The 115,343-nt window shown below is 37.7% G+C and carries 104 protein-coding genes and 8 tRNA genes (1 of these 112 running past the window's edge); 92 read left to right on the top strand and 20 right to left on the bottom strand.

The window, feature by feature from the left end:
• The 22 genes from ACIQXI_RS18780 to ACIQXI_RS18675 all read left to right on the top strand — a co-directional run.
• Positions 1-1,006: the 3' portion of an MATE family efflux transporter gene (locus tag ACIQXI_RS18780; RefSeq protein WP_402927855.1), read on the top strand. 374 nt of this gene lie to the left of the window's left edge; the window shows 1,006 of its 1,380 coding nt (coding positions 375-1,380); its start codon lies beyond the left edge, outside the window; its stop codon occupies positions 1,004-1,006.
• On the top strand, positions 1,007-1,837 hold the full coding sequence (locus ACIQXI_RS18775; protein WP_402927709.1) for a putative RNA methyltransferase: 831 nt from the start codon (positions 1,007-1,009) through the stop codon (positions 1,835-1,837).
• 88 nt (positions 1,838-1,925) lie between these two features.
• On the top strand, positions 1,926-2,534 hold the full coding sequence (locus tag ACIQXI_RS18770) for a lysophospholipid acyltransferase family protein (protein WP_402927708.1): 609 nt from the start codon (positions 1,926-1,928) through the stop codon (positions 2,532-2,534).
• 59 nt (positions 2,535-2,593) lie between these two features.
• The gene (locus ACIQXI_RS18765) at positions 2,594-3,058 is read left to right on the top strand and encodes a low molecular weight protein-tyrosine-phosphatase (RefSeq protein WP_402927707.1); all 465 of its coding nucleotides are present in this window, start codon (positions 2,594-2,596) and stop codon (positions 3,056-3,058) included.
• Positions 3,059-3,282: 224 nt separating this feature from the next.
• A complete protein-coding gene (locus ACIQXI_RS18760) occupies positions 3,283-4,002 on the top strand; it encodes a YebC/PmpR family DNA-binding transcriptional regulator (RefSeq protein ID WP_402927705.1) in 720 nt (239 codons plus the stop codon).
• A gap of 123 nt (positions 4,003-4,125) precedes the next feature.
• Complete coding sequence (locus tag ACIQXI_RS18755) at positions 4,126-5,418, top strand: arsenic transporter (RefSeq protein WP_402927703.1); 1,293 nt, start codon at positions 4,126-4,128, stop codon at positions 5,416-5,418.
• 317 nt (positions 5,419-5,735) lie between these two features.
• A complete protein-coding gene (locus tag ACIQXI_RS18750; RefSeq protein ID WP_402927702.1) occupies positions 5,736-7,478 on the top strand; it encodes a methyl-accepting chemotaxis protein in 1,743 nt (580 codons plus the stop codon).
• 86 nt (positions 7,479-7,564) lie between these two features.
• A complete protein-coding gene (locus ACIQXI_RS18745) occupies positions 7,565-8,140 on the top strand; it encodes a YdcF family protein (protein ID WP_402927700.1) in 576 nt (191 codons plus the stop codon).
• A 73-nt stretch (positions 8,141-8,213) separates the two neighbouring features.
• Entirely contained in the window at positions 8,214-9,911 is a 1,698-nt protein-coding gene (locus tag ACIQXI_RS18740; RefSeq protein WP_402927699.1) for a M3 family oligoendopeptidase, read from the top strand.
• 376 nt (positions 9,912-10,287) lie between these two features.
• Entirely contained in the window at positions 10,288-11,376 is a 1,089-nt protein-coding gene (locus ACIQXI_RS18735) for an AI-2E family transporter (RefSeq protein WP_402927698.1), read from the top strand.
• 13 nt (positions 11,377-11,389) lie between these two features.
• Positions 11,390-12,007 carry an NUDIX hydrolase gene (locus ACIQXI_RS18730; RefSeq protein ID WP_402927696.1) on the top strand — a complete coding sequence of 206 codons (618 nt, stop codon included), beginning with the start codon at positions 11,390-11,392 and terminating at the stop codon, positions 12,005-12,007.
• 219 nt (positions 12,008-12,226) lie between these two features.
• Positions 12,227-14,287, top strand: coding sequence for a helix-turn-helix domain-containing protein (locus ACIQXI_RS18725; RefSeq protein ID WP_402927694.1), 2,061 nt, complete (start codon positions 12,227-12,229; stop codon positions 14,285-14,287).
• Positions 14,288-14,810: 523 nt separating this feature from the next.
• A complete protein-coding gene (locus ACIQXI_RS18720) occupies positions 14,811-16,001 on the top strand; it encodes an acyl-CoA dehydrogenase family protein (protein ID WP_402927693.1) in 1,191 nt (396 codons plus the stop codon).
• Positions 16,002-16,025: 24 nt separating this feature from the next.
• Positions 16,026-17,207 carry an acyl-CoA dehydrogenase family protein gene (locus ACIQXI_RS18715; protein ID WP_402927691.1) on the top strand — a complete coding sequence of 394 codons (1,182 nt, stop codon included), beginning with the start codon at positions 16,026-16,028 and terminating at the stop codon, positions 17,205-17,207.
• Complete coding sequence (locus ACIQXI_RS18710) at positions 17,158-18,903, top strand: class I adenylate-forming enzyme family protein (RefSeq protein ID WP_402927690.1); 1,746 nt, start codon at positions 17,158-17,160, stop codon at positions 18,901-18,903. Before ACIQXI_RS18715 ends, ACIQXI_RS18710 begins: the two co-directional genes overlap by 50 nt.
• A gap of 11 nt (positions 18,904-18,914) precedes the next feature.
• The gene (locus ACIQXI_RS18705) at positions 18,915-20,084 is read left to right on the top strand and encodes a thiolase family protein (protein WP_402927689.1); all 1,170 of its coding nucleotides are present in this window, start codon (positions 18,915-18,917) and stop codon (positions 20,082-20,084) included.
• A 12-nt stretch (positions 20,085-20,096) separates the two neighbouring features.
• Positions 20,097-20,858: a 3-hydroxyacyl-CoA dehydrogenase gene (locus tag ACIQXI_RS18700; RefSeq protein WP_402927687.1), complete on the top strand. Its 762-nt coding sequence runs from the start codon at positions 20,097-20,099 to the stop codon at positions 20,856-20,858.
• A gap of 15 nt (positions 20,859-20,873) precedes the next feature.
• Positions 20,874-21,662, top strand: a complete 789-nt coding sequence (locus ACIQXI_RS18695; protein WP_402927686.1) for an enoyl-CoA hydratase/isomerase family protein — start codon at positions 20,874-20,876, stop codon at positions 21,660-21,662.
• Between the two features lie 63 nt (positions 21,663-21,725).
• Complete coding sequence (locus ACIQXI_RS18690) at positions 21,726-22,826, top strand: CaiB/BaiF CoA transferase family protein (RefSeq protein ID WP_402927685.1); 1,101 nt, start codon at positions 21,726-21,728, stop codon at positions 22,824-22,826.
• A gap of 164 nt (positions 22,827-22,990) precedes the next feature.
• Positions 22,991-23,455 carry a hypothetical protein gene (locus ACIQXI_RS18685; RefSeq protein ID WP_402927684.1) on the top strand — a complete coding sequence of 155 codons (465 nt, stop codon included), beginning with the start codon at positions 22,991-22,993 and terminating at the stop codon, positions 23,453-23,455.
• Positions 23,456-23,474: 19 nt separating this feature from the next.
• The gene (locus tag ACIQXI_RS18680; protein ID WP_402927683.1) at positions 23,475-23,666 is read left to right on the top strand and encodes a hypothetical protein; all 192 of its coding nucleotides are present in this window, start codon (positions 23,475-23,477) and stop codon (positions 23,664-23,666) included.
• Between the two features lie 18 nt (positions 23,667-23,684).
• Positions 23,685-24,290 (top strand): alpha/beta hydrolase, encoded by a 606-nt coding sequence (locus ACIQXI_RS18675; RefSeq protein WP_402927682.1) that lies wholly within the window; start codon positions 23,685-23,687, stop codon positions 24,288-24,290.
• Between the two features lie 52 nt (positions 24,291-24,342).
• On the opposite strand, the gene ACIQXI_RS18670 is transcribed toward ACIQXI_RS18675, so the two are convergent.
• The 3 genes from ACIQXI_RS18670 to ACIQXI_RS18660 all read right to left on the bottom strand — a co-directional run bounded on the left by ACIQXI_RS18670 (position 24,343) and on the right by ACIQXI_RS18660 (position 28,975).
• On the bottom strand, positions 24,343-26,454 hold the full coding sequence (locus ACIQXI_RS18670; RefSeq protein WP_402927680.1) for an MMPL family transporter: 2,112 nt from the start codon (positions 26,452-26,454) through the stop codon (positions 24,343-24,345).
• Between the two features lie 863 nt (positions 26,455-27,317).
• On the bottom strand, positions 27,318-28,334 hold the full coding sequence (locus ACIQXI_RS18665; RefSeq protein WP_402927678.1) for an inorganic phosphate transporter: 1,017 nt from the start codon (positions 28,332-28,334) through the stop codon (positions 27,318-27,320).
• A gap of 20 nt (positions 28,335-28,354) precedes the next feature.
• Positions 28,355-28,975 carry a DUF47 domain-containing protein gene (locus tag ACIQXI_RS18660; protein ID WP_402927677.1) on the bottom strand — a complete coding sequence of 207 codons (621 nt, stop codon included), beginning with the start codon at positions 28,973-28,975 and terminating at the stop codon, positions 28,355-28,357.
• Between the two features lie 418 nt (positions 28,976-29,393).
• Between ACIQXI_RS18660 and ACIQXI_RS18655 the strand changes: the two genes are divergently transcribed.
• Together ACIQXI_RS18655 and ACIQXI_RS18650 are read left to right on the top strand one after the other, a co-directional pair.
• On the top strand, positions 29,394-30,080 hold the full coding sequence (locus ACIQXI_RS18655; RefSeq protein ID WP_402927676.1) for an ABC transporter ATP-binding protein: 687 nt from the start codon (positions 29,394-29,396) through the stop codon (positions 30,078-30,080).
• Between the two features lies 1 nt (position 30,081).
• On the top strand, positions 30,082-31,401 hold the full coding sequence (locus ACIQXI_RS18650) for an ABC transporter permease (RefSeq protein WP_402927675.1): 1,320 nt from the start codon (positions 30,082-30,084) through the stop codon (positions 31,399-31,401).
• Between the two features lie 40 nt (positions 31,402-31,441).
• Here ACIQXI_RS18650 and ACIQXI_RS18645 read toward each other — a convergent pair whose 3' ends face one another.
• Positions 31,442-32,602: a class I SAM-dependent methyltransferase gene (locus ACIQXI_RS18645; protein WP_402927673.1), complete on the bottom strand. Its 1,161-nt coding sequence runs from the start codon at positions 32,600-32,602 to the stop codon at positions 31,442-31,444.
• A 195-nt stretch (positions 32,603-32,797) separates the two neighbouring features.
• Between ACIQXI_RS18645 and putP the strand changes: the two genes are divergently transcribed.
• From putP to ACIQXI_RS18585, 12 genes are all read left to right on the top strand, one after another.
• Complete coding sequence (gene putP / locus ACIQXI_RS18640; protein WP_402927672.1) at positions 32,798-34,288, top strand: sodium/proline symporter PutP; 1,491 nt, start codon at positions 32,798-32,800, stop codon at positions 34,286-34,288.
• A gap of 329 nt (positions 34,289-34,617) precedes the next feature.
• Entirely contained in the window at positions 34,618-35,904 is a 1,287-nt protein-coding gene (gene hflX / locus ACIQXI_RS18635) for a GTPase HflX (protein ID WP_402927671.1), read from the top strand.
• A 406-nt stretch (positions 35,905-36,310) separates the two neighbouring features.
• Positions 36,311-37,798 carry a peptide MFS transporter gene (locus tag ACIQXI_RS18630; RefSeq protein ID WP_402927670.1) on the top strand — a complete coding sequence of 496 codons (1,488 nt, stop codon included), beginning with the start codon at positions 36,311-36,313 and terminating at the stop codon, positions 37,796-37,798.
• A gap of 299 nt (positions 37,799-38,097) precedes the next feature.
• Positions 38,098-39,225, top strand: a complete 1,128-nt coding sequence (locus ACIQXI_RS18625; protein WP_402927669.1) for a M20 peptidase aminoacylase family protein — start codon at positions 38,098-38,100, stop codon at positions 39,223-39,225.
• Positions 39,226-39,242: 17 nt separating this feature from the next.
• Positions 39,243-40,067 (top strand): GNAT family N-acetyltransferase, encoded by an 825-nt coding sequence (locus ACIQXI_RS18620; protein WP_402927667.1) that lies wholly within the window; start codon positions 39,243-39,245, stop codon positions 40,065-40,067.
• Positions 40,068-40,088: 21 nt separating this feature from the next.
• Positions 40,089-41,198 (top strand): o-succinylbenzoate synthase, encoded by a 1,110-nt coding sequence (gene menC, locus ACIQXI_RS18615; protein ID WP_402927666.1) that lies wholly within the window; start codon positions 40,089-40,091, stop codon positions 41,196-41,198.
• 65 nt (positions 41,199-41,263) lie between these two features.
• Positions 41,264-42,319 carry a YkvI family membrane protein gene (locus ACIQXI_RS18610; RefSeq protein WP_402927665.1) on the top strand — a complete coding sequence of 352 codons (1,056 nt, stop codon included), beginning with the start codon at positions 41,264-41,266 and terminating at the stop codon, positions 42,317-42,319.
• Positions 42,320-42,597: 278 nt separating this feature from the next.
• Complete coding sequence (locus ACIQXI_RS18605; RefSeq protein ID WP_402927664.1) at positions 42,598-43,548, top strand: ABC transporter permease; 951 nt, start codon at positions 42,598-42,600, stop codon at positions 43,546-43,548.
• Complete coding sequence (locus ACIQXI_RS18600; RefSeq protein WP_402927662.1) at positions 43,541-44,494, top strand: iron chelate uptake ABC transporter family permease subunit; 954 nt, start codon at positions 43,541-43,543, stop codon at positions 44,492-44,494. Before ACIQXI_RS18605 ends, ACIQXI_RS18600 begins: the two co-directional genes overlap by 8 nt.
• Entirely contained in the window at positions 44,491-45,252 is a 762-nt protein-coding gene (locus ACIQXI_RS18595) for an iron ABC transporter ATP-binding protein (RefSeq protein WP_402927660.1), read from the top strand. The genes ACIQXI_RS18600 and ACIQXI_RS18595 overlap by 4 nt, the downstream gene beginning before the upstream one ends.
• A gap of 60 nt (positions 45,253-45,312) precedes the next feature.
• Positions 45,313-46,320 (top strand): siderophore ABC transporter substrate-binding protein, encoded by a 1,008-nt coding sequence (locus ACIQXI_RS18590; protein WP_402927659.1) that lies wholly within the window; start codon positions 45,313-45,315, stop codon positions 46,318-46,320.
• A gap of 1 nt (position 46,321) precedes the next feature.
• Positions 46,322-46,636, top strand: coding sequence for an antibiotic biosynthesis monooxygenase family protein (locus ACIQXI_RS18585; RefSeq protein ID WP_402927657.1), 315 nt, complete (start codon positions 46,322-46,324; stop codon positions 46,634-46,636).
• Between the two features lie 229 nt (positions 46,637-46,865).
• Here the strand turns inward: ACIQXI_RS18585 and ACIQXI_RS18580 are convergent, their stop codons facing one another.
• Complete coding sequence (locus tag ACIQXI_RS18580; protein ID WP_402927655.1) at positions 46,866-47,519, bottom strand: hypothetical protein; 654 nt, start codon at positions 47,517-47,519, stop codon at positions 46,866-46,868.
• Positions 47,520-47,884: 365 nt separating this feature from the next.
• On the opposite strand from ACIQXI_RS18580, the gene ACIQXI_RS18575 reads away from it, so the two are divergent.
• The 7 genes from ACIQXI_RS18575 to zupT all read left to right on the top strand — a co-directional run bounded on the left by ACIQXI_RS18575 (position 47,885) and on the right by zupT (position 55,059).
• A complete protein-coding gene (locus ACIQXI_RS18575; protein WP_402927653.1) occupies positions 47,885-48,787 on the top strand; it encodes a polyprenyl synthetase family protein in 903 nt (300 codons plus the stop codon).
• An 11-nt stretch (positions 48,788-48,798) separates the two neighbouring features.
• Positions 48,799-48,957: a competence pheromone ComX gene (gene comX, locus ACIQXI_RS18570; RefSeq protein WP_402927651.1), complete on the top strand. Its 159-nt coding sequence runs from the start codon at positions 48,799-48,801 to the stop codon at positions 48,955-48,957.
• A gap of 23 nt (positions 48,958-48,980) precedes the next feature.
• Positions 48,981-51,248, top strand: a complete 2,268-nt coding sequence (locus tag ACIQXI_RS18565; RefSeq protein ID WP_402927853.1) for a sensor histidine kinase — start codon at positions 48,981-48,983, stop codon at positions 51,246-51,248.
• Positions 51,232-51,846, top strand: coding sequence for a response regulator (locus ACIQXI_RS18560; RefSeq protein WP_402927852.1), 615 nt, complete (start codon positions 51,232-51,234; stop codon positions 51,844-51,846). The genes ACIQXI_RS18565 and ACIQXI_RS18560 overlap by 17 nt, the downstream gene beginning before the upstream one ends.
• Before the next feature lie 419 nt (positions 51,847-52,265).
• A complete protein-coding gene (locus ACIQXI_RS18555; protein WP_402927650.1) occupies positions 52,266-53,165 on the top strand; it encodes a hypothetical protein in 900 nt (299 codons plus the stop codon).
• Between the two features lie 261 nt (positions 53,166-53,426).
• Entirely contained in the window at positions 53,427-54,038 is a 612-nt protein-coding gene (locus ACIQXI_RS18550) for a phosphatase PAP2 family protein (RefSeq protein WP_402927648.1), read from the top strand.
• Between the two features lie 211 nt (positions 54,039-54,249).
• Complete coding sequence (zupT, locus tag ACIQXI_RS18545) at positions 54,250-55,059, top strand: zinc transporter ZupT (protein ID WP_402927647.1); 810 nt, start codon at positions 54,250-54,252, stop codon at positions 55,057-55,059.
• A 57-nt stretch (positions 55,060-55,116) separates the two neighbouring features.
• Here zupT and ACIQXI_RS18540 read toward each other — a convergent pair whose 3' ends face one another.
• Genes ACIQXI_RS18540 through thrC form a run of 3 tightly spaced genes read right to left on the bottom strand, consistent with a single transcriptional unit; the run spans position 55,117 to position 57,775 of the window.
• Positions 55,117-55,782 (bottom strand): 2-hydroxy-3-keto-5-methylthiopentenyl-1-phosphate phosphatase, encoded by a 666-nt coding sequence (locus tag ACIQXI_RS18540; protein ID WP_402927646.1) that lies wholly within the window; start codon positions 55,780-55,782, stop codon positions 55,117-55,119.
• Between the two features lie 50 nt (positions 55,783-55,832).
• Positions 55,833-56,726, bottom strand: coding sequence for a homoserine kinase (thrB, locus tag ACIQXI_RS18535; RefSeq protein ID WP_402927644.1), 894 nt, complete (start codon positions 56,724-56,726; stop codon positions 55,833-55,835).
• Positions 56,723-57,775: a threonine synthase gene (thrC, locus tag ACIQXI_RS18530; protein WP_402927643.1), complete on the bottom strand. Its 1,053-nt coding sequence runs from the start codon at positions 57,773-57,775 to the stop codon at positions 56,723-56,725. Before thrC ends, thrB begins: the two co-directional genes overlap by 4 nt.
• A 203-nt stretch (positions 57,776-57,978) precedes the next feature.
• Here thrC and ACIQXI_RS18525 point away from each other — a divergent pair, with 203 nt between their 5' ends.
• Positions 57,979-59,193 (top strand): MFS transporter, encoded by a 1,215-nt coding sequence (locus ACIQXI_RS18525; protein WP_402927641.1) that lies wholly within the window; start codon positions 57,979-57,981, stop codon positions 59,191-59,193.
• A 470-nt stretch (positions 59,194-59,663) separates the two neighbouring features.
• On the top strand, positions 59,664-60,530 hold the full coding sequence (locus tag ACIQXI_RS18520) for a MurR/RpiR family transcriptional regulator (protein ID WP_402927639.1): 867 nt from the start codon (positions 59,664-59,666) through the stop codon (positions 60,528-60,530).
• Positions 60,531-60,651: 121 nt separating this feature from the next.
• Here the strand turns inward: ACIQXI_RS18520 and ACIQXI_RS18515 are convergent, their stop codons facing one another.
• Positions 60,652-61,455, bottom strand: a complete 804-nt coding sequence (locus ACIQXI_RS18515) for a GNAT family N-acetyltransferase (RefSeq protein ID WP_402927638.1) — start codon at positions 61,453-61,455, stop codon at positions 60,652-60,654.
• 329 nt (positions 61,456-61,784) lie between these two features.
• Here ACIQXI_RS18515 and ACIQXI_RS18510 point away from each other — a divergent pair, with 329 nt between their 5' ends.
• Complete coding sequence (locus ACIQXI_RS18510) at positions 61,785-62,711, top strand: manganese-dependent inorganic pyrophosphatase (protein ID WP_402927636.1); 927 nt, start codon at positions 61,785-61,787, stop codon at positions 62,709-62,711.
• A gap of 328 nt (positions 62,712-63,039) precedes the next feature.
• Here the strand turns inward: ACIQXI_RS18510 and ACIQXI_RS18505 are convergent, their stop codons facing one another.
• A complete protein-coding gene (locus ACIQXI_RS18505) occupies positions 63,040-64,419 on the bottom strand; it encodes an FAD-dependent oxidoreductase (protein ID WP_402927635.1) in 1,380 nt (459 codons plus the stop codon).
• Positions 64,420-64,544: 125 nt separating this feature from the next.
• Here ACIQXI_RS18505 and ACIQXI_RS18500 point away from each other — a divergent pair, with 125 nt between their 5' ends.
• From ACIQXI_RS18500 to ACIQXI_RS18490, 3 genes are all read left to right on the top strand, one after another.
• The gene (locus tag ACIQXI_RS18500) at positions 64,545-65,252 is read left to right on the top strand and encodes a DsbA family oxidoreductase (RefSeq protein ID WP_402927633.1); all 708 of its coding nucleotides are present in this window, start codon (positions 64,545-64,547) and stop codon (positions 65,250-65,252) included.
• 234 nt (positions 65,253-65,486) lie between these two features.
• Positions 65,487-66,113, top strand: coding sequence for an FMN-dependent NADH-azoreductase (locus tag ACIQXI_RS18495; protein WP_402927631.1), 627 nt, complete (start codon positions 65,487-65,489; stop codon positions 66,111-66,113).
• Between the two features lie 306 nt (positions 66,114-66,419).
• On the top strand, positions 66,420-68,780 hold the full coding sequence (locus ACIQXI_RS18490; RefSeq protein ID WP_402927630.1) for a bifunctional 2',3'-cyclic-nucleotide 2'-phosphodiesterase/3'-nucleotidase: 2,361 nt from the start codon (positions 66,420-66,422) through the stop codon (positions 68,778-68,780).
• 29 nt (positions 68,781-68,809) lie between these two features.
• Here ACIQXI_RS18490 and ACIQXI_RS18485 read toward each other — a convergent pair whose 3' ends face one another.
• Positions 68,810-69,181, bottom strand: a complete 372-nt coding sequence (locus tag ACIQXI_RS18485) for a DUF2500 domain-containing protein (protein ID WP_402927629.1) — start codon at positions 69,179-69,181, stop codon at positions 68,810-68,812.
• Positions 69,182-69,342: 161 nt separating this feature from the next.
• Complete coding sequence (locus tag ACIQXI_RS18480; RefSeq protein ID WP_402927627.1) at positions 69,343-70,206, bottom strand: VOC family protein; 864 nt, start codon at positions 70,204-70,206, stop codon at positions 69,343-69,345.
• Between the two features lie 142 nt (positions 70,207-70,348).
• Between ACIQXI_RS18480 and ACIQXI_RS18475 the strand changes: the two genes are divergently transcribed.
• The 13 genes from ACIQXI_RS18475 (at position 70,349) to ACIQXI_RS18415 (ending at position 82,561) form a co-directional block, all read left to right on the top strand.
• Positions 70,349-70,654 (top strand): winged helix-turn-helix transcriptional regulator, encoded by a 306-nt coding sequence (locus tag ACIQXI_RS18475; RefSeq protein WP_402927625.1) that lies wholly within the window; start codon positions 70,349-70,351, stop codon positions 70,652-70,654.
• A gap of 254 nt (positions 70,655-70,908) precedes the next feature.
• Positions 70,909-71,823, top strand: coding sequence for a UDP-N-acetylmuramate dehydrogenase (gene murB / locus ACIQXI_RS18470; RefSeq protein ID WP_402927624.1), 915 nt, complete (start codon positions 70,909-70,911; stop codon positions 71,821-71,823).
• A 55-nt stretch (positions 71,824-71,878) separates the two neighbouring features.
• On the top strand, positions 71,879-72,634 hold the full coding sequence (locus tag ACIQXI_RS18465) for an exodeoxyribonuclease III (RefSeq protein WP_402927623.1): 756 nt from the start codon (positions 71,879-71,881) through the stop codon (positions 72,632-72,634).
• 274 nt (positions 72,635-72,908) lie between these two features.
• Positions 72,909-75,272: a penicillin acylase family protein gene (locus ACIQXI_RS18460; protein WP_402927621.1), complete on the top strand. Its 2,364-nt coding sequence runs from the start codon at positions 72,909-72,911 to the stop codon at positions 75,270-75,272.
• A 180-nt stretch (positions 75,273-75,452) separates the two neighbouring features.
• A complete protein-coding gene (locus tag ACIQXI_RS18455; RefSeq protein ID WP_402927619.1) occupies positions 75,453-75,824 on the top strand; it encodes an ArsR/SmtB family transcription factor in 372 nt (123 codons plus the stop codon).
• The gene (locus ACIQXI_RS18450) at positions 75,805-77,928 is read left to right on the top strand and encodes a heavy metal translocating P-type ATPase (RefSeq protein ID WP_402927617.1); all 2,124 of its coding nucleotides are present in this window, start codon (positions 75,805-75,807) and stop codon (positions 77,926-77,928) included. The genes ACIQXI_RS18455 and ACIQXI_RS18450 overlap by 20 nt, the downstream gene beginning before the upstream one ends.
• A gap of 170 nt (positions 77,929-78,098) precedes the next feature.
• Positions 78,099-78,377, top strand: coding sequence for a late competence development ComFB family protein (locus ACIQXI_RS18445; protein ID WP_402927615.1), 279 nt, complete (start codon positions 78,099-78,101; stop codon positions 78,375-78,377).
• Positions 78,378-78,517: 140 nt separating this feature from the next.
• Positions 78,518-78,937: a transcriptional regulator MntR gene (gene mntR / locus ACIQXI_RS18440; RefSeq protein WP_402927614.1), complete on the top strand. Its 420-nt coding sequence runs from the start codon at positions 78,518-78,520 to the stop codon at positions 78,935-78,937.
• 147 nt (positions 78,938-79,084) lie between these two features.
• Positions 79,085-79,942 carry a CvfB family protein gene (locus tag ACIQXI_RS18435; protein WP_402927612.1) on the top strand — a complete coding sequence of 286 codons (858 nt, stop codon included), beginning with the start codon at positions 79,085-79,087 and terminating at the stop codon, positions 79,940-79,942.
• A 138-nt stretch (positions 79,943-80,080) separates the two neighbouring features.
• Positions 80,081-80,995, top strand: a complete 915-nt coding sequence (locus tag ACIQXI_RS18430) for a DUF1002 domain-containing protein (protein ID WP_402927610.1) — start codon at positions 80,081-80,083, stop codon at positions 80,993-80,995.
• Positions 80,996-81,131: 136 nt separating this feature from the next.
• Positions 81,132-81,413 (top strand): GNAT family N-acetyltransferase, encoded by a 282-nt coding sequence (locus tag ACIQXI_RS18425; RefSeq protein WP_402927608.1) that lies wholly within the window; start codon positions 81,132-81,134, stop codon positions 81,411-81,413.
• 317 nt (positions 81,414-81,730) lie between these two features.
• On the top strand, positions 81,731-82,180 hold the full coding sequence (locus ACIQXI_RS18420; RefSeq protein WP_402927606.1) for a GNAT family N-acetyltransferase: 450 nt from the start codon (positions 81,731-81,733) through the stop codon (positions 82,178-82,180).
• A 69-nt stretch (positions 82,181-82,249) separates the two neighbouring features.
• Positions 82,250-82,561, top strand: coding sequence for a hypothetical protein (locus ACIQXI_RS18415; protein WP_402927604.1), 312 nt, complete (start codon positions 82,250-82,252; stop codon positions 82,559-82,561).
• A gap of 425 nt (positions 82,562-82,986) precedes the next feature.
• Here the strand turns inward: ACIQXI_RS18415 and ACIQXI_RS18410 are convergent, their stop codons facing one another.
• From ACIQXI_RS18410 to ACIQXI_RS18400, 3 genes are all read right to left on the bottom strand, one after another.
• Complete coding sequence (locus ACIQXI_RS18410; protein ID WP_402927602.1) at positions 82,987-84,138, bottom strand: MFS transporter; 1,152 nt, start codon at positions 84,136-84,138, stop codon at positions 82,987-82,989.
• Positions 84,139-84,247: 109 nt separating this feature from the next.
• On the bottom strand, positions 84,248-85,768 hold the full coding sequence (gene scpC, locus ACIQXI_RS18405) for a succinyl-CoA:acetate CoA-transferase ScpC (protein ID WP_402927601.1): 1,521 nt from the start codon (positions 85,766-85,768) through the stop codon (positions 84,248-84,250).
• A gap of 297 nt (positions 85,769-86,065) precedes the next feature.
• On the bottom strand, positions 86,066-86,716 hold the full coding sequence (locus ACIQXI_RS18400; RefSeq protein ID WP_024361329.1) for a LytTR family DNA-binding domain-containing protein: 651 nt from the start codon (positions 86,714-86,716) through the stop codon (positions 86,066-86,068).
• A gap of 494 nt (positions 86,717-87,210) precedes the next feature.
• Here ACIQXI_RS18400 and ACIQXI_RS18395 point away from each other — a divergent pair, with 494 nt between their 5' ends.
• The 4 genes from ACIQXI_RS18395 (at position 87,211) to ACIQXI_RS18380 (ending at position 90,396) form a co-directional block, all read left to right on the top strand.
• A complete protein-coding gene (locus tag ACIQXI_RS18395; RefSeq protein ID WP_402927600.1) occupies positions 87,211-88,032 on the top strand; it encodes a helix-turn-helix transcriptional regulator in 822 nt (273 codons plus the stop codon).
• 220 nt (positions 88,033-88,252) lie between these two features.
• The gene (gene yidC, locus ACIQXI_RS18390) at positions 88,253-89,014 is read left to right on the top strand and encodes a membrane protein insertase YidC (RefSeq protein WP_402927598.1); all 762 of its coding nucleotides are present in this window, start codon (positions 88,253-88,255) and stop codon (positions 89,012-89,014) included.
• A gap of 57 nt (positions 89,015-89,071) precedes the next feature.
• On the top strand, positions 89,072-89,320 hold the full coding sequence (locus ACIQXI_RS18385; protein WP_402927597.1) for a hypothetical protein: 249 nt from the start codon (positions 89,072-89,074) through the stop codon (positions 89,318-89,320).
• Positions 89,321-89,625: 305 nt separating this feature from the next.
• Positions 89,626-90,396 carry a M15 family metallopeptidase gene (locus tag ACIQXI_RS18380; protein ID WP_402927595.1) on the top strand — a complete coding sequence of 257 codons (771 nt, stop codon included), beginning with the start codon at positions 89,626-89,628 and terminating at the stop codon, positions 90,394-90,396.
• A 147-nt stretch (positions 90,397-90,543) separates the two neighbouring features.
• On the opposite strand, the gene cls is transcribed toward ACIQXI_RS18380, so the two are convergent.
• From cls to ACIQXI_RS18365, 3 genes are all read right to left on the bottom strand, one after another.
• The gene (cls, locus tag ACIQXI_RS18375) at positions 90,544-92,001 is read right to left on the bottom strand and encodes a cardiolipin synthase (protein WP_402927594.1); all 1,458 of its coding nucleotides are present in this window, start codon (positions 91,999-92,001) and stop codon (positions 90,544-90,546) included.
• A 197-nt stretch (positions 92,002-92,198) separates the two neighbouring features.
• Positions 92,199-92,996 carry a YwqG family protein gene (locus tag ACIQXI_RS18370; protein ID WP_402927592.1) on the bottom strand — a complete coding sequence of 266 codons (798 nt, stop codon included), beginning with the start codon at positions 92,994-92,996 and terminating at the stop codon, positions 92,199-92,201.
• 98 nt (positions 92,997-93,094) lie between these two features.
• Complete coding sequence (locus ACIQXI_RS18365) at positions 93,095-94,255, bottom strand: MFS transporter (RefSeq protein ID WP_402927591.1); 1,161 nt, start codon at positions 94,253-94,255, stop codon at positions 93,095-93,097.
• A gap of 462 nt (positions 94,256-94,717) precedes the next feature.
• On the opposite strand from ACIQXI_RS18365, the gene ACIQXI_RS18360 reads away from it, so the two are divergent.
• A complete protein-coding gene (locus ACIQXI_RS18360) occupies positions 94,718-94,855 on the top strand; it encodes an Lmo0850 family protein (protein WP_004232019.1) in 138 nt (45 codons plus the stop codon).
• Between the two features lie 64 nt (positions 94,856-94,919).
• Here the strand turns inward: ACIQXI_RS18360 and ACIQXI_RS18355 are convergent, their stop codons facing one another.
• Positions 94,920-96,107: an FtsW/RodA/SpoVE family cell cycle protein gene (locus ACIQXI_RS18355; protein ID WP_402927590.1), complete on the bottom strand. Its 1,188-nt coding sequence runs from the start codon at positions 96,105-96,107 to the stop codon at positions 94,920-94,922.
• Between the two features lie 172 nt (positions 96,108-96,279).
• Between ACIQXI_RS18355 and ACIQXI_RS18350 the strand changes: the two genes are divergently transcribed.
• The 7 genes from ACIQXI_RS18350 to ACIQXI_RS18320 all read left to right on the top strand — a co-directional run bounded on the left by ACIQXI_RS18350 (position 96,280) and on the right by ACIQXI_RS18320 (position 104,485).
• Positions 96,280-97,032, top strand: coding sequence for a hypothetical protein (locus tag ACIQXI_RS18350; protein ID WP_402927589.1), 753 nt, complete (start codon positions 96,280-96,282; stop codon positions 97,030-97,032).
• A gap of 203 nt (positions 97,033-97,235) precedes the next feature.
• Positions 97,236-98,315: a D-alanine--D-alanine ligase gene (locus tag ACIQXI_RS18345; RefSeq protein WP_402927588.1), complete on the top strand. Its 1,080-nt coding sequence runs from the start codon at positions 97,236-97,238 to the stop codon at positions 98,313-98,315.
• 11 nt (positions 98,316-98,326) lie between these two features.
• Positions 98,327-99,694, top strand: a complete 1,368-nt coding sequence (locus tag ACIQXI_RS18340) for a UDP-N-acetylmuramoyl-tripeptide--D-alanyl-D-alanine ligase (protein WP_402927587.1) — start codon at positions 98,327-98,329, stop codon at positions 99,692-99,694.
• Between the two features lie 146 nt (positions 99,695-99,840).
• Positions 99,841-100,533 carry an alpha/beta hydrolase gene (locus tag ACIQXI_RS18335; protein WP_402927586.1) on the top strand — a complete coding sequence of 231 codons (693 nt, stop codon included), beginning with the start codon at positions 99,841-99,843 and terminating at the stop codon, positions 100,531-100,533.
• Between the two features lie 350 nt (positions 100,534-100,883).
• Positions 100,884-102,428 carry a degradosome RNA helicase CshA gene (gene cshA / locus ACIQXI_RS18330; RefSeq protein WP_402927584.1) on the top strand — a complete coding sequence of 515 codons (1,545 nt, stop codon included), beginning with the start codon at positions 100,884-100,886 and terminating at the stop codon, positions 102,426-102,428.
• Positions 102,429-102,540: 112 nt separating this feature from the next.
• On the top strand, positions 102,541-103,020 hold the full coding sequence (locus ACIQXI_RS18325; RefSeq protein ID WP_402927583.1) for a PH domain-containing protein: 480 nt from the start codon (positions 102,541-102,543) through the stop codon (positions 103,018-103,020).
• A complete protein-coding gene (locus tag ACIQXI_RS18320; RefSeq protein WP_402927582.1) occupies positions 103,013-104,485 on the top strand; it encodes a PH domain-containing protein in 1,473 nt (490 codons plus the stop codon). The genes ACIQXI_RS18325 and ACIQXI_RS18320 overlap by 8 nt, the downstream gene beginning before the upstream one ends.
• Before the next feature lie 216 nt (positions 104,486-104,701).
• Here the strand turns inward: ACIQXI_RS18320 and ACIQXI_RS18315 are convergent, their stop codons facing one another.
• Entirely contained in the window at positions 104,702-105,322 is a 621-nt protein-coding gene (locus ACIQXI_RS18315; protein WP_402927581.1) for a rhomboid family intramembrane serine protease, read from the bottom strand.
• Between the two features lie 64 nt (positions 105,323-105,386).
• On the opposite strand from ACIQXI_RS18315, the gene acpS reads away from it, so the two are divergent.
• The 18 genes from acpS (at position 105,387) to ACIQXI_RS18225 (ending at position 115,098) form a co-directional block, all read left to right on the top strand.
• On the top strand, positions 105,387-105,740 hold the full coding sequence (gene acpS, locus ACIQXI_RS18310; RefSeq protein WP_402927579.1) for a holo-ACP synthase: 354 nt from the start codon (positions 105,387-105,389) through the stop codon (positions 105,738-105,740).
• A gap of 91 nt (positions 105,741-105,831) precedes the next feature.
• Positions 105,832-106,938: a LolA family protein gene (locus ACIQXI_RS18305; protein WP_402927578.1), complete on the top strand. Its 1,107-nt coding sequence runs from the start codon at positions 105,832-105,834 to the stop codon at positions 106,936-106,938.
• A 456-nt stretch (positions 106,939-107,394) separates the two neighbouring features.
• Complete coding sequence (alr, locus tag ACIQXI_RS18300) at positions 107,395-108,516, top strand: alanine racemase (RefSeq protein WP_402927576.1); 1,122 nt, start codon at positions 107,395-107,397, stop codon at positions 108,514-108,516.
• 423 nt (positions 108,517-108,939) lie between these two features.
• Positions 108,940-109,203, top strand: coding sequence for a hypothetical protein (locus ACIQXI_RS18295; RefSeq protein ID WP_402927574.1), 264 nt, complete (start codon positions 108,940-108,942; stop codon positions 109,201-109,203).
• A gap of 4 nt (positions 109,204-109,207) precedes the next feature.
• A complete protein-coding gene (locus ACIQXI_RS18290; protein WP_008177055.1) occupies positions 109,208-109,558 on the top strand; it encodes a type II toxin-antitoxin system PemK/MazF family toxin in 351 nt (116 codons plus the stop codon).
• Positions 109,559-109,820: 262 nt separating this feature from the next.
• Positions 109,821-110,165, top strand: coding sequence for an STAS domain-containing protein (locus tag ACIQXI_RS18285; RefSeq protein ID WP_402927573.1), 345 nt, complete (start codon positions 109,821-109,823; stop codon positions 110,163-110,165).
• Entirely contained in the window at positions 110,152-110,622 is a 471-nt protein-coding gene (gene rsbW / locus ACIQXI_RS18280) for an anti-sigma B factor RsbW (RefSeq protein ID WP_402927572.1), read from the top strand. Before ACIQXI_RS18285 ends, rsbW begins: the two co-directional genes overlap by 14 nt.
• Positions 110,600-111,385 (top strand): RNA polymerase sigma factor SigB, encoded by a 786-nt coding sequence (gene sigB, locus ACIQXI_RS18275; protein ID WP_402927570.1) that lies wholly within the window; start codon positions 110,600-110,602, stop codon positions 111,383-111,385. The genes rsbW and sigB overlap by 23 nt, the downstream gene beginning before the upstream one ends.
• Before the next feature lie 152 nt (positions 111,386-111,537).
• Positions 111,538-113,712, top strand: coding sequence for a Tex family protein (locus tag ACIQXI_RS18270; RefSeq protein ID WP_402927568.1), 2,175 nt, complete (start codon positions 111,538-111,540; stop codon positions 113,710-113,712).
• Between the two features lie 63 nt (positions 113,713-113,775).
• Complete coding sequence (locus ACIQXI_RS18265; protein ID WP_402927567.1) at positions 113,776-114,237, top strand: SprT family protein; 462 nt, start codon at positions 113,776-113,778, stop codon at positions 114,235-114,237.
• A 90-nt stretch (positions 114,238-114,327) separates the two neighbouring features.
• Positions 114,328-114,404: transfer RNA gene (locus tag ACIQXI_RS18260), tRNA-Asn, on the top strand.
• A 1-nt stretch (position 114,405) separates the two neighbouring features.
• Positions 114,406-114,477: transfer RNA gene (locus ACIQXI_RS18255), tRNA-Glu, on the top strand.
• A gap of 30 nt (positions 114,478-114,507) precedes the next feature.
• Positions 114,508-114,583, top strand: a tRNA-Asp gene (locus ACIQXI_RS18250).
• Positions 114,584-114,588: 5 nt separating this feature from the next.
• Positions 114,589-114,663: transfer RNA gene (locus ACIQXI_RS18245), tRNA-Gln, on the top strand.
• A 15-nt stretch (positions 114,664-114,678) separates the two neighbouring features.
• Positions 114,679-114,751: transfer RNA gene (locus tag ACIQXI_RS18240), tRNA-Lys, on the top strand.
• A 68-nt stretch (positions 114,752-114,819) separates the two neighbouring features.
• Positions 114,820-114,905: transfer RNA gene (locus tag ACIQXI_RS18235), tRNA-Leu, on the top strand.
• Between the two features lie 24 nt (positions 114,906-114,929).
• Positions 114,930-115,006: transfer RNA gene (locus ACIQXI_RS18230), tRNA-Arg, on the top strand.
• Positions 115,007-115,024: 18 nt separating this feature from the next.
• Positions 115,025-115,098, top strand: a tRNA-Gly gene (locus ACIQXI_RS18225).
• Positions 115,099-115,343 lie beyond the last annotated feature (245 nt).

The raw sequence follows: 115,343 nt of genomic DNA, 5'->3' as shown, positions 1-115,343 counted from the left end.
GGGCGAAGTTTTACAATATGCCCAGAGCTATTTAGTCATTATCGGTAGTTTTATTTTTTTACAGGCTATTATTAATGCACTAGCAGCTATTATTCGTGTACATGGTTGGACGAAGCAAACAATGTATGTTTCGCTCGGTATGAATGTTATTCACGTCGTGCTCAATTACGGATTAATTTTTGGTAATTTTGGTTTACCAGAATTGGGCGTGCAAGGGGCTGCAATTTCCTCGATTATTAGTCGTGGGCTAGCGGTACTTGTATTTGCATGGCTGTTGTATCAAGTTATGGAGATAAGGCTTAAAATCGAATACTACTTCACTTTTTCTAAAGAGTATGTACGGAAAATTTTAAATATCGGTTTACCTTCTGCGTTTGAGCAAGTGCTTTATCAATTTTGCCAAATCGTCTTTCTTTATTATGCAACTTATATAGGAGCGGAGACGCTTGCGGCAAGACAGTATGCCATGAATATCTCGATGTTTACATACTTGTTTGCGGTTGCAATTGGTACGGGGACAGCTATTATTATAGGACGTCATGTAGGTGCGGGTAAAAAAGATGAGGCATACCGTCAATTATGGACAAGTGTGCGTGCCGCTTTTATTTTCACCATTACAATGGTGAGTATTGTGACGATTTTCCGTAAGCAGTTAATAGGCTTATTTACAGATAATCCAGAGATTATAGCTATCGGTGGGTCTGTGTTAGCATTAAGTATTTTGCTAGAAACAGGGCGCACGATGAATATCGTTGTCATTAACTCATTACGTGCTTCGGGCGATGCAAGGTTTCCTGTTAAAATAGGCTTTTTATCGATGGTTTGTATGAGTTTGCCGCTTGGTTATTTATTTGTCTTTGTATTAGATTGGGGATTAGTAGGAATTTGGTTAGCGATTTCAGCAGATGAATGGATGCGTGCTATTATCGTATACTTTAGATGGAAAAGTCGAAAATGGGAACGTTTTGCTATTGTTTCACCGACAGAACAAAAGGAGGCGAATTAAATGGGAGCACTCTCAAAACGTGCTGCAGGAGCGGCATTGATTAATGCGAATATTGGGCTGTTCGCTTGCCCAATTTGTCAACAGGCAATGGATGTCTACGATCAAGGAAGACTGACATGCACAACGAATCATTCCTTTGATATTGCTAAGCAAGGTTATGTCAATATGTTGACACATAGTGCTGCCTCTAAATATAGTAAAGATCTTTTTGAATCGCGTAAAACGATTATTGAAAGTGGTTTGTATGATCCGCTAGAAGAGAAAATAGCGGAGCTCATAGGTCAAGCTAAAACAGTGCTGGATACAGGCTGTGGAGAGGGCTCACATTTAGCTCGTATAATGTCCCAAATAGGGGGCATAGGCGTGGGTATCGATATAGCAAAGGAAGGAATAGTTACGGCAGCTCGGCATTATCCAGAGCAAATTTGGTGTGTTGGAGATTTAGCTAAAAGTCCATTTGCTAAAGACAGTTTTGATGTCATTTTAAATATATTATCTCCAGCTAATTATGAAGAGTTTAAACGATTACTGACAGCAAGTGGATGTGTCGTAAAAGTCGTACCGCAAAGTGGTTATTTGCAACAATTGCGGGCACAACTGTATGCTGATTCGGCACAAGAAACGTACTCCAATGAGCAAACTGTAGAGCGTTTTCGAGAAAGTTTTTCACATGTTTCGGTAGAGCGCCTTACTTATACAGTACCACTTAGTTCGATACTAGTTCCGGCGTTACGTGAAATGACGCCAATGGGCTGGCATAAGGCACAACAAGAAGAAGTCAATGTAAGTGAAATAACAATTGATGTCGATATTTTAGTAGGTCGGGTCTAAATACTATCGTATTGACTTGGACAATTGCAGTATACAACGCTTTTCGATTACAATGATAATAACTATTGAATAAGGTAGGAATAAAACAGTGTATAAATTTACGGCAAATCTTGTCAAATTAATATTAAAATTATCGGGTTCAAAAGCACGTGTATATGATGAGCATAACTTACCGAAGGAAGGTGGGTTTATTATCGCGTGTACACATACAGGGTATGTGGATATCTTAAATTTAGGTGTGGCAGTCTTGCCTCGGGAAATTCACTTTATGGCGAAAAAACAATTGTTTGATATTAAAGGACTAGGGTGGCTGATTAACCATTTAAATGCCTTTCCAGTTGACCGTGACAATCCAGGGCCAAGTGTTATTAAAATTCCTTCCCAGTTGCTGAAGGAAGGTAAGATTGTTGGTATTTTCCCATCAGGTACGCGTAATTCAGAAGGTACTGATTTAAAGCAAGGTGCTATTACGATTGCACAGCTAGCTAAAACACAAATCGTTCCAGCAGCTTATGTAGGAGCTCGTAATGCTGGCGATGTCTTTAAACGTGGAAAAGGCTACCTTATCTATGGCGAGCCTTTTTATGTGACAGGCAAAGGGAAAGAAGGGCGTGAGCAATTTACACACCATCTTGAACATGAGCTTATTGCTTTAACAGATGAGTTAAATAAACGAATCGCAGCAGAAAAAAAATAATACTGTCAGCACTCAGAATCAAAATGATTTTGGGTGCTTTGTCGTAGGAGGCGTTGTTAATGATACGTGTACTTTTCGTGTGCCTAGGCAATATTTGTCGTTCACCAATGGCTGAGGCCATTATGCGAGATTTAATAGAAAAAGAGCACTTACACGACAAAATTTTAGTAGATTCAGCCGCAACAAGTTCATGGCATATTGGTGAACCACCACATTCGGGTACAAAGGATAAGTTGTGGGAATATAGTATTTCGACCGAAGGAATGCAAAGTAGACAGTTACAGAAGCATGATTTTGAGCAATATGATTACATGATTGGCATGGATGAAAATAATATTCGAAACATGTATACGATGCTTGGGCAGTCTAATTCACCAAAGATTTTTCGCTTGTTAGATTTGACGGACCATCGAAAGGATGTACCTGATCCATACTATACGGGAGATTTCCAAGAAACGTATAATTTAGTGTTGGAAGGCTGTCAGGCTTTATTAGAAAAAATTAAGCGCGAGAAGAAATTGTAAGATAGTGAGTTTGAAAGCAGGATTTAGCGCTTTATTATGTGTTGTATTATAAAATGCACATGGCAGAAAACAGGACCTTAAACATTGGTATATCTAGCTTTGTAAGCATCATTGTGTTATTATTTGCAGAGTAAAGATACGAAAAGTATTTAAATACCATTTGCAGATGGACAGTTGTGCATCTATGATTTTATAAACTTTAATTTTGAAAGAGAGTGGAAACAATGGGTCGTAAGTGGAACAATATTAAAGAAAAGAAGGCGTCAAAAGACCAAAGCACGAGTCGTGTAAATGCAAAGTTTGGTCGTGAAATTTATGTAGCAGCAAAATCAGGCGAACCAGATCCTGAATCAAATCGCGCTCTTAAAGTTGTTCTTGAACGTGCTAAAACTTACAGTGTTCCTAAACATATTATTGAAAAGGCAATCGAAAAAGCCAAGGGTGGCGGCGATGAAAGCTTTGATGAATTACGCTATGAAGGTTTCGGACCGGCAGGCACAATGCTAATCGTGGATGCTTTAACAAACAATGTTAACCGTACTGCATCTGATGTACGTGCGGCATTTGGTAAAAACAACGGTAATATGGGTGTAAGTGGTTCCGTTGCTTATATGTTCGATTCAACAGCAGTTATTGGTTTAGAAGGCAAGACTGCCGATGAAGTACTTGAAATTTTAATGGAGGCAGACGTTGATGCACGTGATATTCTTGAAGAAGAAGATACGGTTATAGTTTATGCAGAGCCAGATCAATTCTTTGCTGCTCAAGAAGCACTGAAAGCTGCAGGCGTTGAAGAATTTACAGTTGCAGAACTGTCTATGCTACCTCAAACAGAAGTGACATTAACAGGTGATGATGTAGCGAAATTTGAAAAATTAATTGATGCATTAGAAGATTTAGATGATGTACAAAACGTTTACCATAACGCAGATTTAGGTGAATAATTTTTATATAAGTCAGACCAGTAGCAATCCTTTGCTACTGGTTTTTAACTTGTTTAGCTGTAGGTATAAATCGAGCTGAACATGTTAAACGAACGAGAAGTCACACATTGAAGGAGGAAAATTGTGCAAACTTTTTTAGCCATTATTATTTTTATAGTGACGCTATTTTTTGTCATCGTACAGCCGCGTAAATTATCTATTGGTTGGTCAGCATGTATCGGTGCTGCAGTTGCTTTATTGTTAGGTGTCGTAACTTGGCACGATGTGTTGGCTGTTACCGATATTGTGTGGAATGCTACATTATCGTTTATAGGTATTATCATAATCTCGCTTATTTTAGATGAAATCGGCTTTTTTGAATGGGCAGCATTGCATATGGCACGACTTGCAAAAGGCAGTGGGATTCGACTATTTATCTATATTGCTTGCTTAGGAGCGATTGTTTCTGCGTTATTTGCAAATGACGGGGCGGCCCTGATTTTAACGCCAATTGTTTTAGCTATGGTACGTAAATTAAGCTTAACAGAGCAGAAGGTATTTCCATTTATCATTGCGAGTGGTTTTATTGCTGATACAACGTCCTTACCACTTGTCATCAGTAATTTAACAAATATTGTGTCTGCAGATTATTTTGATATAGGTTTTATGGCATATGCAGTACATATGATTGTACCCAATTTCGCGTCGTTGATCGCGAGCATATGTGTGCTTTATATCTTTTTTAGAAAAGTGATTCCAACACAGTATTCTACGGAGGGATTAGTGCATCCAACTGTCGCAATTCAAGATAAAAAGCTATTTCATATTTCTTGGTATGTAATCGCAATACTTTTGCTTGGTTTCTTGCTGAGTGAGTATTTTGCTATTCCGGTATCATTTATTTTATGTAGTGTCGCCATTATCTTTTTATGGTTGGCACGGACAAGTAAAAACATAGATACAAAGAGAGTTATTAAGGGTGCCCCTTGGAGTATCGTGTTCTTTTCTATTGGTATGTATGTAGTCGTATATGGTTTGAAAAATGTAGGACTTACAGGGTTATTAGCGAACTTGTTAGAGCATGCTGTCCAACAGGGTTTGTTTGTGGCGACGTTAACGATGGGCTTTGTCGCAGCCATTTTGTCAGCTGTTATGAATAATTTGCCGACGGTTATGATTGATGCATTAGCTATTGCCGAAACAAGTGCGACTGGGACAATTAAAGAGGGGCTTATTTACGCCAATGTAATAGGTACGAATCTAGGTCCGAAAATGACACCAATCGGGTCCTTGGCGACATTGTTATGGTTACATATATTAGCACAAAAAGGTATTAAAATTAGTTGGGGGCAATACTTTAAAATAGGTATTTTAATTACTATACCGACGCTATTCTTTACTTTACTAGCATTAGTCGCTTGGTTATCAATAATATAATAATATTTTAGGGAAAGTTACAGCCGACACGGTTTTTCAGTTAATGTTGTGCAGAAGGGGTCTGTTACGCAAAAGAAATGTTAGAAGAGATTCATACCTTTAATAGCTAAAAAATATCAAAAAACTATTTTTCTGCATGCGATAGCTCTGTAGAAAGATAGTTTTTTTGTTACGAAAAAATATGTATTTTAGCATATATAATCGAAATGGTAACTAATATACACATTTGTTGTGAAATACCCATTGTATAAACTGTAAATCCATTCCATAATAGGTATAAATGCATTAAACGAGCGAAGTAAAAAGGGGTGTTAAGCATGAAGTTTTTACGTTCAATACAGGGGAAATTGATTATCGTTTCAATGGCATTATTAGTAGTGCCAAGTTTAATCATTGGAATCGTAAGTTATGGGAAAGCAAAAGATGGGATGGAAGGATTAGGCGAACAAGTTCTTCAAAATAGTGTAGAGTCTACATTGCAATTAATCGAACTTGCCAATGAAAGTGTGGAAAAAGGTGATATTCCTTTGGAGCTTGCGCAGGAAAGAGTACGCGAAGCATTGCTTGGTCCAAAGGATAGTGAGGGCAAGCGTCCCATTAATTATCCTGGTGATTTAGGCGAATATGGTTATTTATATGTTTTAGACGACAAGGGGACACTCACAACGCATCCTACTCGTGAAGGCGATAATTTGTGGGATGAACAGGATAGTAGTGGTAAGTATTTTATTCGTGATGTAACCGAACGGGCATTAGATGGTGGTGGCTTTACAGAATATGAGTTTGCACTGCCGGGACAAGATGTTCTAGCTGATAAAATTATTTACTCTGCAAAAGATCCGCATTGGGGATGGATCGTAGCATCTGGTACATATATGCAAGATTTTAATAAGGAAGCCAATTCATTGCTATTGGTTATAGGCGCGACATTATTAGGTGCCATCATCATCGGTACTATTATCGTAATGTTGGTATCCAGACATTTAGCTTTACCGGTTAAAAACATATCGAAGCGCGTACATGAAGTGGCACAAGGCAATTTAACCGTGGAACTTGAAAATCTACAACGTTCAGATGAGATTGGTCAATTAAACACAGGCTTTAATGATATGGTAGATCAATTGAAAACATTAATAACGAATGTAGAGGAAGCAATCGCTGAAATTCAATCCACATCATCGAATTTAACAGCTGTTGCAGAAGAAACAAATGCTTACGGTGATGAAATTGTCAAAGCGATTAACGAAGTATCAAGAGGGGCAGTAAAGCAAGCATCTGATGCTGAGGATACGAATCGAACAGCCATTGCATTTGCCCAGCAAATTGAAGGATTACATGATAAAAATGAATTAATGCTAGATGCTTCTCAAATGATGAAGCATTCTAACGAAGAAGGGCTTATCAATTTAAGCAGCTTGAAGGACAAATCACAAGAATCGTCCACACTGATTAGTAGTGTACAAACAGTATTTAATAGCTTAATTGTTAAAGTAAGAGAAATTGAAGGCATTGTAGGCACGATTAATGAGATATCTGATCAAACTAACCTTCTTGCATTAAATGCTTCGATTGAAGCTGCACGGGCTGGTGAGCATGGTAAAGGATTTGCTGTCGTAGCGGAAGAAGTCCGTAAACTAGCAGACCAAACATCTGTCGCAACAGACTTAGTTCGGACTACATTACGTGGGATTGAAAGTGAAACAAATTTAGTGAACGATGAAATGCAGAAAACGAGTACAATCGTTCAAGAGCAAAATGATTCAGTCAGTATGATGGAATCTTCATTTAAAGACATTGAAATGGCTGTGGAAAAGATTATCGCGATCATTAGAGAAATGACTACAGGCGTAGAGTATTTAAATAGTTCCAAAGAAGATATTATGCATTCGATTGAAAGTATTGCGCTAATTAGTGAGCGAAATGCAGCAGCCTCGGAGGAAGTAACAGCATCTGTAGATGAACAGCAAAGAGCGATACAGCTTGTTAGCGAATCCTCTAACGATTTAACAGACGAAATCTCGGCATTACAGGAATCCATTCAACGTTTTACAATTAGATAATTATTCAGATGCTTGTACGGTAACCATACTTTGTACAAGCATCCTTTTTTTGTGTGCAACGTTGTAAGTAAAAAGGGGTGTTGTATGTGAAAAAGTGGTTGCTGGGAGGAATCATCATTGTCTTTTGTATAGGAAGTGCACTATACATCTGGTTAGGACAAGAAATGAAAAAGGGGACACAGCCAATTGCAGATGGCACTGCACAATATGTCATCGTACTGGGGGCAAAAGTAAAGCCTGGTGGCATACTGTCGCTAGCTTTAAAAAATAGATTAGAGGAGGCTGTCCGCTATCTAAATGAGTATCCTGATGTCAAAGTTATTGTATCGGGAGGGCAAGGAGTAGATGAGGATCGAACCGAAGCATCTGCAATGCTTTCGTACCTAGAAGATAAGGGAATTGACCGTGAACGAATTTTAGTGGAAGAACAATCTACTTCAACATATGAAAACTTACTATTTTCAAAAGAATTACTACCTAAGGAGACTAAACGAATTACTATTGTCTCGAATGATTTCCATTTACAACGAGCGAAGTATTTAGCGAATAAGCTAGATCTAGAGGCAGACGTCGTTGTAGCAAAAACCCCAAAATCTGTTGAAGCGAAATTAACACTACGTGAAAGAGCAGCATTGTTAAAAACATATATCATTGGTCATTAATTGCTTTCTTTCAATCATATATTTGGCATATAATAGAAATATATTGAGTAAACGACAGAAAGAGGGTACTTCTATGACAACGTTTAAAGATTATGTATATAGCCGTCCGAACGTAGAGGCTATGAAAGAGCAACAATTAGCTATAATTGAGCAATTTAAAGAAGCACAATCGGTTGAAGCACAAAGTGAGCTCATTGCAAAATTAAATGAACTAAGTAATGAATATGCGACAATGGCTAATCTTGTCTATATTCGAGCATCTATCGATACGCATGATGCTTTTTATCAAGAAGAACGTGACTACTTTGATGAGGTAGGTCCAGAACTTGAGGAAATTACAACGGAATATTATAAAGCATTAATCGCTTCACCATTCCGCGCGCAGTTAGAAGAAAAGTGGGGACAACAGCTATTTGATTTAGCGTCCTATCAAATTAAAGGATTTTCACCGCAAGTAATAGATTTAATGCAAAAGGAGAACAAGCTAGTTTCTGAATATAATAAACTAGTTGCTTCAGCACAAATTGACTTTAACGGCGAAACATTAACGCTAGCTCAGCTAGGACCGTATACTGAATCGACAGATCGTGCAATGCGTAAGGCGGCTACAGAAGCTCGTTTTGGCTTCTTTGCTGAGCATGAAGCGGAGTTTGACCGCTTATATGATGAGCTTGTCAAAGTCCGTCATGAAATTGCAGTAAAACTAGGCTATAAAAACTATGTAGAGCTTGGCTATATTCGCATGAACCGTATTGATTATAATGCGGACATGGTGAAAAAATTCCGTGATCAAGTACGCGATTTAATCGTGCCAGTGGCAACAAAATTATTTGAGCGACAAGCACAACGTATCGGGATTCCCGAACTAAAGTTTTATGATGAAGCATTAAACTTTTTGACAGGGAATGCTACGCCAAAAGGCGATGCTGATTGGATTGTTGCGAACGGTAAAAAAATGTATGAAGAATTATCAGCTGAAACTGGTGAGTTTTTCAACTTTATGATTGACCATGACTTAATGGACTTAGTAGCGAAAAAAGGGAAAGAAAGTGGCGGCTATTGTACATTTATTGAAAATTACCATTCGCCATTTATCTTCTCGAACTTTAACGGTACATCAGGTGATATTGATGTGTTAACACATGAGGCAGGGCATGCCTTCCAAGTGTATTCAAGCCGCGATATTGGTATCCCAGAGTATTTGTGGCCAACATATGAATCATGTGAAATCCATTCAATGAGTATGGAATTCTTTACATGGCCTTGGATGGAATTATTCTTCAAAGAAGATACGGAGAAATATAAATTTACGCATTTAAGCAGTGGCTTATTATTCCTTCCTTATGGTGTTGCTGTGGATGAATTCCAACATGTTATTTATGAAAACCCTGAGATGACACCTGCTGAGCGTAAAGCTGCATGGAAAAAAATTGAGGAAACCTATTTGCCACATCGTGACTATGACGGCAATAGCTATTTAGAATCGGGTGGCATTTGGCAACGTCAGGCCCATATTTATGCTAGCCCGTTCTATTATATTGACTATACGTTAGCACAAATTTGTGCATTCCAATTCTGGAAGCGTTCACGTGAAGAGTTTGAGGCTGCATGGAAGGACTATATCCATTTATGTGGTTTAGGAGGCTCTATGTCATTTACAAAGCTAGTAAAAGAAGCTGGTCTAATTTCACCATTTGAGGATGGCTGTGTAGAATCAGTAATCGGTGTGATTGAGGACTACTTAAATTCAGTGGATGATACAAAGTTGTAGAACCTGTTTTATGACTAAGTAGAACAAGTTCCGTAAAGAACACTAGTTGATGGTAGCGAAGGCGGTGACTCCTGTGGGAACACACACAACGTAAGACGCAACAAGCCGCGCGTAAGCGAGGGTTGCGGCTTACGTGTGTGCCCGCGGAAAGCACCGCCGTAGCGGACATCAACGATATAGAAAAGTGTTAGATTGATGGCTGTCAATCTAACACTTTTTCTCATTGTCCCAACGGAGCCAGCTATAAAAATTGTCCAAGAAAAGTTGTTTTTTAGCTCATTCTCTTTTTATCTTTGTAATAAATACTAGGATACTTGCGAAATGGTTAATATATAAGTAGTATTTTCAGTAACTGTGATAAAAGGAAGTGAAGAATGTGACGAGGAAAGTGTGGTTCCAAGTAGGAGTAGGGATTTTGCTAGTTCTACTAATACTTAAATATTTTATAGAAATTCATTGGATTTTCTCACCGCTTGCGATTATTTTAAAAGCTATATTTGTGCCGTTGCTACTAGGTGGCGTGCTCTATTATGTGACAGAGCCAATTCAACGATTTTTAGAAAAACGAAAATGGCCAAGATGGGCTAGCATATTAACGATTATTGTTGGATTAATTGCCATGGTTGTTGGCTTTGGTTGGATTGTTGGCAATCCGATTGCGACACAGCTTAATAATCTAGCAAAAAATGCGCCGATGATTGGATCGAGCATTCAAGATGCAACTGATTATGTCGTCAGCCTGTTCAGCAATAAAGATAATTTACCTCCACAAATAAAAGAGTTTATCGATAATCTTGCTAATTCTGTACAAAGTATTGCGGTCGTGGCAAGTAAATGGCTCGTATCCTTTATACAATCTATCGTCTCGGTTTCATTATTAGCTATTTTAATTCCATTTTTCTTCGTCTTTATGTTAAAAGATCATGAGAAATTTGCGCCTTCCATTTATAAATATTTTAATGGTGAGCGTCGTGAATGGGTGAAAAAGACGTTAAGTGAAATTGATGATGTATTACGTAGCTATATTCAAGGGCAACTGCAAATAAGTTTTTTACTAGCACTTATAATGTATGTTGGGTATTTAATAATTGGTTTAGAGTACTCATTATTGCTCGTTATTTTTGCTTTCTTTATGAATATGATTCCGTTTATTGGACCATGGATTGCCCTAACACCAGCAGTAATTGTGGCAGTTATTCAAGATCCAATGCTCGTTGTTTGGGTTTGTGTTGTCACATTGATTGCACAGCAGATTGATAGTAACTTCATTACACCAAATGTTATGGGGAAATCTCTCGATATTCATCCGCTCACTGTTATTACGATTATTTTAGCAGCAGGAAATATAGCAGGCTTTATAGGGATAATTATTGCCGTACCGTTTTACGCGGTAATTAAGGTTATTGTTTCGAATATTTACGATAAACGAATTGCGATTAAGAAAAAGGCGACGAAGTCAGTATAGGAGTCGAGTAAAAATGGAACAAGAAATTGTTAAAGTTTTTAATGAGCAGCATGAACAAATTGGCACAGCTACAAGAGCAGAAGTACACGAAAAAGGTTTGTGGCATGAGACTTTTCATTGCTGGCTTGTCAACGAGAACTATATTTATTTCCAAATTCGCAGCGCGCAAAAAAAAGACTATCCAGGATTGCTCGATATTACAGCAGCAGGTCATTTATTAGCAATGGAGACAGTAGAAGCGGGCATACGTGAAGTAAAAGAGGAACTAGGGTTAACAATTGATATTCATGAAGTCATAAAAATGGGTATGACTTCATGTAGCATCGTATCCGAAAAAATGATTGATAATGAATTTTGTCATGTTTATTTGTACCCGTTTGAGGACAATTGGGATGCTTTTGCATTGCAATATGAAGAAGTTTCAGGTGTTGTTCGAGCACAGCTTGATGAAGCTGAAGATTTCTTTTTAGGGAAAACGAGTACTTTAAATATTGAAGGATATGAATATTTTCCTGATGGACAACGAGCTCACTTAGTTCGCCCTGTCACTACAGCTCAATTTGTCCCATATCGTGAGTTGTATGTTGCTGAAGTTATTAAGTTTGCAAAAACCGAAATATATCATCGATAGCAAAAAGAAAACACACTTCATGCGGTAACTACACTAAGGTAGTAGTTCGGCATGAAGTGTGTTTTTTTGTTAGTGAGATCGTAATAAACAATATTTTTTATAGATAAACCGCTCGTAAAGAAGGTAATATAAGTTTAAATGAGAAATAGATGTAATTCGCTCGAATTCATGAATGATTGTTGTGTTTATGTTATGTCCTACAAATGAGGAGGTTAAAAAATGACTCAGTACTTTAATGAACTTGCCAAGCGATTTAATTGGGAAAGTAATTATCAAATATGGATTGCTAGTATGGAACATCCTGTTTTTGAGTTAATCGAGGGTACAATAGAGCCAACTACTTTGCCGTTTCAGAATTTAACGTCTCACAACGACCATATTTTTCAAATAATTCTGAATGATAATATGTTTATTGTTTTTACATATCCGGGGAATTATCAAATTATGCTTAATTTGTATGAATACAAAACACTCACTGAGGGTGAGTTAGTGGTTTTATTTCATTATTTATATCCTTATTATACAAATGCGGCTATTAAACGAGAGCGATATAAGCTAGGGAAAGTAATAGAAAGTACACGTAGAGCATCTGCAACTTTAAGTACGGAGGAGATATATAGCAATATTTTGTCGTATGCGATGGACGTAATTCCAAATTGTGATATCGGAACGTTGTGGTGGTTTGATGAAGAGAAGCACAAACTGACGTGTAAGGCTTCTGCAGGGAATATATTAAAGGGCATTAACCAAATGGAATTTGATGTGGATGAAGGACCAGTTGGTTACACCTTTAGAAAGGAAGTGCCACTGTTATCCGATCAAAAGAATCATAGTATGTGGGAAACAATCGGAAACATCTCTACTGCAAACTCTAAATACTGGGACCCGTCTTATGAGTTTACTAAACAGGTAAAATCATTTTTGACGTACCCGATAAGAGTAGACGATAAAGTAGAAGGTGTCATATTTTTATGCCAAATTGTGAAGCCCTATCCATTGTCCGATGAAGATTTGCATCTTTTACAGGGCTTTTCATCCCAAGTAGGAATATCCATTCGTAATGCAAGGCAGTACTCACATATTAAAAACTTAAATGATGTATTAATGAGACGTGATGATATTCACGCAACGCTTACAAAGCTATCTATCCAAAATAAGGGTGTAGTCAAGATTGTAGAAGAGATGTCTCGGATGATGGGCAAAAATGTGCTGTTTGTAGATTTATTAGAAAATGAAGTAACGCCTATTACGGAAAAACTCCCTGTTCAATTAACCTATAAAGATTTAAATGGTATTTTACAAAATGTAATAGAGCAACCGTTTTACGAGTTAAGACGTTCCGGCTATGTGACCCACATTATTTATCCAATTCGTTCGATGCAAATTACGTTAGGCTGTATCATTGTAGAGACCGCAACACAAATCGAACAACTGGATACACTTGTGATGGAGCAAGGACATTCTGTACTGGCGCTCGAACTAGTAAGAAAACAAAATGATACAGCATTCTACTATAAAAAGCGGCGAGAGCTATTTTCAGAGTTAGTAAATTCAAAAGATCAATCCATCGTTTTACAAAAGGCTCAAGAGCTAAATATTAGCTTGCATGAGCCATGCAATGTCACCGTATTTAAACTAAGCCAATATAAAAGTCCTCATCATTTAGAAGCATTTATTCATCGTTTAACAGCGCAATTAAAACGAGATTTATTTTCTTATATTCAGCTGCTCTATGCGTATCATGATGAAGTAACGGTTGTAATAAGTGTTAATAACACTACCGATAAGCCGTTTCGCAAAAAATTACAAAGCATTTGTAATGAATGGGGCAAGGAGAAAAGCGTGACGTTGAGCTGTGGATTAGGGACAACGTATCAAGATGTTTACTTTTTGCCGAAAACGTTTGATGAGGCAAAAACGGCATTAGCTTATTTAACTTCAAGAGGCCAGCATGGCTTAATCGATTACTCGCAGATTGGCGTCAATCGCTTGTTTATTAAACAAGATCAGCAAGAAATTAAGCATTTTTTAGCTGAGGTTTTTGAGCCGCTTCGTACAAAACAAAGCAAGAACAATTCGTTGGAAGAAACCTTAATCATCTATATAGATACAAATCGCTCGGCAGTGAAGGCTGCTGAACTGTTACATGTCCATATTAATACGCTCTATCAACGACTAAAAAAAATTGAAGAAGTATTAGCTGTTTCTTTCCAACAGCCTGGAGATTTATTAAAGCTACAACTAGCGTGCTATTTAAAGCAGTCTTATAGTCATTTATAGTAAAATACAAAGCCTGACTGGAAACTGAAACTCAGCTATTCTATTTTGCAATAAATAATAATTGAAGGGAGCACTAGTTGGTAACGAAGGCGGCGACTCCTGCTCACAACAGCCCACAATGAGTGCAGCGACCGGCGCGTGAGTGATGGTTGCGGCTTACAGTGTGTCCACGGAAAGCGCCGCTGTAGCGGACAACAACAACTTAGAAAAGTGTTGGATTGATCGTAGTCAATCTAACACTTTTTCTCTTTATCCTAGAGGCACCCTTATATAAAAACCTCCATTTATCGAATGCAAACACTGTAATAACATACATTGTATGAAATAGGTTGTGGGAATAAAATAACGTTAATAAGCAGAATATTTCTTCTTTAGATAGAGAAAATGTACTTTTTAACAAAAGTGGGGTGTTAACATGAATCTGTCTGTTTAGATAGTGTTTTTTAAAGCCTTAAGTTGTTGAATTGGAATAAACGCCTACAATATTTGTATTTTCCACTAATAACAAAAAGGGGGTATTAAGTTGAATTTAACATATACACAAGAAGATGAGCTCTTTCGATTAGAAATACGAAGTTGGTTAGAAGCTAATTTACCTGAAGGGTGGATGGAGGGAAAACGGACTTTACCCGAAAATGATCGACAACGCAAAGATTTTTTAAAAGCATGGCAACGCAAGCTGATGGAGGGTGGCTGGGCTGGCATTCACTGGCCGAAACAATATGGGGGACGCGGAGCATCGTTAATTCAAGAGGTTATTTATCAGGAAGAACTAGCACGTGTCAAAGCGCCACCTGTCTTAAATTTTATGGGCATTAATATGGTAGGGCCAACGTTAATCCAAATGGGGACCGCTGAACAAAAAGAAAAGTACATCGATAAAATTTTAAGCGGTGAAGAAATTTGGTGTCAGGGCTTCTCTGAACCGAATGCGGGCTCGGACTTAGCAGGTTTACAAACGAAAGCAGTAGAACGAGATGGCAAATGGTACATTACAGGTCAAAAAGTTTGGACGACTTATGCACATATGGCAGATAAATGTTTTATTTTAGCAAGGACAAGTAACGCTGGAAAACGTCATGAAGGTATTACAGCATTTTTGATCGATATGCATCAGCCGGGTGTTGAAGTGCGGCCAATTTATCAAATGAATGATGACCATGATTTTAACGAAATATTTTTGCAAGAGGCTGTAGCGGAAGCGGCAGATGTAGTAGGTGAAGTAGGAATGGGTTGGCAAGTTTCAATGGCATTACTCAGTCATGAACGTGTCGGCGTCGCGGGGACAATTTTCCATTTAGAAAATATTTTTAATGATTTAGTACAGGATATGCAAATAGAGTCCCCTCATCATAAAATGGCCATTGATAACCCGCACCATGCGACAAAGCTTGCTCAAATTTATACGCGATTACGTGCTGCATCTTTGAACTATTATCGTAATTTAACGAAAACAATTGACCAAGGCTATCCTGGTCCAGAGGGATCGATTGATAAATTAGTGAGTAGCGAGTTATCGAAAGAGCTTACCGCTTTTGCAGTGTCCATGCAAGGTCTAAAGGGCATGCTGTGGAAAGGTGACGAAAAAACATCGGTAGATTGGCAACATCAATATTTACAATCCTTTGGTTCAACGATAGCTGGTGGAACGACTGAAATTTTGAAAAATGTCATTGGTGAACGAATACTCGGTTTACCAAAGGATTTAAAATAATTACGTTGTAAGGGAGGGCTAATAATGCACTTTGCATTGACAAAAGAGCAGAAACTATTTCAAACATCGCTTAGAAAGTATTTAGCGGCGCAGGAAAAAACCCGTGCTGCCAGGATGTTTATAACGGGTGATCTATCACACTATGAAAAGATTTGGACAGGCTTAGCAGAACTAGGAGCGATGGCAATTAATATACCTGAAGAATATGGCGGTGCCGGATTGTCGCAAGTCGATCTTATACCTGTGCTAGAAGAAATTGGGCGTATTTTATTGCCTGGTGTTTATGCGGAAACGGTGGCATTTGCAACACCTCTTATTACACAATACGGTACAGCGCAACAAAGGGAGCACTACTTGCCAAAAATCGCTGCTGGAGAAGCGAAGTTTACGCTAGCCATTGCAGAGCCAGACACATTTAGTTTTGCTCAGCAGGCTATACAGTTAGAAGCAAAGCCGATTGGGGATTATTTTATTCTTAATGGTAGGAAAACATTTGTTATTGATGGTGATAATGCAGATGCGATGATCGTCGCGGCTAAAACATCTGAAGATAATATAACGCTTTTTATTGTAGATAAAGAGGAAGTGCAATGGTCGACAAAACGATTGCAAGTTATTGATGAAACAAAGGCTATAACGGAAGTACATTTTGATAATATGCGTCTCTCAAAAACTGCGATTCTTGGAGAGCTTGATAACGGTTGGAACATATATCAACAAGGTCAACAATCTTTAAAGGCGGCCTTAGCGATGATTAGTGTGGGGAGCATGGAAGAGATTGTCGACATGTGTGCGGAATATGCCAAGACGCGAGAGCAATTTGGGCATGCGATCGGTCGTTTCCAAGCTGTGAAGCATCGCATTGTTGAGATGAAGGTTGAATTAGATTTAGCCAAGTCGATTGTTTATTATGCTAATTGGGCAGTTGCTGAGCAGCCAACAGATGTTGTCACAGCAGTAGCAAGTGCAGATGCATTTGCGAAAAATGCTTTTATCGAAGTCGCATCGCATAATATCCAGATGCATGGTGGGATAGGATTTACGACAGAAATTGATTGTCATTTATTTTTGAAAAGAGCTCGTTTGTTGGAAAGCTATTTAGGTCAATTACAAGATTCATATGATGTCATCATAAAAGCACAGGGGTGGATGCTAAATGATCAAACAGTTCAACAATCCGAAGTTTTACAATCAAACAATACCTAATGAAATTACTATTCCTCTTGTACCGGCGGGTGCAATCATCAAGGGGGCTGCTAAGTATTATGGAGATCGTGTTGCCTTTCTTTATCGCCAAAAAGAACTAACTTATAAAGAGCTATACAATCAAGCATTGCGTTTAGCAAATGGGCTAAAGGAAATGGGCGTCGGCAAAGGTGATGTCGTGGCGATTCAAATGTTGAATTGTACACAATATGCTATTTCCTATTATGGTATTTTACTAGCGGGCGCTACGTATACACCGATAAATCCCTTATTACCGAAGGATGAGTTTTTATTTCAACTCCAAGATAGCGGTGCGAAAGTGTTAATTACTCATGAACAACTTGCCACTTTATGGGGAGATGTTATACAGCATTCCAAAATTAATAAAATTATTGTGACGAGTGATGTAGAGGTAGCTTCCTTAGAACAATGCCTCGACACAACGTCCTATGGTGAAGATGTTATAAGTTTCAATCGCTTTATTAATGACCATGATGCGCATGAGTTTAGTGTTGAAATTGATGTTTTAGAAGACCTTGCACACATTGCCTATACAGGTGGCACAACAGGAAAACCAAAAGGCGTAATGATTACCCATAACAACTTAATCAGTAATATTTTGCAATCTGCTGCTTGGTCTTCAGCGGCATTGGCAAAGGTCGATGAGGATGGTGCATTAACTATTAAAGTTGTCGAGAAAAACGCTACTGAATATTTGAAACACTATCCTACTTTACCAGGGACCAATATACGCCTGAGTCCAGCGCCAATGTATCATGGGGCGGGCACAATGGGCGGTTTAGCGTACGGGGTACTTTTGGGGGCGACTTCTATTTTATTTGACCGTTTTATTCCAGAAGAATTTTTAGCGGATTTAGAACGTTATAAAGTTACAGAATTATCTGGTGCTCCTGCTATGTTTAACTACTTAATAATGCATCCAAACATTGAGAAGCATGATTTCTCTAGTGTTCGGACAATTAATTCAGGTGCGGCTCCAATCGCAATGGAAACGATGAAGCTACTTATCAAATATTTCCCGAATGCAGTAGTAACAGAAGGCTATGGTTTAACAGAATCTACAGCGAGTGCTGTACAAAGTGTTGGCTTTTATGATGGAGAGCGGAAGTTAGGAACAGTCGGATTGCCTATTTATAATACAACAGTCAAATTAATGTCAGTAGATGAACAAGGTAAAGTAATTACGGAAGCTGGTCAACGTGGAGAGGTATGCATCAAGGGCCCACAAGTGATGAAAGGTTATTTCAATAATCCCGAAGTAACTGCCGAAACTTTAATCGATGGTTGGTTACACACAGGTGATATTGGTATTTTTGATGAAAATGGTTTCTTGTCTATTGTAGATCGTAAAAAAGATATGTTGATTTATAACGGCTATAATGTTTATCCACGCCAAATTGAAGAGCATCTATATGAGCATCCAGCAGTTGCAGCGGGTATTGTTGTCGGTATTCAAGATCCAAATGTCGGTGAGAAGCCAAAGGCATTTGTCGTATTAAAGCAAGGGGTCTCTGCAACTGTAGAAGACATTATGAATTTCGTAAATGAAAAAGTCGTCCATTATTCACGTATACGGGAATTAGAATTTATCGAGCAATTACCGATGACAGCTGCCGGAAAAATTTCGAAAATTCAATTAATAGAAAGAGAGAAAACACGTCTAAAACAAGTATAGGGGGTTAGCTGATGTTTGAAGCAGTCATAGTAGATGCCATTCGTACGCCAATGGGCAGACGCAATGGAAGCTTAGCCAATGAGCATCCAGTGGATTTATTAGGCTTTGTGTTAAAGGCCATTGTTGAACGCAATCATTTAGACCCAGCTATTATCGATGATGTGATTGTCGGCTGTGTCGACCAAGTGGATGAACAATCATCCAATATTGCCCGCAATGCGTGGCTTGCCGCAGGGCTTCCTATTTCTGTCCCAGGTACAACCATTGATAGACAGTGTGGCTCTAGTTTACAAGCTGTGCACTTTGCTGCACAAGGCATTATGGCTGGTAGCTATGATGTGGTGATTGCCGCGGGTATTGAGTCGATGTCGAGGGTGCCAATTGGTTCCTCTGCTCGCGATGGTAAAACACCGATGACCAAAAGTTTATTTGATAAATTCGATTTACAAGGTTATGGCTTTAATCAATTTGCCGGTGCTGAACTCATTGCACAAGAAATCGGTTTAACAAGAGAGCAAATCGATGATTATAGTGTACGCTCACATCAACGAGCGGCAATAGCACAACGTAATGGCTACTTTGATAATGAAATAATAGCTGTGCCTATTTGTGATGTTGAGGGCAATATGTCTACTTTTGACAATGATGAAACTATTAGGCCAGATACTTCAATTGAACAATTAGCAAATCTGCAACCTGTGTATGCTGGACTAAAAACTGTGACACCTGGTACAGCGAGCCAAATCTCGGACGGTGCTAGTGCTGTATTAATCGTCAGCAAAGAAGCGGCTGAAAAATATGATTTACGACCACGGGCGCGTTTTATTGCGTTCTCGGTTGTAGGCACAGATCCCGTTGCAATGCTAAAGGGTCCAGCTGTCGCAACGCAAAAGGTGCTTGAAAAAGCAGGATTAACGAAAGATGATATTCATCTTGTAGAAATTAATGAAGCATTTTCATCTGTTGTACTGCGTTGGCAGTATGAAACAGATATTCCATTAGAGAAGGTGAATGTCAACGGTGGGGCTATCGCATTAGGACATGCACTTGGTTCAACCGGTACACGACTTGTAGCGACATTACTCAATGAATTAGAAAGACGGAATGAACGCTACGGACTCGTGACGATTTGTGAGGGACCAGGCATGGCGAACGCTTTAATTATAGAACGGTGTGAATAGGGAGATGAAAATATGGATTTTAACAATAGAGCAGTAGTTGTAACAGGTGGGGGATCGGGTTTAGGCGAAGCAACAGCTAGAGTGATTGCTGAGCAAGGAGGATTTCCGGTAATTTTAGACTTAAATGAAGAAAAAGGTCATGCCATCGCAATGGAGTTAAACGGTCTATTTGTCAAAACAAATGTGACGGACGAAGAAGAAGTGCAACAAGCTATTAATATGGCACTCGAAAAATATGGGGCTATCCATGGTGCTGTTAATTGTGCAGGTTTAGGTACATCTACAAGAGTAGTAGGGAAAAAGGGGATTTTCCCATTAGAAGAATTTAACTTTGTTGTACAAGTAAATTTAGTAGGGACATTTAATGTCATTCGTTTAGTGGCAGCTGCAATGGTTAATAACGTTGCAAACGACTTTGGCGAAAAAGGGGTTATCGTAAATACTGCATCTGTAGCAGCATTCGAAGGACAAATTGGTCAAGCTGCATATGCTGCTTCGAAGGCAGGTATTGTTGGGATGACATTGCCAATCGCACGCGACCTTGCCAGCCATGGAATTCGTGTTATGACCATTGCGCCGGGTATCTTTAATACTCCATTAATGGCAATGGCTCCTCAAGAGGTGAAGGAAGCGTTAGGTAAGCAAATTCCGTTCCCACCGCGCTTAGGTGAATCACCTGAATTTGCCCATTTAGTTAAGGCTATCTTTGAAAACCCAATGCTAAATGGTGAAACAATTCGCTTAGACGGTGCAGTGCGTATGGGTCCACGATAAAAGGAGGATGGCAAAATGACATTAGAAACGATGACGATAGAACAATTTGAAAACGGGGTACATGTTGCAACGATTAACAATCCACCCGCTAACACATTAAACTTGGGCATTCAAAATGATTTGATAAAGATAATAGACCGTGTAAAACATGATCCATCTATACGAGTGCTCGTTTTTAAATCTGCCCATCCTAAAATTTTTATTGCGGGGGCAGATTTGGGACAGATGAGTAACGTTGAAGGTCCTATTGATTACGCAGAAGGTGCAAAACAATTACAAGATGTTTTTAATGCTTTAGAGCAATTGCCGATTCCAACAATTGCGGCAATTAATGGGCATGCGTTAGGTGGTGGCTGTGAATTTGCACTGGCATGTGATTTCCGTATTATGGGTAGTGGTACAATTGGTTTGACGGAAGCTTCACTGGGCTTATTACCAGCGGCTGGAGGCACACAACGTTTACCGCGCTTAATTGGCAGCGCCAAGGCACGTGAGCTAATGTTCTTTAGTAAACGACTAAATGCGGCTGAGGCACAAGCGATTGGGCTTGTGACAAAGGCTGTTGAACCAGCAGTATTAGATGAGGAAGTATACAAGTTTGCCAACACGTTAGCTCAAGGTGCCATTAAAGCAATTGGTTTAATTAAAGAGAGTATTTTAGCTGTAGATAGCACATTAGAAGCAGGGTTGAAAGTAGAGCGTGAAGCATTTGCTAAAACGTTTTTAACAGGTGAACCTGAAGAGGGCATGAAAGCCTTTTTTGAGAAGCGAGCACCTAATTTTTCACAGCAATTAACAACATAAAAATCTAAGGGGCGTGACCAAGTTGTCAACGCCCTTTAATCAAATAAAGGGGGAGGAGCAAACATGTTACTTAATGGCTTAAAAGTATTGGATTTTTCTGCGCTCTTACCAGGGCCATTTGCAACAATGATGTTGGCTGATTTAGGGGCTGAGGTCGTGCATATTACAAAACCAACTACAGGTGAAGGACGTTGGATTGTTGATGATTATTTACAGCGTTCAAAAAAATCAATAGCTGTTAATTTAAAGGATTCAACTGTTATTGATCATTTGAAAGCGTTAATGGCGGAATATGATATTGTGGTAGAGCAATTTCGACCGGGTGTAATGGAGCGGCTTGGTTTAGGGTATGAGTCGTTGAAAGAAGTGAATCCAAGTCTTATTTATTGTTCTATTTCCGGCTATGGGCAAACAGGTCCCTATAAGGACAAAGGGGGTCATGATATAAATTATGTCTCTTTAGCAGGTATTCATGGTTATTCAGGTAGTCAACAACAAGGGCCCCCAAATCTCGGTATTCAAATTGCCGACTTAGCGGGTGGATCTTTACATGCAGTAGTAGCCATTTTAGCCGCTGTCATATATCGTACAAGGACAGGACAGGGGCAACATTTAGATATTAGTATGACAGACTGTGCCTTAGCATTAAATGCATTAGCGGCGCCAGAGTTTTTAGTGCAAGGAAAGCCGCTAGAGCGGGAGCAAATGATGCTTAATGGTGGAAGTTTTTACGGTCATTTTGCAACGCAGGATGGCCGTTATATGTCCGTTGGCAGCATAGAGCCTAAATTCCGACAAGCTTTATGTATGGCTATTAATCGACAAGATTTATTGCCGTTAGTGATGAGCTATAAGCCTGCAGATGAATTAGCATTTAAACAGCATTTAAAGGAGATTTTTAACACAAAAACATATGCCGAATGGGTAGAAATTTTCGCTAAAATTGATGCCTGTGTGGAACCAGTATTATCCTTTGAAGAAACGGTGAACCACCCGCTTTTCCTTGCGCGCAATATGTTTGTGGATATTCCACAAAAAGATGGGACAATGCAAAAACAGCTAGCATGCCCTATTAAGTCCGATATTTTTCAGCCAGTATATACAGCAGTTAACGAACATCTAAATCATGATAGCGAGGCTATTGTCGGCATACGTGTAAAATAACGAAAAGTTGTCGGTAGCACATCGAATATGTGAAAAATAGAAGCTCATAAAGATAACTTCGAAATGAATTGAAGTTATTTTTATGAGCATTTTATGTCTATATGTTAATTTATGTAGAAAATAAGCTATACTTGTATTTACAATGAAAGAAAAGGAGCATATACATGCTAACATTTGAACAAAAACAAGCGATAATTGAATCGTTTTCTGAATTAACGAAAAAAGAAATTTCGATGAAACGAGTGAATTATCATTTTATGGACAGTTTGTTTGAAAAAACGATTGTCGTAGAAAAATTACATCCAAACGGCAATGGCTTTGTCTTTGTCGGTGATTTATTACGCTATGAAAATGAGGCAAATGATAAAGGTCTAGTTAATATTCGTGATTATGACGAACAGCAATTACGTGCCATTATTGAAGATGCTATTACGTATTTAGGTGAGGAACAAGAGGAAGAAGAACCGATTATTGAAACTTGGCGTAATCGTGAAGGAGATCAATTAGAGCTTGCTTTTGAGCAGCGTTCTTGGAATGTCTATCATCGAGATAATTTAGAAGAAGCCTTTGGCACATATGATGCCGCAAAAGAGTATTTGCTGGAAGAAGGCTTTCGTAAAAAGAACTAAGTAATATGGGGGAAATGAAATGAGCGGTAAAAAATTGGTGGGGATTGTCATTGTTGTTTTAGTCATTGCATGTTTATTTTCAGTTTTTACAATTCAAAATTTCTATAAAAATAATGAAGAGCAGCCAAATAGCCAAAATCGTGAAATTAATAAGTCAAAAAGTTTGAATTTAATTTTACCACAGGCTACAATTATCTCGAATTCAAGATAATTGAAAGGTGATGTGTTCATGCAACATATATTTCATAAAGGAACAGATGAAACAAAGCCAACTTTATTGTTATTACACGGTACAGGTGGAGACGAGCATTCTTTACTTAGCCTTGCAAAGGAAATCGATGAAACGGCCAATGTTTTAAGTGTTCGTGGTAATGTATTAGAAAACGGTATGCCACGTTTTTTCCGCCGTTTAGCTGAAGGTGTTTTTGATATTGAAGATTTAATCTTCCGTACGCAAGAATTACAAAGCTTTTTGACAACCGCTGCACAGCAATACGGATTTGATCGTACACGCATTGTAGCAATTGGTTACTCCAATGGGGCAAACATTGCTGCAAGTTTATTATTCCATTACGAAGATGCCTTGGCGGGTGCGATTTTACATCATCCGATGGTACCAAGACGTGGAATCGAACTACCTGCGTTATCAGATACGCCTGTATTTATTGCCGCAGGGACAAATGATCCGCTATGTTCTGCACAAGAATCAGAGGATTTAGAGTCGCTATTATCTGATGCAGGTGCTAATGTAACGACAGCATGGTTTAACTACGGTCATCAGCTTACAATGCCTGAAGTAGAAGCAGCGAGAGCATGGTATCGTAAATATTTTTAAACGTAAAATCCGAGAACGATGTCAATGGACGTTCTCGGATTTTTTGTTTAAATCATTCTTTTTTCTTAGCAAATGGTAGCCACCAGTTCCAGTCGCCAAATAGCTTCATAAGACTTGGGACTAGCATAAGACGAATAATTGTTGCGTCGATAGCGATGGCAATGGCAATGCCGACACCGATTTGCTTTACAGGCATGACGTCGGTAAAGGCAAATGCGCCTGTAATTACAATCATAATAAGCGCGGCAGATGTAATAATACGGCTAGTCGATGTGAGCCCTTCCACTGTCGCACGCGTATTATCTAAACCTTTATGATATTCCTCTTGGATACGAGATATTAAAAATACTTCATAGTCCATGCTTAAGCCAAATACTAGACAAAAGACAATGACTGGAATGATCAGGACAATTGTTCCGGCTTCAATGCCAAAATGTCCGTATTGGAAAATATAAACGAGTATCCCAAACGCCGAGGATAGCCCAATGATATTCATAATAATCGCCTTGAGCGGAATAAGCACTGAGCGGAAGGCAAGCATTAAAATAAAGAACGTTGAGACGATAATGATCAACACAGCGAACACTATTTTATTAGCGATTTCATCAAAGATCTCTTGATTGAATTTACCTTGTCCACCTAATTTAAAATCGACATTTAAATCTTTGTCCATCCATGTTCTTGCAAATTTTTGTGCAGCAGAAGACGATCCCGCTACGTTTAATGTAATAGGAATAAACAATTGTGTATCTTTAGAAAAAGTATTTAGTATTGGTTTTAATTGTTGTGCCACTTGTGGCGTTTCTAAAGATGCGGTTAATTCTTCGGGTGATTTAATATTGGCTGTTGTATAAATGGTTGATACGTTCTCAACAAGTGGATCGTCCAGTAACTTTTCTTGTATATCAAAAAGTAGCTGTCGTGCCTGCTCGTCCTCCCAGCCTTCTTTACGTTCAGCAAGTAAATATAAAACCGAAGTATCCCCGAGCCCAAAAGTTTCATCTAATTTATCATAAGCTGCTCTTGCTTCGTATTTTGTTGGTAACGAATCCACCTGAGGTATTGCTAGTTTAATATCTTTTAATGGAATCATACCGATACCTAGTAACAATATCGCAACAATAACAATCGCTACAGGACGCTTCATCACAAAGCCAGCAAAACTACGCCAACGATTCGTGCCACTTGGTTTTACACGTAAAATGCGCCATTTATTTAAGCGATCCCCAAGTACCATCATGGTTGCAGGCAATAATGTAAGACCTGAAAGTACCGCGAACAATACAACAATGGTACCGCCAAGTGCAATGTTACGGAAAATTTCAACATCAATAACAATCATGGCACCGAGACCAATCATGACACAAACAGCAGAAAATATAATGGAACGGCCTGCTGTTTGGATTGCAATTTGTATTGCTTCAGCAATTGATGTATGGCCACGTTCTTCACGGTAACGATTGATAAATAGTAGGGCGAAATCAATACTGAGTGCAAGCCCTAACATTGGTACAATATTTAAAACAAAAATTGATAAGTTGACGCTACCGCTAAGCAAAGTCAACAGTCCAAACGCTGTGACGACAGTAACGACACCAATTACAATCGGTAAAATGGCAGCTACTACAGTTCCAAAGGCGAGTAATAGCACGACAATAGCGATTGGTAAACCGATAGCTTCAGCAGAAGCTAAGTCTTTTTGGCTAGCTTCGTTAATATCCTCTGAAATGACAGGGCCACCAGTTACACTGATGCCATCTTCTTCAACTAATGAACGGACTTTTTTTACGCTAGTAGGTAAATCTTCAAGGTTATTTTTAAAATGTACCATTGCATAGGCAAGGCCGTCCTTTTGTAGTGACGGATCATCCAATGGAGATTGGATTGAATGAATTTCTTGAATGTTCTCCAGTTTTTGCAAGGTATTCTCAATTTTTTTATCGTTTGCTTGGTCAAAGACAACCAGGACTGTTTCTGCAGGTAAGTCAAATGTTTTGGCTAGTTCATTTGTGACGTAGGTATGATCAGCTTCAACAAAAAAGCCATCCCCATGTAGTTTGCTAGGCAATTGTATCGCAAATACAGCCATGGCAATAAAAATAGCAATCCAAATTGCAACGATGGCTTTTGCATGTCTAGTAATAAAAGCTGAAAAAGTTTTCATAATGATAAAGCATCCCCCTTTTAAACTAGTGTAAAGGAAGTGTCGGTTTTTGTCGTGTGACAAAGTGAACACTAACAATGAATTGTGTGAGAATTGTGTGAGTGCCTGTCACTCCTAGAGCGTAAAAATCCACTGCGCTTCCCGCGAAACAAGGTAGTGTGAGGATTCCGCGAGCAAGACAGTGTGAGGATCCCGCGGAGCAAGGCAGTGTGAGAATCCCGCGGAGCAAGGAGAGAATCCCGCGAAGCAGTGTGAGAATCCCGCGGAGCAAGGCGGGAATTCCGCGGAGCAGGGCGAGAATCCCGCGAAATAGGGCGAGAATCCCGCGGAGCAAGGAGAGAATCCCGCGAAACAGGGCGAGAATTCCGCGGAGCAGAGCAGGAATCCCGCGAAGCAGTGTGAGAATCCCGCGGAGCAGGGAGAGAATCCCGCGAAGCAACGAGACAATCCCACGGAGCAAGGCAGTGTGAGAATCCCGCGGAGCAAGGAGAGAATCCCGCGAAGCAGTGTGAGAATCCCGCGGAGCAAGGAGAGAATCCCGCGGAGCAAGGAGAGAATCCCGCGAAGCAGTGTGAGAATCCCGCGGAGCAGGGCAGGAATCCCACGGAGCAAGGAGAGAATCCCGCGAAACAGGGCGAGAATTCCGCGAAGCAGCGAGAGAATCCCGCGAAGCAGGGCAGGAATCCCGCGGAGCAAGGAGAGAATCCCGCGGAGCAAGGCGAGAATTCCGCGAAGCAGGGCAGAAATTCCGCGGAGCAGTGTGAGAATTGTGTGAGTGCCAGGCACTCAAAAAATAAGGCGCTCAAAAAAAGCATACAAAAACGGCACTGACTGTTCGAATTAAACAGTAAGTGCCGTAGTATTTAGAAGAATAATGATAATATCATGTAGATAACGGATGCCATAACAGCTGAAATTGGCATTGTAATAATCCAAGTGGTTACAATTTTACGTGCCATTCCCCAGTTTACACCACGCACACGTTGTGCTGAACCAACACCCATGATGGATGAAGAAATAACGTGTGTTGTCGATACTGGTAAATGAATCAAAGTTGCGCCGAAAATAACTGTAGCAGAAGCTAAATCTGCCGCAACGCCATTTACAGGGCGGATTTTCATAATTTTACCGCCGACCGTTTTAATGATTTTATAACCGCCAATAGAAGTACCAAGACCCATGGCAATGGCCGCAGCTGCTCGAACCCAAAAAGGAATATCATCCCCAGTGTGTAAACCCCCAGCTATTAACGCCATTGTCATAATACCCATTGCTTTTTGCGCGTCATTTGTACCGTGCGTAAATGATTGAATAGCCGCTGTGAAAATTTGCATCGTACGGAAGCCTTTATTTGTACGATAAAGATTTAAGTTTTTAAACCATAATTTAAACAGTGACATCATAAGAAAACCGGCGCAAATCGCGATGATTGGTGAAAATACTAAAGCCATAATAATTTTTGTAAAACCACCATAGTTAAGTACGCCAAAGCCTGCAGAAGCTACTGCTGCACCGGCAATTGAACCGATTAATGTATGGGAAGAGCTTGAAGGAATACCAAAGTACCAAGTAAGTAGGTTCCAAATAATAGCTGAAATTAATGCAGCTAAAATAACGATAGAACCAGTTGTATCTCCTTCAAAGGCATTTAAAGAGAATGGATCTACAATATCTTTAGTAAGAGCTTTTGCAACACCAACGAAAGTAATAGCGCCGATAAAATTCATTGTCGCCGCCATTAAAATAGCAGCACGTGGTGGCAATGCTCTTGTAGAAACCGAAGTTGCGATAGCATTTGCTGTATCGTGGAAACCATTGATAAAGTCAAATGTTAGGGCAAAGATGACGACCAATACGGTTAGAATAATTATTGTATTCATTGTAAGTGACCCACTCCTAATTACGCGTTACGCATGATAATTGTTTCCATTGTGTTGGCAACGTTTTGACAATAATCAGCGATATCTTCTAGTTGTTCATAAATATCTTTAAACTTAATGATGCGGATTGGATCTTTTTCATTTAAAAACAATTGTTTAATTGATGTTCTTTGTACTTCATCACATTCACGCTCATAGTCTTTTATTAAAATTGCATGTGGGCGCATGCCAATAAGATTCTTTTTCTTTAACTCTTCAGTTGCTTTCACAATTTCGTCGGCACTTTTAGAAATATAGCCTAAGAAAATGCGCATTGCTTCGTCTACCTCTGTTAAGGAGAACATTTCGAAATGAGCAATACAATGCTCCGTACCATCTAATACGTCGTCCATACGAATGGCGAACTCTAAAATATCTTCGCGTTCGATCGGTGTCATAAATGATTTGTTTAGCATCACGATTAGTTCATGAATCAGTTTATCGCCAGCTGTTTCGTAATTTTTCATTGTAATGCTAATCTCTTTTAAGTCAGCTACACTATTAATACGAAAATCATTTGCGTAATGTACGGCCTCTCTCATATTTTCAGCAATTTTATGCAATGCCACAAAGAAAGGGTCTTGTTTTTTTGAGTTAAGCATGTAAATAGAATCCTCCTGGATGTATATAAAATAATCGACCTTTAAACTTTACTATCATAACAAAATCTTACGAATATCTACATAAAAATTAACTTCTCAATATAAAACTTTACAATCCTGTAATATATATTTTGTTCACAAATAGCTAGTGTTGCACTGATTTCAACTGTATTTAATACAGTTGAAATACCTGAAATTAAGGTTTATAAAGAATTTCGTTATCTGTTTAGTACAGGTTTTCCTATTTAGAATCAATTGTTAATAATAACTGTCCAAATTGAATTGTAAACGCAATGTAAAGACACGTCCCTTAACATAGTGTTCCCTATTTTCTTAAGAATATCTTCATTTTTATCCTTCGATATTATTAAGAATTATTTCTTACAATGTATAGAGATGAAAGGGGCGTCAGTCAAGAATGATTCAAGTCGAGAACTTACAACATACATTTTTAATTGGTAAAAAAGGCAAGGAAAAGCATGTACCCGTATTAAAGGGTGTAAATTTTGAGGTGAAAAAAGGAGAAATAGTGGCAATTGTCGGCAAAAGCGGGTCGGGAAAATCAACTTTACTGCAAATTTTAGCTGGCTTTATGAAGGCTGAACATGGCTCTATTCGTATCAATGGGCAGCAGACGGCGAAGCTTACTGAAACAGAGAGTGCAGCTTTTCGCTTACGACAGTTCGGATTTATCTTTCAAAATTTTCAATTGATGCCGGGGTTAACAGCCTTTGAAAATATTGAGCTACCTTTGAAATTGCAAGGAACGAGCAAAGCTGTACGAAAAGAAAAAGTGAAAAAAATGATGGACAAGGTTGGATTAACAGCAGTGGCAGACCATTATCCGAATGAATTATCGGGTGGTCAGCAACAGCGTGTAAGTATTGCAAGAGCATTGATTACGAATCCTCCTATATTACTCGCAGATGAGCCAACGGGTAGTTTAGATTCTGAAACAGAACAAGATATTTTACTCCTCATTCAAAGCTTAAATCGGGAGCTTGGCTTAACCTTTGTCATGATTACACACGATGAAGAAGTAGCGACCATTGCCCATCGACGTTTTCGCATGTATGATGGCGAGCTTGTGAAGGAGGATGAATAACATGATTTGGAAAGATCAAGTCGATTTTGTTTTACAACATATAAAGAAAAATAAATTACGTGTATTTATGACCGTATTGGCTGCGACAATGGGCTGTGCATTTTTAATTGTTCTTGCATCCGTAGGTTTTGGTCTACAGGATTCCATTCGTAACGAAATACTTTCAGATGAAAATGTTACAAAGATCCAAGTATATGATGGTTCTAAATTCACAGAGCAACAAAGAGATGAAATCAAATCTATTGAACATGTTAATACAGTGCTGGAAACTATAAAATTTAATACAATTGCGCACTCATATTTTGAAGATCGTGATGCCAGCTCTAATTTAATTTTAACGAATATGCAAGATTTTAAGGATGTTACTGGGAAACTAGCACAAGGGCAGTATCCGACAAAGCCAAATGAAATTATTGTTGGCTATCATTTTGGCCAAACGCTATTAAATGATGCAGATCGCGAGGCTATTAAAGAAAAAAGTAAAAAGGCTGAAAGTGAAGGAACGTATTATGATGGCAATGAAGAAGGATATAAACAGTCTATAATAGGCAAAGAGATTGAGTTATCCTTAGTTTCTAATTCAATGGAAGCTTCTGAGACGGAAAAGGTAAAATATACAATCGTCGGTGTGACGAAGAAGCCTTCATATGATTGGATGATTGACAATACAATATATATTGATTCGCAGCAGAAGGCAGCGCTTGGAAGTAGTCTTGCAGCATTAGATAATGTACCTGAAGATGAGGTATTTAATTCTGAATTCAACATTTATGCCGACAGTTTAGAGTATGTAAAACCTATTTTAGAAAAGCTTAAAGACAAGGGCTATAGTGTCTACTCAGTGACGGAACAATTGGATCAAATGGATGTATTTTTCCTTGTGTTAAAGATTGGCTTAATCTTTGTTGGCACAATTGCTGTATTAATCGCTTCGATTGGTATTTTTAATACGATGACAATGGCGGTTACAGAGCGTACACGTGAAATTGGTGTATTAAAGGCAATTGGGGCAAGCCCGAAACTAATTCAACGTTTATTTTTAATGGAAAGCACATTTATCGGTGTTTTAGGTACAGTTATTGCCGTTGCCATTTCATATGCTATTAGCTTTGCTGCAAATGCAGTATTACCGTTAATTTTAAAAGCTGCCACAGGTGAAGATGCGTTTAGTTCGACTGATATTACATTTTCACTTATCCCGTGGCAACTTGTCTTAACTGCGTCAGCCATCAGTATTGGCGTTGCCATGATTTCAGGCTACCGCCCAGCTCGTAAAGCTACAAAAATCGATGTCATTCAAGCATTGCGACAAGAACTATAAAAGAACCCGAGGCACATAATGCGCCTCGGGTTTTCATAGTTTATAAATAAGCTTTTAATTCATTTGCCAAAAATGGCTTCGCATTTAATAATGTTACAAAAGCATCGTACTTGGCACGTTGCTGAGCACTCGGCTTTTTACCGGTATAATAAGCTCGAATTAAAATATTTTTCGGTGTATTTTCCATGTCTATAAATTCGAGTAATTGCGCTTCGTAACCAACAAGTGATAAAATTTCTGCGCGAATGGAATCTGTTGCCAGTGCAGCGAAGCGTTCGCGGACAAGGCCATGCTGTAGCATAATGTCCAGTGCAGGCGTATCCAGTTGACGGTTTAACTCATGCTGGCAACATGGAACGCTTAAAATCACACTTGCACCCCATTTTACTGCGCGTGATAATGCCATATCTGTTGCAACATCACAAGCATGTAGTGTTACGACCATATCTACATTGGATTCATCATTATAGTCATTAATATCCCCAACTAAAAATTCAAGTTGCTCATAGCCTAAATCCTGTGCGATACGAGAGCATTCCTCAATAACCTCTTTTTTTAAATCCAAGCCAGTAACGCGTATATCCAAACCTTTTTCAACTTTTAAGTAATGGTATAAGGCAAATGTTAAGTAAGATTTCCCTGATCCAAAATCTAAAATACGAACTTGGCGATCTTTTGGCAAATAGGCTAAAGCATCGTCGATAAATTCGATGAAGCGATTAATTTGCTTGAATTTATCGTACTTTTGTTTTTTTACTTTTCCTTCTTCGCTTTGCACGCCTAAGCGAATTAAAAATGGGTAGGGGGTGGACTCATCAAGTAAATAGTTTTTCTTGCGGTTATGCGATAAGTTTACTGCCTTTGGTGTAGCTGCTTTATCGGATTTCCATAATACTTTGTTCTTTTTGGATAGCTGCACCTGTACTTTTTCGTCAACAAAGTCGAGGTGTGCTTGGCGGAAGTCATCAAAAAATTGCTCCAACTTAGCGGGGAAATCAGCTAATAACACGTTGTCATGTTTTAATATGCGCTCATATTGGTATTCAATTTGTACATGGTAAGCATCTTTTAGCATCACCGGCTTTAGTTTAATACGTTTAATTTCATTCGACTTCATACGAGGTTGACTAATTGTAGCTGCCACGAGCTGTTGTTGTAAAAAACGCTCTAGTAGCTGATCTTTCATTTCTTCAAATGTCATTTGTTTCGCCTTCTTCGTTGTGTAATTAATGGCATTAGTGTAACACAATTTTCTTCAGGCAATGTTGTTTTCTATGTCCAATGATGAATAAAGCAACTATTCAGATAATCATTTTCGTTTTTAAATATTTTACGGTATATTAAGGGTGAAAAGTTTTTTGAAGGTAAACAATAATTGTGGATAGGAGGAAGACATATGTCGGATAACACTTATCAGCTAATCGCTATTATTATTTATATGCTGACAATGCTTGGAATCGGTTGGTATGCATTTGTCAAAACTTCAAATTTAACGGACTATATGCTAGGAGGTCGTTCGTTAGGTCCTGCAGTTACAGCACTTAGTGCAGGTGCAGCGGATATGTCTGGCTGGCTTTTAATGGGACTTCCAGGTGCGATTTATTTATCAGGCCTTGTTGAAGCATGGATTGCAATCGGCTTAACGATAGGTGCCTATTTAAATTGGATGTTTGTCGCACCGAGATTGCGAGTTTATACGCAAGTTTCCAATGATTCTATTACAATTCCAAGTTATTTGGATAATCGATTACGTGATCACACGAAATTGATTCGAATTGCTTCTGGGTTAATTATTTTATTATTTTTCACATTTTATGTCTCTTCAGGGATGGTAGCTGGAGGCAAGTTTTTTGATAGTTCATTCGGTTATGAATACCATACTGGCTTATTAATTGTATCGGGTGTAGTCGTTGCCTATACATTGTTTGGTGGTTTTTTAGCGGTGAGTTATACGGACTTTTTGCAAGGACTTATTATGTTTTTAGCACTTATAACTGTACCGTTATTCGGGGTATTTTTAACGGGTGGACTTAGTGAAACAGTGGCATCTATTAAAGCTGTAAACCCTGAGCATTTAAGTTTATTGCCGGCAACAGCAACGGCAGCAGCGATTATTTCATCCCTTGCTTGGGGATTGGGCTATTTTGGGCAACCACATATTATCGTCCGTTTTATGGCCATTAGTTCTGTCAAGGAAACAAAACAGGCTCGTCGCATAGGTATTGGTTGGATGATTTTAAGTCTTGCTGGTGCACTTGCAACCGCATTAGTAGGTGTAGCGTATTACCAACAAAACGCAGGGGAATTAAAAGACGCTGAAACGGTATTTATTGTACTTGGTCAAATTTTGTTCCATCCATTTATTGCAGGTATTATGTTGGCTGCTATTTTAGCAGCAATTATGAGCACAATTTCTTCGCAATTAATCGTTACATCTTCAGCGCTCGTTGAGGATATTTACAAAGCGTTGTTCAATAAATCTGCTGATGATAAACATTATGTGTTTATTGGTCGTATGGCAGTGTTAGTAGTAGCTATTATTGCGGCTATATTGGCTTGGAACCCTGAAAATTCTATTTTAAATTTAGTAGGATTTGCTTGGGCTGGCTTCGGTGCTGCATTCGGTCCAATTATTTTATTATCATTATATTGGAAGCGATTGACGAATTACGGAGCGCTAAGCGGCATGGTGTTGGGAGCGGCAACCGCCTTTATTTGGGGAAAAATAGAATCGCTTTCTACGACGCTTTACGAAATTGTTCCAGGCTTCATCGTTTGTTTACTAGTAGCCATTATTGTGAGTATGGTGACATATAAGCGAAATGAAGAAATTGAAGATGAATTCCATCGTAGCGTCACAATGCTAAAAGAAGAACGAGGGAAATAACGCACTATAAAATAGTTCCTTGCAAATAGAAGACAGGCTGCGCCCTAACTTCTTGTGAATTACCTACACCTTCGAAAAACAAAAGGGGTAGCTTGCCAATAATTATCATTAATATAGGATGAAAATTAATAATATATCTATCTATTGTTTGCAATGCGCCCAATTCTCTAGGGCGCATTTATTATTAGTAAGAGATGGAACAGTTGTGAAAATGCAACGCAGGTGGTGGTCAGGAACAATGGCGACTAAAAGGCACTTTTTGGGGCATTATATGGTAAGATGAAGAAAATTTGCTGTAGCGTCACCAAGGCGTTGGTGGGAGGATATGGATGGAAAAATTGAAAGAAGTAGATGTACTGCTAGAAAAGGCCATACTTGTTGGCGTAAACTTACGTAATGATAAACATTTTGAGTATTCCATGGAAGAGCTAACAAATTTAGCTGAAGCTTTAAATGTGGAAGTTTTAGGCGTAGTTACACAAAATTTAGAACGTGTGACTCCTTCTCATTATGTCGGGACAGGTAAAATAGAAGAAATCAAAAGCTTCTATGAAGAAGCACAGGCTAATCTGGTCATTTTTAATGATGAGTTATCACCATCACAAATTCGTAATTTAGAGCGTGATTTAGAGACGAAAGTAATCGATCGAACGATGTTAATTTTAGATATTTTTGGTCGTCGTGCGAAAACACGTGAGGCCCAAATGCAGGTGGAGTTGGCGCAACTTCAATATATGTTGCCGCGATTAGTCGGTTTACATGCCTCTCTAAGTCGGCAAGGTGGTGGCACTGGCGGTGGGTTTAAAAACCGTGGGGCCGGTGAAACGAAACTTGAGCTAGATCGACGTAAAATTGAAGATCAGATATCTAAAATCAAAAAAGAACTGGAGCAAGTCAAGGAGCAGCGAGAGACTCAACGTAAACAACGTCGAAAAAATGCTGTCCCTGTTGTCTCTATTGTCGGGTATACAAATGCCGGTAAATCGACTATTATGAATCAACTTCTGGCTAAAATTGGACAAGAGGATCACAAGCAAGTATTTGAGAAGGATATGCTGTTTGCTACACTTGAAACATCTGTCCGTTATATAGAATTACAGGATAAGAAGTCATTTTTATTAACAGATACAGTCGGCTTTGTTAGCAAATTGCCACACCATCTTGTGAAGGCATTCCGTTCGACTTTAGAAGAAGCCCGTGATGCTGACCTTTTGCTTCATGTTGTGGACGTTTCCAATGCAGAGCATGGCTTTATGATGGATGTAACAAATGAGACGTTAAAAGCAGTAGGGGTTGAAGGAATCCCTACTATATATGTGTATAATAAAGCAGACTTAGCAAATGTACCGTATCCTGTAATTAGTGGAGACAATATTTGGATTTCTGCTAAGCAGGGCAATGGCTTAGATGAACTATTGCAAATTATACGCCAGCATATTTTCTCCGATTATGTTACATGTAAAATGCTAATACCTTATGAACAAGGCAATGTAGTGTCTTATTTTAATGAAAATGCAACGATTTTTGAAACGGCATATGAAGAAAATGGAACATTACTTAAGCTTGAAGTAAAAGAAGCAGATTACGCAAAATACCAAAATTTAGTTGTTAAATAACTTGCCCCCGTAAAAGACTATTCATGGCATATGTAAAATTTGCTTGGTAATACATCTTTATGCATCGTAAATAGCATTTTTTAATAAAATCAACGGCCATTATCGCCGTTGATTTTTTTATTTGTAGGAAAACTCGGAGGCGGAAAAAATAAAATATTTCAAAATAATTTATTAGTAATCGCGTTTTTGGGGAATAGAAAGAGTGAGAAAACGTAGATATTTCAATATATTTGTTAAAAATTTAATTAATAGGTCTGAATATATTGAATAATGACAAATTTTCAACATTTTTTAAAACTCTTGCTAAAGTAATAAAAACGCTTTAGTATGATGAAACATAGTTTTTTATCCCTACAATGGGGAACAATATTTTTAAGGAATAATGAAAGTGGGAGAGGATATTGTTATGTCTACTAAAGATGAAATTGTAAAATCTGTCCCTCAAAATGGATTTGTCGGACACCCTAAAGGGCTCTTTACATTGTTTTTCACTGAATTCTGGGAGCGATTTTCATACTACGGTATGCGCGCGATTCTAATTTTCTTCATGTATTACGAACTAAATGAAGGTGGATTAGGTCTTGATCGCGGTACAGCGAACTCCATTATGGCTATATATGGTTCGCTTGTTTATATGTCGGGTATTATTGGTGGTTGGATAGCCGATCGACTTTTAGGTACACGTAAAACCATTTTTTATGGCGGCGTGTTAATTATGATTGGTCATTTACTGCTAGCATTCCCTGGCGGTGTGACAATGTTATTTGCTTCAATGGCGTTTATTGTTATCGGTACTGGTTTATTAAAACCAAATGTCTCAAGCGTAGTGGGCGACATTTATTCAGAAACAGATAGTCGTCGTGACGCAGGATTCTCCATTTTCTATATGGGTATTAATATGGGTGCATTCATTGCGCCGTTTATTGTCGGAACAATTGGACAAAAGTATAGCTTCCATTTAGGCTTCAGTTTAGCAGCCGTTGGTATGCTTATTGGCTTAATTGTTTTTAAAGTAACAGAGAAAAAATATTTAGGCTTAGCAGGCTTACAAGTAAATAACCCTTTAAAACCGGAGGAACGTAAAAAAGTCTTTACACAATTCGGTATTATCGCGTTAGTTATTATCGTTTTAGGTATCATCGGTATTAAGACTGGTTTCCTAACAATGGATGTCTTTAGCTTAATTATTACTATTCTAGGTGTACTTATCCCAACAGTGTTCTTTATTTATATGTATCGCAGTAAGAAAACAACAAAGGATGAGAAATCGCGCCTTCTTGCGTACATCCCATTGTTTTTAGCCGCGGTAATGTTTTGGGCTATTCAAGAACAAGGTGCAACAATTTTAGCGACGTATGCGGATGAGCGGACACAATTAAATATTGGTGGCTTCCATTTAGAATCATCTTGGTTCCAATCGCTAAACCCTTTATTTGTTATTACAATGTCACCGCTATTTGCGATGCTGTGGTTAAAATGGGGCGATAAGCAGCCATCAACACCACGTAAGTTTTCTTATTCACTATTCTTTGCAGGATTATCATTCTTAGTCATGATGATTCCAGCACATCTTTCAGGTGGACAAACTTTAGTTAGTCCATTGTGGTTAGTATTGTCATTCTTTTTAGTAGTAGTTGGAGAATTATTATTGTCTCCAGTAGGTTTGTCTGCAACAACAAAATTAGCGCCACAGGCTTTTGCTGCACAAACAATGTCACTATGGTTTTTAACAAGTGCTGCGGCACAAGCTATAAATGCTCAACTTGTAAAGGTTTATGAAGTTGTAAGTGAATTCACATATTTCGGATTTTTAGGATCATTGTCAATTCTTATTGGCATTATCTTACTAGTGGTTTCACCGATTATTTCTAAAGCAATGCGAGGCATTAATTAGTTGAATAAGCTAGAGAAAAGTGTTAGATTGACTGCCATCAATCTAACACTTTTTTGCTATGCTGTTGTTGTCCGCTACGACTAGTACACACTTCTAATTATTATTTAATGCAAAAGAATTACGGTGCTTTCCTCTCAGCCACACGATAAGCCGCAACCATTGTTAATAGGCATATCTCTGCATCCTTTTTGTCCTTTATGTAGTCAATTAGCTAGTAGATAAAATAATTTTCTGTGCAGGTGAGGGTGATTTTTCGTTATAATAAATTTACTAGTAACAATTTTAAGGGGTTGGTTGTCATGAAAGAAGCATTGGATCGTTTGAGGCCAAGATTAATGGAGATTTTCACGTATTTACATGCAAATCCAGAAATAAGCTGGAAAGAGGTAGAGACAACAAATTATATTTTTAATTTGTTGACGCGTGAAGGATTTTCACCACAACGCTTTAAAAATTGCACAGGGCTGTATGTTGATATTGGCGAGGGAACACCAAAAGTAGGTTTGCGTACGGATATTGACGCATTATGGCAAGAAGTAGATGGCCAGTTTAAAGCAAATCATTCCTGTGGACACGACGGTCATATGACAATGGCAATAGGTGCTCTTTTACTGTTGAAAGAGCAGTCTCAATCATACAAAGGCGCAATTCGTGTTATTTTCCAACCGGCTGAAGAAAAGGGGACTGGGGCATTAGCCGTTCTCAAAGAAGGCGTTATCGATGATTTAGAGTATTTATTTGGCGTTCATTTAAGACCTGTACATGAGCTGGAGGACGGTACATATTGTGCAGCGTTGTATCATGGAGCTTCCCGTTTACTGGAAGGGGAAATTATTGGAGAAGATGCCCATGCGGCAAGACCACATCTCGGTATTAATGCTATCGAGGTTGGGGCGACGATCATCGAAGATTTACGTACGATTCATACAGATCCGATGGTGCCTGTCTCGATTAAGATGACAAAATTTCAAGCTGGCGGAGAGTCAGGCAATATTATTCCAGGTAAAGCTGCCTTCACTATCGATATAAGAGCCCAACGTAATGATGTGATGGATACACTAAATCAAGGTGTTAAACGTGTCATCGATTCTGCAAAAATATTGCATAAAGTTCAAATCGAATTGCGTACCGTTGCAAATATCGTGGCGGCTGAAGTGGATACAACTGCTCAATATATTATGGAGCAAGCCATTGTCAAAGCCGCGGGACTCTCTAATTTAAGAAAGCCTGTGCATACGCCAGGGGGAGAAGATTTTCACCACTATGCTGTGCAAAGACCACATTTAAAAACAACGATGCTTGGTCTAGGTTGCGGCTTAACACCAGGACTACATCATCCAAAAATGAGATTTAAGCAGGCAAGGCTTGTAACGGGAGTTGAAATTTTGACAAACGCTGTCTTAGGAGCTCTAAAACTAGAACCGTAAAAGGGAGGCATTATATTATGTTAAAAAATGTTTCTATAAAAAAATTAATGACACCTGAAGAGATTGCTGAAGTGCAATGCTTAAATGCTGAAATTTGGGGGAGCCAAGCTATTCCATCTCATCAACTACTCGCAGCAGTGCACAACGGCGGGTTATTACTTGGTGCTTATTTGGAAAAGCGGCTGATTGGTTTTAATTACTGTTTTATTGGCTATCGTGAAGGGGAAATGTATCTGCACTCACACATGATTGGTGTTGAAAAATCATATCGTGAACAAGGTGTAGGTGAACTTCTGAAGCATGCTCAGCAAGAATATGCGCGAGATAATGAGTTTCAGCTTGTTAGGTGGTTAATCGATCCGTTAGAAGCGCGTTTAGCAAATTTATCGTTTTTAAAGCTAAATGCTGTTAGTACTCAATATGAAAAGGATTATTATGGCCCGTTGCAAGATGATTTTAATGATGGACTGCCCTCAGACCGAATAGCAGTCGAATGGTGGGTTGAGCGCCATCATGCAGAAGATTGTTTGGATGAGCTAGAAGAAGTAGCGGAACAAATCGTAGATTGGTCATTAACGGTGGATGGTTTGCCTGTGCTCGATAAAGATGGGGAATTCCAAAGTAACCAACGATTATACAAGGATGCTTATTTAGTGCCTATTCCACAGCAATTGCAAAAGATGAAAGTGGAAAGTCCGAAATTAGCAGAGGACTGGCGTTATAAAATGCGTACAATCTTAACAACTTTTTTTGAGCAACAATACGCAATCGTTCGGGTGAAAAAACAAAAAGAATACGTTCATTGTTATCTGTTAGTCAGACGCTCTTTATTAGCTTTATAATAGAGCTAAGGAGTGACTTTGATGAGAATAGAAGAAATTACGATAAGACATTTGAAAATGCCTATGAAAGCTCCCTTTACAACGAGTTTTGGCACTGTTAATGAAAAGGAGTTATTGCTATTAGAGGTAAAGGATGCAGCCGGGACAATTGGCTGGGGAGAGACTGTTGCTTTTGTAGCACCTTGGTATACAGAGGAAACGTTAAAGACGACGTGGCATATGTTAGAGGACTTTTTAATGCCTATCTTGCTGCATAAAGATATTGCACATCCTGATGAAGTAAGTGCTCTATTCGCTCCAATTCGGCGCAATTGTATGGCTAAAGCCTCGATTGAGGGGGCAGTATGGGATATTTATGCACAGCAAACGAATCAGTCACTAGCCCATGCTTTAGGCGGCAACAAGGAGAGCATTGATGTAGGCATTAGCCTAGGCATCCAATCTAGCACTGATAAGCTATTAGAGTTAATTAAGAGCTATGTAGAAAAGGGCTATAAACGAGTAAAAGTAAAAATAAAACCTGGTTATGATGTCGAAGTTATTCGTGCGATTCGCGCTACATTCCCTAATTTGCCGTTAATGGCAGATGCAAACTCAGCGTATACATTAAAAGATATAGACGTGTTACAGCAATTGGATGAATTTAATTTGCTAATGATTGAGCAACCACTTGCAGTAGACGATATTATTGATCATGCTAAACTGCAAAAACAGTTAACAACGCCCATTTGCTTAGACGAAAGTATCACATCATTAGAGGATACCAAAAAAGCCATTGAGCTTGGTAGCTGCGGTGTTATCAACATAAAAATCGGACGTGTAGGTGGCTTAACAGAGGCAAAGAAAATCCATGATTACTGTCAAGAACATGATATTCCAGTTTGGTGTGGAGGCATGTTAGAAGCAGGAATTGGACGAGCGCACAATATTGCATTAACAGCACTTGCTAATTTTGTCTTACCAGGTGATACGGCAGGATCGAGTCATTATTGGTACGAAGATATCGTTACACCTGAAATCGCCGTAGAAGATGGCTGTATTCGTGTGCCACAAAGTGTAGGTATTGGCTATAAACCGAACATGGATGTTATTAATAAGTTAACAATTAGCAAGAAAGTTTATACGTTTTAATCAGTGGAGATCGTTTGTTACTCTATGGGCACTTGTACGGGATAAAGAGTCGAGGAGAGAAGTGATTGAAAAAGAGCTTGCAAATCGGCGGTGCATACGTAGGCATTATCGTCGGTGCAGGGTTTGCATCAGGGCAAGAAATCATTCAGTATTTCACGAGTTATGGCAATAAGGGGCTATTAGGTGCTCTTTTAGCGACACTATGGTTTGCCTTTGTGGGCATGTGTACGGCACAAATTAGTTCGCGGTTGCGGACAACATCTCATAAAGATTTGATTTATCAAATTTCGGGTAAAACTATCGGCTTTATAATGGACTTTGTACTTTCCATTTTTTTGTTTGGTGTGTCTGTCATTATGTTTGCTGGCGCTGGCGCTACCTTTCAGCAAATGTTTGGACTACCAGTCTGGCTAGGTAGCATTTGTATGATTATCCTCACGATGATGACAGTGATGATGAATGTCAAAAGCATTATAAATATTATTGCCATTGCCACGCCTTATTTGTTAGCGGTTGTTACGATTATTGCAGTTTATTCAATAGCGACGATGGATTTATCATTTGCAGAACAAACCGTAATAGCAGAACAACAATTACAAACATCCTCTAAAAGCTGGTGGGTAACGGCTTTGCTCTATATGTCGTTTAATATTGGTGTTTGTTTCTCGCTCCTTACAGTGATGTGTGGCGCTATTCGGAATGAACGTATTGCTGGTATGGGAGGAATTATCGGGGGACTTTTGCTAGGTGCCCTAATTTTACTTATTCATTTTTCACTACTTGCTAAAATGAACGTTATAGTTGGATTGGATATACCAATGCTTGCATTAGCAAATGAAATTCATCCAATTGTAGGTTTATTCATGTCATTTTCGCTATTAGGAATGATATATAACACTGCAGTTGGAATGTTTTATTCGTTTACAGTGCGATTTTTCAAACCAACTAAACCAAGTTTTAAGGTTGCCGTCCTTGCTATGGGCATTTTAGGCTTTTTCGCTAGCTTAGTAGGCTTTACAACACTTGTATCGAAATTATATGCCGTTATGGGTTACTTAGGGTTTATTTTAGTAGCATCGATCATTTTCGCATGGCTACGAGGGATTAGACGAATAGCTTAATTAAAAAGGTGATTGAGAAGAACATGCGCTTCATTCTCAATTACCTTTTTAGTTTCGACGAAAAATAGAGCGTTGTTTGCGATTGGAAAATAGCTCGTTTTTCTAATATTTTTGTAGAAAAATCGTAGTTTTCAAGTATTTCCATATAAAGCGAGAACAATTCTCAATAGTAGGTTGACTGACAAAGCAAAGGAGCTTATAATGAGAATCGTGAGTAATGATAATCATTTTCATCCGATAATAAATTACAAACAAAAATGAATCTACCGGGGATTACAATGAAAATAAGATATCTTTTAACAGCAACTGTCGTGTTGTCTATTGTGTCGCTATTCATTGGGGTTGTAAATATTAAACCAAGTGACTTATTAGACTTCCAATCAGAAGAAACGAGACTATTTTTAATTAGTCGTGTACCAAGACTTGTAGCAATTTTGCTAGCAGGTGCAGGTATGAGTATTGCTGGTTTAATTATGCAAAGCTTAAGTAGGAATAAGTTCGTGTCACCAACTACAGCAGGAACTTTAGATGCTACGAAATTAGGTGTACTAATTTCAATGATGTTTTTTTCAAATGTCACGTACTTTCAAAAAATTTCCTTCGCTTTCATATTTGCTTTAGCCGGCACATTATTGTTTATGCAAATATTAAATCGAATAAAGTTTAAAGATGCGATATTTATACCGCTTATTGGCTTAATGTTTGGTAATATTCTTTCGTCCATTACGACATTTTTTGCGTATAAGGCGGATATTATCCAAAACATTAGTGCATGGTTACAAGGAGATTTTTCTTTAATAATGAAAGGTCGTTATGAGCTTTTATACATAAGTGTACCTATTTTAATTTTAGCTTACATTTATGCAAATCGTTTCACAGTGGCTGGAATGGGTGAAGACTTTGCCAAAAATCTTGGCCTTTCCTACAAATTCGTCGTGAACTTAGGGTTAGTGTTAGTTGCACTAGTTTCCACAACGGTGGTATTAACTGTAGGTGTAATTCCATTCCTTGGTTTGATTATTCCAAATATTATTTCGCTGTTCAAAGGAGATAATCTTGCAAAGACATTACCGCACACAGCATTACTCGGTATGTCATTCCTATTATTATGTGATATTTTAGGACGCGTCTTGATTTTCCCTTATGAAATTCCGATTAGTATGACGGTCGGCGTCATCGGAAGTGCCATCTTCCTATTTATGTTGTTTAGGGGGAGAGCATATGCGTAACCGTACCAAAATGTTGATATTAATAGGACTAGCAGTTGTCGCCATGTTACTGTATGTCTTTTATGCACTGAATGGGAATTATAGCTATGCATTCCCTCGTCGCCTCATTAAAGTAGTGGCGATGGCTTTAACGGGAATTGCTATTGCATACTCAACAGTGGTATTCCAGACGATTACACATAATCGTATTTTAACACCAAGTGTGATGGGGCTTGATGCTTTATACATGATGGTCCAAACAGTTATTTATTACTTCTTTGGTTCCATGTCAATATTCGTTATTAACGTGCACTACAACTTTTTGCTAGCGGTTTCAGCAATGGTAATTTTTGCACTGATTTTCTATCGCGTATTGTTCAAAGAAGGGAAACGTCCAATATACTTCCTGCTACTTGTCGGTATGATTGTCGGGACGTTTTTAGGAAGTGTCACAACATTCTTCCAAGTATTAATTGATCCGAATGAGTTTTTAAGTTTACAAAGTAAAATGTTTGCAAGCTTTAATAATGTCAATTCAGATTTAGTATGGTTAGCTGGTCTTGTTATTTTAGGTACGTTTATTTACGGCTGGCGTCATATGAATCAACTAGATGTCATGTCTCTTGGTCGCGATACGGCCATCAATCTTGGAGTTCCTTATGATAAGCTTGTACAACGCATGCTTATTGTATCTTCAATATTAATTGCCGTTTCTACAGCGCTTGTTGGGCCAATTACATTCTTTGGTTTAATCGTAGCGAATTTATCGTATCAGTTTTTCAAGACGTACAAGCACTCTGTCCTAATTGCAGGTTCTTGTGTAATGAGTATTGTTGCTTTAGTCGGTGGTCAGTGGATGGTCGAGCGTATTTTCAAATTCGATACAACACTTAGCGTTATTATAAACTTTGTAGGTGGTGTGTACTTCATCTACCTATTATTGAAGGAAAGTAGGTCAGCAGGATGATCCAAGTAAAAGAAATTTCTAAGTTTTTTGGGAAAAAGCCGGTCATTCAAAATGTTAGTGTAGACGTTGCACCAGGAAAAATCACGTCTTTTATCGGACCGAATGGTGCAGGTAAATCAACATTGCTTTCAATGGTAAGCCGTTTACTTAATGCAGACACTGGGGAAGTACTACTCGATAAATCAGATGTACGTCGATGGAAATCAGATGATTTTGCAAAGCGCGTATCGATTTTAAAACAGTCAAATTATATGAATGTACGCCTCACAATTCGTGAACTCGTTTCATTTGGCCGATTCCCTTATTCAAAGGGAAATTTAAAACAAGAGGACGAGCAAAAAGTTGATGAGGCAATTGAATATATGAATTTAGCTGATATGCAGCATAATTATTTAGATGAATTATCAGGTGGTCAGCGTCAACGAGCATTTATTGCAATGGTCATCGCGCAGGACACAGACTATATTCTACTAGATGAGCCACTGAACAATTTAGACATGAAGCATTCCGTGCAAATCATGAAAATTTTGCGTAAGTTAGTGGATGAGCTAGGAAAAACAGTTGTTATTGTATTACATGATATTAACTTTGCATCTGTCTATTCAGATCACATTGTCGCTTTAAAAGATGGACGTGTTGTAAAAGATGGTCCTACGCATGACATTATTAACTCGGATGCACTAAAGGAAATCTATGATATGGATATCCCTGTGCAAGAGCAAAATGGTTGTCGTATTTGTGTGTATTTTAACTCATAGTAACAATAGATAGTCATCACTATCTAAAAATATAAAACCAACAATAAAGGAGATTTCACAATGAAGAATTGGAAATTACTTACTGTGTTAATGGCAATGATGCTTTTAGTATTAGCTGCTTGTAGTTCTAAAGAAGATTCAAAAGAAGACGATAAAGGTTCAACAGATAATAAGCCTGCTGAAGAACAAAATGAAGCGGCTTCTGCATACCCAATTACAATTCCAGGTAGTACAACTGATGAAAATACATTTGAAGAAGTAACACTGAAAGAACAACCAAAAAATGTTGTAGTATTTGACTATGGTTTCCTAGATACTTTAGATGCTTTAGGCGTTGAAGTTGCAGGTGTTCCACAACAATCAGTACCTAAATATTTAAGCAAATATACTGATACTACTTACGTAAATATCGGTTCTTTAAAAGAGCCTGATTTTGAAGCAATCTCTTCGATGAACCCAGATATTATTTTCATTTCAGGTCGTCAAGCATCTGCTTACGCTGAATTATCTAAAATTGCCCCAACTGTCTTTGTTGGTGTAGATAACGCTAATTTTATGGAATCATTTAAAACAAACACTGAATTAGCTGGTAAAATTTTTGGTAAAGAAAAAGAAGCTGCTGATGCATTCGCTGCTTACGAAGCAAAAGTAGAAGAAATCAAAGCAAAAACTACTGCTTCTGAAGACAAAGCTTTAATCGTTTTAGGAAATGAAGGTTCATTATCTGCATATGGTCCTGGTTCACGTTTTGGTGTTATTCATGACGTATTTGGTGTAAAACCTGCTGATGAAAAAATCGAAGTTTCTACACATGGTGCAAATGCTTCGTTTGAATATGTTCGTGAAACAAACCCAGATATTTTATTCGTAGTTGACCGTGACGCTGCTGTTAACCCAGAAGGTGAGTCAGGTACAAAAGCTGCTATTGAAAATGAAATCGTTAGCGCAACGAATGCTGCTAAAAACGGGAAAATTTTCTACCTTGATCCAGGATATTGGTACTTATCAGGTGGCGGTTTACAATCAGAAACTGAAAAAGCTGATGAAATTTTAAAGGCGTTTAACTAATATGTTTGTACAAATTAAACGTATCGTCGTAACAGAAGGTAATGGAGATAAAGTCGTTGAGCGTTTTGGAGCTAAAAAGGATGGTCCATCCTTACTTGAACAGCAACCAGGTTTTATCGATAAGCAAGTGCTTGTCAAAAAAGTACGCCGCGGAGATGAAGAAGTGTTAATTATGGTTCGTTGGGAATCAGAAGAAGCATGGAAAAATTGGGAGAAGAGCCCTGAGCATATTGCTGGTCATAGAGCAAAAGCAGGTAAGCCTAAACCAGAATATATTATCGAAAGCGGACAAGATGTTTATTATGTAAAAGCTTAATACATGCTAGAGGTGTCTCAAAGATAGTTGAGGCATCTCTTTTTTGTTGCCTAAAAAAGAGATTATCCTTCGGGTGAGGAATATGGATGGATGCAAAGGGATGGTGGGCAAGGGTTGTTACGGTCAATTGTGCCACACCTCGCCAGCGTCTTTATTGCAGGGTGATGTTGAGGTTAACAATAATAGCTCTTGAAAAAGGCTTTGCGAAAGGGGTATTTAAAACAACTGTCTAATGTTTAATGGATGTTTTGTTCCAACTGTTGAAAACGGAAGAAATATTAAATGAAATCCCGTTATCATTTATAGAAAATCCTGAAATATTGCTTGGACAGTAATAATAGGCTTTATTACGTTCTGACACTTTATCTAGAACTTTTAAAGATGAAATAGTATCTGTCATATTAAAATTGCTTTGAAGATTTTCAGCGCTAGTCATACTAATAGTACTGCTGCTATAGCTTGTGCTACTAGTTCCTTGCTTTTGTGTGCCTCGTGCATAAATTATATTGTAGTTTTGCGATTGATATAAGATTGGTGTGTTAATATTCAAGCCAGAAGTAAAAGGGCTCACTAAAGACAATAATGTTAGGTCTTCCTCCATGACCTTTTTTATGTCAAATTGCGCCATATACTTGTCTAGCTTTTGCTGAAAACGCTCTGCAAAACCAGGCATATTAGAAATAGAGTTAGAATAGGAAGATTGCTGGTTATACTCGGCTAACGCTTCTTGGTAAGCTCGTTGTTCAGCTGAAATAATTAATTGTTCAATAGCTTGCTGGTCATTCGTAGGCTTTTTAATAATAATTTCCTCTGTTGAGACAGAGATTGTGCAGGAAAATGTTTCTGTAAGTATTAAAACGCTATCATTTACTTTATTAGCCACGTTAATCACCCCTAATGTTAGAGAATTTTATCCAATCATAAGACTTACATTGCAAAGTAAGTCCCTTATAATACAAATGAATTTTACTTATCTTTAGCGTAACATCCTTCAGGACGCCATTTCAATGGTCAGTTAACGCCAAAAAATGGCGGTCACACTGTAAAACCGCCATAATATTTGTAATTATTTAACAAAAAATGGCGTGCCATCTATAAAATCCGCCATTTTTTGGCGTTATTTATTCTTTTATCGTTAACAGTAAGTACAAAAGAATAAGAAATAAGCAATATACTTGTAAATAATATAATTTTTTACCATTATTGTATATAATATAGTACGATATAGTTAACGGGGGTGGAGGACTATTGAAGGATATAGATGAACGTATTAATGAGGCGCTGGATATACTAATTGAAGATGAATCAATGCTAGTTGATGAATTAAAGACGATGCTTAAAAGTTTTAAAGCAGAAAAAGCAGTAATGGGGTATGCGTTTGGAAAACTATGTTTTTGGCATTATGAAGCATTTGTAGATAATTTAAATGAGGATATATATAAAGTTGCAGCAGCTATTGAACTTCTAATTTTGTCCTATGATATTATTGATGATTTGCAAGATAAGGATTCAGACTATATTTGGAGTGAAACGCCCGAACTCTCTTTAAATGTAGCTTTAGCCATGCTTATTATGTCATCTAGAGCGATACATGACAGTTCTTTTGAACATAAACATTTAGCCGTGCAATTGTTAGAAGACTATGCATTTAGAAGCATTAACGGTCAGCAGCTAGATGTCCTCAATATTTGCCGCGATGAGCAATCTTATTTACAAATGATCGACCGAAAGTCAGGTTCTTTAACAGCAATGAGTTGCCTTATTGGAGAGGCACTTGCAAAAGGTAAAGTAAGTGAAGAAATAGAGGAGTATGGAAAATACATAGGTATTATCCAACAAATAAAAAATGATATTCAAAGTTTAAAAACTTGGGGACCTAAAAATGATTTATTAAATAAAAAATACTCATTGCCAATTATTTACTTAATGGCGCAAAAAAATAGTATATCAAATTCTGTGATAAACTATTATAATAAAGATATAGTTACATTTTTGGATAAAAATGTTATTAAGGATGAGTTGACTAATGGTGGTGCAATTCGCTATGCCATCACTATTAAGAATCTTCATAAGCTTAAGGCATTGAAAATTCTTGAAAATGTTGCTATAAACAAGGTAGGAAAAGAATACCTAATAAAACTAATGAAATGAGGAGAGATTTTATGATTAATGTAATTCAGTATCTAGAAGAAAACCCAGCACTAGTAGCACTGATGAAAGAACAAAAAGTAGCATTAATTGGTGTTTCAGCAATTGAACAACAGGCAATACTTGACTCATTCGATGAAGTAGTATGTTCAAGAGACCCTATTTGGAACTAAATTTTAATTATAGAAAAAGCTTTATGCTTGCTATAAGTGTTTACATACTGCTAGGTTTTTACCTGCTATATGTACCTTATAGCAAGCCTTATTTGGGTATAGAGTTGCTCAAAGAAAATGGCAACTGGGTTATCGAAAATTCACATGAGCAGTTAGTGGATGGTCAAAAAATATCAGCAGGAGATATTGTATTAAAGATAGATAATGTTCAAATAGAGGATGTTTCTTATATAAAGAATGATGGTACCATTAGGGCGGCAAATAAATTAACGATTTTAAAACCTGATGGAAAGATAATTAATATTAAACCAAGCAGTTTAGATTTTACAGAGCGTTTTTATTATATATTGTTAATACCTGCTTGTTACTATTTTCTAACATTAATAGTCGTGTTATTTTTACATTATAAACAAGAAAACACATCGCTTTTACGATTGCTCATTTTATTTATGCTAACAGTTTCGCTGGCGTACGTTAGTATTGGTGCATCTGGAAGTCTTGATATCATAGGTATTATGGCTAATCGGGGAAGTATGTTGCTATGTGTAGTGTTACTTTTACATTTTTTAAGAAACTATTTTACTTTTTTAAAAGCGAACTGGTTATTGTCTAACAATATTAAATTATTTTATTTACTACCTGTTGTTGCAATTGTACTTAGCTATATTGGTATTGTTGATGATGATTTACACAATTTACTATCTTATGTCGTGTTAGCTACTTTTTTAATTTTGCTTAGTCTAATACTATGCATGCTACTGATAAGCTACTTTAAATATAAATCACCGCAGTTAAAAGTCTTGTTGAATAGCGTAATGATTCCTTTTCTTCCATTCCTGTTTCTCTATGCACTTCCAAATATTTTATTTCATCATCCTATACTTTCCGCTGAAATCAGTGCTTTATTTTTATTATTGATTCCTTTTAGCTTTATCTTTACTCAGCTAGCGGAACGATTATTTGATATTGAATATCATATTTCAAGACTGCGTTACTACGTCATATTTTCGTTGATTTTTACTGTATGGCTTACAATTGGTTTGTATTGGATTACTGGTAATTTGATAACAATGACGAAACTATCGGCTATTTCACTTTTTACTTTTTTATCGTTAGTTATTCTTTTCTACATAAAAGAGAAGGTTGATTATCGCAAACGGAAAATTTTGTTTTCTACAAAAGGGGATTATATACACCGGTTATATACTGCTGTAGATCGTATTGGAAAAACGATTAAATTAGATGAGCTACTAGAAAAGTTTGCTCAGGAAGTTGCCTTACACCTTGAGCTTGAGCATGTATTTGTATTGACTTATGACTATGACACAAATCAATTTACTTCAAAGGTTGAGGAAAAAAGTCCGTTCAATCCAATAGTTATGGAAGATTTAAAATTGGGCCAAATACGGAAAATCGACAAAGTCTATCTAGCTTTCCTCCATCAAGATGCTCATTACAAAAGAGCTTTAGTTTTGGGGCATAACAATTCAATTCATTTAAAAGATGAAGAGCTATTATGGCTCGAATTGCTCCTGTTATATGTAAATAATTTTATTGAAAATACAAAAATGGTCGAAGAACTGTTAGAGGAACTAAAGCATATGAAGCAAGCAGATGAAGGTCAGTTACCTTGGCTAAATAAGCTACTATGGCTAAGGTTTGAAGAGGAAAAGTATCAATTAGCTCAAGAATTACATGATACGAATTTACAGGAGCAGCTCCATATTGCTCGCGAAGTAGATGTCTTAATAAATGCAAAAGATACTACAGATGTTCAACTGAAACTTGTAAAGATACATAAACAAATGGTGGCATCTTTACATGATTTAAGAGCTTATTGTGAAAATTTAAAGCCCCCATTATTAGACACATTAGGGCTAAATGCGGCTTTAGAAAAACTTATAAGAAAAGTAGCTGAAAGAGCTAATTTTATATTAATTTATACAATAGATCGCTTGTATCTTGAGGATGAACGCATGAATTTAATGATCTATCGTCTATTTCAAGAAATACTTAATAATGCGCTGAAACATTCTTTTGCAACAAGTGTGGAAATTCATCTTAAGGAAAAAGACGATGGCTTTGAAATCATTTATCAGGATAATGGCATCGGGTGTAATGTCAATGATATTATTGTCGCGGAATCAATGGGAATTCGAGGGATGCAAGAACGTGTAAAAGCCTTTGATGGTCAATTTTACATCGACTCTCAGGTAAATAAAGGGATGTCTATTAGAATTATAGTAAAAGAAGGAAGTGAAACACTTGATAACGATGCTCATAGTGGATGATCATCCTATTGTGTTAGAAGGAACAAAGAATTTATTTGAAGAAAATGAAGATATTTTAGTAGATACAGAAAGTGATGCCACTTCGGTCATACCAAAAATTAAGAATAAGCCATATGACATTTATTTAATTGATATCAACATGCCGTTAGAAAATGGCATTCATTTAGCGAGAAATATTAAAGCTATCCAAATGGATGCGTCTATTATTCTTTATACAGGGGACGACATAACAGATTATTATCCGCTTATTTTAGAAAGAAAAATAGAGGGGATATTAGCGAAAACAGCATCGAAAGAACAAATCATTCGTACAGTGCGTGCTATTGCAAATGGAGAAATTGTTATGCCGAAAAATTTCTTGGATTTTCTAGATAATCGTTTTAAATTACAGGAAGCAAAGCTTGATATTCATTTAAATGAGAAAGAAAAGAAAATTTTAAGATTAATTGCTAAAGGACATACCAACAAAGCGATAGCTATCGAGTTAAATATTCCTCAACGAACAACTGAAAGATATTTAACACAGCTGTTTTCCTTGCTCAATGTAGACTCACGTACTGAAGCAGTGAACCTTGCTGAACGAATGAATTTACTCTAGTAATACTATATGTTATGATAATATCTATTGTTATTTTATTGAATAAAAGGGTAGTTATTAGGTGATATAGAGACACAAAGCTTTTACTTAGTTTTAAATTCTTTGCTGCTAAGACTAAATAACTAGAAGATTAATCGGACACCGCCAGTTTTTTGGCGGTGTTTTTTGTATGACCGCCAAATCGCGCCAAAAAAATGCTGAATCCCGCCAAAAAACTGGCGTAAAGCCGACATTGAAATGGTGGTATAACTACTGGTACGCTTAATTTAACGTGGTTAATTGAACTTCTATAAGTGAGTAATAATGGAAGAGAAGATATATCGTTATAAAACTAACTATTTATTATATAGCAGTGCATACAGAGATTAGCTAGCCAGCATACTCACGATAAAAACTTTAATAAAGGTAGGCGTATTATTTTGAAAGTAGAACTTGAAAATATAATCTCTATAGATGAATCTAGTCAAGATCAAGTCATTAAAGTTTATAATCGCTACGGTATTTTTGTAAGTGCCCCCGTGGTCAGAAAAAGAAATTTGAAGACTGCTTTTAATCCTATTTTTACTTTAAATGAAGATGTGACGTATGAGCAGGTGACAGCATTATATAAATCATTGGAACATGAATTGGGCATTGTCTCTATTGGGGAACGTTTCTACTTCGACTTTTCTGATAGCGAGTATGAAGAAACACCCTTATTTACGTTAAACTCTACGGGCAACTCACCTGAAATGTTTTTAGATGATAGAGGTACTTTATTTTCTATAAGTACATATTGTAAGCAGTGCGGACTTATGGAAAAAGAGCAATTATCTCCTATAGTGATTGATACGTCACAAATGAAAGATCGTTATTTAGTCCATGTGAGTGGATATTGGGTAGCTTCTGAAGAATTGGTAGCCTTAATGAAACAAGCTAATATGAAAGGTTATGAACTATTAGAAGTTATTCATAGTGGATCACCTGAAGGCAAACAACGTGCATATCAAATCATACCGACCAAGATGTTGCCGGGAGGTAGCGCTGAAAGAATTAAATTGTATTTTGCTACGGAGCAGCCGCCTTGTAAATGTGGATTAAGTGGGGTAATTAATGGACCTGATATTTATGATGCCAAGGATATTATGGAATTAAACGGAGATGTATTCTATTCTTCTGAGTGGAGTCATGATGGCCGATATCTTTACAGAAAAACGATATTTAGTAGAAAGTTCAGAGAGTTGATTATTAATAATCGTATTTCTCGAGAAGTGAGAGGGGAAAAGGATCGGAATTTTGGACCGAAGGATTGGCTGTTTGATCCTGTATTATTAAAATAGTCTGAACGTTAAAACGATAAAAGGTAAGGAAGTGTTGCTGTTTGTTTAGAAAAATACTACCTATCATTGCTATTTTATTTATTGTTGCATTAGCACTTTCAAATTACTTTAATAAACCGAATGAAGAATCAATTATCTTTGCGAATATAATTAAGTATATTTTCATGTTATAAATCAGATGTTGTATATGTCCCTCAATTTCACGTAATTATGGTATGATGTGAGAAAACATTTCGTGAAAGTGCTTTGAGGTGAAATTTTTTGAAAAAATGGTCCTATCCATTAGCAATTTTAACGCTAGTTGCTTTTTTAGTGTTGCGGTTCACATACCAAAGCGAAGCGATTTTACGTTTCGATTCAAAAATTGCAGATATATTGTTTGGTAATCCGTTTGTAGAAGCTTTTCATTATATTGGGGAGCCTAAGTTCGTAGTGTGGGTTGCTATACTATTAATTGTGTATTTAGCTTGGATAGCAAAAAATTACCGGGGTATGATATTGGTAGTGTTAACATTTGCCGTTGGAAATGTGTTAAATCAAACATTGAAAACTTGGGCACAACGACCTCGGCCTGAAATAGAACAACAATTAACATCGTTCAGTTTTCCATCAGGACATGCTATGTCCGGTATCCTCTATTTATTTACCGTGGCCTATTTGTTATCTGAAAATAACACAAAAAGACGTCAACTACAGCTTTGGCTAGGGGCAATTGTATTGACGATCCTAATCGGATTATCACGTGTAGCAGGAGCTCGTCATTTTGCTTCCGATGTGCTAGCGGGGTGGTGTATCGGTTACACATGGTTTATCATTTGTGTTATTTGGTATGAGCGACGTAAGCGTGCATTTAAAAAAAGCAGTATTAAATAACAACACAAAAAAGAGCCGTACGATAAAAGGTACGGCTCTTTTTTATGTGCCCGTTTTTTAGTGCCAGGCACTCGAGCAATTCTGAATTTTTTTTGAATAGCCAAGGGATTGTAATTTTGCTTTAAATATTTTCCTAGCAAAAAAGAATTGCTTCTAGGAAACTTTTGAGCTAAGATGAGTACAATAAAAAAAAGAGAAAAGGAAGAAGGAATTGGAAGGATCAATTTTATTTGCTTTAGGGTTAACTCTTTTTGCAGGGCTTGCAACAGGAGTAGGTAGTTTAATTGCATTTTTCACTTCACGAACGAATACGAAATTTTTATCAATAGCACTCGGTTTTTCAGCAGGGGTCATGATTTATGTATCCCTTGTAGAAATTTTTGTAAAAGCAAAAGATGCTTTAACGAATGCTTTAGGTACAACGAACGGCTATTGGCTTACCATTGCAGGTTTCTTTGGCGGCATGTTATTTATTGCCTTGATTGATAAGTTTATTCCGAAATCGACTAATCCTCATGAGGTTAAGCTTGTTGAAGATGTCAATGCCATAAAACCACAAATAGATGAAAATCACTTAATGAAAATGGGTGTTTTCACAGCTCTTGCAATAGGGATTCATAACTTCCCAGAAGGTATAGCGACGTTTATGTCTGCAATCAATGATCCGAGTGTTGGCATTGCAATTGCTATCGCTGTAGCCATTCATAATATTCCAGAGGGTATTGCTGTATCCGTACCTATTTATTTTGCTACAGGCAATCGTAGAAAAGCCTTTAAACTTTCTTTTTTATCAGGGTTAGCAGAACCTGTAGGTGCATTAGTTGCGTATTTACTGTTAATGCCCTTTTTAACAGACGTTATGTTCGGTGTGGTGTTTGCTGGCGTCGCAGGAATTATGGTGTTTATATCATTAGATGAGCTATTGCCAGCTGCACAGAGGTATGATGAAACTCATTTATCAATGTATGGCTTAGTTGCTGGTATGGCAGTGATGGCGATTAGTTTAGTATTATTAGCGTAAGTACGTAACTTACGAACAAAAGGAATCTAGTCAATGATATCGGCTAGATTCCTTTTCTTATGCTTCGACTAATTTTTTCACTGTTTCCAAACAGTCATAAAAGGTGTTGAAGGGCTGATAAGATATATGTAAATCTTTACAGCGATCAATTAGTTGCTCCCTTGCTAATACTAAATCTGCTTGTTTCGCAGCTTCAAAATCAGAAATAGAATCACCAATTACAATTTTGAAATGGTCGTCTTGCGCTACTTTACGCATAACGGTTGGCTTACAGCAACCACAACTTTGTATTGTGAAATTAGCACATTGTTCATCGCAATGATTTGGATAAACAACGGTAATTTGCTCTCCAGTAAAGTCCGCACTATTGCAAAACACCCCTGAAAACGGACCGAATTTTTCAAGCATTGGTTGAATGAAAAAATCGACTCCGCCACTGACGATATAAAATGGAATATTGTGCTCTTGTGCATAACGGACAAAATCACTAAAACCTTCACGAATAACCGCAGTTTCTAATAAATATTGAATGATGTCCTCTTTTTGGGTTGTTGATAAAAGTTCAAACATAGCGGTAATGCCGTCTTTAAAGCTTATTGTTTGAGCCATCATGGCCTTTGCGATCTTCTCCGATTGTTCAGGAACGAAATGCGTCATAAGAGAGACAATATTATCTGTTTCGGTAATAGTGCCATCAAAATCGCAAAATATAATAGGTTTCACCGTACTTCCTCCTTCAAGAAAAAACGCCTACATGAAAGTAGACGTTCGATTTATTTGACTAGTACACCATGCTCATCTGCTTGTGTTAAGATGATTTGATGTGCTGGGAATTGGGCTTGCATTGTTGACACAAAAACATCAGCAATAGCCGTTGGAATAATAGAAATGAGCGTAGGACCTGCTCCGCTTAAAGCTGTACCGTACGCACCATGTGCTTTTGCTGCTTCCCTTATTTCCGCATATTGGGGAATCAACTTTGAGCGGAAAGGTTCATGGAACAAATCTGCTTCCATATAGTGTCCTGCACGTTCAAAATCGCGTACCATTAAAGAAGCGGCCAACATATTTGCATTGGCAGAAGCACGAACGGCATATGCTCGATCTAATTGTTGCGGTAAAACGGAGCGAGATTCACTTGTTTTTAGCTCCACGTCCGGTACATAGACAACAAAAGAAGCATGAATATCATTTACATGGAAGGTATCTACTACCCCGTTTTCATCCATTGAAGAAATCGTCAAGCCACCTAGTACCGATGCTGTAGCATTATCAGGATGCCCTTCAATTTGCGAAGATAAATTGAGTTTATCTTGTACACTTAATTGTAAATCGCATAATTGATTGGCTAGCTCAATACCTGCCACAATAACGGCTGCACTGCTTCCTAAGCCGCGTGCTAGTGGAAGTTCACTTGCCATTTCCACACGGCAAGCTGGCAATGCTTTGTTATACTGATCAGCAATTTGCTTAGTGATAACGTACAGCAAGTGTTGTTCCAGCTCAAATTCACTAGGACCGTTGTCATCGAGATGGATGATCTCCCAACTATCCTGTAGGGATACATCTAATTTCAAATAAAGAGACAAGCCAAGTCCAATAGAATCAAAGCCAGGACCTAAATTGGCTGTGCTCCCAGGAACGGTGATTTGCCACTTTTTACTCATAGTACGCCCTCGATATATTTACGAATTTCTTCTTCATCATTTTTTAGTGCCACAACATCTACTGTGGAAACGTTCATGGCAGTGTCAGGATCTTTTAAACCGTTACCAGTAAATATCGTTACGACTTTTGAGCCTTTAGCAATTTTACCGTTTTTAACGGATTTAATCACACCTGCTAATGAAGCCGCTGAACCAGGCTCAACAAAGATACCTTCAGTGCCTGCAATTAGCTTGTAAGCTGCTAAAATCTCTTCATCTGTTACAGAGTCTATGATACCACCAGACTCATCTCGCGCTGCCTCAGCAAATTGCCAGCTAGCAGGGTTACCGATGCGGATAGCTGTGGCAACTGTTTCTGGATTCGCGATTGGTTCACCTTTAACAATGGCTGCAGCTCCTTCTGCTTCAAAGCCGTACATTTTTGGTAAACCTGATGCTTTGACATCGTTATATTCTTTAAAACCTTTCCAGTAAGCAGTGATGTTACCTGCGTTACCAACAGGAATACATAAATAGTCTGGAGCAGCACCTAAGGCGTCTACAATTTCAAATGAAGCTGTTTTTTGCCCTTCGATACGGTAAGGGTTAACCGAATTGACAAGTGCTACTGGTGTTGTTTCACTGACTTGACGCACGATATTTAACGCATCATCAAAATTACCATCGATTTCAATAATTTTTGCACCGTACATTGTAGCTTGCGCTAATTTTCCAAGGGCTACTTTCCCTTTAGGAATTACGACAATCGATTGAATACCTGCGCGAGTAGCATAAGCTGCCGCAGCTGCAGAAGTGTTACCTGTTGAGGCACAAATAACGCATTTGCTACCGTCTTCAATAGCTTTTGCTACAGCAAAAACCATACCGCGATCTTTAAAAGAACCAGTTGGATTTGCACCTTCTATTTTGCCATAAAGCTCGATACCAAGTTGTTTAGATAGATTTACTAAATGTATAAGAGGCGTATTGCCTTCGTTTAAAGTAAGTGCGGGTGTATTTTCAGTTACGGGTAAAAATTGTTTATATTCTTCAATTAAGCCTTTCCACATAACGTAACGATCTCCTTTTGTTCTCATAGAAAGAACAGTTGTTTTTGTATAAGAGACATTTTAACGAAAATGCCATCTATTTTCAATAGCAATTATTAAATTGACTAAACAATTCGGTCATTTGAATTTTACTTGTCACTTTCTCGAAACAACTGTATAGTAAACTCGTAATGTAAAGTCATGTGTAAAGACAGGTGGTTAAAATGACAACTATAAAAACAAATCAATCTATTTCGCGCAATAAGCTTTTAGGTGTTGCAGGTGTTGGCTGGCTCTTTGATGCAATGGACGTCGGTATATTATCATTTGTTATTACAGCGCTAGCGGCAGATTGGGATTTAACGAAGAGTCAGATGGGCTGGATAGGCAGTATCAATTCTATTGGTATGGCTGTTGGAGCACTAGCCTTTGGTATTTTTGCTGATAAAGTCGGGCGAAAACAAGTTTTTATGTGGACATTGATTTTATTTTCTGTAGCAAGTGGTATTTCGGCATTTACAACAACTTTAATGGCATTTATGTTATTGCGTTTTTTAGTAGGTATGGGGCTCGGTGGAGAGCTACCGGTAGCGTCGACGCTTGTTTCTGAAAGTGTAGAAGCGAAGGAACGTGGAAGGGTAGTAGTATTACTAGAGAGCTTTTGGGCAGCGGGCTGGCTCTTTGCGGCACTTATTTCTTATTTTGTTATACCTACTTGGGGTTGGCGTGTAGCGTTATTGTTAACAGCACTTCCTGCTGTGTACGCTATTTACCTTCGCTGGCATTTGCCAGACTCACCGCAGTTTACCTTAAAGGTGGAAGCTAAAAAACGTAGTATCTTTGATAACATCCGGGATGTGTGGTCGAAAAAATATGCACGCTCAACACTTATGTTATGGGTGCTTTGGTTCACAGTAGTATTCTCATATTACGGTATGTTCTTATGGTTACCGAGCGTAATGGTCGGAAAAGGTTTTGATATGATTACTAGCTTTAAGTATGTTTTAATTATGACATTAGCACAGCTTCCAGGATATTTTACCGCGGCATGGTTTATTGAAAAATTCGGGCGGAAATTTGTACTTGTTTCCTATTTAATTGGAACCGCTGTAAGTGCTTTCATTTTTGGTAATGCCGAAACGATGGCAGTGCTATTAACATCGGGAATGTTTTTATCTTTCTTTAATCTAGGTGCATGGGGAGCACTATATGCTTATACACCAGAACAGTACCCAGCCATCATTCGTGGCACAGGTGCAGGCATGGCAGCAGCAGTTGGACGTATTGGGGGTATATTTGGCCCTCTATTAGTTGGGTCCTTGTTAACTGCAGGCTATGATATTGGATTTATCTTTGCTATTTTCTGTGGCGCAATAATTATTGGTGTGATTGGCGTCATCTTTTTAGGCACAGAGACAAAACAATTGGAATTAGAATAGAAAAAGAGCCGGGGAATCACAAAATAAGCGGCACTTACGTTTTAGTAGAAAAAGCAATAGTGGTCAAAACCGAAAGTGTTAGATTGGGCGTAATCAATCTAACACTTTTTTACTGTGTTAATTTGAGAGGAGCTTAATTGTTGTTCTTTAATTCTTCTTTAAAAAATACATAAAAACGACTTTTTGGTGTTTTTTATACAAAAATTTCTGAAATATGTTAAAATTTCAAATTAAACAATATTGATTATGAATCTACGAACTTAATAAAGATAAATTAGATTTTGAAAATATTTTTCTTTAATGTCATTTTATTACGAACTAGTGTATTAGCGTATTAATGCATTGAAGATTTTTCTGAAAAGTCATTGTATTCAAATTGTAATCATGATACTGTATTTTTAATCGAATTTAGAGTCAGTAGAGAATAATCTCCATTCGTGATAATTTCTTTGAAAGAAAGGTTGTTAGGAATGAGTATAAATGAAAATATAAAGAAGAAATTTGTAAGATTGTCAAAAGGACAACGTAAAGTAGCACAATTTGTTATGAGTAACCCAACAGTTGTCATTGCCAATGGAGCGGCAGAAGTAGGGAGGCAGGCAAATGTTAGTGAATCTACTGTTATTCGTTTTTGCTATGCGATGGATATGTCCGGCTATGTCGAGCTACAAGAAGAAATTAGAAGTTATCTAAACTCACAAGATGAAGAAGTTCCCCTTAAACCTACATTTACAACGAGCAAGCAGCGGACTTCGAGCTTTGGTAAGGTCATGCAACGTGATATGCAAAACATTCAAGATACAATCCATCTTATTAACGATAATATGCTTCGAAAAAGTGCTAAATGGATGCATGAAGCGGATACCATTTATATTTTAGGCGCACGACAAGCGACCTCTTTTGCCAATTGGTTATCGTACACGTTGAAAACATTAAGAACAAATGTAAAGCAACTTCGTACAGATTCCGAAGATCTTGTACAACAAATAAATAGTATGGGTGAACGGACTACGTTGATTGTCTTTTCGTGTGATAAACATACCAACGATGTAAAAGCGATTGTTGAAATAGCTAAAATGAAAAAGGTGAAAATTATAGCTATAACAGGTTCAGCTTTATCACCAATTAGAGATTACGCAAGTGCAGTATTTGCCCTAGGTATGAAAAATCAATCCTCTTTAGATGTTGTCCCAGTGCTATTTTCTTTTATGCATGCATTAATTGAGGAAATGATCAGCCAAGATAAAGAACGATATAACCAATACCAACAATCATATGAACAAGTGGAAAGTAATTTATTGTTCTTGGATATTGCAAGAGAGAAGCAAGTATTTTAATGGAATGTGGCGTTAAGCTTGAGAGTTGCTAATATGTACGTTTTGGAGCGAGCGTGGCCAGCGTTTTCGAAAAATTAAAAAAAGATGTCCAAAAAGGTATTAGACATCCTTGAAAAATGATTTACAAAATTTTATACAAGCTATATTCAGCTATAAAAGTATCATTTAATTTAATGGCATTAACGCGCGTTCCTTCATGTTGAAAACCATGTTTTTTAAATAATTGTAACGCAGCATCATTATGCTCCATTACTGATAATTCTAAGCGTGAAATACCTCGTTGGCTAGCCCATTCTTCCGCTGCCTTCATAAGTGCTGAACCGATACCTTTTCGTTGGTGTTCTTCCTTAACGGCCATGTGGATTGATGCAACATGTTTAGCTTTGGAATGCTTATAACCATGGATAACAGCATATCCAGCAAAATTGCCATTTAAAATGCAAAGCAAAATGGTACGGTTTTTTAATTGCTTCCAAACTGTAAGATTTTTTCTAAGCTGCTGTACAGTTAGATCTAACTCATTTTCTACATTATACAAAAAGTCAGTTTGCTGAAGGATTTCTTCTTGTAAAAGAATAAATGCTCTAGCATCTGATGCTTCAATCGCTCGGATTATGTACGCAGAAGTATTTTCGTTATTTTCAGAAATATTGTTTGCCGGTATTTTCTCTTGTGTGCGAGAGAAAGTAACGCTTGTACCTAATTTGACATCAATGACATAATATCCTGCATTTGTCCAAGATAAAAAATGCGTAAGCGGGGGCTTTGTTTTTTTCCACCAGCTCTTATTTAAATATGCAGCATTGGGTAAAGCTTGTCCCATAATGTTTTCTAATGCACTAAAGGATAAAGTAATCTCGTTTTGCGAAGCCACGTCAAAATAGCTTGCTAAAGGAATATACTTTTTTTCCATCTTCTTTGTCATCATAATCCCCATTCCTGTAATTCCTAAAAATTTTGACTACATGATAATAGCATAAAATTATCGTTTCTTGTATAAAAATCACAACTATATATCTATCTAAAATAAGGAAATTTATGATTAGTATAATAAAATATAATAATGTATGGTAAAAAATAGATAAAATTATAAATGTAGTAAAATTCTTTTATTTTCGTATGGCGTTGTGGCATTGCACAAAATGATAGTTGCAGAAGTACCGCAAAATGAAAGTTTTACTTTATCGCATGTTTTTTCATAAATTATGATAAAATAAATGAAAATGTAGAAGCCATTTAGGAGGAAAAGTATTAATGAGTAAAGTTTTAGTTTTTGGACATAAAAATCCAGATACAGATACAATTACATCTGCAATTGTATATGCATATTTAAAACAACAAATAGGAGTAGATTCTGAAGCGGTACGTCTAGGTGAAGTAAATAACGAAACAAAATATGCTTTAGAGAAATTTGGTTTTGAAGCACCACGTTTCATTTCTTCTGTAGTAGGGGAAGCGGACAAAGTGATTCTTGTAGACCACAATGAATTCCAACAATCAGCTGATGGAATTGAAGAAGTGCAAGTAACAGAGGTAATTGACCACCATCGTATTGCAAACTTCCAAACAGCAGACCCATTATACTATCGTGCGGAGCCAGTAGGTTGTACGGCAACGATTTTAAATAAAATTTTTAAAGAAAATAATGTTGAAGTACCTTCAAATATTGCAGGTTTAATGTTATCTGCCATTATTTCCGATACATTATTATTTAAATCACCAACATGTACAGAACAGGATGTAAAAGCTGCAACTGAATTAGCGGAAATTGCAGGTGTTGACAGTGCTGAATACGGTTTAGCAATGCTAAAAGCTGGCGCTGATCTATCAGATAAATCATTAGAAGATTTGTTATCATTAGATGCTAAAGAGTTCCAGTTTGGTGAATATAAATCAGTAGTTGCACAAGTAAATGCTGTGGACATTAATGACGTACTTGGCCGCCAAGAAGAACTAGAAATTCTGTTAAATAAACATGTTGCAGAAAATGGTTTAGATTTATTCTTCTTCGTTGTCACAGATATTTTAAACAATGATTCAACAGCAGTTGCTATTGGACAAGTTGCGGAAGCTGCGGCAAAAGCATTTGGTGCTGAGCTGACAAACAACCGTGTCGTATTACCAGGTGTCGTTTCTCGTAAAAAACAAATCGTACCAGTGTTAACGGACGCATTGAAATAAAATAAGATATTGCCCAATCTTAAGAATGAGGATGGGACATAACTTATGTAAGGAAAGTAAAAATAGAGTACTAGTTGATGGTAGCGAAGGTGGCGACTCCTGCGGGAAAGCACAAAACGTAAGACGCAACAGGCGGCGCGACAGCGACGGTTGCGACTTACGGTGTGCCCGCGGAAAGCGCCCACCGTAGCGGACATCAACGGCAATGCAAAAAAGTGTTAGATTGATTTTCAGTCAATCTAACACTTTTTCTCTTTTGTCACAGCCTTCTGCAGTCTGAAATAGCATGCTGTTTTTGTTTAAAAGTAGTTTTGGGCTATAATCCTTTTTAATCAAGCTTTAATGGTTGAACTGCTGGTCCTTCTACTACTTCTCCCTGTGCATTAAAACGCGAGCCATGACATGGGCAATCCCACGTTTCATCTGCTTCGTTCCATTTTGTTTTACAGCCTAAATGCGTACAAGTTGGCGCATTGCCATTTTTTAGATAGCCAGCGACAAATTCTTTAGCGACAAAGCCACCAACTTTGAGCATTTGCATAAACTGCGCACCGAATTTTGTACGTGCTGGTGAATAGAGCGCACTTGCCTTCGTATCATTCGTAGTCCCTGTAATAAGCGAAGATAGTAAATCTCCCGCTACGAAAGAGTTAGAAATTCCCCATTTACGATATCCTGTTGCTATAAAAACATTTGGTAAGGACTGCGTAATCCTTCCGACATAAGGTACCATGTCAGGTGTTTCAATATCTTGTGCCGACCATCTATAAAGTGGTTCCTGTCCAAAGTGAACTTTTATTTCATTTTGAATGGCATCATAATAGGGCTCGGTATTGGCTGTTTCACCAGCGATATGATTAGCCCCACCAAGTAACAAATAATGCTCGTCATTTATCGTCGTTGTTCGAATAGAGCGGGAAGGGAAGTCAACTGATAAATATTGTCCTTGTAATGTTTCAGTAATTTTACTTGCGACCATATAAGAGCGGTTATTAGAAAGTTTGAATAGTTGTAGCCCTTTAAAGGCTTCGATTGGATAATGTGTGCACAAAATGAGCTTGTTATATTGAACCGATATATTTTTTTCGGTATGTAGGTTATTTTGTGCAATTTGCAGTTGCTGAACACGGGTATTCGCATACAGTTTTGCGCCCATTGATAACGCTTCTTTGATAAGAAAATTGCTAACTGTTACAGGATTTATTTGTGCTTGTTGGGAAATGCTAAGCGCTTTTGTAACAGGGAAAGGAAGCTCCGTGTCAGAGGTTATTTTGGACTTAATATTTAATACTTTATAGGCATTCCACTCTTTTAATAATTGTGAGTAGCCCTCTTTAGTTTGACAATATAGCAAAGAATCCACTTGCCGAATAGACTCTTTAGGTAGCAACTGTAAGGCTTTTTCTACAGCATGCTGATTTAATTGATAATAGAGCCGAGCATCATCTACAGATAGCTTTTCAATAAGATTCGCATAAACTAAACCATGTTGCGCAGTTAATTTTCCTGTTGAATGACCTGTCGTACCGTGGCTAAGCTTGCCATTTGCTTCAAGTAGTACAACATCGACACCTGCTTTTGCTAAAACGTAGGCAGTGTATAGTCCAGTCAAACCTCCTCCTATAATACAAACATCGCATTTAGTAGAAGCCGTTAAAGACGGCAATGAAACAGAGTCGGACGTAGCAAGCCAAAGAGATTGTGTCATACAGAACCCTCACAGTGTTTTTAAGAGTAGTATGGAGTTAGCTTTGAAAATTTATGCAATGAAGCAAAAAAATTGATTCCACAGAGTAGCTGTCGTTACAATGTAGCAAAGGGGCGTGAGTATTTATGAAAATTGAAATTTGGTCGGATTATGTATGTCCATTTTGCTATATTGGCAAAAAACAGTTAGAAAAAGCTATTCAGGACACAGGTTTTGAGGGACAGGTGGAACTTGTTTATAAAAGCTATCAACTCGATCCAACAACACCAGAAGATACGAATGTGTCTATTTATGATTCCCTGGCACAAAAATATAGTATGTCATTAGATAAAGCAAAAGAAATGACACAGGGTGTGACAGCCCGCGCACAAGAAGTAGGTTTGCACTATAACTTCGATCAGATGATGGCGGAAAACACATTAAAAGCGCATCGACTTGTCAAATGGGCAGAACAGCAAGGTGATGCTTCTGCACTTGTTGAAGCATTGCTACACGGTTATTTTATCGATGGCAAGCGCATTGGTCATAATGATGTGTTAGAAACGATTGCTGAACAAGTAGGATTTAAGCGTGAGGATGTCGCAAAGGTTCTTGCTAGTGAAGAATTTAAAGCTGAGGTGGAAGAAGATATACAAGAAGGGCTTCAGCTCGGAGTCCGCGGTGTTCCGTTCTTTGTGCTAAATCGTAAATATGGGATTTCAGGCGCACAACCACAAGAAGTGTTTGAAGATACTTTACGTAAAGTAGCACAGGAAGAAGGATTGCAACCAGCTTTAAAAATGGCAGGCACAGGTGATGCCGGCGTTTGTACAGATGATAGCTGTGAATTTTAAAAGGCATTAGGCGGAAGTTAATACCCCGACGGCTGCTACAGATTTTCGGCTAGCTTTTTGGGCATGCTCACATCATTTCGATGCAGTTACGTCAGGGTGTTTTTCTTCTTTCTTCTATCATTCAGTCAAAAGTCTGAGATGAGGGCCGTTGACTTTTTAACGGTCTTTTATTATTATAAGTATATATCTTGAATTCGAGATAATAAACTAAGAAATTTAAGGGAGATTTATATAATGAACGTATTAGTAGTAAAAGCTAACAACCGCCCAGACGGTATTTCAACAAAAATGTATGACACTTTCATGGAAAACGTAGAAGGTGTAAACGTAACAACTTTCGATGTGTATGCTGAAGATATGCCATACTTCGGTCAAGATCTTTTCAACGCATTTGGTAAAGTTCAAAATGGTGAAGAATTATCTGATATCGAATCACGTATTTTAGCTGCAAAACAAAAAGCTATGGATGCATTCACTGCAGCAGATGTAGTGGTATTTGCTTTCCCATTATGGAACTTAACAATTCCAGCTACATTACAAACATTCATTGACTATGTATATCAAGCTGGTTTCACTTTCAAATATGATGAAAACGGTCAATTAGTTGGCTTAATGGGCGATAAAAAAGCTATTATCTTAAATGCTCGTGGTGGATACTACTCAGCACCAGAAGCACAACCTTTAGAAATGTCAGTAAACTACATTAAAAACGTAGTAGGCGGCGTATTCGGTATGGAAGTTATCGAAGAAGTGATCATTGAAGGTCATAACGCTACTCCAGACAAAGCAGAAGAAATTATTGCTAACGGCCTAGAAGCGGTTAAAAAAGTAGCGAAATCTCTACAAGTAGTAACGGCTTAAGTAACTATTTTTTATTAAAAGTCCTCTCAATATTGAGAGGGCTTTTTTTATTGGATTTATAGAGGTATGGTAGAGGTATGAAGGTCTGACATATTGGTACTGTGCAGTTATTAAGTGTTTACAGAAAATAACATACTATAAAAAGAAATGAGTGAGAAATAATAATAATATATGATTTGTTTGAAAAGTGTTTAGCTATTAATTAAAAAGTACATACAATTAGGTCTAAGTATTCAGTGAAATTCATCATTAGTATAATATAATAGTAAACGTAGGAAAATATTATATTTATAGGGAGGTAATTGCTTGAACAAGAAATTATTAACTAAAATGCTAGCTGTTTTACTTGTTTTATTTACTGTCTTACCGTTTAACCTATCAGCACATGCTGCATCGAATGATGTAACACGTGGGGATTACGTCAAGGAACTAGTAGAAAGCTTGAACGTCGAGCTTGGTGACGGATCTTCGCTTCGTTTTACTGATGTCTCGAAGGATTTAGCTCCTTACGTGGAAAAGGCAGTAGAACTTAAACTAATTAAAGGTAAAACAGCAACATTATTTGCTCCAAATGATAAATTAACTCGTCAACAGGCATTTGTTATTTCAGCGCGTGGCTTAGTAAAAGATAATGCTTCGCTTAGCGAATTAGACAAATTCCAGGATGCAGATCAAATTGCAAAGACGCATAAGCAAGATTTAGCAAATGCTGTAGCGGCAAATATTTTACAGGGGTACGAAGATAATACAATTCGTCCACGTGACTATGTGACAGCTGAGCAAATGCAAAGTATTATTGAACGTTTTGTAACTGAATATCAAGTACCTAGTACTTCAACAACAGTAGATCTTCAAATTTTAGGTACAACAGATATCCATACTAACTTAGCAAACTATAATTACTATTTAGATGCAGAGTCTGCTGATGTCGGATTAGCAAACACTGCGACACTTATCGAACAAGCCCGTTCAGAAAATCCAAATACTTTATTATTTGATAATGGGGATTTAATCCAAGGGACACCACTAGGTTCTTATAAAGCTCTAGAAAATGTGCTAAAGCCAGGTGAGGTTCATCCAGCTATAGCAGCTTTAAATGCGCTTAACTATGATGGTGGTACGTTAGGAAACCATGAGTTTAACTATGGTTTAGACTTTTTAACGGAAGTTTTAAATGATGCGCAATATCCAGTCGTGAATGCAAACACTTATGACGCGAAAACAAAAAAACATATGTATACTCCATTTGTGATTATCGATAAAGAGGTTGTGGACAATACAGGGAAAAAACATACACTTAAAGTAGGTGTAACAGGTATTGTACCAACGAAGATTGTTGAATGGGATGCTATTCATCTAGAAGGTAAAGTTGAAATGCAAGAGCCAGTAGAGGCTATTAAAGAAGTTGTACCTGAAATTCAAAAAGCAGGTGCAGATGTTATCGTCGTGCTTTCACATTCAGGTATCGGTGAAGATACGAATGTGCAAGGTGCTGAAAATGTAGGCTATCAAATTTCTGAAATTGAAGGAATTGATGCGTTAATTACAGGTCACTCGCATTTAACATTCCCTGGTGACTATAAAGATCTTAAAAATGTTGATCAAGAAAAAGGGACAATTAATGGCGTGCCTACTGTAATGGCAGGTAGCTATGGAAGTCACCTTGGCGTTATTGACTTAAAACTAGAACAACAAGGTTCTAAATGGGTTGTGACAGATGGACAAGGTTCAATCCGTTCGATTAAACAAGAAGGCTTACAACCGTCGCAAACTGTCTTGAACGCTATTAAGGAAGCACATGAAGGTACATTAACGTACATTCGCCAAGCTGTTGGTGAAACGACTGCACCTATTCATAGTTATTTCTCAATGGTGCAAGATGATCCATCAATTCAAATCGTAACACAAGCTCAAAAATGGTTTATTGAAAAAGAATTAAAAGGGACTGCTGATGAAAACACACCATTACTTTCTGCAGGTGCTCCTTTCAAAGCGGGCTCACGCAATAACCCTGCAGACTTCACTAATATTCCTGTAGGTCCACTTGCAATTAAAAACATGGCGGATATTTATCATTATGACAACACTGTTGCAACAATTAAAGTAACAGGTGCACAAGCAATCGAATGGTTAGAGATGGCTGCTGGCATTTTCTCTACAATTGATGCAAACAAAACAGACGAACAAAACATTATTGATGCTGAAGCACGTTCATACAACTTTGATGTATTAGATGGTTTAACATATCAAATTGATGTCACATCTCCAGCAAAATACGATCGTCGTGGTAAATTAATCGATGACAAAGCAAACCGTATTAAAAATGTACAATACAATGGTAAACCAATTGATTTAGAGCAAGAGTTCATTATTATTACAAACAATTACCGTGTTGGTGGTTCATATGGTGCGACGTTTAAAAATGCGGAAGGCACAAACGTGACAAACTACGCTTATGAAAATCGTCAAGCAGTCATTGATTATATTATGGCAAACAAAACAATTAATCCTGCTGCGGATAACAACTGGTCATTTGTACCATTCCCAGCAAATACAAAAGTTATTTACCATTCTGCAAAGGATGCCCAAAAGGTCATTCCAGCAGGTAGCAATATCGAGTATCTTGGTGATACAGAGGGTGGCTTTGGTAAATATTTAATTAAGTAATACTACTTATGTAAAAAAAGAGAGCACGATTATTCATCGTAGCTCTCTTTTTTATGGCGTTCAAATGTTTTGAAGCGAGTGCCTTGAAACGTTAATATGCCAAAGTCGTGCTCAGCTAACAGCCCATAGTTCCGACCATCGAGCTTTAACTCTATACGATCTCCACTTTGAACTTCAAAAGTGACATAGTAGGAAGTATGAGCACTAGAGTTGCCAGCACCGCCTCGTGTGTCTGTCCGTTTCGTAACAATTTTAGATGGCACTGTTAGCTCGGGTGCATTATTATTTTTAGTCCATTGTCTAATACCGTTAAGTATAACGAAGGCAAAAGTACCGAAGACGATGAAAAAAATCATCGAAATAAAAAGTGAAACAAATGAAAATTCATCAAACCACAACATTGTAGTCCTCCTATTCAGACTGCTGCTAATAGCATTTTCGAAAGAAATGCCTATGCAATTTGAACAGCATCTATACCTGAATGATAAATGAATGCATTTATTGGTTCAATGTTTTTTACAAAAAAGGGAATTTTATATTAGTTATATTATCCTTATTTAAATTAACGAACGTAAAAGATCATATTATCCTCGTTGAAATCTGCAATAACTAACTGTTCATTGTCGAATGTAAATGGGATTTCCTTGTCTTTTAAATTAGACAGCAACTTTTGTAATTCTTCAGGTGAAGAAAGAGATAATGTATAGCTAAGTAAACCTGTTGTTTGTGTTGGAGGCACTGGTGCACCGACACCTTGCCAGATGTTGACCGCAATATGATGGTGATAACCTCCCGCTGAAATGAATAATGCGCTATCTTGGAAGTTAGTCATAATATCAAAACCAAGTGCATCTATATAGAAGTAAGTTGTTGCATCATTAATTACGCTGACATTTAAATGCATATGACCTAATACAGTGCCTGTTGGAAAACCTGTCCAAGGACGCTGGCGGTCATATAATGCCATCACACCTTCTATATCCACTGCTTCTGTTGTCGTGACAAGTCCACCATGACCATCGCTAATCCAGTCCGTACGAGGACGATCATGGTAGATTTCGATTCCGTTACCTTCAGGATCATTTAAGTAAAAGGCTTCTGAATAAATATGATCCCCTGCCCCTGAGATAGCTACACCTGTATTCAATAAATTGCCGATGACATAAGCTAAATCTTCCCGTGAAGGAACTAAAATAGCAAAATGGAATAATCCAGTCGTACGAGGTGGACGAATCGTCACGCCATCATCTGTTGATAATACTAAAATAGGCTTTGTATTGCCTGGAATAGAAAATGTCACGTCGCTCGCAGATTGGTTTAGTACTTGAAGACCGAGTCGTTTATAAAAATCAGTCATTGTCTCTAACGACTGTACAAGTAAATGTAAATGTTCAAGCTGTAATTTAGCATCCATTTTAAAGGTCATAATAAATAAATCCTCCGAATCTTTAGTTACTTTTTGTAATTAAATATAAAATAGTAAACACATTACGTCAAGTAAATAAGTTACTTTAAATTTACTTTTTCTTACTTTGTCGGTACAATAGAATACATAAGAGGTGAAAAATATGAATGAGACAACTTTATGTCCTCGTTTAGCTAAGGCAATGGACTTAATTGGGAAACGCTGGACTGGGCTAATTTTATATCGACTATTAGACGGATCACAGCGCTTTAATGAGATTGAATCAGCATTGCCTGTAAGTGGCCGTCTATTATCTGAACGTTTAAAGGAGCTTGAAAAAGAGGGGCTTGTTGAACGTAAAGTATTTTCAGAGGTGCCTGTACGAGTAGAATACTCTTTAACAGATAAAGGTCGTGCATTAGAAGGGGCTATTCGTAATATTGAGTCATGGGCAACTAACTGGCTGTAACAAATGAACAGATGAAATGTAAATGCGTAATTAAATGAAAACTATCAAGTGAAAGCTTTATCGTTCATAGATAGGTATAATAAATCGGGCAGTTAGTAAGTCCTAAATGTTGCGGAAAATGCACGCTATAACTTAAGTAGACTTTCTACTGCCCGTTAATGCGCGAAAAATACCCTTCATTTTACTTGTCAAATCGAGGTTCTAAATCCATACTAGTGTAGAGTAAGAAGGACGTTAGAAAGGAATTAGCTCTCATGACAAAAGAACAATGGGCTGCGGATTTAGCACAACATATAAATCCAGCCAATATTAAGCTAGATGAATCATTACAAAAATATACAATGACAAAATTAGGCGGTAAAGCAGATGTATTTGTTCTTCCAGCAACAGAGGAAGAAGCAATTGCAGTTATTCGCTATGCACATTTAAATAATATTCCATTATTAATGTTAGGAAATGGCTCAAACATGGTTGTCCGCGATGGAGGTATGCGTGGGATTGTGGTGACATTTGCACATTTAGATGAAATTCATATAAATGGGGATCATGTCTATGCACAAAGTGGCGCACTCATTAAGGACGTATCGAAGCTAGCGGCGGCTGCTTCTCTAACAGGTTTTGAATTTGCTTGTGGTATTCCAGGTTCCATTGGTGGAGCGATGGCGATGAATGCTGGGGCTTATGGTGGTGAAATAAAGGATATTATTATTTCTTCTAAAGTTTTAACAAAAGAAGGAGATATTTTAATTTTATCAAAAGAAGAGCTCGAATTAGGTTACCGTCAAAGTAGCATTGCGAAGAAAGGTTATTATGTACTGTCTTCTGAATTCCAATTAACTAAAGGTGTGCAAGAAGAAATAGATGCAAAAATTGCTGACTTAACGTTCCAACGTGAATCGAAGCAACCATTAGAGTATCCTTCGGCAGGCAGTGTGTTTAAGCGCCCACCAGGACATTTTGCAGGCAAGCTTATTCAAGATAGCGGCCTACAAGGTAAAGGAGTCGGTGGAGCGGAAGTTTCTACAAAGCATGCAGGCTTTATTGTCAATAAAGGAAACGCAACGGCTACTGATTATATTGCAACAATCCGAATGGTACAACGAGTAGTAAAAGAAAAGTTTGATATCGATTTGGAAACAGAAGTTAAAATTGTTGGAGATGACCTATAAAAACAATACCGCTCTTCGCTATTGGCGAAGGGCGTTTTTTGAGGAGTGTGAACAAATGAAGTTTATATCATGGAATGTCAATGGTATACGAGCGTGTGTAGGAAAAGGCTTTTTAGATTTTTTTCATAGTGTAGATGCTGATTTCTTCTGTATTCAAGAGACAAAATGCCAAGCAGGGCAGATTGAGCTTGCATTAGATGGCTATGAGCAATATTGGAATTATGCGCTGAAGAAGGGGTATTCAGGAACAGCCATTTTTACAAAGCATACCCCACTTTCCGTACACTACGGTGTTGGAGAGGATGACTCGCAGGACGAGGGAAGAATCATTACATTAGAATACGATAAATTTTTCGTAGTTAATGTTTATACACCAAATGCACAACGTGATTTAGCAAGATTACCTTTTCGACTAGAATGGGAGGATCGATTAGCGTTGTATTTAAAAGAGCTGGACGCCCAAAAACCAGTTATTTATTGTGGAGATTTAAATGTGGCCCATGCTGAAATTGATTTGAAAAATGCCAAATCGAATGTTGGTAATTCGGGTTTTACATATGAAGAACGTGCTAAAATGACTGATTTATTAGCAAGTGGCTTTGTCGATTCTTTCCGCTACAAACATCCCGATGTAACCGATCATTACACATGGTGGTCGTATATGAATAAAGTGCGTGAACGAAATATTGGATGGCGCATTGATTATTTTATTGTATCTGCGTGCTTAAAGGAACAAATTGAGGTGGCTACCATTCATCCTCATATAATGGGTAGTGATCACTGTCCAATAGAATTACAACTAAATGTTTAAAATTGTGTGAGTGCCTGGCACTCACACAATTTTGAAAAATCCACTACGTTTTCTGTGGGCACACAGTAAGCCGCAACCCTCGCTGTCGCGAGAAGGTACAGCGTCTTACTGTGGTGCATGTTAAGCAGAAGGCTACGTGGATTTTTTGTTTTTATAAATTTAATACTGGTGAAAAATTCAGAATTGTGTGAGTGCCTGGCACCGTGAAAAGGCACCGTGAAAAGGATTTGAGGGGCTAAATCCAGAATATATTCTTATAAGAGGGGGTTGTAAGTTGAGAAAGTTTAAGTGGAAAAAGTGGTTATTGGCTATTGCTGGGGTGTTAGCTGTAGTAGTCATAACAGCTGTTATTGTTTTTACATGGTTTATGAATAAATCAAAACCGATTATTGATGGGGAGCTTGCTGTTAGTATGCTCGACAAAGATGTAACGGTGACGAGGGATGATAAAGGGGTTCCGCATATATTTGCCGAGACGGATGCGGATTTATATCGTGCACAAGGTTTTGTGCAGGCGCAAGATCGACTATTCCAAATGGATTTAGCGCGGAGGCAGGCGAGTGGTCGTTTGTCAGAAATTATTGGTGAGGCAACAATCAATACAGATAAGCATTTCCGTACCTTTAGTCTCCGCAATGCGGCTGAAAAATCATTAGCAGCTTATGATGCAAATAGCAGGCAAGTGCTTGAATGGTTTGCGGAGGGAGTAAATGCCTTCATCGATCAGGCGAAGAGTACGAATACATTAAGCTATGAATTTGCTTTACTAGGTTACGAGCCAGAAGAATGGACGGTTGTAGACTCTTTAACTATCGGAAAATATATGGCATACGATTTAGGGGGTAATTGGAATACATTAGCTTTCCGTCATTGGGCTTTACAAAACTTCGATGACGAAAAAGCAAAGGAATTATTTATAACGTATCCTGAAAATGCATCATCCATTATTGAAGCAAATAAAAATAATCCTGTGTCCGTTGCAGGACAATTTAATACAGAGTTATTGCCAAACGAATTTAATGGCAGCAATAACTGGGTTGTCTCTGGCGACAAAACTGAGTCAGGGAAGCCGATTTTAGCAGATGATCCGCACTTAGGATTAAGCACACCATCTATTTGGTATCAAATGCATTTACAGTCACCACAACAAAATGTAAGTGGTGTAATCTTTGCAGGAATTCCGGGCATTATTTTAGGCCATAATGATGAAATTGCATGGGGAGTAACGAATGTAGGCCCTGATGTACAAGACTTATATATTGAAATACCAAATCCAGATAATCCTACACAATTCCGCTACGATGGGAAGTGGGAACAAGCAGAGGTGCGTAAAGAACCGATAAAGGTAAAAGATCTCGAAACGGTAGATTTTGAAGTTATCGTCACAAAGCACGGTCCAATTATGACCGATTTAGTATTTAAGGAAACGGAGCCATCCGCCGAGTTTTCAATGCAGTGGACAGCACTTCAACCAACTACTGAATTACGAGCGGTGCTTGGTTTTAATAAATCAAAATCTTGGGATGACTTTGAACAGGCTTTAGAAGATTTTAAAGCACCGGCGCAAAACTTTGTCTTTGCCTCTAAGGATGGCACGATAGCCTATAAAGCGAACGGTCAAATTCCGTTGCGCAAACTAGGGGATGGGCAATTACCGGTCCCTGGTGATTCCAGTGACTATGGTTGGGACGGGTTTATTCCATGGGATGAGTTACCGACTGTCGTCAATCCAGAAGAAGGCTTTATTGCAACAGCAAATAATGAAGTAATAGGCGAAGAATATCCATATCATATTACGGATTTTTGGGCGCAACCTTATCGCTTTGAACGGATTAAAGAAGTGCTAGAAGCAAATGATTCTCTGACGGTTGAAGATATGATGGAGCTACAAATGGATCAACATAATCTATATGCCCGTGAGTTTTTGCCGGATTTATTAACATCTATCAGATTGATGGATAAGGATGAAAAGTATTCTGAAGTGATTGCATTATTAGAGGACTGGAATATGGTAGATGCTAAAGAGTTAGGAGCCCCATTAGTATTCCATACGTTAATGCTGCAATTACAAGAAGTGTTGTTTAAAGAGCAAATGCCAGAGGATATGTATAACATGATGTACGGCAAGTTTAATATTACGGACCAGCTTTTGCGTAAAACATATGCTGGCGAGACAAGTGTCTGGATGGAGGAGCAAGGTGGTGTTGATGCCGCCGTTTATAAAGCGTTTGAACGCACTGTGGCACAAATTGAAGGTCAGTTCGGGAAAACGGTATCGAAATGGCAATGGGGTGATTTCCATCAACTAACGTTTGATCATTCATTAGGAAGTGCTTCACCGATACTAGCCGCATACTTTAATGCGAAGAAAGTGCCGATTGGTGGCTCCAAAGTGACGGTGCAGGCTGCTGATAATGATTTGGCGGGCAACGTCAATCATGGGGCATCGTGGCGTTTTGTTGCGGATGTTGGTGATTTAAGCTCAGCCTTCCATATTGTTGGGCCTGGTCAAAGCGGTCATGTAAAATCGGATTGGTATCAGGATCAAGTAAAGGACTGGGCAAACGGTAATTATCATGAAACCTTTGTTAAAAAAGAAGCGATTAAAGGTAATACTGTAGTATTACAAGCTCAATAAAATAAAAATCAGCGCATGTTTTATGCGCTGATTTTTATTTGAGTGCCAGGCACCAAAACAATTCTGAAAATTTGTTGCTGGCGTGATAGTCATCCTATACATTCAAATGCCCGTTTGAATATGATGGAATATTATGTTATATTAAAAACAATCAAACGAATATTTGAATGAGGTGAGGAATTGACGAAAGAAGTATGTGATGTAACGCATGTTAATGAACAAGCGGTCACAAGAGTACAGCAGCAAATGCCAGACTTATCAGGTGTTGCCCAATTTTTAAAGGCATTATCGGATGAAACAAGACTTAAAATAGCGTATGCCTTAACGGTAGAGGATGAATTGTGTGTTTGTGATGTTGCGACCATCATAGGTTCATCTGTAGCGACAGCATCCCATCACTTACGTTATTTAAAAGACCATAGTTTAGCGAAATCGCATCGTAAGGGAAAGCAAATGTATTACGCTTTAGCCGACGAGCATGTATATCAAATTGTTACGATTGCCTATGAACATGCGAAAGAAGGGATTGCCAATGGCAGTGACACCAAGTAAGCAAGAGTATCGTCTGCAAAACTTATCCTGTGCTAGCTGTGCAGCTAAATTCGAAAAAAACGTAAGAGCGATTCCTGAGGTTCAAGATGCACAAGTAAACTTCGGCGCTTCTAAAATAATGATTGTCGGGGACGTTACGGTCGGTCAAATTGAAGAAGCGGGGGCATTTGATGGCATTAAAGTTTCACAATCAGCAACAAAAGCTACTGAAAAAGCAATGCCTTTTTATAAGAAAGCGGAAAATATATTAGCTAGTGTCTCGTTGCTATTCGTTGTAGTTGGTTATTTATTGTCTTCTGTTCGCGGAGAAGGAGACTTTTTAACAATTGCTATGTTTATTATTGCGATTGTTGTTGGCGGGGTGAAAATCTTTAAAACTGGCTTGCGCAACCTTGCACGCTTTGAATTTGATATGAAAACGCTAATGACCATTGCGATAATTGGTGCTGCCATCATTGGAGAATGGGAAGAAGCAGCAGTTGTTGTCTTTTTATTCGCAGTAAGTGAAGCTCTTGAAGCCTATTCAATGGATAAAGCACGGCAATCGATTCGACAGCTGATGGATATCGCTCCGCCAACTGCCACTATAAAAAGAGCGCATGGTGAGCATTTCCACGAAATAGAATTAGCAACGGAACAGATAGAAATTGGCGATATTTTATTAGTGAAACCTGGGCAAAAAATTGCTATGGATGGTGTTGTGCTCGCTGGACTATCTGCGGTCAACCAAGCAGCCATTACAGGTGAATCCATTCCGGTCAATAAGACAGTCGGTGATGAAGTCTTTGCGGGAACGTTGAATGAAGAAGGCGCATTAGAGGTCCGTGTAACGAAACGTGTAGAGGATACGACGATTGCAAAAATTATTCATCTAGTTGAAGAGGCACAGGCAGAAAAGGCACCATCGCAACAATTTGTCGATCGCTTTGCGAAATATTATACGCCGATTATTATGCTCGTAGCATTACTTGTAGCAATTATTCCACCTTTATTTGTAGGCGATTGGCAACATTGGATTTATCAAGGCTTGGCTGTCCTTGTTGTCGGTTGTCCATGTGCGCTTGTTGTTTCTACACCAGTAGCAATCGTAACTGCTATCGGCAATGCTGCAAGACAAGGTGTTCTAATAAAAGGCGGTATTCATTTAGAGCAACTAGGCCATATAGATGCTGTTGCCTTTGATAAAACAGGCACATTAACAAAGGGAACTCCTGTTGTAACAGATATTTTCTCACAACAGGAAATGACGGAAGAAGAGCTGTTGCAATTGGTGGCTGCCGTTGAAAAACAATCGCAACATCCATTAGCTAAAGCTATTTTAAAGGCGTTACATGAAAAACAGCTAACAGAGCTTGTACCAACAGATTTTCAATCCGTAACAGGTAAGGGTGCCTTTGCAACAGTTGCTGAGCAAAAAATTTATGTCGGTAGTATGAAATGGATTGCAACACTAGCTACAGTTGATGAAATGATAAAAGAACAGGTTCAAAAACTTCAACAACAGGGTAAAACAGTAGTAGCGGCTGTTCGAGATGGGCATTTTATTGGGATCATAGCGATTGCTGATCAATTACGTGAAGAAAGTAAAGAGGTACTGCAAAAATTAAGTGCTTTAAAGGTGAAGCATACTGTGATGCTAACAGGAGATGCTAAATCGACAGCTGAAGCAATTGCCTCAACTTTAAGAATGAGCGATGTGAGAGCAGGATTACTGCCCGCTGAAAAATTAGCTGCTATTAAAGCATTACGCACGCAATACGGAGCTGTTGCAATGGTGGGAGATGGTGTCAATGATGCGCCGGCATTAGCTTCTGCTAATGTAGGTATTGCCATGGGTGGAGCGGGTACAGATGCTGCGCTAGAGACGGCTGATATTGCACTAATGGGCGATGATTTGACGAAATTACCTTATACCATTGCGTTAAGCAGAAAAACATTACGAATAATTAAAGAAAATATTATTTTTGCACTAGCTTTAAAATGTATTGCCCTACTACTCGTAATTCCGGGGTGGTTAACATTATGGATTGCCATTTTTGCAGATATGGGGGCAACATTACTTGTTGTTTTCAATTCTTTAAGGCTTATTAAAACGAAAAGATAATAGGTAATACGGAGTGTTCAGATTTGTCGAGTGGGTATTTGCTCACATCAATATTAATTTATGAATGTTATATAGATGCTACTAGCGATTCTTGAAAACGGCTATATTTCACGCTATTATTAATTGAGGTAAATTGTAACAATTCATTATAAATGAGGCGAAAGTTTTATATGTCAGAACCTATTTTGGTAAATGTTACAGAGGAAATTGTGCGTGGTTTAGTAAGTTTTCTACTTCGAGGACCAGAATATCAAACATTTTGTAAATGTCAGAGCTGTGAATTTGAAACAGTGGCACTTGCTTTAAATGTTTTGCCTAGTAAGTATGTTACATCTATGGAAGCGCGAGATGAAGCATTTAAAGCATTGAATACTCCTGAAAATATCGAGCTGATTAACAGAGAAATTATTCGTGCATTACATGTGGTAAATAAGTATCCTCGACATTAGATAGAGCCCACTTCTATTTGGAAGTAGGCTCTTTTCATATTTTGATGAAGTGTTTATCTTGGATATGTATTTTCAGTTAACTTTTAAGGCAAGCTTGTAGTAAACTAGAGAGTAAGAAAAGGAAAGAGAGGGAATAAGATATGCCAACACCTAGTATGGAGGACCATATCGAACAAATATATTTATTAATCGCTAATAAAGGTTATGCTCGAGTGTCTGACATTGCTGAAGCATTATCTGTTCTTCCTTCTTCTGTTACTAAGATGGTTCAAAAATTAGATAAAGACGGTTATTTAGTTTATGAAAAATATCGTGGGCTAACATTGACACCAAGAGGAGAACAGCTTGGAAAACGTCTTGTGCAGCGACATGAACTGCTAGAGCAATTTTTACGAATCATTGGTGTAGATGAAGAACGTATTTACAATGATGTAGAAGGAATTGAACATCATTTGAGTTGGAATTCGATTGATCGTATTGCAGATCTTGTGCAGGTCCTGGAAGAAAATCCAGACATCGCAAAAAAATTAGAAGCCTCTAGAACGCAACATAATCTATAAGATAATCTGGTTATCCGTGGGGTTTTCGAGCGTGCTACATCCCTGCGTTAGAGATGTTGTTACATGACCCGCATAGTTAACCCGTGTTAAATGTATACGGAATTATATATTTTGCGAAAATGATGGTATGAAGGAAAGGAAGACATTATGAACGAATTAAAATCAGGTGAAGTTGTTACTTTAACTGTGTTAGAGCAACAAGCATCGAAATGGATCTTAACAAATGGGGTAGTTGAACTGCCATTAAATGCTTCTGAGGTCACAGAACCACTTGCTGTAGGGGATCGACTTGAAGTATTTTTATTTGCCGATCGACGTGGCGATTTAGCTGCCACTACTGCTATTCCAGCAATTTCACAAGGTGAATACGGCTGGGCACGAGTTCTTCGTGTTGTTGAGCGAGAAGGAGCCTATGTAGATATTGGTACTTCACGTGAAGTGCTTGTAAAAGCAGAGGACCTACCTGCTATTAAAGAAGTATGGCCTGAACCAGGTGACCATTTATTTATGACATTACGAACAGATCGCAATGGCGATTTATTTGGTCGTTTAGTAACGGAAGAGAAAATATTGGAGTTATATGAAGGTGCATTTGAAGATATGCACAACAAAAATATAACAGCACGTCCATATCGTTTATTACCAGTAGGCTCATTTTTATTAGGTGTAGAGCAACCGTATCGTATTTTCGTTCATGAATCAGAACGTTATGCGGAGCCTCGTCTTGGACAAGATGTTCAAGTGCGTATTATTGATGTCAAAGAAGATGGCTCAATGAATGGTTCTCTATTACCTCGTAAACACGAGCGTATTACGGGAGATGCGCAACAAATCCTAAGCTATTTACAAGATGTTGGTGGTAAAATGCCATTTAGCGATAAATCATCACCAGATGAAATTAAAGAAATGTTTAATATGAGTAAAGCGTCATTTAAACGTGCATTAGGTACTCTTATGAAGGCCGGTAAAATAAAACAACAAGATGGCTGGACTGAGGAAATCTAACGTAAAGCTTTTATAAATATGAAGAAAATGACGAGAGCTAAGCCTGAAACCTTCTCGTCATTTTTTCGTACTAATAACTGTATAGTGACATACATTATACAGGCTCAATGATTTTTCTAGCGAAAGGGGTCACACAATGTGAAGAAAACATGGGGGAAAATACTAGTAGCGACGATGCTAGTATTTGGTGTGCTGGCACCAACAAAGGGATTTGCGGCAGACAATACGCCACCGAAAGCAATTGATGAGAAGTTAGGTGTACCAATTGTCGTATATGGCGCAAACCTTTCAGAAGAAGAAAAAGAATCTGTTAAAAAATCGTTAAAAGTAAATGAAGATCCTGAAGTTGAAGAAATTACAGTATCAGGGAATGACTTAGCAAAATACATTAAAGATAGTAACGCAAGCTCACGCATGTATTCTTCTGCAAAAATTACGCGTAAGGATGCTGGGAAAGGCTTAGTAATTGAGATTGTAACACCATCCAATATTACACAAGTAACGTCAGAAATGTATGCAAATGCAATGTTAACAGCAGGTATTGAAGATGCAACGGTTCAAGTAGCCGCTCCGAAGCCTGTAACAGGTCACTCTGCGCTTGTTGGTATTTATAAAGCTTATGAGGTTACAACGGGCGAAACGTTAGATATAGACCGTACAGACGTTGCCAATGAAGAACTATCTGTAGCAACTAAACTAGCTGATTCTGCTGGAGTTGATGATGCGAAGGTAGCGGAATTACTTACGGAAATTAAAAAGCAAATTGCTGAGGTAAAGCCAGCAACACGTGAAGATGTTGAAAAAATAGTACAAGAGCAGTTAGATAAGCTCGAAGTTAATTTAAGTGAAAAAGATCGTCAGCTATTAGTAGATCTGATGGACAAAATTAGTAAACTAGATATTGATTTTAGTAAATGGTCTGATCAATTAAATGATATTAGTAATACATTGCAAGAAAAGTTTGGCGCATTAATGGAAGATGAAGGCTTCTGGACGAGTGTGAAAAATTTCTTTGCAAATTTAAAAGATACCATTTCAACGTGGTTTAATTAAATCAATGAGCTCTCTGCAATCGACGGCAGTAGAGCTTTATTATTTTGTTTAACCCAATTGAACAGTCGAAGTACTGTCTACTTTTTTGTAAAAATGCAAAAAGCTATGGTACTATGAAAAAAAGGAGTGGTGAGAAATGGAATTCCAATTACAAAATGTAACGGCAAACAAACTAGCTTTTGTTTATAAGCAAGACGGGGAACAGTTAGCGGAAATTACATGGAAGCAGGAAGGCCAAGTAATGGTCATGGATCACACTTACGTTTCAGATAAGCTCCGAGGCCAAGGAGTAGCAAAAAAATTATTAGACCGCGCAGCTGATTATGCCCGTGAACATCATTTTAAAATGAAAGCTGTTTGTTCATATGTAGTAGCAGTCTTTGAAAAGTCTAATGCTTATGATGATGTAAAACAATAAAAAGAAAGCAATCTGCTACCTAGCTTCGAGCTACAATGCAGATTGCTTTTTAGGTTTTCGTATAAATAATTTTCATCTTGCACATTTTCAAAAAACGATACCGTAAATAAGTAATGTTAAAACGCCCGCGCCTCCTAATAACGAAGCCATGTCTACCCAATCATATATTAAATCTAAATCTTTCATAAAAAACATCCTCCTATCGTTTGTAATATTGTATTATTTCCCTCATATTGTTAGTGTTAATCATGAATAATTACAAAATGATTAAGAATTACGAAATAAATAATAAATTATGACTTGGAGAGTGATGGCGAATGTCTTGGAAAATACAGACGTACGATGAATTAACAACGGAAGAACTGTATAAAATTATTCAGCTACGCATAAATGTTTTTATTGTTGAACAACAAACGTGTTATGAGGATTTAGATAACCATGATCAAAACGCTATACATATATCATATGTTGAAAATGGAAAATTATGCGCATATTCGCGTATATTACCCCCAGGAGAAAAATTTGAAATGGCCTCAATAGGACGCGTAATTACCAGTCAAGAAATGCGTGGCACAGGGTTGGGGAAAGAGATGATCCAATTAGCATTGGATATTATCGAAGAGCGATGGTCAGGGAGTGCAGTTTTTATTCAGGCACAGCAATATTTAAAAAAGTTTTATGGTTCCTTTGGCTTTCAGCAAGTTTCAGAACCGTATATTTACGACAGCTTGCCACATATTGATATGCTATATCAAGTAAAAAAATAATGTTTAGTCCTCTAAGAATAGGGAAATGCTATAGTATAGCCAGTTTCTATATATTTAGGAGGGATTATTATGGCAAAGAGTAAAGGCACAGGTGTTGTATTAGCTGGATTAGCTGGATTTGCAGCATCTTATTTAAGTAAAAAAGAAAATCGTGATAAAGCATGGGATATGATCAACAGTGCAAAATCTAAACTTGAATCTTATCTGAATTCTTCTAATGTTAATATGGATGATAAAATTGCGGAACGTGTAACTACCGAGGTAGCAACTGAAGCGGGCACAGCGCCTACAAAAATAGCCTCGAACGAAATGGTTTCAGAAGGTGGCGGCCATACAGGCGTTCACTTCTACAACGAAGAAATACAAGAAAAAGAGAAATAACAAAAAAACCTTCTCATCTAGCTATGAGAAGGTTTATTACGTAGATAATTAAATTTGTGGTTGTTCCGCTGGTAGTCGAGCAATCCTTCACTACAGCGCGACTTCCATTCAGCAACTTAAGCAGTGGTGGCGGCTAACGATGTGCCCGTGGAAAGCGAAGTGAATTTTTACGCTTTAGAAGATAGCTTTTGCCAAGTACCAGTCACTATTTGAGGGAAAAGCTCTGCGACAAAGCGTTTTAATAACTAAGTAAAAATTCACGAAGACTCCTGCGGGCACAGCACAGAACGTAAGACGCAACAAGCCGAGCGCAAGCGAAGTGAATTTTTACGCTTTAGAAGATAGCTTTGCCAAGTACCAGTCACTATCAAAAGAAAAAGCTCTGCGACAAAGCGTTTTTTACGAAATAGGACCCGATACGTTGCTTAGATAGTTGTTTGAGACTGCCGCTTTTTATTTGGAATAAGCGTCACACCAGCGAAGGTAATGAGGACAATGCCAGTGAAAATAAAGCCGCTCACTACACCGAGTGATAACCAACCGAGCAATGAAGAGCCAAGTACCACGCCTAATGAGAAAAAGGCATAAAAATAGCCGTATGCTTTCCCACGTATTTCAACATTCGTAGAGTCAATTAACAGTGAATTGATAGACGGGAATAATAAACCGAAACCAATGCCATAGCAAATCATAGCTAAATAAAGTAGCGTACTCGAATCTGCTTGGCTAATTAGTATTTGACTGAGACCCATTAAACCGATCCCCAGAGCTAATGTTTTAATCGGAGCAACCTTATCAAAAATCCGATTACTCGGCAAAATAAACACAAGCACAGCGACGATACCAAAGGCACTCATTAACGTACCACTTAAGCGTGAATCGAAGCCTAAAGCATGAACTTTTAATGGTAATAAGTAAGCGATAACTCCTTGTGAAAACATTAAAAAGAAAGCGCCTGAAAAGGCTTTTAACGTACCGACATTATTAAAAAATACACTGATAGGAATATGAGGGCTAGAAGATGTCTTGTCCTTTTTCACCTGATTAGATTTAAGTAAAAAGAACGATAGAATTCCTAACAGTAACATAAAACTAGCAGTAATATTAAAGACAAAAGGTACACTTGTGCGACTTGCTAGAATACCACTAAAAGCAGGTCCGATGATAGCGGCAATACCTACAAAGGCTCCGGAAATAGCACTACCTTTGCCGCGTTTCTCTTGATCGGTAGCGTTAGCTAAAAATGTAAAAGCCGCAGGAACAATAAAGCCGGCAACCAATCCATGGATGAAACGAACGATTAATAGGGCAAGTGGAACATCTACTAAATTATACAAAGTAAGTGAGAGTCCTGTTGTTAACAGCCCAATAATTAAAATGATAAAGGGCCCTTTACGATCTGTTAAAAAACCAGAAATAATATTCCCAAACGTATTAGAAAGAGAATACATACCAACTGCAAGTCCCGTTAAAAAAGCGGATGCCCCTAAAGATTCCGCGTATGTACTCATGACAGGAAGCTGAGTAAATAGGTCAAAAAATGAAAAGAATATAATCAAGTAGATAAATTTTTTCATAACTCCTCCGACTACAATAAACGACTTAGTAGGTTTATTATAACATTTTCGACAAAAAAGAACGCCTAATAAGTTGAAAACAACTTATTGGGCGTTCTGGATAGCGATATTAAGCTTTAGCAATTTCTTTTTTCATTGTTTTGTTTTTAGCAAGGTTTACGTGCCAAGAAAGAGCCTCTTCTAAAATGTGAGGAGTTTGTTGGTTACCTGTTGCTTCTACTGCGCGGTTGTAGTAATCCCATAATTGCTCTTTGTAATCAGGGTGTGCACAGTTTTCAATGATTAAAGGTACACGTTCTTTCGGTGCTAAGCCGCGTAAGTCAGCGATACCTTGCTCAGTGATAATTACATCTACATCATGCTCAGTGTGGTCTACGTGAGAAACCATTGGTACGATTGAAGAAATCGCGCCGCCTTTTGCATAAGATTTTGTTACAAAAATACCAAGACGTGCATTACGTGCGAAGTCCCCAGAACCACCAATACCATTCATCATACGAGTACCTGATACGTGAGTTGAGTTTACGTTACCGTAAATATCTAACTCAAGAGCAGTGTTAATTGAGATTAATCCCAAACGACGGATAAGCTCAGGGTGGTTAGAAATTTCTTGTGAACGTAAGCAAATTTTATCAGCATATTTTTCTAAATTGCCGTAAACTTTTTTCTGTAATTCTTCAGTAAGTGTAATTGAAGTAGCTGCAGCAAATTTAACTTTACCTGCATCGATTAAGTTGAATACAGCATCTTGAAGTACTTCAGAAGCAACAACTAAATCTTCAAATTCAGAATCTGCAAAGCCATCAAGTACAGCATTTGCAACAGAACCTACACCAGATTGTAATGGCATTAATTGTTTTGTTAAACGGCCCGCTTTAATTTCATCACGGAAGAAGTCTAATAAAATGTTAGCCATTGTTTGTGTTTCTTCGTCTGGTGGTACGATTAATGAAGGAGCATCTGGCTCTTCAGAAATAACAATCGCTTTAATTTTTGCTGGATCAACTTTGATACCGATTTCGCCAATACGTTGCATTGCATCTGTCATTGGAATTGCTTCACGATTACCTTGCTCGCCAGGAACATAAATATCGTGAATACCGATTAATGCTTCTGGATGAGAAATGTTTAACTCGATAATAATGTTTTCTGCATATTGTGCGAAAATTGGAGAGTTACCTACAGAGTTGGTTGGAATGATATAACCCTCTTCTGTAATAGCAACCGCTTCAAGAATTAAATATTTAATAGGTCCGATAATTCCTTGACGCACTAACTCAGCATTGTGAGAAAGGTGAGCATCTACATATAAGACATCACCAGAGTTAATTAAGTTACGGATACCAGAGTCACCTTGGAAAGGTCCGCGTTTGCGAATAGCACCAGCTTCTGCTAGGTGTTTATCTACTTCTGGTCCTAATGATGCACCTGTGTATACATCAATTTTAAACTCTTCATTTTTTGCGCGTTCAACTAATGCCATTGGAACTACTTTTGCGTCCCCAGCACGAGTAAAACCACTCATACCAACTACATCACCATTTGAAATAAGTGCTGCGGCTGCATCAGCCGAAACAATTTTACTTTCAAGTTCTTTTAAACCTAGGCGTTTTTGAATATTTGCATCCATAAAAAAATCCTCCCCTAAATCATTTTGATGGAAACCGATTACAAAACTAGAAAAACCTGTATGAATTTTCTGTTTATTTAGTTGTAGTATGACTCCAACCATTTGATTAATATTATCACCAATTTGTCACAAAAACTTTAGTATTAGCATTAAATTATGTAATCGGAGGAAAAACGAGCAGAAGGTTGATTTTTCGACAGAGAAAACGTTTTAATGTAGAGTATATATTTTCCATGGTAAAATTAAAAAAGTACAGCACGGCCTCCGGAAGGGGAGGACTTGCTGTACTGGGGTAAATTAGAAACCTAAAGATCGACGGAAATAACTTGCGTAACGTTGACTAACAGGAATGCGTGTACCGTCTTTCATAATTAATAAGAAAGTGGAATGAGAATCTGGTTGAATTTCATCAATGTAATCAATGTTTACAATATAAGAACGATGACATCTAATAAATGAGTCTGGTGCTAAAAATAGCTCAAGATCACTTAAATTTAAACGGTGATAGCCTTCACGTCCCATTGTTTTAACAAATGTTTTACGAAGCTGTGTTTCAAGATAAATGACTTGATCATGCTTAATTGGATACCAACAATCATCGATTTTAATCGTGATATAGTTTGTCAAAAATGCAGACGGTTTTTGTGGGAAGATGGCTGTAATAGCACCTTTTGTTTCGCCTTCTTCCATTAGAGGAATACTCATGCCATAGTAAGCAACGCCAAAGACATCAGGTTCGATATATGTGCTGATTTTTTGTCCATAGCTTAAAGCTTTATGTGCTGCTGATCCTTCTTTAATAGGGTCGCCCGGCTTAATTTTCAAATCAACCTTTTTGCTTGGTTGGTAGTACAAGTATTCGTTTGTATCAGAAATTGCAATTGAAGTATTCTCAGGGAAAAACTCCTTAATAATCTCCATGATTTCTTCTATTTGTTTTGGATCCACTATTAGCACCTCGTTTTAACTTTTAAAAATAGTATTATCATCTATTTTACTACATATTCGTATAAATTATATAGAGAAGATTTCGGAATAAAATAGAGATATGTTAATTGCTAAAATAAATTGAATAAAAATTATTCAATATATTGAAATTAATACCTATTTATATTTAATATGTATATGGTAAATATTAAATGCCGATTCATAAGTTTACATCGTTTCTACTATCTTTATATGATAAATAAGAACTAGAACGATGTACAAAATGTGGTTGAAAGGAAATCGCAGAATATGGTAAAATTCACTGTAAAGTATATTTTTTTTAATACTAGTGTTTAAGATGGGTTATTTTTAAGCTATTATTCTATATATTATTGTGTAATAGGACTCAATTCATAAGCTAAATAAGTAAATACTTTTTTCTTATTTTGGAATTTTAATTAGAAGTCTAATATTGCAAGGTAATTCGTGCACTCTGAGGAAAGATGGGGAAGATTATGCAACTACATCAACATTCTATGTCAGAAACGATATCAAAAAGATACTTCCAAGAAATCGATAATATTAATCAATACATCGGTGTAGAAGAATTTTTTAATATTGAGTCAAAATTAATATTTGAAATTTACCATTTAGAATCTGCAAAAGCCAAAAAATCTTTGCATGAATTAATAGATATTCTGTCGATACGTTTTGGCAAGCAAGTTATTAAAATTGTACGAAGTTATTTTTCGGTTCTGTCCTCGATTGTTGCTCGTAAATTGCTAGACAATCAAGTACCTTCGAAGAAAGCTTTTGCTTTTAATATTGCATGTAATGATATGATAGAAAATCAAATGAAAGACGCAGAATTTTTGCAATTTGCTGATGATTTAATTGATTTCTTTGTCTACTTTATCGCAGATAGAAAGCAACCGACTTTCCGTCACCAGACAGTTAATAAGGTCATTATGTTTATAAATGATGAGTTAGAGAATGATCTAACAGTAGAAAGTATCGCAAATAACTTTCATATTAGTACAAGTCACTTATCACGTATTTTTAGAGAACATGTTGGCATTACATTGGTGGAATATTTAAATGTGCGTCGAGTTGAGGAATCGCAATACTATTTACGCCATACAAATAAAAGTATTACATCAATCTCTGACCAATTCCATTTTTGTAACCAAAGTTACTTTACGCGTATTTTCAAGAAATATACTGGCGTAACACCTAAACATTTTCGTGATGAGCTTCACCATGAATTTTATCGTTTTGAAATGAACGATACAGCTACTGAAACAGATGCTGAACAAAACGAAACACAAAATGTTTAATAGACAGTTCTACTAATGAATGAAGTGTCATTAAATATTATAAACATACTGTAAGATGCGATCGTATTAGCGATGCTAAAGCGAGCATCTTTTTTATGTGAATGACTGTTGTGGTTTTAGAACAACGAGATTGGATGAACAACTAGCGCTTGCTATTTGATAAAGGTAGTCTTTATAAGGTATACTTCACATTAGTTGAAAAATAATAGTAGGTGGATAAATGAAAAATTTGAAGCTATTATCAATGCTTGGACTTGTTGTTTTTGTATTAAGCGGCTGTCAAGCAGTTGAGAACAAAGAAGGCTTTTTCTATAGTGTTTTTGTAAAACCTATGGAATTTTTACTGGAGTTTTTCGGAAATGATATTTTTTCAGGTAGCTATGGTTTAGCGATCATCGCCATCACAGTTCTTATTCGTTTAATCTTAATGCCGATTATGTTGAAAAACTATCGTCAGCAACAATTGATGAAATCGAAAATGGATGCCTTCAAACCTGAAATGGAAGCCGTTCAGAAAAAAATGAAGGAAGCAAAGACAAAAGAAGAACAAATGCAATATCAACAAGAAATGATGGCGTTGTATCAAAAACACGGTGTTAATCCATTGAATATGGGTTGTTTACCAATGTTAATTCAAATGCCTATCATTATGGGTCTTTACTTCTCAATTTTATATTCTGCCGATGTGAAATCACATGAGTTCCTATGGTTTAGCTTAGGTTCACCAGACATTGTGATGACAATTATTGCAGGGATTGTTTATTTAGTACAAGCACGAGTATCTTTATGGACTGTTCCGGAGCAACAAAAAAAGCAAATGAAAATGTTTATTTACATTTCGCCAATAATGATTGTCTTTATTTCTATGTCCTCTATGGCAGCTCTACCTCTTTACTGGTCTGTCAGCGGTGCATTACTAATTCTTCAAACATATATTGGTCGAAAATATTACTCGGAGCATCCCGAAAAAGCAAAATCATAAATAAATTGATGTCGAGGCGCTTGTGTAGCCTCGATTTTTTTTTAGGAGGAAAACAGCATGAATACAAAATGGATTTCATCAATTCTTGTCGCGATATTTAGTATTGCCGCTATCGTATGCATTATTTTAGGAAACTTCAATTTTGCGGTGCTAGCTATGACAATTATGTTTGCTATGTCAAATGGTTTCAGGGCGAAGAGCTTTAAGGAACAAGGGTATAGTAAAGAGGCGAAGTGGATGAAGTATATGTCTATCTTTTTCTCGGTCGCTTCAATCGTAGTGCTTATTGTTATTTTTATAGATTAATTGTGAAAAGCTACACTTAAAAATGTGAACAGTGATAAAATAAAACTATTATATGGAATTGTTTTAACTTGCTTCAGAATTGAATGCCAACATGCACGAAACGTAGTGGGGTTACACTAGCGGCTGAATCAAGTTAAATGCCCCGGCGGATGAAATAGGTTTTTAATAGAATAAAATCTAGTCGCTATTACGCCGAGGTGGTCTGAATTTAAGGTTTTAAGGTTGCTCAAACTTCCATTGAAACAGCCTAATGTTGAAATCCTGGTAGTTTAGCGACCTGTATCTACACAAAAGGGGCAAAGAAAGTGAAAAAAAAACGTCTACCAATTATTATTGGTGCTGTCATTTCAGCGGCTTTGATTGTATCTATTTTTGTAGTGATTAACTATAAAAATAGCCAAGTAAATGTAGCATCAGATGAGGAACAACCAGCAGCGGAACAGGGTAAAAAAGATAAGCCGATCAAAGAGCCAACAAAAACACCCGAAAAGACTACTGAGCCACAGGAACAGCCAGATGAAAATGGCTATTACCCAAATCAAACAATGCCAACAGATCCTACTTATATAGATGGTATTTTACTAGCGAATAAAAAATATCCTCTTCCATCCACATTTGCACCTGGAGAAAGCCCAGAAGCTCGTCAGGCGTTAAATACGATGATTGCAGAAGCGAAAAAGCAAGGCTTTAATTTAGTAGCATTTAGTGGATATCGTTCTTACGACTATCAAACAACACTATATAATAACTATGTAAAGCGTGATGGTCAGGCTGCAGCAGATCGTTATAGTGCACGACCAGGCTTTTCTGAGCATCAAACAGGCTTAGCGTTTGATATTGGAGAAGTGGGTAAAGAAGATCTATGGTTGACTGAAGAGTTCGGTGAAACACCTGCGGGACAATGGTTATTTGACAATGCCGCGCAATTTGGCTTCATTTTACGATTCCCTAATAACAAAGAGCATATTACAGGCTACATGTATGAATCATGGCATTACCGTTACGTCGGAACCGAAATAGCCAACAAAATAAAAGAAAAGAATATTACGTTAGAAGAATACCTAGGTGTGGAGTAATAAAAACTGGATCACAATTTACGAAAGAGTGAAACAGAGTTTGTCTGCAGTAGGTATCGGACAACAACGTTGCAAAAAAGTGTTAGATTGATTTCAGTCAATCTAACACTTTTTCTTTTTGTCTCAATATAAGCAAACAAATGGTTTCTACAATACGGGTGTTAATAAGCGTGAAATAGATTCCTTGAATTTGATCATGCTCGAACGATTTTGATACATTTCCCAAGTGAGTTCTGTGCAATCTAAAATATCCTTCTCAAATAACTCAGCTAACTGATGGGAAATCGTTGAGTCGTATATAAAGGCATTTACTTCAAAGTTTAAACTGAAACTACGTACATCGATATTAGCGGTTCCTACAGTCGATGCCTCATCGTCAATAATAATGGCTTTAGCATGAATAAATCCTTTTTCATAAATATAAACTTTTGCACCCGCCCGTAATAATTGTCCTACGTACGAAAAAGTAGCCCAATAAACAAACATATGGTCCGGTTTATTAGGAATCATAATACGAACGTCAATACCTGAAAGCGTAGCAATTTTAATGGCATCTAAAAAACTGACATCTGGTATAAAATAAGGCGTTTGAATATAGATATATCGTTTGGCCATATTTATTAGCTTTAAATAGCCAATTTTAATTTGCTCCCATTCAGAATCGGGTCCACTCGAAACAATTTGCAAGCCGACATCGCCTTTTTTCGGAATAGCGGGGAAGTAACGATCTGAATAGCCCATCTTTTGCTGAGCACTAGCTTGATTCCAATCGAGCAAAAAACGAGTTTGCAATGGATGGACAGCACTACCTTCAATGCGTAAATGAGTGTCTCGCCAATAGCCAAATTTCTTTTGAAGACCTAGGTATTCGTCTCCTACATTAAAGCCTCCGATATACCCGATTCGTCCATCAATAACAACGATTTTACGATGATTTCTAAAATTTAGACGTGGATTTAATAGTGGGAATATGGAAGGGAAGAATACTTCAACCTCGCCGCCTGCCTCAAGAAGTTCTTTGAAATGTCTCTTTTTTACATTGCGCGAGCCCATTTCATCATATAAGAGCCTCACTTTGACTCCTTGTTTTGCCTTTTTAATCATTGTGTCAACAAGACGTGTACCTAAATTATCTAAGCGAAAGATATAATATTGAATATGGATATGATCTTTTGCAGCTTCAATATCTTTTATAAGGTGTTCAAATTTATCTGCACCATCATCAAATATAGAAAGGTGATTGTCTTGCGTTAATACGGCATTATTTGTTTTTAAATGCATATAAATCATTTCTTTATAATTCTCTGCATTTTCAATTCGAAACTCAAATGTATCATCTCGAATTGTGTCTATCTGGTAGCTAATTAGATTATCTATCCCGATATCTTTGCGACCTTCCCAACGAAACAAATGCTTCTTGCGCAGTTGTCTGCCAATTAGTAAATAGAGAACAAATCCAACTAATGGCAAGAAAAACAGTACAAGAATCCATGCCCATGTAGAAGTAGCATCTCTACGTTCTAAAAAAATAATGGTCATCGCTGATAAGATATTAAAGAATAAAACTAAAGGTACTAGATATTCTACATCTGTAAAAATGCTCATTCCTGCACCCCTCTACTATATTTCATATAATACTTAGTATAGCTTACTTTTCAGCTGGAATGAAAGAAGAGTAAGTTTTTTGTTGTCGACAGACATAAACTTAAGCCGTAAAAAATGAACATTAGCTAAGCCCCACCACGAAAAGATTAGTGATGGGGCTTGTAAGTTTTTGTTGTGCTGGATATGAGCTTCAGATTTTATACATAATGTTCCCATTGAAATAATATATCGGAAAAATCTTGTTGAAGTAGTTTTTCACGATTAATAAAAAACTTCCCGACGCCACTATCAGCCCACATAATTCCGAATTCATCATTCGAATCTATTTGTAGTAAAAGCACATCATAGCGTTGTAAAAGGTGAGATTCTTGGCGAATATCTTCCGCTAAAAAATATGCATATCCTCCTACTTTTGCGCCTGCACCTAAAAAGTGCTGTAAATAGATTTCGTGCAAATTGACATCATGATTTTGGGTAGCGATAAGGCTAGGTAAATGATGGACAGCACGGTAATCTAAAGCCGAAACAGGTTCCTGTGTGTAGTGGAATTGTAAGGCTAATTCCTGATGAATAGGAAACCAATCATTTGGTCTTAAGGATAAATCATCAAAGGTTTTTATAGCTAATGTTGTTTCTACTGTAGGGTAAAAACGAATTTTATAAAACTGTTGAAAAATGTCTTCTTTATAATACGGTGCATTGGCAAAAATATTAGACGAAATGAAAAATTGTAAAATACCTTGGGTAGGGAAATCCTCTATAGGTGGTATTTCTGCAAAATTAATTTGAGCTAATAAACGCATCGATTCGCCGGTAATGTCTTTTGGAACGGTTTGATAATAAGGTAAATAAGGTTCACCGGCAAATTTACTTTCTATTAATGAAGTTGAACGTTTCACTGGCGAGATAATAATCGCTGGCTGCAGTGATTCTTCAATTTCACAACGTAATAGTTCTAGCTCTTTAGGTAGTGATACATTTATCGTTTTGTTCATGCAGAGCCCTCCGAGTTTACACTTTCAAGCATGGATGTTTTTATAAATCATAAACAAAAAACATCTCTACCACTAAGTTACGGCATTTTCTATGGAATTTATTCAAGACGTAAAGTTTTATTTGACGCTTTATAAATAAACATTAAACTAATCGAGATGATGGCAATTGCTGCAGCAATGTAATAGCCCAAATTCGATTGCATTGTAAATAACCATGTGAAGAATAGTGGACCGAGAATACGTCCTAAGTTATCCATGGAATAAGAAAGACCTGCTGCAGTTCCATATTGGCCGCCAGATTCTTTGGAGGAAAGAGAGACGACACATGTTCTTGCAAGGGCATTACCGGCTGTAAAAATACAAAGTGCAAAGCCAGCCATAAACAGATTTCCTGTTAATGTAAATAAAAGCATACCGATGGCCGTTACAATTTGAGCGCCAATTAACCAAGATGTTTCCGTACCATTTTTGATGCGACGCACAACACCGCCTTGTATCGCTGCATCTACAAAACCGCTAAACATAAATAAATAGCCGATTTGCAATGGTGTAATATGAATGCGATCAATTTGGAAAAGCTGGAATGTCGCTTCTACACCTGCGAGCATAAATGTCACTAAAAAAGAGAATATAAATAAATAACGCACACGGTATTGAAGCATTTTGCCAACACCTTTTGGTACAATCGCTCGTTTTGTTACATCTTTTCGTTTTTCTGGTTCTTTTAAGACAAAAATTGCATAAATAAATAATAGCGCAATTAATGCTGCTGATGCGATAAATGGTAATTGTAAACTATAATCACCAAGCATACCGCCAATTGCAGGACCGAAGATAAAACCAAGACCGATGGACATGCCCATGATCCCCATGTACTTATTACGATCTTCCTCGCTCGACATGTCTCCGATAAAGCCTGTTACTGCTGTATACAGTGCACCTGAGAATAAGCCACCAACTATACGTGATACGTATAGCATTGCTAAATGATCAATAAATATTGAAAAAATAATAAAGCTGAGACTGAAACCGACCAATCCCGTTAAAATAAGTTGCTTACGTCCGATTTTATCGGAAAGCTTTCCCCAAAGTGGTGCAGTGAAAAAGCTTGCTAATGAATAAACTGTCAGTAAACCGCCTACATGAATGTTTTGCCAGTCGTGTTGCACGATAACTTCAGGCAAGACAGGAATAATAATTCCGAATCCTAGGTAGACAAGAAATTGCACTGACATTAAGAGTAAAATTGGTTTTATCATTTAATTTCCTGCTTTCTTACTATATTTCACTATGTATATTCTACCTCTCTTGTTCTTGCTATTACAAGGAAACGGTAGTCAAAGCATTTAAAAGCAACAGCGCACTTAAAAAATTTTTTTCATCCCCTTTATTATAAATTTTGGTTCATACCGCAGTATTGATCCTTCTTCCAATTCCCCTTGGTAGAGGTTTTATCTGGTTCTAAAAAAATCCTTATTGCTTGTAAAAAGTGTACAATGACGAATAAAAATAATTTGTTGTGCTAATAATGAAGTTAGATCAATCAGTAGCTATCGCATTAAACATTATTTACATTGTAACAAAATTGAAAAATATGAAAGGCGAGTTAAATGGTATGATAGAGAAAAGATAAACTTGTCTGACATCTAACACATAGAAAATTGAAACTTTTTTGGAAATAAAACGTTATATAAAATCGAGGAAAGATTGAGGTGGAATGTATGACGAAGGAAGTAGATTTGAAAAAAATTGTTTCGAATTTATCGAAGTTGGGTGTGACTGCCACTGTAACAAAGTCTCGACTTGAACTTTTAAAAGTGCTCACACCACCAACGCAAACTCCGCAAGTTCAAGCTTAACTCGTTGCAAAAAAAGAATGGATAGTCTCCTATTTGAAAAGAGACTATCCATTCTTTTTTATTTTTAATCATCTTCATCGTGCGTTGTGAACATGTAAGTACGATAATGGAAACGCATGCTAAAGACCAATCCGATGGCGAGTGCATTACCCATTAATGAACTCCCGCCATAGCTTATGAATGGTAGCGGAATACCGGTAATCGGTAGTAGCTGTATCGTCATGCCGATATTTTCAAATACGTGGAACGTAATCATGGCAATAATACCTGCACATACATAAGTTGAGAAAGGATCTTTCAATAATAAGGTTGTTTTTGTTAAATGATAGATGAGTAAAAAGAAAATACAGATTACGATACTTGCTCCTATAAATCCCCATTCCTCACCGATTACAGTAAATATGAAGTCTGTATGATTTTCTGCTACATATACTTCACGACCACGGAAACCTTTACCAAAAATTTCGCCTGAGCCGATAGCGTTTAAAGACGTAATTAAATGGTAACCATCACTAGACGAATAGGAATACGGATCGAGCCAAGAATAAATTCTGGCAAACTGGTACGGTTTAAAACCGAATGTCTTCTCTAAAAAATCTTGCATATAAAGAGCCATCCATAACAGACCACCGCCGATAGCGGCACTACCTAAGAATGTGGGAAGTATTATTTTCCAAGAAATACCCGCAACAATAACTAGTGCCGCAGTGATTGCAAAGAAAACAAGAGCAGATCCAAGGTCTGGCTGTTTCAAAATAATACCAAGTGGTATAATCAACGTTATAGCAATTTTCCCTAATAAAATGAAGTCAGTTTTAACTGAGCGTAAGGAGTAAACTTCGTGGTGCTTACTTATTAATCGGGCAAGTGCTAAAATATAAAAAGTTTTCATAAATTCCGAAGGCTGCATATTGCCTAGCGGTGTATGAAACCAACTTTTAGCGCCGTTAACAGGCTCACCAATTTGACCCTTACCTTCCGGCATGAAAATAAGCAATACTAAAAGAGCAATCCCGGCTCCGTACATATACCAAGCCATTTTTTTATATTGATCGGGTTCGAAAAACATAATAACACCGATAATAAATGCACCAATTACATACCACTGTAGCTGCTTAGGCACATAGTTAATACCATACTGTCCCGAAGTTTGTGCGGATGCAATCGCTAGCAAACTAATGAAAAGAAAAGTAATAAGTATAAAAGCGAGCGTCCAGTCGAAACGGTTCACGAAATTTCGTTTATTTTCCATAAAAGCCACCTAAAATAAAATAGTTTAAAAGTATGCGAAGTAACGCATGTCGAACATTAACATTATAACGCAAAAAACAAATTTACGCCTGAGTATATTGTTGTGACGACAATTAGCATAAAATGTTTCAAAAAATAAAGTTTAGATTTATAATATAGTGAAGAATGGGGTGATGGATGTGGCTAAGAAATTAAAGTCAGCTGAAGATTTTATGTATCATATATATGTTCATATGAACGATGTCGATAAATTTGTCATTTTTAGCGGGCTTAAGCTCTCGCAATTCGTGGCTGCTCTAGATCCACTGCATCACTTACTGTTACTGAAGCATTCTTATGAAGATGGCTCATTTAATATGCATACACAGTTTGATTATATACAAGAGGAGGAGGTTCCTCGATTTGTAAAAAAGGCTACGGAGTCTAAAGAATTGTGTTGGGTAGATTTTATGGATGAAAAGAGGCTAGATCAGCTGACAGCGATGGAGCAGGGAGAGCTGCTTTACATTAGCCATAAAAAAGAACCGATTACTTCGCCATTTTTTAATAAATTGCAAAATCGGTTTGTTTATTGTTCTTCGGATGTAGAGAAAATGACGAAAATTTATTTTCGCCATTTGAGTGATTCGGATTTACTAGTCGCCAATGTGTTTAATTCTTTAATTCGTGAGAAAGAACGTAGCACGGGCTTTTGGCGCCGAAAAGCAAAACCGAGTATTCCTTCTCTTACACCGGAATTTTTGCGTGCTTATCGTTCCTTTGCTAAAGACGGGGCATTATTGTCGCTGTACCGCATTGAGAAGCCGAAAGCAGCATATGGGATTGAAATTCGTAACCTATCAGATTATTCCTTCCCAGATGAAGTTTGGGATGATTTAAATACAATTTTGAAAAACGAACACGATGAATTGATTCATATTATTTAGCGCTATTTAGCTTGCTTAACGCCAGCTAAATATGAAGGGAACCAAAGTAAAAGCTATTCAGTCATTTTCCTTTGGTGAATAACTTTTGAATGAATAAGGTACTCAAATCTCACCGTCAACATAACGGTGAGATTTTTATGTCATTTGTCAAGACGTTTCGTGATAAACTAATAATACTCAAGAAGTATGTGGAGGGCACAAAAATGAAAAAAAGAATCGGTTTATTATACGGCGGAAAGTCAGCGGAGCATGAGGTTTCATTGTCGACGGCATGTGCAGTCACAGGAGCTTTAGATTTCGAGGAGTATGAGATATATCCGATTTACATTACACCTGATGGCGAATGGCGACGCGGTGAGCGTTTAGAAAAACCAGCAAGTTCGATTGAAGAATTGCAATTTGGTAATGATGCCATTGTTTTAGAAAATAATATTACAGCGTTTTTAGTTGATGACAACGGAAGTGCTGTGAAATTTGATGTTATTTTCCCTTTATTGCATGGAACAAATGGGGAAGATGGAACTGTACAGGGCCTACTTGAAGTATTGAATCTTCCGTATGTCGGCAATGGTGTTTTAGCGTCATCAGCAGGTATGGATAAAGTAATCATGAAGCAATTGTTTGAAATTGCGGGGTTACCACAAGTGCCATATACGTACTTCATTCGCAGTGAGTGGAAGAACGAGCAAGAAGCTATTTTAACTCGTTGTGAAGAAAAACTAACTTGGCCCATGTTTGTAAAACCTGCAAATTTAGGTTCAAGCGTTGGTATTAGTAAGGCTTCAAACCGTCAAGAGCTTATTACGGCCATCGAAGTGGCATTGCAATTTGACCGTAAAATTGTAGTAGAGCAAGGGATTGTAGCACGTGAAATTGAATTAGCTGTACTAGGCAATGATTTCCCAGAAGTATCTGTACCGGGTGAAATTAAACCGATGACGGAATTTTACGATTATGATTCAAAATACAAGGACGGTTCTACAGCGCTTATTATTCCTGCAGAGCTTTCTACTGAAGTGGTCACAAGCTTAAAAGAACATGCAAAAAGTGCATTTAAAATTTTAGATGGAAGCGGTTTAGTACGTGCAGACTTCTTTGTTACAGCTAACGATGAGATCTATATTAACGAAGTAAATACAATGCCAGGATTTACACCTGTAAGTATGTATCCACTTCTTTGGCAACATACAAATGTTAGCTATCCAGAGCTTATTAATCGTCTGATTGCGCTTGCACTTGAGCGTTATGAGGAAAAACAACAGCTTCACTATAAAAAAGACTGAGTGGGATTATTGTGAAAAAGACATTAAAGCAATTAGCAGCATGGTTGAATGATGAGGTGCTAGCTTTCGAAGATACGATTGTATCTGGTATCTCAATTGATACGCGAACAATTCGTCAAGGGGATTTGTTTGTACCATTCCGTGGGGAACAGGCAAACGGTCATAAATTTGTACTTCAAGCTTTTGAAAAAGGTGCAGGTGCTTCGCTATGGCAAAAAGATGAACCGAATCCGCCAAAGGATGTGCCATTACTTTTTGTTGATGATCCAGAGCAAGCATTACAGCAAATGGCTCGTGCTTATCGCGCGGAGCATAAGGCAACTTTTATTGGTATTACGGGGTCGAATGGCAAAACTTCGACAAAGGATATTTTAGCAGGCACGCTTGCTCCGTTTTTTAAAGTACAAAAAACAATTGGCAATTTTAATAATCAATTGGGTTTACCGATTACGATTTTACAGCTTGATGAGGACACAGAAGTTGCCGTACTTGAAATGGGTATGAGTGGCTTTGGAGAAATTGAATTTTTAACAAAGTTAGCTCGTCCTCATATGACCGTTATTACAAATATCGGCGAGGCGCATATGCAAGATTTAGGTTCTCGTGCAGGTATTGCAAAAGCGAAGTTTGAAATTATTCAAGGGATGCAACAGAACGGTGTGCTTTATTATGACGGTGATGAGCCATTATTACAGGAGCTTGTTGCACAAGAACAAAATTTAAATGCACAGGCATTTGGTTTAGAACCTGGCGATTTGTTATATGCTGACAATATTGAAGCAACTGCAGGCGGAAGTAGCTTTACAACGCATGGAGCGATTGAAGGTGAATTCTTTATTTCCGTTCTTGGTAAGCATCAGGTGAAAAATACTTTGATTGCTATGCTTATCGCGCAAAAGCTCGGGTTAAATGATGAACAAATTCGCGAATCATTAAAAGGTGTCACATTAACGGATATGCGTATGCAACAAGTGCAAGGAAATCAAGGTGCATTATTTATTAATGATGCTTATAATGCTGCGCCAACATCTGTAAAAGCGGCTATTCAATTTATTGCCACAACCAATATTCGACCAGAAAAATGGCTTGTTTTAGGTGATATGCTGGAGCTTGGTGCTAATGAACAAAGCTTCCATGAAGACTTATCCCTGGCAATTAATGAGGATGAAATTGACTATGTGTGCCTATATGGACCGCGTATGTCGTTCTTATATGAAGTGTTAAAAGAGCGTTTTGACGCAGACCGCTTACTATATGTAAAAGATGATTTTGCGCCTATTATTACAAAGCTTCAACAAGCAACAGAAAAGTCTATCGTATTATTAAAAGGCTCAAGAGGGATGAAACTAGAAACGATTTTACAATCATTCACATCATAATTGACGATTAAATGTAAAAAATAAAGTTACTTCTTAAGGTAAAAATTCGCTTTTGCTTCCACAGAAAAGATGGCGGATTTTTACCTTTTATTGAAAGGGCAATTCTATGTTGCTCGTTAAAACTGCCACTTGTTAGAGGTGAGGTAATGGTAATAGGTGTATTATGTATCCATGGATTTTCAGGTGGCGCTTATGAAATAGAGCCGCTTACAAGCTATTTGCGTGCCAATACAGATTGGTTAATCGAAACGCCTACCTTATCGGGCCATGGAGAAGAACTGAATATGAAAGGATTTACAGCACAGCATTGGTTAATGGATGCGGAGCTTGCTTTAAGAGCGTTAGCGAAAAAAGTCGATGAGATCATTATAGTGGGCTTTTCAATGGGTGGAATTATTGCGCTCTATTTAGCAAAACGTTATAAAGTAAAGAAGCTTGTACTGCTTAGTGCGGCTGCTAAGTATGTCAGTCCTAAACAACTTGTAAAAGATTTTAAAATGCTAGCGACCGATGCTTATCATCGCAACCTTGCTAATAACGAGCTGTTTGTCAGATACCGTCATAAGTTTAGTAATGTACCTTTATCCGCAACAATTGAATTTATGAAGCTTGTTCAAAAGGTAGAGCCGTATTATCAAGATATCAATATTCCAGTGTATATCATTCAAGGAAAATTAGACGGAATTGTACCGTATCATACCGCGCAATTTTTGTATGATCAGTTAGCGTCAACAAATAAAAAGTTGTATTTTTCGAACAACGGAAAACATCATATTTGTCATTGTGAGGATTATCTAGATTGGTTTAAGAAGGTTTTAGCGTTTTTAAAAGAGTGTTGAAGTAGTCAGATTATTACGACTCATGCGTTATCGTTGCATACGGTTGATGTCCATGTTAGACTAGTGTAAGCAATGGATACATTTTGTGCGAAGACTCTTCATGAATTGGTTGAAGAGTACTTTTTTTTGAACATAACGGTTTTATTCTAAGTGAACAATTACACAGAATCAAACCGCTCGGTAAAGACCGGGCTTTCCTTTTCATATAAGAGAGCTCTACATGAAACCTTTGTAGAGAGAATTTTTAAGTAACGGAAACGTTCCACAACACAGGCTCGAATTTGCCGACAACTTCATCTGAAAATGTAACCATTTGTCAACTTAAAAGCAAAAAAAGGAGATTGAGAAGTTTGACAAATTTTTCAGAATTAAATATTAGCGAATCTACATTACGTTCAGTAAAACGTATGGGATTCGAAGAAGCAACACCAATCCAAGAGGGTACTATTCGTTTTGCCATTGAAGGTCGCGATGTATTAGGTCAAGCGCAAACTGGTACTGGTAAAACTGCCGCTTTTGGTATTCCACTTATCGAGAAAATCGATCCTAAAAACCCTAATATCCAAGCATTAGTAATTGCTCCAACTCGTGAATTAGCGATTCAAGTTTCAGAAGAACTATATAAAATCGGTTACGACAAGCGTGTGAAATTATTATCAGTTTACGGAGGTCAAGAAATCGGCCGTCAAATTCGTGCATTGAAAAATAAACCACAAATTATTGTAGGTACACCAGGTCGTATTTTAGATCATATTAATCGTCGTACTTTAAAACTAGAGGATGTTCAAACACTTGTATTGGACGAAGCTGATGAAATGTTAAACATGGGCTTCATCGAAGACATTAACTCAATTTTAGAAAACGTACCAGCTGAGCGTCAAACGTTATTATTCTCAGCTACAATGCCACCAGCAATCCGTAAAATTGCTGAAACATTTATGCGCGATCCTGAAATTGTAAAAATTAAAGCAAAAGAATTAACAGTTGATAACATTGATCAATATTTCGTAAAAGCTGCTGAACGTGAAAAATTCGATGTGTTATCTCGTTTATTAAACGTACACCAACCAGAGTTAGCAATTATCTTTGGACGTACAAAACGTCGTGTTGATGAGTTAGCACAAGCTTTATCAATCCGCGGTTACCTTGCAGAAGGTATTCACGGTGATTTAAGCCAAGCAAAACGTATTTCAGTTTTACGTCAATTTAAAGAAAATAAAATTGATATCCTTGTAGCAACAGATGTAGCAGCCCGTGGTCTTGATATTTCAGGCGTTACACATGTATATAACTTCGATATTCCTCAAGATCCTGAGTCTTATGTTCACCGAATTGGCCGTACTGGTCGTGCGGGTAAATCAGGTCTTGCAGTAACGTTTGTAACACCTCGTGAAATGGGTTATTTACGTATCGTTGAAGAAACAACGAAAAAACGTATGACGCCACTTCGTCCACCAACAAATGACGAAGCACTAGTAGGTCAACAACGTTTAGCGATTGAGACATTAGAAGGTCTTATTGCTAATAACAACTTAGGTGATTATCGTACACTGGCAACAGAAGTACTTGAAAACCATGATGCAATCGATGTTGTAGCAGCTGCATTACGCTCATTAACAAAAGAGCCGGATGATACGCCTGTTACAATTACTGAAGAACGTCCATTACCAATGCGCCGTGAGCGTTCTGGCGGCGGCGGTGGTCGCGGTGGCGATCGTAACGGTCGTAACAGAAACGGTGGCGGTCGTAGCTATGGTGGTAACCGTCGTGAAGGTAGTGGTGGCGGAGATCGTCGCAGCAGTGGAGGCCGTCGTGAAGGTGGTCGCCGTGAGGGTGGCGCTCGTCGTGAAGGCGGACAAGGTCGTTCACGTGCACCACGTCGTCATGAAGACTAATTAAAAAATTTAAAACCTTACAGTCAATTTGGCTGTAAGGTTTTTCTTTTATAGTGAAACAAAATCGTGTTAGTGTACGTATACATAGGTAATTACTAAAGGAGGAACGATATTGAGAACTGAACCAAAACATCAAATTTCCCGTAAAGGGTTAACTGTCTGGCGTTTATATGGCGTGTTACAGACATTGCTATTAGTCGTCATCGCAGCATTTGCTAGTTACGGTACTTTTTATTTTGATTGGCCATCATTTATTTATTTTATCGCGATTGCTGTTGTCTTACTGAGTGTGTTTTTATTAGTGTATTTATTTCCGAAGATTCGTTGGGAACGTTGGCGTTATGAAGTACGTGAACATGAAATTGAAGTGCAGCATGGCTTATTTGTTGTGAAACGTACCCTAATACCGATGGTGCGTGTACAGCATGTCGATACAACGCAAGGGCCTATTTTAAAACGATATAGCTTAGGCAATATTTCAATTTCTACAGCTGCTACAGTACATACGATTCCTGCATTGGTCATGGATGAGGCAGATGGGCTTCGAGCACGTATTTCAGAATTAGCAAGGGTGGCGGAAGATGATGTCTAATGAAGTGTATCGTTTACACCCCGTTTCGGCTATTATTTCAAGTATTAAAGCGCTGAAAAGTATGATACTTCCTGTTGCTATCATCATTATTACAAATGGTTTTAATTTTTCATTTAATTATCGCAGTGAATATTTCTTTGAAACAGTTTTATTATTTGGTGTGTGGGGAGTAGCAGCTGTACTTGCACTTGTTGGTGGTATCGTAAAATGGCGCACCTTTGTGTATTGGTTTGAGGATGGCGAATTGCGCGTGACGTACGGATTATTCGTTAAAAAGAAGCGCTATATTCCTTTTGAACGCATTCAAAGTTTGAATTACCATGAAGGTATTTTCCATCGCATCTTTGGTTTAGTAAAGGTCCAAGTGGAGACTGCAGGGAATAAGGGCGGTAAGCCGGAGGCGGAATTAACAGCTATTAGGAAAGCGGCGGCAGATGTCATTGAACAGGAAATGCGTCGTGCAAAAACTCAAGTTGCTCAACCGTTGGCAGTGGAACAAACAGCTGAGCAAATAGAGGCTGTAAATGTTCCTGTTATTTATCATATGTCGATGCGGGACTTACTTGTATTAGCTACGACTTCTGGTGGAATAGGTGTAGTGTTATCGGGACTTGCAGCAGTAATCTCCCAATTTTCAGATATTATTCCATATGAAGAAGTCTTTCACGAACTGGCCGATTTTGCGAAAGTTGGGGCGTTTTTAGTTGCCTTAACGGTTATGTTTGCACTAATCGTAGCGTGGTTCATATCGGTTGTCATCACGCTAGTAAATTACTACGATTATACAGTTCGAATTGAAGATGAAAAACTGATGATTACAAAGGGTTTATTGGAAAAGAAAAGAATTACATTGCCATTAAATCGTATCCAGGCAATCCGTATTGTTGAAAATCCGTTGCGCCAACTATTTGGTTTTGCCACGGTTATAGTAGAAAGTGCCGGTGGAAATGGTGAAAAAGCTGGAGATAAGAAAATTGCATTGTTTCCATTGATTAAAAAGCGGGATTGTGTGGAAACGCTTGTTCAACTATTCCCTGAAATGAATTGGCATCCTACATTAACAAGAGCTCCAAAACGAGCGCTTCCTTTTTTTTATCGTATTGATTTTTTATGGCTTGTCCCGATAATAGGTGCATGTAGTTATTTCTTCTATCCATATGGGTTATTGTCATTGGTTTTAATTCCACTCACAATATTACTTGGCATTTGGCAGCATAGAACAGCGGGGTACATGATTGACGGCAAGCAACTTACGATGCAATATCGGGTATTTAGCCGCATTACATTGTTTATGGAGAAGAAGCGTATACAATCGATGGAAAGTAGTCAAACGTATTTCCAAAAGCGTAAACAAGTAATGTCCATTAAAGCGACGGTTATGTCAGGGATGGCTGGTATGACAGGCAATGTCCCTAGCCTAGAACAGGCAGATGCCGAAACGATATTATCTTGGTTTGAACATTAAATAGACAATTGTACGCTAATCTTTACAATGTAGAGATTAGCTTTTTTATAGGGAAACAGCAGTGAAATGGAAAAAATTGAAATGGCACAACAGGCGTATGATGTACTATAATTTCATCGGTAGTACGACAGAGTGAGCTAAGTTACAAAATGATATTAAAAAGAGGAACAACCTGAAGTGATCTATATATCACTGTTGGAAGCTCCTCTTTATAAGTTATTTCCCTGCCATTTTTTGCTTGCGCCAGCTTAAAATTCGTGCTGGATGTAAGTAAATAAGTCCGAGAATAAATCCAGTTACTAAGCCACCTAAATGGGCATAAACATTTACGTTAGATTGCAAGAAAGTCATGATGACACTGATGACGATAATCGGCAAAATGAGCTTGCGAAGCATAGGCATCGTGCGGCGCGTATAGTAGACAAGTGCCCCAAACGCACCGAAAATACCATAAATTGCGCCACTTGCACCGAGACTTGTATAGATCCCTTCATTAAGCATAAAGGTTGCCATGTTACCTACGATACCTGATAATAAATAAATCGTAATGAAACGTGCTTTCCCTGCAATTTTCTCAAGCTCTGGCCCAAATAAAAATAGGGAAAACATATTAAAGAGCACATGCATAAAATTCGCATGTAAAAACATTGCTGAGAAAACCCGCCACCATTCACCGCTTTGTATCAGGAAGTTGACTTGAATCCCATAGTTCCATAACAGCTCCCCGAGAACGGGAACAAGTGTTAATACATAAAGTATAAGATTCACGGCTATTAATGTTGACACAACAGGGTAATAACTTGTATATTGCTTAAAATTTTCTGTTCTACTAAACATAGCTCCACCTCAATTTACAATTATTATACATGGCTTTTTGGAAATAAGAAAAGGAGAAGTTCATATGATTAAAGGAATTGGTCTCGACATAGTAGAAACCGAGCGTATTGTAAAAGCAATGACACGTACAGAGAAGTTTAAAGACCGTATTTTATCAGAGCAGGAACGAGCATTATTTGAGGAGCATTCAGAATCTCGCAAAGTAGAATTTTTAGCGGGAAGATTTGCTGCAAAAGAGGCCTTTTCAAAAGCGTTCGGTACAGGTATTGGTAAAGATTGCGCACTACAAGATATCGAAATATTAAGAGGACCAGCTGGTAACCCTGTTTTATATTTTAAGGGGGAGCTTGTCAATGGCTTCGTTAGTATCACACACACGAAGCAATATGCAGCTGCACAAGTAATATTACTGTTGTAATAAAATATATTACCTTTTCATCAAATGACATAACTGACTACTAAGGTTCATATATTGTCGTAGTGGATTTGAAAGAAGAAAGGGTGAAAGCGTGGGCAACCGTTTAGTTACTTGGCTCGTCTTAATTTGTGCGATATTACTTCTGTCGGCGTGTGGTACAGCCTCACAGGAAAAGGTGTTAAAGAAAGTTAGTGGTAAATGGTCAGAGACAAATGGTTATGAGTTAGACGCAAAGATGGAGATTAAATCAGGGGGCGAACCTAGAACTTATGATGTAACTGTTTGGCATACTAAACCTGATTTCTATCGAGTGGAAGTAGTAGAAAGTGGTAAAGATGTTTCGCAAATGATTGTACGTAATGCAGATGGGGTTTTTGTAGTTACACCAACATTAAACAAAATGTATAAGTTCCAAAGTGATTGGCCGAAGAAAAATAGTCAGGCGTATTTAATCGGAGCACTAGCAGAGGATTTAGCTGAAGATAAAAATTTAGTCATGAAAGAAGAGGACAAAGCATATATATTTGAAGCGGCTACTAGAAATAGCTATAAAAATAGTATGCCTCACCAAGTCATTACAGTGGATAAGAAAACAATGCTTCCTACTTCTGTTGTAATTATGAATGATGTTAAAGAAGAACAAATTCGAATTACATTTAATAACATTAAGCTAGGTGTACAACATGCTGCAAAAGAGTATGCTGTTGAGCAATTTACTGAATCAGATGATTCAAAAGGCGAACAAGCTGCGCCTAATAAAGATGGTAAAGATGCAACAGAGGAAAAAGACGCTAAAGACGCTAAAGGTCAAGCAGATACAAATGGTGAAAAGGAAGCAGTCGGTGCAGAGGTTGAGTATGAAGAATTCCAAACGCATTATCCTGTTGTAAACTTTGAAAACACTAAGATGACAGATGAGAAAGCTATCCGTGAGGGTGGCATGGATCGTGTGATTTTAACATTCGAAGGTGATAAAGCGTTTACGGTTATGCAACAACCAGTTATGAAAGAGACGGCAATGTTGCCAGTTACTTCACCTGGTGATCCTGTTGATTTAGGATTTACGATTGGTGCTATTACGGACACATCTATTAGCTGGGAAAAAGATGGTGTTGCATTCTTTGTAGCATCTAGTAAGTTAACGCGTGAAGAAATGATGGAAGTTGCTGCTTCGATGACGATAAGTAGTATGAAGTAATTTTTTGAGCTACAGCTTTCTATAATAAAGAAGGCTGTAGCTTATTAGGCAAAAATGGTTATTCACATGAGAAGGTGGCAACACTGTTCTATAGAAACAAGCTATTGCCTAGCGTTTCAAACTTTGTAAAAGAGAAATGAATATTTATGGAACATCAAAAAAAAGGAAGATGACCCTGTGTCGTCGAATTTAAGTAAGAAACTACAAATTCACGCGTGAGAAGATTTAAGTATAATATTACGTGTGGACAAGTAGTAGCAGACGAACTCTTTAAGTGGAAAAATGGATGACAAATTTGTATTGAAAGCAGTTAATGGTTTAATGCATGGCAAAAACCTGTTAAAAGTTCCTGCGAGTGGTGGCACATGCTTATAAGGAAGGTCGAAGATATTTTGGCACAATTTTTTTATGTATATGGTACATAATGGTTTAATAATTAAAAAAGAGGGTATTCTAATGGAGACACAGCAGCATTTTAGACCAACTAAAGCAATTGTAGATTTACAAGCAATTCAACAAAATATAAAAAATTTAAAAGATCTACTTCACCCAAATGTACAAATTATTGCAGTCGTGAAAGCGAATGCCTATGGACATGGTGATATAGCAGTTGCTCAAGCAGCTTTGGAAGCAGGTGCTACGATGCTTGCAGTGGCTACACCGGACGAAGCATTACATATTCGAGCGCATTTCGAGGAACCAGACATACTCATATTAGGGGCTTCACCAGTATCATTCGCACCTTATGCAGCCCAACAACGTATAACGCTTACTGTATTTTCGAGTGAATGGATACAGCAGGCAGCAGCAACCATTGCTGGTGAAACAAACCCTTTACAACTACATATAAAGGTAGATAGTGGGATGGGCCGAATTGGTGTACGTACAGAGCAGGAATTAGTAGAGCTATACCAGACAATCCACTCAACAGATAATGTAGAATTAGATGGTATCTTTACTCATTTTGCAACAGCCGATGAGGAAGAAACAGCCTATTTCGATAGCCAAGTACAGTTATTTGAAAAGCTCATTTCTCTATTGCCTGAAAAACCTAGACTAGTACACGCTTCCAATACAGCAACTGCATTAGTGAAAAATCATCGCTTACACTATGACGCAGTACGCTACGGCATTTCAATGTATGGGTTAGCTCCATCATCCTATGTTGAAGCAATTTTACCGTTTCCATTAAAACCAGCCTTTGCGCTTGAGAGTGAGCTTGTTCATGTTAAACAGTTAAAAGCAGGACAGTCGGTAGGGTACGGGGCAACATTTGTTGCACAGTCCGATATGTGGGTCGGTACGATTCCAATAGGCTATGCGGATGGGGTTATTCGTAAGTTAGCTGGACAAGAAGTACTTATTGACGGACAAAGAATGCCGATAGTTGGACGAATTTGCATGGACCAATGTATGGTTGCCCTACCAAAAGCATATGCTATAGGTAAGAAAGTGACGCTTATTGGTCGACAAGGGCAAGAAGTTATTACAATGGATGAATGGGCAACAAAGCTTGAAACCATTAATTATGAAGTACCGTGCATTATTACAGCGAGAGTTCCTCGAATATACATTTAGCAGAAGTGCTTCACTTTGTAAGTGAGAAGTGAAAGATATTTAAGAGGAGCTTTTGCAACAGTCTTGAAAAAAATGTGCAAGTAATTGTGCCAAGAAGTAAATGATTTTTTTCTAATAAGATGTAATACAACGATTTTCAAAACGCTTGACACGAGAAGTCAGTGAATATTTGTCGAAATTATGAATTGCATGTGCATGCCAATACAGTTCGACAAATAGCTAGCGTAAAGGGAAAAAAAGCAATAAATACCGCTGTCTATATGGCATAGGGTAACAGCATGTTCCTTTGATAACCAACAAATTTTTACAACTTGTCCTTCAAATTGTCAGATATTTTGTCATTTCATGTCTTTTCAACAATATCTTTCAATGATAGAATGAGTAGTAATGAAAAAGTGTATGGTTCCGTTGGAGGTGCTTGCTGTGTACGAGAAAAAGTTAAGAGAAGCTACAATTGCTGTTCAAGATAGACTGTTTCTACAAACAAAGGAAGTAATTGAAGGTGAATCTTTTGTGCGTCTTTTGTCGCGCAAAAATTTAATGCAGGAGCAACCAAATCAAATACGGGAAGCTATGATGAAAGGATATGTTGAGATGTCTCATATTAATCTGATGATTGCAAGTGAATGCTTGCACGCAGAGTATGAAGCACAACATACAGTGGAGCGTCTCGTTAGCGGGGGATGACACTTTGAATGTAAAACGTGGTGACGTTTTTTTTGCAGATTTATCGCCGGTAGTAGGGTCCGAACAAGGTGGTACTCGGCCGGTATTGATTATTCAAAATGATATTGGAAATCGATTTAGTCCAACTGTCATCATCGCAGCAATAACTGCACAGATTCAAAAGGCAAAGTTACCGACGCATGTTGAAATAAATGCTGAAAAGTATGGTTTTGAACGTGACTCGGTCATTTTGCTTGAGCAAGTGCGTACAATTGATAAGTCAAGATTGACAGATCGTATTACGCAGCTCGATCATGCAGTGATGGAAAAAGTAGATGGAGCGTTGATGATTAGTTTAGGGCTTGTTAAATTTTGATATACATATATGTATAGAACATCAGGGATTATTTATCCTGATGTTTTTTTAATTCCCTATTTTAAGTTAGTATTAATAGATTAAAGAAAAGGAGGAGCCATTATCATTCGAGTTGTAAGTTTGGAGGAGTAAATTGTCGAGGTATTTAGATTACCTCAGAAAAAAATTAAGGTATGATAAAAAAAATAGTTAAAGATGTTTAACTTTTGTTGAATACGGGAAGAGAATGTAAGTCTAAAAAAATATAGTGGAGGTGGGCTGTATGGACATGGTGGTAAATTTTAAAAAAGATGAGACAAAATTATACGGATTTCTTGAAGGTGAAATTGATACGTTTACAGCTTCTGTTCTACGTGAGCAGCTAGAAGATGTCAATATTACAAAGGGAATGGAAATAGAATTAGATTTATCGAAAGTTAATTATATGGATAGTACAGGTCTCGGGATTTTAGTATCTTTTTATAAAAGAGCTTTACGCGAAGAAGGTAAAGTGAAAATCGTAGGTTTATCGAAACGATTACAAAGGTTATTTGAAATTACTGGTTTAAGTGAACTGATGGATATAGAAACTGATAAGAAGGTGGAATTAAGTAATGAAGGAATTTGATTATATTGAAATAAGGGTTCCTGCAAAGCCGCAATTTGTCAGTGTTATTCGCTTAACGGTTTCGGGATTAGCTAGCCGTGTAGGATTTAGCTACGATGATATCGAAGATTTGAAAATTGCAGTAAGTGAAGCGGTGACGAATGTTGTGCATCATGCTTATAAAGATGCTGAGGAAGGCGAAATTGTAATAGGGTGTGCCCTTTATGATAACAAGATTGAAATGATGATTGCAGACTATGGAAATAGTTTTAATTTTGAAGAGATTAAAACAAAAATTGGGCCTTATCATCCTGAAGATAGTATTGCGGGGCTAAGAGAGGGCGGTTTAGGACTTTATTTAATGGAAACTTTGATGGATGAGGTGATGATTAACAACGATGGTGGCGTTACTGTTTTCATGACAAAGTATGTCGCTAGGGAGCAGGTGGAAAAAAATGTCGAAAGAATCACTACATAAATCTTCTTCAAAGGAAGATGTATTAAAGTGGATAGCACTATACCAAGCAACAGAGGATGAAGAGGCACAAACCAATTTAGTGATTCATTATCGTAATTTAGTAGAGTCCATCGCTCGCAAATATTCATATGGTAAATCTTATTATGATGATATTGTGCAAGTAGGGATGCTCGGTTTACTAGGTGCAATAAGACGTTTTGATGCAGATTTCGGACGTAGCTTTGAGGCTTTTGCTGTACCAACTATTGTTGGAGAAATTAAGCGATTTTTACGTGATAAAACTTGGGACGTTCATGTGCCAAGACGAATTAAAGAGATAGGACCACGTATTAAATCGACAGTAGAATCGTTAACAATAGAGTTCCAACGTTCCCCATCCATTCAAGAAATTGCGGAACGCTTAGAGGTTCCGGAAGAAGAAGTGTTAGAGGCAATGGAGATGAGCCGCAGTTATCAAGCGCTGTCTATGGATCATTCAATAGAGTCAGATAGTGACGGAAGTACAGTCACGCTATCGGATATTATGGGGAAAGAAGATATGGGTTATGAAATGACCAATAGAAGGATGATTGTTGCGGATGCTATGGAAGTTTTAAATGAACGAGAAAAGCAAGTTATTCAGCTAACGTATTTAGAGCAACTTAGTCAAAAGGAAGCTGGAGAACAATTGGGTATTTCTCAAATGCATGTCTCGAGAATACAAAGGAAAGCAATTAAGAAATTACAAGAGGTCATTCTTGCAAGTGGTAGTGTGCCACTGTGATGATAAAATGAAGGCGTTTATTACTAGCGGATTTCCCCATCCAATAGCAATAAACGCCTTATATTTTTGTGTAATTTTACCAGTGTGTGGACAATCCTTGGTTTTTTATTGAAGGGTAATGGTAAAATGAAAAGAAAAAAGGTAGTGATAAAGTGGAACAAAAACAAATGTACCAGCTTATTGCAAAAGATGTAGCAATCAAAGCAAATCAAGCAGAGGCAGTGATAAAACTATTGGATGAAGGTAATACCGTCCCATTTATCGCGCGTTATCGTAAAGAAGCTACAGGCTCGCTCGACGAAGTACAAATAAAAGCTGTGGAAGATCGTTATCATTACATACAGCAACTTGAACAACGTAAAGAAGAAGTTCTTCGCTTAATTCAAGAACAGGATAAGTTAACGCCGGAGCTTGAACAAGCAATCCAGGCAGCAACAGTGTTACAACGGGTTGAAGATTTATATCGTCCATACAAGCAAAAGAGACGTACGAAGGCGACAATTGCAAAAGAAAAAGGGTTGGAACCATTAGCTGATCTTCTATTAGAGTATCGTAGTGAAGCGTTAATCCAATTTGCTCAAGATTTTGTGGATATTGAAAATGTTGCAACAGTGGAAGATGCTTTAGCTGGAGCACGTGATATTTTAGCGGAACGTTTTGCAGATGATGCGGGCATACGACAAAAAATTCGTACTTTTTCTTGGAAAGAGGGCATTCTTACAACTACATTAAAAAATGGGGAGCTAGATGAAAAAAAGGTTTTTGAAATGTATTACGAATATGAAGAACCTGTTAACCGTATTGTTCCTCACCGTATTTTAGCCGTAAATCGTGGGGAGAAGGAAGATGTTTTAAAGGTATCGATACAAGTACCGATAGAGCGCGTTTTGATGATTATGTGGAAAGAATGGATACCAGCTACAGGTTCATCACCTGCTATTGCTGAGGTAAAGCTTGCGATAGAGGACTCGTACAAGCGATTGATTCAACCTTCTATTGAAAGAGAATTACGCAATGAATTAACAGAAAAAGCAGAGGCGCAAGCAATTCATATATTCTCAGAAAATCTTCGCAATCTATTATTACAGCCACCGTTAAAAGGCAAATATGTATTAGGCGTGGACCCTGCTTATCGAACTGGCTGTAAATTAGCGGTTGTTGATGAAACGGGGAAAATGTTAGAGGTTACAGCTATTTATCCGCATCCACCAAAACCGGATGTAGCAAAATCAAAAGCTGTCGTAAAAGAAATCTTAGCCAAGTATCCAATTAAGATTATCGCTATTGGTAATGGTACAGCCTCACGTGAAACAGAGCAGTTTATTGCTGATGTATTAAATGAAGTAAAGACAGATGTGGCATATGTAATTGTTAACGAAGCCGGTGCTTCAGTATATTCAGCATCGGATATTGCGCGTGCCGAATTTCCAGATTTACAAGTAGAACAACGTAGCGCTGTATCTATTGCACGACGTTTGCAAGATCCTTTGTCTGAATTAGTGAAAATCGAGCCAAAGGCAGTAGGTGTCGGTCAATACCAGCATGACGTTTCGCAAAAGAAATTATCGGAGTCGCTGTCATTTATAGTAGAAACAGCGGTCAACCAAGTAGGTGTTGATGTTAACACTGCGTCATCTTCCTTAATGCAATATGTTTCAGGTCTGTCGAAAACGGTTGCTGAAAATATTGTGAAGGTACGAGAGGAAAATGGGCAATTTACAACGCGTGCACAACTTAAAAAAATTCCACGACTTGGCGCGAAAACATATGAACAAGCAATTGGGTTTTTACGTGTACCTGAGGCGAAGAATCCATTCGATGCGACAGGTATTCACCCAGAAAGCTACGGAATAGCCGAGCAAATCTTAGAAGCGGCCCATATTAATAAAAAAGAATTAGGTTCACAAAAGGCAGAGGAAGCCATTGCTGCCCTTGATGTTCAAGAATTAAGTAATACTTTAGGAATTGGCGTGGTGACAATTCAGGATATCGTTGATACGTTAATGAAGCCAAGCCGTGATCCACGCGATGCCTTTCCGCAGCCACTACTCAAAACAGATGTTTTAAAAATGGAAGATTTACAAGTAGGAATGGAATTGCAAGGTACCGTCCGCAATGTAGTCGATTTTGGTGCATTCGTTGATATTGGTGTAAAACAAGATGGTCTTGTGCATATTTCTAAGCTGCAAAAAAAGCGTATCAAGCATCCATTAGAAGTTGTGGCACTAGGTGATATTGTCACAGTGTGGGTGGAACAGATAGATGTCAATAAAGGCCGTATTTCCTTAACAATGCTAACTCCAGAAAAACAAACAATCGAAAAGTAATAAATTATTGCCACGCTGTCTATACTGCACAGTGTGGTATTCTTATTGTTAGAGGTGAAGAACATGAACAATGAGGAACTACAACAGCTAGTCAGTCGAATTTCAATAGAAAGTTTTCATAAACCTTTTATGCATCGTGCATACTTTAATCCAAGACTTCGTACAACAGGTGGCCGCTATCTTTTACAATCTCATCATATTGAAATAAACCCAAAAGCATTTGAAATGTACGGTTTAAAAGAAGTGGAGGGCATCATTCTTCACGAGTTATGTCACTATCATTTGCACATCGAAGGAAAGGGTTATCAACATCGAGATAAAGATTTTCGAGACTTATTAAAAAAAGTAAATGCACCTCGTTTTTGTTCAGCATTGCAGAAACCTACATCTCGTAGCAATAAGCAGCGTCCTCATTATATGTATACATGTTTAAAATGCCGCCAAAAATATGTTAGAAAAATCAGATTGAATGTAAGGAAGTACTGTTGTGGCAAGTGTTCAGGGCCATTGGAATTAGTTGAGTAAAAAAATTTTTAAAAAAAGGTTGACGTTTATAGTAGTTATCCCTATAATAGTAAAAGTCGACAAGATAAGACGACAAAACAATATGATTATTCCGAAGTAGCTCAGTTGGTAGTAGCACCTGACTGTTAATCAGGTTGTCGCAGGTTCGAGTCCTGCCTTCGGAGCCATGGCCCCTTGGTCAAGCGGTTAAGACACCGCCCTTTCACGGCGGTAACACGGGTTCGAATCCCGTAGGGGTCATTTTCATAAATATAAAATAACAGTAACATTGGTCCCGTGGTGTAGCGGTTAACATGCCTGCCTGTCACGCAGGAGATCGCCGGTTCGATCCCGGTCGGGACCGCCACTTATTGGGGTATAGCCAAGCGGTAAGGCAACGGATTTTGATTCCGTCATGCCTAGGTTCGAATCCTAGTACCCCAGCCATTCATTTCTTAATACGAGCCATTAGCTCAGTTGGTAGAGCATCTGACTTTTAATCAGAGGGTCGAAGGTTCGAGTCCTTCATGGCTCATCTTTTTTAAGAAAAGGTTGATATTTCAAATTATCATTGTATAATAAGAAAGTTCCTAATTTTTGAATGCGGTCGTGGCGGAACGGCAGACGCGCTAGGTTGAGGGCCTAGTGGGGGCAACCCCGTGGAGGTTCAAGTCCTCTCGGCCGCACCAAGTCAGTTCAGTTATTTAATAAATGCGCCCGTAGCTCAATTGGATAGAGCGTCTGACTACGGATCAGAAGGTTGTGGGTTCGACTCCTGCCGGGCGCGCCATAATATAATTTAATATTTGCGGGTGTAGTTTAATGGTAAAACCTCAGCCTTCCAAGCTGATGTCGTGAGTTCGATTCTCATCACCCGCTCCAAAAACATTTTAAAAAAAGATGTTGACATCGAAAACAAACGATGTTATGATATAAAAGTTGCTAAAAACAAACGGCAACGAAATGAACCTTGAAAACTGAACAAGCAAAACGTAATCAATATAGTTTCTGAGCTAACTTCGGTTAGCGAACGAAACAAAAATTTTGGACATCAAAATTGATGCCAGCAAAACAATTTGAGCTAATCAAATTTCTTTTATGGAGAGTTTGATCCTGGCTCAGGACGA

The organism is Lysinibacillus sp. NPDC097195 (genome assembly GCF_044762075.1).
Taxonomy (GTDB): Bacteria; Bacillota; Bacilli; order Bacillales_A; family Planococcaceae; genus Lysinibacillus.
This window is presented reverse-complemented; position numbering and strand designations above follow the sequence as displayed.

What these genes read in the sequence shown, in the direction of transcription:
- ACIQXI_RS18715 (WP_402927691.1), top strand. Translation starts at nt 16,026, where the DNA reads ATGCACTTTGCATTGACAAAAGAGCAGAAACTATTTCAAACATCGCTT.
- ACIQXI_RS18520 (WP_402927639.1), top strand. Translation starts at nt 59,664, where the DNA reads ATGAGTATAAATGAAAATATAAAGAAGAAATTTGTAAGATTGTCAAAA.
- hflX (WP_402927671.1), top strand. Translation starts at nt 34,618, where the DNA reads ATGGAAAAATTGAAAGAAGTAGATGTACTGCTAGAAAAGGCCATACTT.
- alr (WP_402927576.1), top strand. Translation starts at nt 107,395, where the DNA reads ATGGAGACACAGCAGCATTTTAGACCAACTAAAGCAATTGTAGATTTA.
- ACIQXI_RS18515 (WP_402927638.1), bottom strand. Translation starts at nt 61,455, where the DNA reads ATGACAAAGAAGATGGAAAAAAAGTATATTCCTTTAGCAAGCTATTTT.
- ACIQXI_RS18655 (WP_402927676.1), top strand. Translation starts at nt 29,394, where the DNA reads ATGATTCAAGTCGAGAACTTACAACATACATTTTTAATTGGTAAAAAA.
- thrB (WP_402927644.1), bottom strand. Translation starts at nt 56,726, where the DNA reads ATGAGTAAAAAGTGGCAAATCACCGTTCCTGGGAGCACAGCCAATTTA.
- ACIQXI_RS18775 (WP_402927709.1), top strand. Translation starts at nt 1,007, where the DNA reads ATGGGAGCACTCTCAAAACGTGCTGCAGGAGCGGCATTGATTAATGCG.
- ACIQXI_RS18670 (WP_402927680.1), bottom strand. Translation starts at nt 26,454, where the DNA reads ATGAAAACTTTTTCAGCTTTTATTACTAGACATGCAAAAGCCATCGTT.
- ACIQXI_RS18395 (WP_402927600.1), top strand. Translation starts at nt 87,211, where the DNA reads ATGCAACTACATCAACATTCTATGTCAGAAACGATATCAAAAAGATAC.
- ACIQXI_RS18680 (WP_402927683.1), top strand. Translation starts at nt 23,475, where the DNA reads ATGAGCGGTAAAAAATTGGTGGGGATTGTCATTGTTGTTTTAGTCATT.
- ACIQXI_RS18420 (WP_402927606.1), top strand. Translation starts at nt 81,731, where the DNA reads ATGTCTTGGAAAATACAGACGTACGATGAATTAACAACGGAAGAACTG.
- thrC (WP_402927643.1), bottom strand. Translation starts at nt 57,775, where the DNA reads ATGTGGAAAGGCTTAATTGAAGAATATAAACAATTTTTACCCGTAACT.
- ACIQXI_RS18740 (WP_402927699.1), top strand. Translation starts at nt 8,214, where the DNA reads ATGACAACGTTTAAAGATTATGTATATAGCCGTCCGAACGTAGAGGCT.
- ACIQXI_RS18585 (WP_402927657.1), top strand. Translation starts at nt 46,322, where the DNA reads ATGTTTGTACAAATTAAACGTATCGTCGTAACAGAAGGTAATGGAGAT.
- ACIQXI_RS18415 (WP_402927604.1), top strand. Translation starts at nt 82,250, where the DNA reads ATGGCAAAGAGTAAAGGCACAGGTGTTGTATTAGCTGGATTAGCTGGA.
- ACIQXI_RS18765 (WP_402927707.1), top strand. Translation starts at nt 2,594, where the DNA reads ATGATACGTGTACTTTTCGTGTGCCTAGGCAATATTTGTCGTTCACCA.
- ACIQXI_RS18645 (WP_402927673.1), bottom strand. Translation starts at nt 32,602, where the DNA reads ATGACATTTGAAGAAATGAAAGATCAGCTACTAGAGCGTTTTTTACAA.
- ACIQXI_RS18360 (WP_004232019.1), top strand. Translation starts at nt 94,718, where the DNA reads ATGACGAAGGAAGTAGATTTGAAAAAAATTGTTTCGAATTTATCGAAG.
- ACIQXI_RS18595 (WP_402927660.1), top strand. Translation starts at nt 44,491, where the DNA reads ATGATCCAAGTAAAAGAAATTTCTAAGTTTTTTGGGAAAAAGCCGGTC.
- ACIQXI_RS18285 (WP_402927573.1), top strand. Translation starts at nt 109,821, where the DNA reads ATGGACATGGTGGTAAATTTTAAAAAAGATGAGACAAAATTATACGGA.
- acpS (WP_402927579.1), top strand. Translation starts at nt 105,387, where the DNA reads ATGATTAAAGGAATTGGTCTCGACATAGTAGAAACCGAGCGTATTGTA.
- ACIQXI_RS18675 (WP_402927682.1), top strand. Translation starts at nt 23,685, where the DNA reads ATGCAACATATATTTCATAAAGGAACAGATGAAACAAAGCCAACTTTA.
- ACIQXI_RS18695 (WP_402927686.1), top strand. Translation starts at nt 20,874, where the DNA reads ATGACATTAGAAACGATGACGATAGAACAATTTGAAAACGGGGTACAT.
- putP (WP_402927672.1), top strand. Translation starts at nt 32,798, where the DNA reads ATGTCGGATAACACTTATCAGCTAATCGCTATTATTATTTATATGCTG.
- ACIQXI_RS18620 (WP_402927667.1), top strand. Translation starts at nt 39,243, where the DNA reads ATGTTAAAAAATGTTTCTATAAAAAAATTAATGACACCTGAAGAGATT.
- ACIQXI_RS18465 (WP_402927623.1), top strand. Translation starts at nt 71,879, where the DNA reads ATGAAGTTTATATCATGGAATGTCAATGGTATACGAGCGTGTGTAGGA.
- cls (WP_402927594.1), bottom strand. Translation starts at nt 92,001, where the DNA reads ATGAGCATTTTTACAGATGTAGAATATCTAGTACCTTTAGTTTTATTC.
- ACIQXI_RS18335 (WP_402927586.1), top strand. Translation starts at nt 99,841, where the DNA reads ATGGTAATAGGTGTATTATGTATCCATGGATTTTCAGGTGGCGCTTAT.
- ACIQXI_RS18505 (WP_402927635.1), bottom strand. Translation starts at nt 64,419, where the DNA reads ATGACACAATCTCTTTGGCTTGCTACGTCCGACTCTGTTTCATTGCCG.
- ACIQXI_RS18750 (WP_402927702.1), top strand. Translation starts at nt 5,736, where the DNA reads ATGAAGTTTTTACGTTCAATACAGGGGAAATTGATTATCGTTTCAATG.
- ACIQXI_RS18710 (WP_402927690.1), top strand. Translation starts at nt 17,158, where the DNA reads ATGATCAAACAGTTCAACAATCCGAAGTTTTACAATCAAACAATACCT.
- ACIQXI_RS18650 (WP_402927675.1), top strand. Translation starts at nt 30,082, where the DNA reads ATGATTTGGAAAGATCAAGTCGATTTTGTTTTACAACATATAAAGAAA.
- ACIQXI_RS18705 (WP_402927689.1), top strand. Translation starts at nt 18,915, where the DNA reads ATGTTTGAAGCAGTCATAGTAGATGCCATTCGTACGCCAATGGGCAGA.
- ACIQXI_RS18690 (WP_402927685.1), top strand. Translation starts at nt 21,726, where the DNA reads ATGTTACTTAATGGCTTAAAAGTATTGGATTTTTCTGCGCTCTTACCA.
- ACIQXI_RS18495 (WP_402927631.1), top strand. Translation starts at nt 65,487, where the DNA reads ATGAACGTATTAGTAGTAAAAGCTAACAACCGCCCAGACGGTATTTCA.
- ACIQXI_RS18660 (WP_402927677.1), bottom strand. Translation starts at nt 28,975, where the DNA reads ATGCTTAACTCAAAAAAACAAGACCCTTTCTTTGTGGCATTGCATAAA.
- ACIQXI_RS18355 (WP_402927590.1), bottom strand. Translation starts at nt 96,107, where the DNA reads ATGGAAAATAAACGAAATTTCGTGAACCGTTTCGACTGGACGCTCGCT.
- rsbW (WP_402927572.1), top strand. Translation starts at nt 110,152, where the DNA reads ATGAAGGAATTTGATTATATTGAAATAAGGGTTCCTGCAAAGCCGCAA.
- ACIQXI_RS18500 (WP_402927633.1), top strand. Translation starts at nt 64,545, where the DNA reads ATGAAAATTGAAATTTGGTCGGATTATGTATGTCCATTTTGCTATATT.
- scpC (WP_402927601.1), bottom strand. Translation starts at nt 85,768, where the DNA reads ATGGATGCAAATATTCAAAAACGCCTAGGTTTAAAAGAACTTGAAAGT.
- ACIQXI_RS18320 (WP_402927582.1), top strand. Translation starts at nt 103,013, where the DNA reads ATGTCTAATGAAGTGTATCGTTTACACCCCGTTTCGGCTATTATTTCA.
- ACIQXI_RS18760 (WP_402927705.1), top strand. Translation starts at nt 3,283, where the DNA reads ATGGGTCGTAAGTGGAACAATATTAAAGAAAAGAAGGCGTCAAAAGAC.
- ACIQXI_RS18410 (WP_402927602.1), bottom strand. Translation starts at nt 84,138, where the DNA reads ATGAAAAAATTTATCTACTTGATTATATTCTTTTCATTTTTTGACCTA.
- ACIQXI_RS18725 (WP_402927694.1), top strand. Translation starts at nt 12,227, where the DNA reads ATGACTCAGTACTTTAATGAACTTGCCAAGCGATTTAATTGGGAAAGT.
- ACIQXI_RS18605 (WP_402927664.1), top strand. Translation starts at nt 42,598, where the DNA reads ATGAAAATAAGATATCTTTTAACAGCAACTGTCGTGTTGTCTATTGTG.
- ACIQXI_RS18510 (WP_402927636.1), top strand. Translation starts at nt 61,785, where the DNA reads ATGAGTAAAGTTTTAGTTTTTGGACATAAAAATCCAGATACAGATACA.
- ACIQXI_RS18365 (WP_402927591.1), bottom strand. Translation starts at nt 94,255, where the DNA reads ATGATAAAACCAATTTTACTCTTAATGTCAGTGCAATTTCTTGTCTAC.
- ACIQXI_RS18445 (WP_402927615.1), top strand. Translation starts at nt 78,099, where the DNA reads ATGTCAGAACCTATTTTGGTAAATGTTACAGAGGAAATTGTGCGTGGT.
- ACIQXI_RS18450 (WP_402927617.1), top strand. Translation starts at nt 75,805, where the DNA reads ATGGCAGTGACACCAAGTAAGCAAGAGTATCGTCTGCAAAACTTATCC.
- ACIQXI_RS18600 (WP_402927662.1), top strand. Translation starts at nt 43,541, where the DNA reads ATGCGTAACCGTACCAAAATGTTGATATTAATAGGACTAGCAGTTGTC.
- murB (WP_402927624.1), top strand. Translation starts at nt 70,909, where the DNA reads ATGACAAAAGAACAATGGGCTGCGGATTTAGCACAACATATAAATCCA.
- ACIQXI_RS18350 (WP_402927589.1), top strand. Translation starts at nt 96,280, where the DNA reads ATGGATGTGGCTAAGAAATTAAAGTCAGCTGAAGATTTTATGTATCAT.
- yidC (WP_402927598.1), top strand. Translation starts at nt 88,253, where the DNA reads ATGAAAAATTTGAAGCTATTATCAATGCTTGGACTTGTTGTTTTTGTA.
- ACIQXI_RS18385 (WP_402927597.1), top strand. Translation starts at nt 89,072, where the DNA reads ATGAATACAAAATGGATTTCATCAATTCTTGTCGCGATATTTAGTATT.
- comX (WP_402927651.1), top strand. Translation starts at nt 48,799, where the DNA reads ATGATTAATGTAATTCAGTATCTAGAAGAAAACCCAGCACTAGTAGCA.
- sigB (WP_402927570.1), top strand. Translation starts at nt 110,600, where the DNA reads ATGTCGAAAGAATCACTACATAAATCTTCTTCAAAGGAAGATGTATTA.
- ACIQXI_RS18475 (WP_402927625.1), top strand. Translation starts at nt 70,349, where the DNA reads ATGAATGAGACAACTTTATGTCCTCGTTTAGCTAAGGCAATGGACTTA.
- ACIQXI_RS18565 (WP_402927853.1), top strand. Translation starts at nt 48,981, where the DNA reads ATGCTTGCTATAAGTGTTTACATACTGCTAGGTTTTTACCTGCTATAT.
- ACIQXI_RS18665 (WP_402927678.1), bottom strand. Translation starts at nt 28,334, where the DNA reads ATGAATACAATAATTATTCTAACCGTATTGGTCGTCATCTTTGCCCTA.
- menC (WP_402927666.1), top strand. Translation starts at nt 40,089, where the DNA reads ATGAGAATAGAAGAAATTACGATAAGACATTTGAAAATGCCTATGAAA.
- ACIQXI_RS18590 (WP_402927659.1), top strand. Translation starts at nt 45,313, where the DNA reads ATGAAGAATTGGAAATTACTTACTGTGTTAATGGCAATGATGCTTTTA.
- ACIQXI_RS18630 (WP_402927670.1), top strand. Translation starts at nt 36,311, where the DNA reads ATGTCTACTAAAGATGAAATTGTAAAATCTGTCCCTCAAAATGGATTT.
- ACIQXI_RS18345 (WP_402927588.1), top strand. Translation starts at nt 97,236, where the DNA reads ATGAAAAAAAGAATCGGTTTATTATACGGCGGAAAGTCAGCGGAGCAT.
- ACIQXI_RS18265 (WP_402927567.1), top strand. Translation starts at nt 113,776, where the DNA reads ATGAACAATGAGGAACTACAACAGCTAGTCAGTCGAATTTCAATAGAA.
- ACIQXI_RS18685 (WP_402927684.1), top strand. Translation starts at nt 22,991, where the DNA reads ATGCTAACATTTGAACAAAAACAAGCGATAATTGAATCGTTTTCTGAA.
- ACIQXI_RS18370 (WP_402927592.1), bottom strand. Translation starts at nt 92,996, where the DNA reads ATGAACAAAACGATAAATGTATCACTACCTAAAGAGCTAGAACTATTA.
- ACIQXI_RS18485 (WP_402927629.1), bottom strand. Translation starts at nt 69,181, where the DNA reads ATGTTGTGGTTTGATGAATTTTCATTTGTTTCACTTTTTATTTCGATG.
- ACIQXI_RS18435 (WP_402927612.1), top strand. Translation starts at nt 79,085, where the DNA reads ATGAACGAATTAAAATCAGGTGAAGTTGTTACTTTAACTGTGTTAGAG.
- ACIQXI_RS18425 (WP_402927608.1), top strand. Translation starts at nt 81,132, where the DNA reads ATGGAATTCCAATTACAAAATGTAACGGCAAACAAACTAGCTTTTGTT.
- mntR (WP_402927614.1), top strand. Translation starts at nt 78,518, where the DNA reads ATGCCAACACCTAGTATGGAGGACCATATCGAACAAATATATTTATTA.
- ACIQXI_RS18480 (WP_402927627.1), bottom strand. Translation starts at nt 70,206, where the DNA reads ATGACCTTTAAAATGGATGCTAAATTACAGCTTGAACATTTACATTTA.
- ACIQXI_RS18700 (WP_402927687.1), top strand. Translation starts at nt 20,097, where the DNA reads ATGGATTTTAACAATAGAGCAGTAGTTGTAACAGGTGGGGGATCGGGT.
- ACIQXI_RS18730 (WP_402927696.1), top strand. Translation starts at nt 11,390, where the DNA reads ATGGAACAAGAAATTGTTAAAGTTTTTAATGAGCAGCATGAACAAATT.
- ACIQXI_RS18525 (WP_402927641.1), top strand. Translation starts at nt 57,979, where the DNA reads ATGACAACTATAAAAACAAATCAATCTATTTCGCGCAATAAGCTTTTA.
- ACIQXI_RS18560 (WP_402927852.1), top strand. Translation starts at nt 51,232, where the DNA reads ATGCTCATAGTGGATGATCATCCTATTGTGTTAGAAGGAACAAAGAAT.
- ACIQXI_RS18625 (WP_402927669.1), top strand. Translation starts at nt 38,098, where the DNA reads ATGAAAGAAGCATTGGATCGTTTGAGGCCAAGATTAATGGAGATTTTC.
- ACIQXI_RS18315 (WP_402927581.1), bottom strand. Translation starts at nt 105,322, where the DNA reads ATGTTTAGTAGAACAGAAAATTTTAAGCAATATACAAGTTATTACCCT.